Source organism: Altererythrobacter sp. B11, from assembly GCF_003569745.1.
In the GTDB taxonomy this organism is placed as follows: domain Bacteria; phylum Pseudomonadota; class Alphaproteobacteria; order Sphingomonadales; family Sphingomonadaceae; genus Croceibacterium_C.
The window spans coordinates 2,399,241-2,510,482 of sequence record NZ_AP018498.1; the positions used below are offsets into that span (position 1 = coordinate 2,399,241).

The window sequence follows — 111,242 nt, forward strand, 5'->3', positions numbered from 1 at the left end:
TCCTTCGTGCTCGGCCTGCTGGGCGTGGCATTCATCGCCACGGGCCTCTTCCAGGCAAAGAAGGCCTATTCGGGCGAGTTCATGCACCGGATCAGCGCCAGCGCGCCCGACGCGACCCGGTGGCTGGGCGGCGCCGGCTTTGCCGCGCGCGCCGTGGTGTTCGTGGTAATCGGCTGGTCGCTGATCCATTCCGCGTGGATCTCCAGCAGCGCGCAAGTGATGTCGCTGGGCAGCGCCATCTCCTCCCTCCATGACGAGGGCATTCTGTTCACGCTGGTGGCGGCGGGCCTGATCCTCTTCGGTCTCTTCAGTCTGGTGCTGGCCCGCTATCGTATCGTGCCGGATCTTGGCGCAGGCGGAACAGTCCCCACCTTTCGGCTATGACCGAGCAAGCGACTGATCGAGGCGCCGACGGAAAAGACCGCACGGCAGGGCTTTACCGGATGGTGATGGACAAGCACGTCTGCCCCTATGGCGTGAAGTCCAAATGGTTGCTGGAGCGCGCCGGCTACGTGGTGGACGATCACTGGCTGACCACGCGCGAGGAAACCGACGCGTTCAAGCGGCGGCATGACGTCAAGACGACGCCGCAGACCTTCATCGGCGGGAAGCGGATCGGCGGCTATGACGATCTCCGCGGCTTTCTGGGCAAGCCCCTGCCGGCTGACGGCAGCACGAGCTATCGGCCCGTGCTCGCGGTGTTCGGCGTGGCCCTTGCCCTCGCCCTGTCGCTGAGCATCGCGCTGTTTGGCAGCCCGTTGACGCTGCGCACGGCGGAATGGTTCGTCACCTTCTCCATGGCGATGCTGGCGATGCTCAAGCTGCAGGACGTGGAGACCTTCTCCTCCATGTTCGTCGGCTATGACCTGCTGGCGCGCCGGGCGGTGCCCTATGCCTACGCCTATCCCTATTTGGAGGCGCTGGCGGCGATCCTGATGGCCGGGCACCTGCTGCCGTGGATTTCGATCCCGGTGGCGCTGTTCATCGGCACCGTGGGCGCGGCCTCGGTGTTCTACGCCGTCTATGTGCAGAAGCGCGAAATCAAATGCGCCTGCGTGGGCGGCAGCGGCAATGTGCCGCTGGGCTTTGTTTCCCTGACGGAGAACCTCGCCATGATCGGCATGGCGCTGTGGATGCTGGGGCGGATGGCCCTTTAACTGCTCGACCTAGCTGGTGCCGCATTGCGCGGGGCCGACGCCTTCATAGACGATCCGGCCGTGCTCATCGCGCAGCGTCACGGTGCCTTCCAGCGCCATGCGCTCGTGCAGATCGAGATCCGGCGCCTGTGCTTCTGCCGCGCCCTCCCCTTCGAGCACCGCATCTTCGCCCTCGCTGCGCTGCCGCGCTTCGTCCGCCAGGGCCAGCTGCAGCACATAGGCGCGGCTGTTGTAGACGGTGTGGGTGCCCTGCTGCAGCTCGCGCGACCCGGGGTCGGCGGCGAAACGGATTACCTCCCCGTCGATCTTCATGAAGGCGTCGGCCGGGCGCGCCACCACGCGGGTGCCGAGATTGGTGCCGGGCGCATATCGGCAGCCAGCGCCCTGGAGATCATAGCGGGTGGCATCGTCCTCATTGATCGCTTCGGGCGCCAGCGGCTGCAGCGGAGCCATTGCGTCATTGGCCTGCTTCACCAACGCAATGTCCTGCTCGTCCTTTATTGCCTGTTCTTCCGGCGTGGGCCGGTCGGAACAGCCCGCAAGGAGAGCGACCCCGATCACCACTACCCCCCGCATCAATGCCTCCCGAAAAGTTTCTCTACATCGTCCATGGAGAGCTTCACCCATGTCGGCCGTCCGTGATTGCACTGCCCTGAACGCGGCGTCTGCTCCATTTCGCGCAGCAGTGCATTCATTTCCGTTACCGAAAGCGCCCTGCCTGCGCGCACGGAACCATGGCAAGCCATGGTGGCCAGCACATGTTCGATCCGTTCGCCCAGCAGCAGGCTTTCGCCGTGGCGGGCGAGATCGTCCGCGAGATCGGCCAGCAAGCTTTCGGGATCGGCACCTTTCAGCGCCGCCGGCATGGCGCGGACGAGCATGGCCCCGGGGCCAAACCGCTCGATAGCGAGGCCATATTCGGCGAAGCGGGCGCTGCTTTCCTCCAGCAGGTCACAGGCCGGCTCGTCCATCTCCACCACTTCGGGCATTAGCAGAGCCTGGCTGCCGGCGACCTTCTCGCCCGCCCCCGCAGCGCGCAGCCGTTCCAGCACCAGCCGCTCATGCGCGGCGTGCTGGTCCACGATCACCAGCCCGTCGGCGGCTTCGGCGACGATATAGGTCTTCGCCACCTGACCGCGCGCGATGCCGAGGGGGTATTCGGCCACCTCGGCGGGAAGATCGGCGGCCATCTCTGCCCGCCCCTGCGGCGCGGCCAGAGTTTGGTGGCTGTCCTGACCGGTCCAGCGCAGGCCGCCATCCCGCAGCGTGGGCGACGGCGCGGCCGTCCAGTCGCGGCCCTGGAAGATGGAGCGCAGCGCGGGGGCGGGTTCCGCCTGCACCGGCTCCGTCTGCCAGCGCGCCATCGCTCCGGCATCGGGCGCCTGCGCGCTGCGCCTGTCCCCGGTGGCCAGCGCCTGCCGCAGGCCGGAGACGATGAAGCCGCGGACGCTGGCGGCATCGCGGAAGCGCACCTCCGTCTTGGCGGGGTGGACGTTCACATCCACATCCTCCGCCGGCAGGGCGAGGAATAGCGCCAGCACCGCGTGACGATCGCGCGCCAGCATGTCGGCATAGGCACCGCGCACGGCGCCGGCCAGCAGCCGGTCCTTCACCGGGCGGCCGTTGACGAACAGATATTGGTGATCCGCCACGCCACGGTTGTAGGTCGGCAGGCCGGCAATACCCGTAAGGCGCATGGCGCCGCGCTCCAGTGCGATGGAGACACCGTTCTGCGCCAGATCGCGCGCAACGATCTGCGCCACGCGCGATTCCAGCGCGTCGCCCGGCTGCAGGCCCAAGATGCGCCGGTCCCCATGGTCGAGGGTGAAGCCGATGTCCGGCCGCGCCATGGCGAGGCGGCGGACCACATCGAGGCAGGCGGCATATTCGCTGCGCGCGGTGCGCAGGAACTTGCGCCGCGCGGGGATCTTGGCGAACAGCTGCTCCACCCGCACGCGGGTCCCGGGCGGCAGCGCGGCGGGGCCTTCCTCCGCCAGCGTGCCGTGATCCACCACGCGCTTCCACCCCTGCTCCGCCCCGCGCACGCGGCTTTCCAGCGTGAGCCGCGCCACGCTGGCGATGGAGGGCAGCGCCTCGCCCCGGAAGCCGAGCGTGGAGACCTGCTCGATCGCGTCGTCGGGCAGTTTGGAGGTGGCGTGGCGTTCCAGCGCCAGCGACATTTCGGCCGGGGTCATCCCGCAGCCGTCATCGGTCACCTCGATCCGGGCGAGGCCACCCTCCGCGATCGACACGGCGATTCTCCCCGCCCCGGAATCGATCGCATTCTCGACCAGTTCCTTGAGCGCGGACGCGGGCCGTTCGACCACCTCGCCTGCGGCGATGCGATTGACGAGCGTCTCCGGCAGGCGGCGAATTGCAGGCATTGCGCCATGTTAGCGCGCGCGCGGACGCATTTCGAGCCGGGCAGTGCAAAACTCCCGTTTCTATCGACGAAATTTTTGGCCTTTGGTAACGCTTCGGGCTAAGGAGCCGCCACCTTCCGGCATGTGTAAGCCGCCCGCTTGCCGGCCCATCCTACATCTCGCGGTAAGATACGGATTATTCGATGAGTTCCTTCTTCTCCCGCCTGTTCAAGTTCGGTTCTCAGAACATGGCCATCGATCTGGGGACGGCCAACACGCTCGTTTACGTCCAGGATCGCGGCATCGTGCTGAACGAACCTTCCGTGGTCGCCATCGAAACGATCAACGGGGTCAAGCGGGTGAAGGCCGTGGGCGACGATGCGAAGCTGATGATGGGCAAGACGCCCGACAGCATCGAGGCCATCCGCCCCCTGCGCGACGGCGTGATCGCGGACATCGAGATCGCCGAAGAGATGATCAAGCACTTCATCCGCAAGGTGCACGGGAAGAAGAGCCTGTTCCGCTACCCGGAAATCGTGATCTGCGTCCCCTCGGGCTCCACGTCGGTCGAAAAGCGCGCGATCCGCGATGCCGCCAGCAATGCCGGCGCGTCCGAAGTCTATCTGATCCTCGAGCCCATGGCGGCGGCAATCGGCGCGGACATGCCGGTGACGGAGCCGGTCGGCTCCATGGTCGTGGACATTGGGGGCGGCACCACGGAGGTCGCGGTGCTGTCGCTGCGCGGCCTCGCCTACACCACCAGCGTGCGCACGGGGGGCGACAAGATGGACGAGGCGATCGTCTCTTACGTCCGCCGCCACCACAATCTGCTGATCGGCGACGCCACGGCGGAACGGATCAAGCAGGATTACGGCTGCGCCACCGTTCCGGAAGACGGCACGGGCGAAATCATCACGATCAAGGGCCGCGACCTGGTGAACGGTGTGCCGAAGGAAATCACCATCAACCAGTCGCACATCGCCGAAGCGCTGTCCGAGCCGATCGGCGCCATCGTGGAAGGCGTACGTATCGCGCTGGAAAACACCGCACCGGAGCTGGCGGCCGACATCGTGGACCAGGGCATCGTGCTGACAGGCGGCGGCGCGCTGATCCGCGGGCTGGACGATCACCTGCGCGAGGAAACCGGCCTGCCGGTGAGCATTGCCGAAGATCCGCTGTCCTGCGTGGCGCTGGGCACCGGCCGGGCAATGGAAGATCCGATGTATCGCGGCGTGCTGATGAGCGCGTGAGGCCGCCGCAACCCCGTAGTTAAAGGAAAGGGCGGGCATGGCACCGCCGGCAAGCCGCCGCACCGGCATCAACAAGAAGGCGCAGATCGGCGTCTTCACCGGCTATCTGGTCGCTGGCTTGGGCGCGCTGATCGGCGCTGTCCTGCTGGTGGTCTCGCTGTGGCGTCCGGAAACCTTCTCCAGCCTGCGCGGCGGGGCGGCAGACGTCGCGGCCCCCGCCGGCGAAGCCGGGGCGGAGCTGCGCACCGGCGGGCATGACGTCTTCTCCGCCATTGCGGGCTATTATCGCGCAGGCAGCCGCAATGCCGCGCTGGAACGCGAAGTGAAGGTGGCCCGTGTCCGCCTGGCCGAAGCCGCCGCCGCGGCGCAGGAAAACAAGCGATTGAAGGCAGTGCTTGGCCTGTCGGAAGGCGAAACCAAGCCCATCGCCCATGCGCGACTGATCGGCTCCACTTCCTCCAGCGCGCGCAGGATCGCCTATCTCTCGGTCGGCCGCCGCGAGGGCGTGCTGCCGGGGATGCCGGTGAGTTCGCCCATGGGCCTGGTGGGCCGGGTGCTGGAAGCGGGCGAAACCAGTTCGCGCGTGCTGCTGCTGACCGATAGCGAAAGCATGGTGCCCGTCCGCCGGGCGACGGACGATGTGGTGGCCTTTGCCGAGGGCCGGTCCGACGGATCGCTGCGGCTGCGCCTGATCAACCTAGGCATCAATCCGATCAAGAAGGGCGATGTCTTCGTCACCTCCGGCGCGGGCGGCCTGTTTCACCCGGGCACCGCGGTGGCCATGGCGACCGAGATCACCAAGGACGGCGCGATCGCCCAGTTGCTGAGCAATCCCGCGGCGACCGATGTGGTGGTAGTCCAGCCGATCTGGCAGCCGGAGGCGGTGCAAGCCGTGAAGGAGCCGCTGCTGCCCGAAACCGCCCCCGCCGACTGATGGAGCGGCTCAATCCGAATGCCCGGCGGGATGCGTTCGGCAGCAAGATCAATCGCACGCATTCCACCCTGCTTGCCTATGGCCTGCCGTGGCTGACGATCCTTGCTGGATCGCTAACCCCCTTCCTGCCGGTTCTGTCCCCCGCGCCGATCATCCCGCCGTTGGGCTTCATCATCATGCTTGCCTGGCGCCTGCTGCGGCCCGGCCTGCTGCCGCTGTGGGCCGGGCTGCCGCTGGGCCTGTTCGACGATCTGTTCTCCGGGCAACCGCTGGGAAGCGGGATCCTGCTGTTCTCGCTGGCGCTGATCGCCATCGACCTGGTCGAGATCCGCTTCCCCTGGCGTAGCTTCTGGCTGGACTGGCTGACCGCCTCGGCCGCAATCGTAATCTATCTGGCGGTTTCGGCGCTGCTTTCCGGCGCTTCGCTCACCTTCGTGCAGCTTACGGTCATCCTGCCCCAGCTATTGCTTTCGGTCGTGCTGTTTCCCATCGTCGCCCGCATGGTTTCCCTCCTCGACCGTGTTCGCCTGATGCGCGTGCGACGCCTGGGCTGAGCGCGATGGCGGGATTCAAGTTCACCTCCAGCTCGCTCGCGCAGAGCTTCGACCGGCGCAGCTTCGTGGTCGGCGGCATACAGGGCGGCATCGGCCTGCTGCTGGCCGCACGCATGGGCTACATTGCCGTCGCGGAGAACGAGAAATATGAGATGGAGGCGGAGAGCAACCGGGTGAACCTGTCGCTCATCCCGCCCCGGCGTGGCTGGATTCTCGATCGTAACGGGGCGCCGCTGGCATCCAACCGCGCCGATTTCCGTATCGACATCATTCCCGATCGCCTGAGCGATCCCGACGCCACCGTGGCAGAGCTGACGCAACTCCTGCGCTTCAGCCCCGCCGAGCGGCAGGATCTGCACGATCGGCTGGAGAAATCCGCCGGGTTCCAACCTGTGCCCGTGGCCAGCGGCCTGGATTACGAAACCTTTGCCGCCGTCAGCGTGCGCCTGCCCGATCTCCACGGCGTGGTGCCCCAGCGCGGCTTCTCGCGCTATTATCCCACGGGCCCGGCGGTGGGCCATCTGATCGGGTTCGTCGGCCCGGCCTCGAAAGAGGAATATGAGGCCGACCCCAGTCCGCTGCTGGTGACGCCGGGCTTCAAAATCGGCAAGGACGGGCTGGAAAAGCAGTTCGAACAGACCCTTCGCGGCATCCCCGGTGCCAGGCGCGTGGAGGTGACGGCATCGGGCCGCATCGTGCGCGACCTGGAAACGCGCGAGGATGTGCAGGGCCAGGCGATCCGCCTGACCATCGACGGCCCGCTGCAGGATTACGCCGCGCGGCGCATCGGGCTGGAATCCGGCTCCGTGGTGGTGATCGATTGCCACACCGGCGATCTGCTGTGCATGTCTTCCATGCCCAGTTTCGATCCCAACAGCTTTTCCGACGGGATCGGCCGTGTGGAATATCGCATGCTGAGCGAGGACGAACGGGTTCCCCTGCGCAACAAGGTGCTGAAAGGCCTTTATCCCCCCGGCTCGACTGTGAAGCCCATGGTGGCGATGTCCTTCCTGGAAGGCGGGCTTGACCCGGAGGAGACGGTGAACTGCGCCGGCGGCCTGCGCGTGGGCAATCGCGTGTTCCACTGCTGGAACCGTCGTGGCCACGGCGCGGTGAACATGGCCAAGGGCATCTACCAGTCCTGCGACGTGTATTTCTATCACTTCGCGCAGCGGATGGGCATGAATGTAATCGCGCCGATGGCTCGGCGCTGCGGCATGCAGCAGCAGTTCCCCCTGCCGGTGACCAGCCAGTTTTACGGCACCGTGCCCGATCCTGCCTGGAAGCTGGAGAAATTCGGCCGCGAATGGCAGACCTTCGACACGGTGAATGCCACGATCGGCCAGGGCTACATGCTCGCCAATCCGCTGCAGCTGGCGGTGATGGCTTCGCGTCTCGCCACCGGCAACCAGATCATGCCGCGGCTGCTGATCGACGGCAAAAAGCCGCGTTTCCAGTCGATGAACTTCCATGGCGACCATGTGCATGTGATCCAGCAGGCGATGAGCGATGTGGTGAACGGCCCGGGCACGGCCGGCCGCGCGCGCCTGCCCATCCCCGACGTGCTGCTGGCGGGCAAGACGGGGACGGCGCAGGTCGTCGGCCTCAATATCGGCAGCGGCAAGGGCGGCATCTGGAAGCATCGCGACCACGGCCTGTTCATCTGCTTCGCCCCCTTCGACAATCCCCGCTATGCCTGCGCGGTGGTGATCGAACATGGCGGCGGCTCGGGCGCGGCCTATCCAATCGCGCGTGACGTGATGACGTTCCTGTTCGATCCGGCCAAGGGGCTGGAGGCGCTGCACGCGCTGGAGAAGCAGTGGGGGGGCACGGCGCAGGAGCGGCTGGCGGCGCAATATGCCAGCTATGCCGCTGCCGCCGGCGTCGACCTTCCCCCTGCCCCGCCCGATCCGGTGGCCGTGGCGCGCGAGGTGGATGCCGAGGCGCGAGCCGCCGTGCAGCCGACCGCAGTCGCCACCGAAGCCGTCGCACCCCCGCCCGAACCCGATGCTGCCGGAGGAACCCCGCGATGAGAGGCGTCGCCCTTCCCGCCCCGCTGGCCGATCTGCCCTGGCGCGTGCTGCTGCCGCTGACTCTGCTCGTGCTCTTCGGGGCGGCGGTGCTCTATTCGGCGGCGGGCGGTTCCTTCCAGCCCTTCGCCGCTTCGCACGTGCTGCGCTATGGCGTGTTTCTGGTGATGGCGCTGATCCTGTCGCGCTTTCCGCGCAATCTGGTCCAGCTGGTCGCCTATCCGGCTTACGCCGCGATCCTGCTGCTGCTCCTGCTGGTGGAGATCCTGGGTGCGGTGGGTGGCGGCAGCCAGCGGTGGCTGGATCTTGGCTTCATTCGCCTCCAGCCCTCCGAACTGATGAAGCCGGGGATCGTGCTGGCCCTGGCGAGCTTCTACCACTCTCTGCCCGCGGGCATGACGGGCAGCTGGCGCGCGCTGGTGCCGGCGGGCGTGCTGATCGCCCTGCCAATGGGCCTGGTGCTGATCCAGCCCGATCTGGGCACTGCGCTGGCCATCGCCTTTGGCGGCGCCGTGGTGATGTTCCTCGCCGGCTTGCCCGCCAAATGGTTCATAGGCGGGGGCGTGGCGGCAGTGGTGGCGGCGCCGATCGCCTATTTCTTCGGGCTGGAGGAATATCAGCAGAAGCGCGTGACCACATTCCTCGACCCCGAGAGCGATCCGCTGGGCGATGGCTATCACATCACCCAGTCAAAGATCGCCATCGGCTCCGGCGGCCTGTTCGGCAAGGGCTTCGGGGAAGGCTCGCAGAGCCACCTCAATTACCTGCCCGAGCCGCATACGGACTTCGTCTTCGCCACCATGGCGGAGGAATGGGGCCTGCTCGGCGGGCTGCTGGTGCTGCTGGTGTTCGGCATCGTATTGCGGTGGGGCCTCACGGTGGCGCGCGCCGCGCCCGACCGCTTCTCGCGCCTGCTGGCGGGGGGCATCACAGCCACGATCTTCTTTTACGTGGCGATCAATCTGATGATGGTGATGGGCCTCGCCCCTGTGGTGGGCATCCCCCTCCCTTTCATGAGCCACGGCGGCTCATCGATGATGACGAACATGATCTGCATCGGCACCTTGCTGATGGTGGAACGCTGGACGCGGGAGGCTTCGCCGGGTTCTTTGAAATAAGGCGAGATCAGGGGCTTCCCAGGCGCGAAACAACCGCTATATGAGCCCCTCCCGCGATTCGTGGGGTCCGCGGAAACGGCGGAGTGGACGCATAGCTCAGTTGGTAGAGCAGCTGACTCTTAATCAGCGGGTCCTAGGTTCGAGCCCTAGTGCGTCCACCAAATTTTCAAATAGAATCAGTATGATAACTGCCATTTTCTAGGGGGTGGTTTGCGCGCTGGCACCCGGGTGTCGCTATGGGTGCCATATGGGTGTCACGCGACTGCCGACCATCAGCGGATGCAGGCGGCCAGAGACGGACCCTAGATTCACGTCGCTCAGATCGAATTCCGTCGTCGCGCCAGAAACGCGCGGAGGCTATCGGTCGGGACAAGAGTCGATCTGCCGATTTTGACCGTTTCAATCTCGCCGGCGGCGATCATCTCATAAAGTGTTGATTTGCCGATCCCGAGCATCTGCGCAGCTAAGGGGATCCGGACCGCTAAGGGTTCCACAGCCTGGGTGATTCCGTCGGAATTCATCTTCCTCACTTCACCTATCCTTGGATGTCGCGTCGAACATCGGACCTGATCCGGTAACGCTTGCCTGCCTCAAAAATACGGTGGCGCCGAAGCGGCGGCGGAGATGCCCAGAGACAGCGTTTACATAGCGACGCTGTCGCCACTGGGTTGGGCTGTGGTAGACACCTATCGCGTGCCAATAGTCGCCAGTCGCCTTAAGTCCCGAGAGGAATATCCACCGGGCGGCTTGGACGTTGAAACAGGGATCCTCAATCAGCCACGACCGCACCTGAACCCGAGAGCGCCCCACCAAAGCGGCAAGCGTTGGCACCCAGAAGCTGTTCACCTGGAGCGGCCCGAGATCGTGCGTTCCGTTGGTGTTGGCGATTTCGGCTCCGATCCAGCCGGCTTCCTGATCCCGCAGCCCCCAAAGCGTCTTCTCGAGCCACATGCGGCCATCAGCCGCTTGACGAATGCATCGGCCGATCCGCACCTCATGATCGTTTGAAGGGGCGGCGCGGGCTTCGGTGAGGCCAGTTGCTGCGAGGAGGATCGCAAGAAGCAACATATGACGGAACCACTTCAGTTCAGCGATCATGGCCACCTCCATGATCTTGCGCAGCCGTATGCTGAAGTTCGGCGGTTGGTTGCGGAGCTGCTCCGCCCGGAGGCCCACCTACCTCATGTCCATTGTCGCGTTGCGCGTCGTGACTAAGGAGGGAGACGATCCATCGATCCAGAAAGCTCGCGGCCGATTGCGCGCGATGCACAATACGTCCGGCCAGTCCGTCCGGCTGGGACAGCCCCGCAGGCTCGCGCTGAGTTGCAAGCCGGTCCTTCCGTGCCTCTCGCTCCGTTCGCTGCTCCTGACGCAAGCGATCCCAGCGCTCGCTGTGACGATCCGCCCTTCCCTTGACGCTATCGCGCTCAATCCGTCCCAAGCCTTGCAACGAAGACGATTTCTCGCCGGAGCGCAGTTTCAGTTTCTCGGCCAACCGCTCCCGATCCTCGGTCCAGAGCTTCACGCCGAACCTCGCGCGGGTGATAGCGGTGTAATAGTTTTGACCGGTGACCAGCGGTGAATTCACCGGAGCAAGGACATAGACGCGGTCATAAGTCTTCGACTGAGCCGAGTAGACCGTCTCTCCGTAGCCATGGTCCCAGTTCTTGTGCCGGGACAGATCTACCTCCTGGGTCCTGCCGTCGCGATCCCACCGAATGGTCGCGAGTGGCCCCTCCAGGCGCTCGACCGTTCCGCGCTCTGCATTCTTGAGATCCAGCTCTCGATTGACCAAGCGCCACTGGATGCGGTCGCCTGCGGCAAGATCCCGGTTCTCCTCCCTGAACACATTGACCTGGGACGCACGTCCAAGCCGGGGATCCCATTCGATCGTGCGGCCATGCTCGTCCACCAGCTTGACGGTTTGGCGTCCGCCGGAGTCCCGCCCTACTCCGATCACCTTGTATTCTGCATCGCGAGCGATCCCGAGACCAACATTGTCGCGAGAGAACACGATGACCTGTCCCCGGGAATAGAAGCGCGCAAAATGCTTCTCCTGGTCGGTCATGCCGGATGGCGACAGAATCGAGAGCCGCGTCTCTTCAGCCGCAATCGCCCCTTCCGTCTTGAGCGCCTCGCGGACCTTGGTGTTGACGATCAGGCGGGTTGCGTTCTCGAGGACGAGAATGTTCGTCCTCTCGCGGTCCGCCGGACTCAGACGGGTCCAGTCGGCCACCAGAGAGATGGCGAGCTTCTCGCTGCTCTCTCCGCTCGTGACCTTGTCCAACGCGGCGAGCGAGCCGTCATAATTTTGTAGCCGGGCAAGCCTCACAGCCTGCGTCATCTTGTCCGTTTCTTGCCGGACGGGTTCCCTGAGTTCGGCCTTGGGAAGGCCGAGGCGCTGCATGAGCCAAAACGGCTTGCCTTGCTCGATCGCTCCAGTCTGGCGGGTATCGCCGACTAGAAGAAGACGTGCCCCAGTGGCCCTGCTGATTTCGAGCAAGCGCACGGCCTGGCGGTTGCCGAGCTGTCCGGCTTCATCGACGATCAGGACATGGCTGTCGTCAAGCCTTGCTCCGCCGCTGGCAACAAGGCTGGCCACGGTCCGGGCCTCGATGCCTGCCTTCTTGCCTAGTTCAGCCGCCGCCGACGAGGTCGGAGCCAGGGCGATGAGAGTCGCGCCGTCGCCAGCTGCTTCCCGGAGTGCACCGATAATGGTCGACTTGCCGGACCCGGCAACACCGTGAACGCCGACGATCCGGTCCTCGCTCCGGCCGAGATGGAGCAATGCCGTGCGCTGTTCCGGGGTCAGCTTGTGAGCGAGACCGCCATCCCGTAGGGCTTCGATCGAAGCGAGGGGACTGGCGTCCCCGAGAGCCAGGGCCAGATGGTCGGATAGCGCCAATTCCAGGCGAGCGGTCTTTCGCGACGTTCGCCCGCGGGTATGGATCTCGTCGCCGGTGCGATGGCGTGTCTCGAAAAGCTTCGCGCGAGCCTGATGCTCCTCGATCACGGGACGGATATCGACCAGCCGAACTTCACCAACGTGAGATGCTAGGGCCGTCTGCAACAAGCGGCCGAGGTTGTTGACCGCTTCCTTGCCTTCCGACTGACGAAGGCCGAACAGCATCGCGCGTGCCGCCGTCTGAGCTTCCACCTCGATTACGCGCTCGCCGATTTTCTCGGCGTCGGCGCGCGCCTCCATCACTGCCTCGGCATGTTTGCCAAGTCGTCCATCCCACCGCTGATGGAGCTCTTGGAGCGACACTTTCTGCTTTGGTCCCCGGGTGGCGTAGAAGGATTTCTGCCGGGCTGCCTGTCCGATCAGGCCATGCTCTTTTGCATGAGCCTCGATCTGTTCGGCGCGCTGGGACATGTCTGAGATCAGGTCCTTGGGAACACCCCTGATCTCGAATAGGCCGCGGCGGGGATCGAACTCGACGTCGTAGCCGCGTTCGCGCAGCAGGTGTGCCAATTCATTGCGGTACACCTGACCGGCCGCCATCTGCTCGGCGAACATGGCGCGCGTCTCGAGACTGACCCTGTTCGCCCCATCCCGCTCATCGGTGATGTTCATGACGACGACGTGCGTGTGAAGATGAGGATCAAGTTCGCGCGAGGCATGCTCGGTGAAGCGCGCCCAGATTAGCCGGCCGGTCGTCTTCTCGGTGACCTCACCATCGATGCGATGCCGCATCGTGGCGTGTTCCTCGAGATAATTGAGTGCGACACCAACCGCCTGCTCATGCGCCTCGATAATCCGCTCATCGCCGGCCACCAGCGCCATTATAGATACCGATTTGGGCGCGTTGACCGCGAAGTCCCACCCCGGATGATGCTGGATATTGCCGTCCTTCCGGCGGCGACCGAGTTGCTGGTCGCCGACTTTGCCGGCTAGTAATTCCTTGAATACGGCGGGGTCGACCTCACCTTCAAGTCCCAGTTCGGCAGCGATCTTGCCGCCCCATTCGGAATGCTCTTCGGAACCCTTGGTGTAGTAATCGCCGACCGTATAATAGCGGGCGATGTTGGCGGGTTTGCCCTTGAGGCGGATGGGATTGATCATGCCGGCCTCGCTGCGTTGCGAGCGCCGTCATGACGGCCGTGCTGGCTCAGGCGGAAGCCCGCCGGCTTTCCGAACAGCTCGAGCGGTGGCGGCGGGTTGCTCGCTTCCCCCTCCCGGCCATTGCCAGTGGGAGAAAATGCCGCCCCGTCATCGGTGGGCGTACCGGCCGATCCGGTGGCGTCGCTTGGCGGAGGCAGGGGCAATTCGTCTCCGGGGTCGCTGGGAGCAGCACGCCGCCGTTTCGCCGGTGCACCTTTCGGCTTGGCTGGCGATGTCGGCGACGCCGGCGTCGGGGGGACTGATGGCGTTGGAACCATCCGAATGGGCGCGGTACCCCGCTCTTGGAACGCCTCGCCGATGGAGGCGACTTTGTTGTAGCTGTCCTCGAACCGGACCACCGGAAGGCTGCGGCCGAACCGCAGATAGCCCATCAGGTTGGGCAGGTTGGTGACCTCGGTGTGCATGACGAGTGGCCGCGTCACCTGCATGCGCGAGAGGTTCACACCGTCCCGCATATCGTTCACGCCATAGGACATGCCCTCGTTGGCCTCGACCTGCTCGACCTGACCAAGATTCTCGCTGACATGCTTAGCGGTTGGGGTGTCGTTGGCCCGCAGCGCCACCCAAGTGGAGCAGTAACCAGTGATCGCCGCCGCATCCTGAATGCCGTAAGTCGCCTCGAGTTGGGGGTAGCTCTGAAACCCCAGGATACCGCAACCGCCATATTTGCGTGCGCGGGCGAGAAAATCGCCAAGCGAGGGCAGTCGCTGGAGCGTGGGCAGTTCGTCGATGACGCAATAAAGTCGGCGGTTGCGTTCGGGGGCCATGCTCATAATGGCGCTGATCGCTATATCGAGCCACACCGTGATCAGGGGGCGAAGTGACGGAAGCTGGTCCGCCTTCACGGTGACGAAGAGCCAGCTGTCGTCTTTCTCATTGGCGACCCAGTCGCGGATCGAGAACCCGTCGGCGGTATCGTCGAGATAGGAGAAGCTGCGCATAACGGAGGCAAGCTCGGCCTGGATGCCGGCACTGGTCCGCTCGCCCTCAGTCGAGATGAATGCCGCTGCATCCGTACCGGCCGCGAAGGCCGCAAGGTCTTTCAGCTTGGAGCGCAGCAGCGTGTCGAGCAGGATCGAAACGAGGGTGCGTTCCTGCCGGGCCAGTTTCCGCAGGACGGCAACCAGCGTGCCACGCGCGGCCTTCGCCCAGAAGGGATCGCCTGCTTTGTCAGGGATCGTGGACTCTGCGATCTGGTCGTAATGATAGTCCCGCGGGACGTCGACCCAGGGAGACCAGCAGTCCGCCCGTCCATCGAGCGGATTGAGCAGCACGTCGATCCCTGGTCGGTAGAATTTCTCTACGAAGGTGCCCGCCGTGTCATAGACGATGGCGCGGCGCTTCCGCTTCCGAATCCCGTCCAGCATCTTGACGATGATGTTGGTCTTGCCCGTCCCAGGGGCGCCGCAGATCAGGATGTGCTCCGGCTCGAAGGCATCGGGGACGTTGACGCCGCCGATTTCGAAGCTGCCCTTCGCGTGCCGCCACAAAGCTCGGCGAACCTGTCGAACCGTTCCGAAGCGCGCGCCGCGCAGGAATTGATTGGAGCCGAGGCCCCTCCCCGTCCGGGTGAAGTAGAACCATGCCCAGAAAAGCATGGCGAGTGCGAACAGGCCAGACAGAGCGGCCCCATGGAGGAGGTAGGTTTCGAACGCCGCCAGCGTCTTGTGCGCTACACCGGAATCTAGCAGCGCCTTGGGGTTGGTCCAATATTGTTTGCCTTCAGGCGTCTTGAACAGGATCGGGCTGACATTGCCGGGGACAGCATCCCCCATGAAAGTTGCCTGGCCGAGCTTCACGAGAACGAAGCGTTCATATTCCGAGGATTTTACGAAGGCATACCAGATGATGCCGCCGATCCAGATCACCAAACCCGCAAGGAAGGTCTGGTAGAAGACCTGCGTGGTCATGCGGACGTTGTGAACAATAGCCTGGCCGCCCCTCGTCCAGGAGCCCAGCGTGTCGTGACGAAAGATGCTCATGGCCGGTCCTGCTCGGGATCGAGCAGCCCCCTTTCGCGGAGGAGCCGGCGCGCTTCGCCCAATCCCTTCTGGAGAATGTCCGGGGATCGTTCGCCTACCGATGTGGCGAGGATGGCGAAGGCCTGAATGACCGTCGCATGAACCTCGTCGAAGCGGGCATGATAGCCCGATGGATCGGTGCCTTCGAAGCGTTCGAGAATGTCACGACAATGGGTCGCGGCGCCGAGACCGGCATTGCGCGCCTGTACGGAAAGGCGCGCATAGAGGTCATCGTCTATGCGGATAGTAATGCGTGCCAAGCGGCGGACTCCTTGTCCGGCACGCCAGCAACGTGGTGAAGCACAGCCATTATAGCCGAATAACGCTGCAATCTCAACAATTTATCGAAACTGCCGGTGGCAGCCGGAAAGTGCCAAGGCAGATCAACTGCTTAAGTCGGGATCACGCCTCGCCTGGCTGCCAGTGGCAGACGTCTAGTGCCAGATCGGCTGCCGCGCTGTGCCGCTGGAAAGTGGCCGAAAATCCGGGCGATTCGCGCCCGCAGCACCCGTGCGTGGGGTGCATTACATCCGCCTTTGGCGTGCGTGCCTCCTCCGCAGCGCGCTTGCCCGCTGCGCCCGTCGACTCGGGTCGGCCGGGGGCTTCTCTTCCGGGGGCCTGTTGTGGAGCGATCGTGCTCCCGGTGCGGGGAAGGCATTGCATGGCGATGGTCCTTGATAGATAGTCGAGGGCGGCGGGCAGACCTCCTTGAACAAGGAGTCTATGAATGCCCAAGATGACTGACCGCGAACGGCTCGCGAAGATCGAGGCCGATCAGCACAATCTCGCGCGTGAAGCCGAGACGGTGCGGCGTGAATTGCGCGCGCATTATGGAAAGCTGGCGACGGAACTGCCGGTCGAACGCTTAACCGAGCGCGAATTTCGCGACGTGCTGAGCCAAGCGATTCGGGTCGGCGGCGGCGTGGCGATTGCCGCGCTCAAGGGGCTGACGGCACAAGGCGTCCAGGCGGAACCGTCTGCGGGGTCGGCTCGCAAGCGCGCGGTTGTTCCCCCGGCTGGCGGTGATGACGCCTCAACGGCTGTGCATCCTTAGCGGAAAGGGGAGCGACGTTGGCGGGCGGCATGCCCGGCAAAAGGAGCGGCGCGGGGAAAACCGTTCGGGTTTCCCCCGCTCGTGCCAAAGGCACGACAAGGGGCCGGGAGCGGTTGCCCGCCCCGGCCCTTCTCTTGGTGGCTTCGCGATCAGGCCGCTATGACGCGGCGCTTCTTTTTGATCGGCACATCGGGTTCCTGATCGGTCCTCATGAAAACATGGGTCGGGACGCGGTGGCCCTTCTCCGGGTTGAACAGGTCATAGAGGCTGGACTGGATGCCCGACCCTTCGCATAGCAACGCCTCGACGGGCATAAGCTCGGCAATGTTGCGATTGCGCCGGAAGGCTTTGCCGTTGCCGCGCCCATAGAGGCCGAACGCGATGCAGACCACGCCCCGCTGTGCGGCCCATGCTGCGGCGGCTGCATCGACCCCAAGGCGCTGCCCGGTGGTGACAAGCACCATGTGAGGAATGCGCGTTCTGATCTGGTCGAGCCGTCCCCAGATAATCCGCCAATCGTGCCAGTCGGAAGGGCCGGAAACGACGACGACGGGGCCTTGCGGGTCGTATCGGTCGCGGCGACGCTCGGACCTTGCGCGCAGGAAGTCGAGCGCCGAAATCTGGCTGGCGGTGGTGACATGGGACGCGCGCGAACCCTTTGCGGGCGACCATGGGCGACCGGCATAGGCACGATACATTGCCGCCGCATAGTCGCGCATGGCTTCCATGGCGGCGCGCTGTTCCGCGACCGACTGGCATTCAAGCTGGGTGTCTTCCAGTTCCTTGTTGAACACCTCGCCCGGCTCCAGACGGCGGGCCATATCGCGAATGGTATCGGCCAGCCTGTCCTCGCGCCCTTCCAGCTTGTTTGCGACGAAATGGAAGCTGTTGACGAAGCCCCATGCGAGTTCCGGGGCAAGTGGGTCCAGTCGGGTATCGCCTAGCAGGTCGAAGATGGCGGCGATGATGCCGCCGCATTCCGCCTGTGCCGCGAGCGGATCGGGCATGAAATGTTCGGCCGGTTCCTCGTCCGGCTCGATGACGGTGAGGGGCAAGGGGTCGCCGAAGGATGCCACGAAATCGGGCGTGGCGATGGTTTCGGCATAGAGTTCCGGCAGGTCGGCAAAGCTGCTAACGCTGCGCAAGGCCGTTGGCTTGCTCATGGGATGGGTTCCTTTGGTCGGGTGACGGTTCAGGGTCCGGGGAAGCGTTCCAGCGCTCCCCCGGCCCGCCTTGAGTGCCGCTTAGAAGGGCACCTCATCGTCAAGGCTGCGTCCGCCGCCGGTATATCCGCCGTCCGGTCCTGCGGTGCTGCCGCCGGAGAAACCGCCGCCGGTCCGTCCGCCGAAGCCGCCCGACCGCTGACCGCCGCCATTGCGCCCGCCGAAACCGCCGCCTTGCGCCTCGCGCTCGCGTTCGCGCCGCCACTGGACATCGAAGCCGTTCGTCTCGTCCCCGAAAAGGGCGATGGGCAGCGGCTCGCGGAAGCTCGGATCGTCCACCATGCCGGACAGGAACACCTCGTCATTGGACTTCATGCGGCGTTCCCAGACCACGCCGATCTGGATTTCGTCGCCAGCGCGGTTCGTCTCGTAAATCTCATAGACGGGAGCGCTGTCGCTCTGTCGATCCTCGACGCGGCGCATGATAAGGTAGGGAAAGCGCATTTCGCGGGTGGCGATCTTGCCGATAATGTCGCTGGCGCGCTCGTCGAACTTGAAGCTACCGATCTTCATGACTTCATCCTTTCTCTGTGCTGTGGCTCGTTTCTCTTTCCCGGCCACATCTGAACCCTACTCCCTCCCCTCCATTACTTCCATGTCATTGATTTCTTGACAGAAATCCATCGTACCTGGTGAGCCTGAGCAAGAAACAGCCGCGCAGCGGCCAACAGACACAAAGACGCACCGGCCGCGTGAGCGGACGGTTCTGCTTGAATGGAAAGGGAGCGTGGACCGGCTGACAAGTCATCGCACCCGGAGCCGCCTTCGCAGGTCCGAAGGCGCAGGGCGGGGCTCTTGTCCGCAAGAAGCACGGGAGGGGCTCTAGCGAAGCTTGGCGAAAAGGGGCCGGCGCTTCTGTTGAAAACAGACAAACATCGCCGGCCCCTTTTCGCCTAGCGTAGCTTTGTCCCGACGCAATTCTTGCGGACGAAACCCGTCCTGCAACGCACGGATCCTGCGAGGGCGGCGAAGGGGGTGATGGCTTGTCTGCTGGCTCCACGATCCGCATCGCGCGACTAGCGCGATTCCTTAGGCGAAGCCTGCATTGCGATGGTCGTGCCGGGCATTCTGGCGTCTCGGGAAGAATGCCTCCCCTGCCCGGCGTCCCCGCGGAAGGGATCGTTACGGCGTCAGCCGCCAAGACCCCAAAGGGGGCTTGGTCGGAGCGGAGCGGAGATAGAGCCCGGTGCCCGCTTCAGCGGGCATCCGCCCGACCTCGGGACGCTTATCCTGTCGTCTATCGCTCGGAGTGCAATCCCGAGATGCCCCGCTTCCGCGACAAACCGGAGGCTTGCCCTAGTGCAATGCGCCGGATCGTGGTTGCCGGATCATCGCCCCGTGCCGAGCCTGCGCCATCGGGCACCATGGGTCGTGGACCGCTCGAAGCCATAGCCGGCCCACATAAGGTCATCATCAAGATAGGGGTCGTTGGCGAGGAGGTAGCGAACCGTCATGCTGTTGCCATGCTGGACCAGATATTGCTGGTTGATCATGCGGGCGGCGTCAGGCGGCAGGGTGGAATTGCTGAACCCCGGCGGGCCACCGGCGATGATGAAGGCGCCACAATATCGATCGAGCGTGAGCCACCAGGTTCGCAGGTCGTTGAAGAAGGCGCCGAAGATGGATTGATGGCCCGGCGCCGAGATCATCAGCGTGGGGTTCGTCGATGTCCGCAAAGGGATCGGCGAATGGCAGACCATCACGTTGATGGCGTCGGCGTCCTCGGGGATAGTCGCGTCCATCGCGCCCTCGCGAAACAGGGCATGCGCATTGTCGGCGGATGCAGCGATCCATGCGTGCATCTCCTGCTCGTCCTCGCTCAAGTCGCCGTCGAGCGCGCCATCCGCGAAGCGGGCGGACTCAGCCTCGATGAAGCGCAAGGTCTCAAGGTTGCGACGTTGGAGGTGACGGGCGAAACCATAGATCGGTATCTTGTCGGTCTCGGCGAGACTGGTGCCGGCACCCTCGACGATCTTCCTCCAGGTCGCACTGTTGGAGAAAGGCGTCTCGATCATATGGTTGATCGGACCTTCGATCGACCCTGCGACCCCGTCCGCGACATAGTCGTGGATGGCGTCCTCATAGCCGATGCGATCGATGGATTTGCGGTCGATGGCGAGGATATCGCCATGTCGTTCGACCACGCGAACCTTGTTCGCGTCGTCCGGGCAGGCAAAGCGACGGAGATAGAATTGCGGCACATAATGATGCCGCTTGGGCCTCTCGGCGGTCATTCTGGCGTTCCCTCGGCGGGGGTTCCAGCCCTGACCGATGCGGCCTGCGCGTCGATATCGAAGCCGTCGATCGAGAGGCCGACGATCATGTTGATGAAGGTCTTGGCCTCCGCGATTACCGCCTCGGCCTCATCCTTGTTGCTGAAGGAACCTTGGTGGACGACGGCGTTGCGGACGGTGTTGATCTTGCCCGCCGAGCTGATCAGGGCGCGTGCGGTTGGGCTTGTCCGGGGGGTCGCGAAGAAAACGGGTACGAACAGGCGCTCGACCTTCAGTGGGAGACCATTTGCCCAACGGAGGAACTGGTCGACGATGGCTGCATCGAATTGGGTCTTCTTGCCCCACTCGGTGCGTACCGCATAATTGGCGGCGATTTCCGCAGCCGTGGCGCAGCGCACGATCGCCGCGGATGGTTCATCGCGCCCATGGAGCCCCGACAATTTGGTCCATTGGGACTGGAGTTTCTCAAGGTCGGTGCGCTCATTATAGGGCTTCCGCGAAGATTTCCGGTGGGCATCGCCTTTGGCACTCTTCACGCATTCCCCCTGTGTCTGATTGCACGCACCTCTATCGCATCGTCGTCACCACGGCGAGGCTATGATGACTTGCAACTATGGGAGAAAGCTTCACCTTTTGGGGCGCGCGAGGAAGCGCGCAAGAGGGTTGTGATGATGTCGACGGCGGAGCAGTTACCCAGGATCTTTCAGGCCAATCTCGGGCGGTTCTTCGATCGCGTGATCTTGCCCGTCATGGACAAGCTGCCGTCCCATGCGGAGCTTGAGACCGGGGAGGCCGATAGCCTTGATCAGTTTCTCGATCGGGCGGCGGCGCAGGTCGACAATTATACTGCCAATGAGTCGGCGAAGGCGTTTGTCCTTACCCTCGCCGGTTTGTTCGAGCGACAAATGAGCCGCTGGGCGCGCGCGATACAGGATGCTGGGGGTTCCGATATGGGCAAGCTCAACGGCTTTGAAGCGCTGCTCGCCGGCTGTGCCGAGCGCGCCGGTATCGACCTTATGCTTGAGCCTCTTGGAGAGGCTCTGACGGAGATGTTCGTGGTTGCCAATGTCGTGCGTCATGGAGAGGGGCGATCCTGCGAAAGGCTGCGCGCGCTCGCCCCGCACCTCTGGGATGAGGAGGCTGTCGACTATCATGATCTCCTCCCCGGGACGCCAGTGGCAAGCGAACATGTGCGTATCCGGCAAGCGGACCTTGAGCGCTATATACGGGCGACCACGAGGTTCTGGGGCTTGGCCGATCCCCTTCCCCTGGCGGTGACGAACCCGCCTTATGGGCAGTGTCTCAGTTCGGATTTTGGCGATCGCGCGGCTCCAGCCTGACCGCGCTGGTGGCAGAGACGGAGATATTTCCGCTCAGCCGCCTAAGGTCAGCGTCTACAGCGAAGCGGACGTTCGATTACGCGGCCCGAGCGTTTCGATGATCCGACATTCGCCGATTGTCCCGCCTTCGCAGGAATCAAGCAGGGCCTTCAATTCGCGGCGGAGTGCGGAGAGGTCGGCCAGCTTGCGATCGACTTCGCCAAGGTGCTCGCCCGCGATTCGATCAACGCTGGCGCAATCCTGACTGCGATCGTCGGCGAGCTTCAGCAGCTCGCGGACCTGATCGAGTGAAAAGCCGAGATCACGCGAGCGGCGGATAAACGAGAGCCGGCCAAGCTCGGCTTCACCATAAGCACGATAGTTGCCGGCGGTCCGCGACGGCGGCGGCAGCAGGCCGATCCGCTCATAATAGCGTATGGTCTCCACCTTGGTGGCGGTCAGCCTGCCGAGTTCACCGATGCTATGCGCCATATCCATCCCTCAATCGTGCCCGCCAAAATGCACGCGGATCCCGCCGTTGACCACACGCCCTTCCAGCGGTGCCCAGGCATCGACGGTCCATGCTCCATCAGGGGCTCGCCCGGGAAGCAGCAGCGGATCATATTTTGTCTGGCGAATGTCGAGCAGATCCTCCGCATTGATGAACAGGCTGATCCTGCCGAGGATCAATTCGGCCATCGCGCCGATCTGGAAGTAGGGCTTGCCGTGAGACCGATAGGGATTGTTCTCAAGAGACTGGCGCCCGGTATAATAGGCCTCCAGCCCGATCTTGCCCTTGCCTTCTTTCTCCCAGGTACCAACGAGACCGCCAGAGTGGCGGGGCGTAAGTGGCACCAGCCTGCGGTTAGGACCATTGGGGTCCGGCTCGGTTGCATCCACATAGACGTAGCTGCCAGTGATGGAGAAGTCCTGCCAACGATAGCGGAGCAGCAGTTCGGCGCCGCGCGTGCGGGTTAGACCATTCGCATTGGCGAGTTTCACACGATCGACGCCATCGTCAACGAGCTGGACGGCATGACTGATGTTCGAACCGAATAGAGTGAAATTGGCTTGGATCGACCCCGCCTTGAAGCCGACATCCACCGACGCGGTGTTGGCGGTCTCGGCCTTGAGCCGGCCCAAGGGTTTGAGCCGGGACAGGCCTGCCTCCTCGATCTCCTCGACGAAGGGCGTGGGTGCATAGAAGCCCCGACCGAGCGAGGCTCGAATCGTCCAGCGTTCGGGATGATAGAGCAAGGAGAGGCGTGGGCTGATTCGAGACCCGTATTCGCTGTGCGCGTCCCATCGCAGGCTGCTCGCGAGCGTAAGACGGTCCATCAGAATCTGCTCGACTTGTCCGAACAGCGCTGGCGCGGTGTAGCTGTAGTTGAAGCTGGAAAACTGAGGCGATCGGAACAAGTCCGCCTGGAAAGCGGCACCGGCGAGCCACGAGGTCGGGCCAGATTTGGTCGTGTAGGATGTCTCGGCAAAGAAGCTCCGGCGGTGATCGTCCTCAATGGTCGTGCCGTAACGATGATCGTCATTCTGCGTCATGCCCGACGCACGGATGTGCAGGGTGCCGGGTGCAAGCGGAATGTCCGCCACTATGCCACCGTCCAGGCGCTTGCTGTCGAGCGTCTGCGGGAAAGGCTGCCCGCCGGGCGCGAAGTCTCCGGGTAAAGTCCCCCCCTCGCGTTGCTCGGTCATGCCGCCAACGGTCAGCATGATCTTCGCGCCGCTCGCGCCGGTCCAGAACAGGCGCGGGCGGATCGTCCATCGATCGTAGCCCGGAATATCCGCCCAACCGTCGTGGTTCAGATCCTGACGATCCTGTCGGCTATATCCTCCGGTCAGGGACACGTTCCAGCCGTCGCCGACCGGCGTCGTGGCGTAGATCGTCGCATCCTGTCCGCCGAGGCTTGTCGCGTTGAGCAAGATGTCGGCTTCGGGGACGGCGGACGACCGACGTGACACGAGGTTGATGACGCCGCCAAGCGCAGACGGGCCATAGAGCGCAGAGGCGGCACCCTTGATGATCTCGACCTGTCCCAGGTCGGTGGGCGGAATCTGGAGCAGGCCGACGGCTGGGAGCTGCCCACCATAGAGCGGCAGGCCGTCTGCGAGAAGCTGCGTATAGCGTCCCTTCAGGCCCTGCATGCGGATGTCAGCCGATCCGAGCGACGGTGAGGTGATCTGCGTCCTGATTCCTGGTGTCTCGCTGACGAGCATGGCGATATTGCCAGGCGTCATCATCAGCTTTTCCTCGATTTCCTCTCGGTCGAGCACTTCCACACGGATCGGCTCCTTGTCGGCGCTGCTTCCCGAGCGGGTGGCCTGCACGACGATCTCTTCGCCATTCGAGTTGTCGCCGATCTCGGTCCTCTCTTGCGCTACGGCAGGTCGAGCTACTGTGAAGGCCAACAAGGTCGCGATCGCGATCATCGATCCAGAATGTTTCGACCGTTCCACCTGAACCCCTTTGACCCGGCCACCATGAGAGTCCGGCGACGCGTTGTCGGTCGATACGGCCTGTAGTAGCTACAGGGTCAAGCATTCTGCGCGCCGTCGATCTTTTGCCCTCACGCCGTGAGCCTGATTGGTCTGGGTGGATCGCGAGCGGAAATTCAAACGGAGACATTATTGCCGGATGGGAGCGCGTGACGGCATGCATGATATGTTCGAACGAGATATCGCATTTGCTCCGGGGTTGGCCCTTTCCAATCGTCGCACCGGCGCGATAGGTTATGAGATGAGCAATGGCGGCTCGATCATCGGCTATGTCTCTCGTCGCGACATTGCCGAGACGATCCGGTTTTGCCCTGAGGCGGACAACCCAAGCGACGAGGACCGGGCTGGATTCCGGCACTATATGACCCCGCCCAATGTCAAGACACGAAGCTCGATCGGGAACATGCCATGAACAAGGCAAACCCCGAGCACCCCCAGCCAAAGGCGTTCGATCTGCTGGCGTCGCTGGCGGCCTTCGCGCAGCGTGAAGGAATCGCCCTCAACGATCCGACGCTGATCGACAGGTTCATGGCCGATGCCCGACCGAGGCTGGAAACGGCGCTGTCTGATGCAACCCTGATCCATGGCTCGCGGACCGAACGGCTGTTCGAAGCGACGGTTCTGACGCTTGGGCGCTATCGGATGCTGAAGACCGAGGACATCGGCCGTGTTCATGGCAGCGCGGTATCGCGTGCTCCGGATTTCCGGGTTGTTCTCGACGATGGCGAGCAATGGCTGGTCGAGGTCAAGAATGTCCGTAGCCAGAAGCCGTTCAGGCAGCGCACCACCATGTCGGCGGCTTACCTCGACTCGCTACAGTCCTATGCCGACATGGTCGGCACGCCGCTCAAGCTGGCGATCTTCTGGTCGCTCTGGAATATCTGGACGATCATTCCTCCGGAGCCTTTTCGCCGCCCTGATGGCGGCCTGCGCGTGACTATGCAGGAGGCGGTGATGGCGAATGAGTTCGGCAGGCTCGGCGAGGTGATCATCATGACGCGGCCACCGCTCCGTCTGGTGCTCGACGCCGACCGGAAAATGCCAAGAAAGTTGAGCCCGGAGGGGTTGGCGGAGTTCATGATCGGCGCGGCGCGCATGTACAGCGGGGACACAGAACTCAGCGATCCTCGTGATCGCAGGCTGGCGCAGATTCTCTTCCTGTTCGGGGATTGGACCGTGGGCGAGCCAATCGCACGGATGGATGGTGGCGAGATCGGAGGTGTCGAGTTCGTGGCGCAGCCTGAGGAGCCATCGGACCAGGGCTTTGACGGGATCGGCTGGGCCAGCCGGATTTTCAGCCGCTATTATGCCGCGCAGACGGTCGACGGCGATCAGGTGATCCAGCTCCATGGCGAGGCGGTGCCCGAATGGTTTGCGCCGCTTGGGGCTTGGGACTTCAAGAACAGCCGGCTCCCTTTATGGCTGGGGCACATCGAGCCGAACAGCGATCGGATCAAGGCCGAGTCTGATCCCGATTGACTGGTCGAGTCCTGCGCGAATGGCGGCGGCGATATCGCCATTCAGTTCGTCGGATCTCAGACCGAGAAGGGAAATCACGCGGCGGCGCAGCTCGGGAATATATTTCAGGAACTCGCGGTCCTTGCGCTGGTTCGCCAACAGCGTCTCGATCGCCTCCAGACTCCATAATATGGTGATCCAGCATTCCATGAAATCGACCGGCATGGCCTCGAAAGCGCGTGCGAGCATGACGCGCCGTATTGCGGGATTCGCGCCGCAGAAAAAGGCGACAAGGACGCGCACGACGAAGCGTGGCCAGCCAAGGAGGGCGCTGGATGTATTCAGGCCCTTCGGCAGATCAGGGCATCGGGCCTTGTAGAGGAGGAACAGGACCCAGTAGCGCAGCCGCAACACGTCGCTGGAACCGAGCGCCTCCTCGTCGGCCTCAAGTCCTTCGGTATAGCCAAGAATATGCCGCTCATAGAGCCGGGCGTCGACCGGGGTGGGCGCGAGCGATGGCTTGTCAGTTTCGCGATGTTCAACGGCTTCATCGGTGGGGTCATCCTCACGGTCGGTGTCGGCCTTTTCGTCCGAGAGGTCATCGAAAGCTGTGTCGTCTTCGGCGGATTGATCTGCTTGAGGGCCGCGGCCGGAGAGCAGATTGAGGAAGTCGCGAATCGTGTCGCTATATGTGCCGGCAAGACTGTTATCGCCCTCGCCGCCCGAACGGCCGGCGCCGGAGCGTGACTGGGTGAACTCCTCATAGCTTAATGGAACGGGCGCTGCCGGCTCGTCCACGCTTTTGCGTTCCTGCGTCCGGGCGGGCGACAGGGCGCGCGGCTGGGTCACGGCCTCGAAATCCGCGCGCACAAGGGTCTCAAATGCCTGATGCATCCAGAGATCGAAATCAGCGCCATCGGTGAAGGGCGCGAGCGCCCGGGCCACGCTGCCGGTCGCTACCTCCCGACGTCGGGCGCGCAATATCTCGCGATGCGTGATGTGCGCGAGGGTCGAGACGATATCGCCGGTGGCCAGGCGCGCGAAGCACAGGGACTTGTGCAATGCGGGCTCTACCGGTGCGCGCCGCCGGTTATCGATCTGGACGAAGGATCGCACCGGGATCGTCCCGATCAGGCGCGCAGACCGGTCGAGCAGTTGGATGTCTCCATCTGCCACATCCGCTTTCGCGGCTGTCCAGATGAGCTGGCCCTGGTCGAGTTCGAAGATGCCGGGCTGTCGGGCTTCGATGGTATCGAGCGGGATCGGGGATGTCACGATCGGTGGTGACAGGTCAGAGAGCTTGATTGGCGCGGCATCGGTCCAGCGTTCGAGGCCCAACGCTTGCCCCGCTGCACCGGCGGGAAGCCTGCGATAGATGCAGGCTTCGGCATTGGCGCCTGGCATCCCGGCTGATCCGAGGGCGGCACTGGTACAGTTGGCGCTGCCGAAGAGGATATGGTCGTGATCAGCGGTCGAGGCGATGATGATCTTGGCGTGCGTGAAGCGCCGGGATGACCACTGAAGATCGACGATCGTCGCCTTTCTGGCAAAGCGTGCATCGACCGGAAATTCATGATGGTTGCGGTCGATCGGCAGGATGATCCGGGTCGGGGAGAGGCGCTGCGAGAGATCGGCCAGCGCAGCGAGATCATGGTCCCAATAGGGACTGATTACCGTCAGACTCTGGACCTTCGCGCCCTGGATCAGTGACACGAACCGGTCTGCGATTCCCGTGTCGCCGGGCCCATGGAGGAAAGCGATGCCGGTCCCGTCCAGTTCGTGCACCGCATCTCCTGGTGCCCCGCCGAGCCAGGTCGCACGTTCTTGCGTCCATCGCAGCGCGTCGCGCGCTGGAGAACTGGCGGCGGGTACGAGTGCGTCGAGATAGCGCCAGATAGAGCGAATGATGTCCCGCTCGAGGCTGTCCATGTTCTTGCATTCGATCTCGATCGCGACCTCGGCGTTGCCGGCAAGGCCCGATGCGGTAAGGTTTGCGGAACTGACGATCGCCCGGGCGCTTTCGCGACCAATTTGCAGGATGATTTTCGGGTGGAAAATGCCGTTGGCGGCAGGCGGGCTGTAGAGCGCATAGTCGCGACCAAGGGCGGCAGGAAGGGCTGAGCCTTCCGAAAGCGCGAGCGCGGTCATGCGCGCGTCGGTCAGAAGGAGGAGGTTCGTGGCGCCACTGGCCATGAGCTGCGGCAGCATGATTTCCTCGACCGCAGTGAACTCCAGAGCAAAGCTGGTGGCGATTGCACTATGGAAAGGGCGGCCGCTGCGGCGACCCAGACGATCGGGGAGCTTCATCGGCCGGTATCCCGCGCTGCCAGACCGAGCGCCGTCAGGCCATTGTCGTCGAGAAGATGGATGTCGGCGAGAAACTGGATTGCGGATGCCAGCCGCGGTGTGGTGGCGACCGGCTGGTAGGCAGCAAGATAGACGAAACGCCCCTCTTGCTGCTCGAACAGGAAGGTATAATCGCCCTGTCGCCGCAGTTTCTGCATGGCGACATGGCTATGCCGCCTGATGATGCGCTCGATTATATAGTCTGCGATGAGCGTGGCGATGCTCTCCTCTTCCCTGCCTTCGAGCCATGATATTTCTGTCCGTAGCGAATGGGCCATCCCGCGATCGGGCAGACCTTGCGCGGCGGCGGCAGCCAGATCGGGACGGCCGAGGAGACGCTGATGAAGCGCAGCAATCAGCAGGCATGCGCTGACGGCCTTGTCGGCAGCGGCGCCGCGTGCGCCGGTGAGTTCGTCCCACATCTCGGCAAATTCGAAGGTACGTGGATCGAGGCCGAGTCGCAGCGCGCGCCAACTCAGGTCTGGATGGGGCTCATCCAGCGTTTCCAGATGGGTGAGGATATCAGCGCGGATCTCAGTAAGCGACTTGCCTTGAGCCTCGGCGTTGATGATCGCTATGCCCCACGCGAGCAGTGCGGCGCATGCTACCTGCATCATGTCCTGGCATTGATAGGCTTCCCAGGCGAGCCGCTGGGTTTCGAGGCTGGACGGAAGGGCCGGCTCGGGTGGATCGAAAAGATGCCAGCGGACCTGTTCGGGGCTTGGCCACTCCTCTTGCGTGAAGGCGGTTTCGAGGATGAGGTCGAGCGATGCCGCGCGGCTCGGCCCTGACTTGCTCGCGTCATCGGACCGGGCGAAGAGCAGTGTTTCGTAGAAAGTCCGCTCCTCGCTTTCTTCCGCGATCTGCGAAGGTGCGATGGGTTGAAGCCGGTCGAGTTCGCGAAGGCTTACCTTGGCGTCGACGATCTTCTGTCGCAGGAGTCTGGCGAGGTCCGGTCCGATGGCGTCGGCAAACAGGGAGGCCGCGCGACGGCCGAGATCCTTGGTGACGACCTGGATGCCGTGGCGGTTCTCGGTGAAGAGGTTCATTTCGGCCATCTGGCTGTAATAGGCGCCGCCGAAGACCCCGAGCGACTGGCGAAGATAGCGTTCCTGGGCGGGATCGGTCGAGGCGGCGGCTTCAAAGTCGATCACGCGTCCCGAGGTCGCGAGGCGGCGATTGGCCCATTCGATACCGCCGACGCCGGTTTCACCCGTCCGTGCTGACACGAGGGCGTAGAGTGCCTCGGCGCGGCGCACCCAGATGCGCCAGGCTTCGAAGTCGCTGGTCGCGCCCCGGCGGGCATAGGTTTCGCTCACCCAGCAATAATAGCCATAGTAGCGCATGCGCAGCGTGACGTTGCTGATGCCCGGGAGCAGTGACTGATAGAGCAGCACGCCGCTATTCTGCATGCCGAGCGGGTCGAGCCCGCGTTTTTCGGCTTTTTCGGTCCATTGTGGCAGCAGGTTCATCGGCCCTCGGTGACTGTTCGGGCCGGCGGCCTCATTTCGCCATAGTAATGAGGAATGAAGTAATGGTGATCAATCGAGCGGATCATTTTGCGGGACGGTCTGGCCGGCACGTCGTATCGAGGTTGCCGCGATGGCTGCGAGAACCAGGCCTGCGATCACGAAACAGAGGTCGCCGACGATGCGCCACGCCAGTACCCCCGCGACTCCGCCGAGCAGGAAGGACAGCACGGTACCCGTGTGAAGGCTCAATCGGGTTGTAATTTCCCCGCGATCCGCGGGGCCAGCCTTACCGCGAAGGATATCGAGCATCCTGGCGAGTCCGATGCCGATGTCAGTGGCCATGCCCGATACATGGGTGGTGCGCACCCGCGCGTTCGAAATATCGGTAACGATGGCGTTCTGCTGCCCCATGAGGAAAGCGAGGCCGATGATCAGCATCGGCACCCCTGCGGAGCGATCGAGGGCCATCCGCGTAAGGCCGAGCGCGGCAAGAAGAGCGGCTTCGGCCAGGATCACGCGGGCGTAGATGGTGCCGATCCCGCGCCGCAGGCCTGAGCCGATCGCGAGCGTCGAAACCATGGAGCCGATGATGAAGGACAGGACTATGGCGAGATAGCCAAGAGCATGCCCCCATTGTCCCATCGCGAGCAGGCTGGAGAGGGCGGACACATTTCCGGTCATGTTGGCGGAGAAAAAGCCGACCTCGTGAAACGCCGCCGCATTGAGTCCGCCCGCCACCCACGCCAGCGCGAAGGCAAGCTTGCGGTCCAGCCGACTGTCGCGTGCGTCGCCCTGGCGGATCAGCATTCCGCGATCATCCGCGCGGCTGCCCGATGCGCACGACTTTGGTGCGGCCTGTCTCGCCGCGAACGATCTGGATCGAAGAGACGGGCTGGCCCAGGGCGTGGGCGAGAAGGCGCAGGATCGCTTCATTGGCCTTGCCGCCCTCGGCTGTGGCCGTTGTGCGCACAAGAAGTTCCAGGCCCCCGGCTTGCGATGGCAGAAGGATTGCGTCGGCCGAAGCATTTGGCGTGGCGCGGAGCACGAGACGTCCTTCGCGATCCGCCAGCGCGCGGATTTCGATCGCAGAGGGCATCGGGATCCGGCGTCGCGCCATCAGCGCTTGCGAACGAACTCGGCGCGCAGCACGAGGCCTTTGATGCCGTCGAACTTGCAATCGATTTCCTGTGCGTCACCGGTCAGGCGGATCGCCTTGATGAGCGTTCCGCGCTTGAGCGTCTGACCAGCGCCTTTGACGTCCAGATCCTTGATGAGTGTCACCTGATCGCCGTCGGCGAGAAGGTTGCCGACAGCATCCCGGACTTCTGGCTGAACGGCGGCGTGCTGGCGCTGGGCAAGTTGGGAAGCTGGCAACCACTCGCCGCTTTCCTCATCATAGACATAATCTTCGTTGCTATCGGTCATCTGTCCTTGTCCCTTGGTCAGTCACTGTTGGCCGGCGACAGCCTGGCGCAAGCGCACACCGCGTCCGCCGGTCTGGCTGGTCGCATTCTCGCCGATCAGCTCGACACCTGCGCGTTCAAGCGCTGTGACGACCTTGACCAGCGTTTCCACGACGCCCCGCACCTGGCCGTCCGACGCTTCCATCCGCTGGATCGTGGGAAGCGATACGTTTGCCAGTTCCGCCAGTCGCTTCTGGTCGATGCCGAGCAAGGCTCGCGCCGCGCGCATCTGCTGTGAGGTGATCATGCTGCGCTTATGACGTATAAGACATCATATTTCAATCTTACACCATCACTGTCCATATGTTATACCCAAGCCAACCGGAAATTTGGAATATGGCAGACGTGATCTCGTGATGCACATCGCAATGAGGCGGATCGACCGATTCGGCGGCGCTCGGCGCATCATGGTGCGATGAAGACGGGCAAGCGGATCAGGGGCTTTTTCCTCCTCCAGAATATGATGCTGAAGGATTTCGTCCGGGAGGCAAGCGCGCGGCAGGCGCTTGCGCAGGAGGAGGTCGACCGACTTTGCCGGCTGGAGGCGCTCAATGCTGCCGAGCTTGAGAGATGGGAGCAGGATCTCTTCTTGGCCGGTGACCAGCCGACGTTTCGGCAGAGAGGCGGCGGGTAAGGAGGCCTGTTCATATCGCGCGAACGAACCCGGCGCTGCCCTGCTCGCTTACCGTCAGCGAGCGATTTCAGAGGCGGTTACAGGCTCGGGCTGATTTGAGGCATAGTTCCCCCCTTACCGGACCATCCGGCCATCAGGCCGGACCGATCCACAGCAATTCGAGGATGCTTGCTCCGCGCTGCCAGGCCTCGACCCGAACCCGTCGATCCTGATGCGTCCGAAGATCCGCGTCTGTCTGAAGGCGCCAGAGAGGCCCCTCCTCGACCTCCAGAAAAGGGCCACGCTCGTTGAGGCGCAGTATCCCGTGCAATCGCAGCGGCGCCTTGCTGTCAGTCATGGGCGATTGCCTCCGGGATGGAGACTGTCCGGGGCGAGCGGGATGAAAAAGACAGAACAGACATTGCCTCCGCATGGCATAAGCGTGTTCAGACTTGCAATCTTGTTCATTTTATGTTCTCAGGCACGCTGAGGAGCCACGCCATGATCCGCGATTATCTCGCCAGCTATGATTATAACTTGCCGCTGGACGATGCGGCGGTCGATCCTGATCTGCCACTGGTTCGCCGTCGGCTGGCGAGCCTCGCGGCGAGCGAGGGTCTGGATGGCGGCTATTACGAGGCCCAGGAGATGGCCGAGGCGTTTCTCGATGCTGCCCGAGAGGCGAATGCGGGCATCGAGGCGGAGGACAGCCCTGCCCGTGTTCGGCTGCGTGATATTCTGGATCGCGACCTTGCCTATCAGCATGAGCTGTTCGATGAAGTTTGCCAACTGCCGTTGGCGGACGCAGCCGCGCATCTGACCTGGCTTGCCGATTTGATGAAGCGGCGGGCAGATATGGCGCGGCCAATCGCGGCCGAGCTCGGTTATCGCCACTGACGCGGCCATCTTCGGTACAATCAAGCCTTTTGCCGCCCTTCATCTTCGACATGCGTGCGTGCATTGGCATGGCCTGATGCGTGACTTTCAGGCATTTCCCAGGCGGGTTGCCACCGAGCGAACGATGCGCGCTTGCTCGGGTCCGAGCGTAGCGAGAAGCTTAAGCTCAGCGTCTGTGAGTTCTTCCTCGGTGGAATAGGCATCGATGGTATAGCTGCCCCGCGCGAAGGTGTCGGCGGAAGGCAGCACCATGGCGGTGTAGGATTGTGGCCAGAAGCAGATGAGCAGCCAGGGCCAGTTCGGTATCTGAGGCTCATAGCGAGCGAAGATGATGTCACGGGTGCGCAAGGCAGACGGGCGCCGGTCGAGAAGAGCGGGCGCTACCGGGGTCATCCGCGGCTCGCACAGAAATGCCTCGAATTCGTGCATTTCTGCGAGGCTTTCGAGGATCACGGGGTAGTAGCGGCCGAGTGCCAGACCTCCGCCCGAAAAGCGAGGTGGGATGTCGATCAGCAGGATATCCGGCAATGTCGGAAGTGGCCGGTGATAATAGAGCCTCGTGGCGGCCAGGTCATCGATAAGTCGCATGAAGAGAGTTTTTCGGTGAAGCCGTTTGGCAGTCAACAACAGTCGCAGACAGATTGACGGTATCGTCATGCCGCGAGCCGTTCGACACCCGCATTGAACCGATCGATCCAGTCCCGCATCGTCGGTCGTTCGGCGAGTGGGATCTGGGCCGCGACCCGTTGGAAGTCGATCAGATCAACCGGTGCGCCGGCAATGATCGCGTCTATTTCGGAAGCAGGCAGCAGAGCGCGTTCACGGATGAAGTGGGTCATCGAGCCGGGGCGCTCACGCGTCGACTTGCGCCAGAGACCCTCGACCGTCACAAGACGCGAAGCGGCGCGAGCCTCCACCAATATGATCAGGCGGAGGCACCAGCCCGGAAGGGTGATCAACTCGCCCGTTTTCTGTGCGAGACAAAGCCAGCAAGCCGATTTGATCGGTACGGGCAGGCCTTCGGCACGGATCCGCGCGATGCAGGCGTCTCGATCCCAACCCCAGGCGCGCAGCGGATAATGATAGTCGTACAGGTCGCTGATATGGCCTTCGCGATGGGCATAGCGGCGGCTATCGGCGGGCGAGCTGTCATAGCCGATGAGCTTGACAACCTTGCCGCCTTCGGCCCATATTTTCCGCGCCGGCCCCCATGAATTAACCCATCGATCTTGCGGCTGTATTTTCCATTTCTGCGAGCATTAGGTCTGCATCGACCTGTCGTATTGGCTGCGCAAAGCCCGCATTTCCGACATCCCCAGTCCTCCTCCCCTTCCAAGACGCCCGATTAGGGCGTGACCGCCTTCAGGCAGTGGAGGGATCGGGCGCTTCGGCGTTGATGCGGATAGGGACGGGCAGGCGTATCCGATCGAGTTCCTGCACGAGTTGCGCGTTGCGGCGTTCAAGGCGCTCCGCGCGCTGTTCGGCCTCGAGGGCGCGCTTCAGCAGGCTGGCATTATGTGTTGCGAGGGCGATGTTCTTGGCTTCCACGTGCCGAAGAGCAGAGCGTGTGCGATCGGCATCGCCGGCGGCCATTTCAGTGGCGCCCTCACGTTGCGATTGAAGCTCGCGCAGGGCGTCAAGAACGTCGGCATGGTGCGTATAGATGATGTTGCGGCCGACCCCGGCTGCTCGTGCAAGAGCGGCGACCGTTGGCGCGGCGGACGGGTCTTTGGCAAGGACGCCAAGGGCTTCGCGCAGACGTGCATTGGTGTTCGCCCGGCGACGGGCCTGCGGGGTGGATAGGTCAGATTCAGACGTCACCGGCATTTCCTTCGTCGAGCTGGTCGAGGATACGGCGAGATTCCTGGATGCGGGCTTCGGCAAGTGCTCGGCTCTCGCGATCGAGGTCATCGCGCTGGATCAATGCGGTGTTTCGTTCAAGCCGCGCTTCCCAGACCGGCCTATGCCGGTCGGTCACGGCGAAGTTGGCGCAAGTCGAGCAGGTGCTTTGTGTGCGAAGCACCGGGTTCGGCTCGCGCTCGCCGCCGAGGCAAGCGGAGGTCTCCCGGCGGTAGAGGCAGTAGCCCCAGTCGCATACGCCGAGGCGCATATCCGTGCCGGCGAGGATCTCGGTGATATATCCATCGACGTCGCTCGATAGCGTGCGCCCGCGGAACGGCGATCGCTCGGAGAGCATGACGCCCGCCTTCCCGGCGACGTTCGGCGCCAGGAGCAGGTCTTCCAGCGCCTTGCGGGTTTCTTCGGCGGCTTGGTCGTCGATCAGCTGGGCAAGCTCGAAGTCGGTGCCCACATAGGCCCGGTCGGTCATCGCGCGGTGGACATGGCCGAGATGGCGTTGCAGCGCCGTCAGGCCGGTGCGGTCGCGCCGCCCGATGAACCGTGAGAACGTCTTGCGACCCTGATAGGTGGTCAGGTGCCAGGTTCCGCCTTGGTGTTCCGGCAAGGCAAGGAACGGCGCAAGTCGTTCGTTCAAGCGGATATTGACCATGGGTGATCGCAGTCGAGCGACGGGCATCATCGTCGGAAGCGGCGAGCGTCCCCGGCCGAGCTGGTGGAGCCAGAGGTTCCTCTTCCCGCTAAGTTCGCGAAGCGGAGCGGAGAGACGTTCGAGGATGTGGATCGCCCGCTGGACCGGCTCGGGCGCGAGCCAGCGATGGACGTCCCCATGTTCCGTCAGCGACGTCTTCGTGATCGTGCCGACCAGATAGACGTGTTCCTCGCCGTCTCCGTCGGCCGCGCGCCGTTCGAGGCAACCCTCCTCAAGCCTGAGTATTTCGGAGGCTCTCGCGCCAACGAGATAGGCGATGACGACGAAGCAGGCGTCGCCAAGGCGATCGAGCATGAACGTCAGGCGGCGCAGCGGCCATTCCGGATTCGGATACAGATCCGCGTGGGGGCATGGCTCAGCCAACATGGCGCGTCTGATATGCCAGTGGAGCCTTCGCCCCTGATGCTGTTGTCGAAACTTCTCATACAGATCTTCGAGGCGATCGCGCAGCGCGAGTATCTGGTCCGCTGGGTCACCGAGCAGTTCCATAGCGCCGCTGATGAGAGGCACGGCGATCTCGTCGGGCGTATAGGGATGGCCGCCATAAGGTTTCCAGTGCCGCTTCCCAACCGAACCGGCGCGAGGCGGCGCCATCAGCGGCGCGTCGTCCAGCTTGTCGCGCTGCATGTGGAACGTGCGGATCGTGCCGAGATAGCCTTCGGCGGTGCTGAGGGAGAGCCGTGAAGCGTTCCTGCCGGGACGGGCGCGCAACATGGCCACGAACCGGTCGACGGCGTCTTGATCGAGATCCTTGAAGCATCGGACGTTCTCGGCTGCCATCCATCGAACGAGGAAGCGGATGTGGCTGAAGTGACCATCGACCGTTTCCTTGCGAAGTGGCATCCGCCCTTCGGGCGGATCGGCCCGCAGCGAGAACAGGAACAGTTCGGCGGCGTGCCGGAGCGGCGTCCACTGATCGTCCGTGAACCGGCTCCCGTCCGGCATTTCGAAGCCCCAGTTGAACGTCGTGGCGGCGGGGACGCCTTCGTTTCCGAGCAATGGCGCCGGAAGTTGGGTAGGCGTGGATGTCGGGACGGAGGCCATGAGGCTATTCCAGGTCCGGCAGCGGCGGCAAGGCGGGTATGTGCCGTTCCGCGTCCGGCATCATTTCGGGCGGGAACGCCGGCAGCAGGTCTTGTGTCAGCGCCCGAAGGCTGGGGGCATAGAAGAGGCTGAACCGGATCGGGTCGATGCGTTCCCGCGCCGCTTCAAGATGCATGGTGGCCTGGACAATGCGCGCCAGATGACCCGGGTCGATCGGGACGATTAGGCCTGGACAGGCAAGGCAGCCTCCCAGTTTCGGGCACACGCGGCCAGGCTGTGCCTGCCCGCCGTCGACCGGTCGAAGGCAGTCGTGGCCGAACAGCGCCGTCACCCGCGCGCTGGTATCCGGCCCTTGATGTTGCGAGTCATGGGCGGGCGTCTCGCCGGTGACCCATGTGATCATCAGCGACTGGAGCCGAGCGATCGTATCGCGTTCGAGGCGGCGGACGGCCTCGCCATCGACATAGATGTCGGTGGTGGCGACATTCGCATGATTGAGGACCGCCTTGGCCGCCATGATATCGCCCTGCGACGCTGTGTAGTGGGCGCTTGCCATGCTGCTGCGGAACAGCTTGGGCGAGAAGTCGGGAAGCAAGGAACGGGACTTGCCCGGATGCGCATCGTTCCAGGAGGCGATCGCGCCATTATGCCGTTCGTAGAAGCGCAACATTGCCGATCGCAACGTGGCCTGCACGATATGACCGGCGTGATGCTCGCGCTCGAGGCGTCCTGTCGTCATGAGGAAGCGGTGGAGGAACAGCCGGTCGCGTTTGGACGGCTCCACATGCGGTAATAGGGGCGCCGTCATCGCAAGGAGCTTTTCGATCAGGCGCGGCGCCGCATAGGGTCGGCGATTGTCGAACGAGCGCCGTTGCATGCGCTTCACCTTGCCGCCGGCACGAGGTTTCACCCACTCGACCATGACGCGATGCCGCTCGAGCGGATGCGGCACGAGGCAGTCCCGCTTGATCTGGCGCAGCGGACCGGCGTTGGCCGCCGTCTGGATCAGCAGCACGATATAGAACGCAACCAGCGTGTCGGTCGTGAGGTGGAGATAACCCTCGAGCTCGCGGAACCCGCCTACCTCGGCGATCCTCTGCCGATCGGGCTTGTTAAGGTCCAAGCCTCGGTCGATCGGCATGATGCCGTGGCCGCGGCGATGGAGCTTCCAGATCCAGCGATCCCGTTCGGCGGTCCGCCCACTATGGAGCGGCACGTTCGGAAGATTGACGATGGTTTGCCCGTGCTGGAACTTGGCCCATGCCGTGTCGATCTCGGCATAGCAGACTGCCAGCAGGGCGCGCATTGCGGCTGGTGTCAGCCGGTCTTGCGGTAACCGCTGGACGCCGGCGAGCGGGATCGGATTGTTGGGAACGGCGAAGCCCGGTGCGAACAAGCCTGGATTGTCCGCGATCGCGCGCTTGAGGACGGGCCGGATCATACCGAACTGACCGGATTGTGAGCGGACGCCACGCCTGCGCCCGTCAGTGGGCATCGCCAGCCAGGTGATGAACCGGCGGATCGTTGCCGTGTCGAGGTCTGCCGCGCGCCTGACACGCGCGTCTTCGCGCAGGAACCTACCGAACACGCGCATCGCGAACCAGCGCGCGGTGCGGGTCGCGACGCTGGATGCCATATCATGATCGCGGAAAGCCCGGGCGATGGCGGCGCTGATATCGTCCGGCAACCCGAACAGCGCCGGGTCGAAGCGTTGGACGATCTTGCCCCATTCGTCGCGGAACTGGATCTCGACGACCTCCGCCGGATGGTTCGCCGGTGCCGGATCGAGTCTCAGCGTGCGATCGAGGCGGCCCCTAGCCATCGGCGGGGATCAGCTCGCCATAAAGATAGGCGAGGCTTTCGCTCAGGTCGCGCTCGTGCAGCTCGACGCAGCGCAGATAAATCGCGGTGGTTGTGATCGAAGCATGGCCGAGCAGCACCTGCACGACCTTGAGCGGGTTGAGATCGGGATTGGTGCGGGCCTGGATCTGAAGGCGGGCCAGCATCGCCATCGCGAAGGTGTGCCGCAGCCAGTGCAGCGTGCCCTGAAGTCCCGCGGCCGCGAACGCTTCCGCGAGCTGCGCCGTCAGGAGTTTTCGCGTCATGGCGCGGCCATGCTCGTTCAGCAGGAGATTAGGCGGCGCGCGATAGCCCCGGTCGGAACGGCGGATACCGCGGACGATCCGGGCGCGATCCTCGCCCGCATACCAGTGTGTATGATCAAGCAGCCGAAGCGGCGGATAGACCGTCCTTGGCCGGTCGCCCTTGGTGATATGGAGCGGCACGCCGACAAGTGGATCGCTGTCGAGGTAGAGTGGCCAGCTATCCGGGATCTGGTCGAGGGCGAGCGCGCAAAGCTCCTTGCGACGCAGACCCGCCCCAAGCGCCCATTGCGCGGCAAGTCGGGCGGTAGGCCTCAGATGCGCGAACAGCCGTGCCAGTTCGTCGGCACGCAGCGGTCGCGGCAGTTTTTCCGGGCGTGAGACGATCAGCTCATTGACCTGGCGCCGCTGCAAGCCTGGGCGATAGGCGCCGTCGAGCATCAGCGTCATCTTCTCGGTCAACCGGAACGGGCAGTGGTCGATCAGCCCCTTATCGAGCGCCCAGCCATAGAAGCGGCAGACGGTCGAGACACGCGCATTGATCGTGGTCCGGGCATAGGGCCGCCCGGTATGCGTGCTGGGATTCTCCAGCATCCGGTTGCGATAGGCGGCGATGACGCGTTCGTCGGCTTCGCGCCATTCGATCCCCGATTGTTCGAGCGAGTCGAACCAGTCGTGGAGATGCTCGCCGTAGGTCCGCACGGTTTCGGAGGCGTGGGCACGGCCGCTTAGCTCTGCATGCTCCATGAGCCAGACGAAGGCCGGCTCGATGATCGCCATGTCGGCGTCGAACAGAATCGGGAAGCCAGCGGGGACATTGGGCACGCCAGAGGCAGCCCGAATCACTGATACCACGGGCCATCTCCCTCGCCCGCACAGGTGCGATTTCGAAAGTAGCGCAACATGCTCGATTTGGCCGACGCATTTCGATGGAATGGGCGCTTTCCTCGCCATGCCGAAGGGTGTCGCTTCGACCAGCCTACCCCAAGCACTCACCGCGCCTGCTGACACCTGGCGTCCGCCTTGATATGAGTGGACGATGATCGAGGGGGGAAGCGGTGGCGCGTCGGGTATTCTTTAGCTTTCACTATGACCGTGACGTTCGACGGGTCGTGCAAGTCCGCAATTCCTGGGTGGTTCGTCCAGGTGGCGAAGCGCAGCCTTTCTATGACAAGGCAGAGTTCGAAGAGGCAAAAAGACGCGCGGGCGGCATAGAAAAATGGATCGAAGAGCAGCTCAAAGGCACGTCCGTGACTGTGGTGCTGTTCGGCGCAGAGACGTATGATCGCGAATGGGTCCGGCACGAGATCAAGAGAAGTTACGAGCTTGGGAAAGGCCTATTGGCCATCGACATCCATAGCGTAAAAGATCCGCAACTTGGAACTGATCGACAGGGGACCAACCCTCTCAGTTATTTTACAATAAAGCAGAATGGCCGAGATATTCCGCTGTCGAACCTATACGGGACATATGATTGGGTCCGGGATAACGGCTATGCCAACATGCCGGCTTGGATCGAAACTGCGGCAAAAGCGGCCGGTCGCTGACACCAATGAGTATCTATGAACTGGCCATACTTGGTGCGGCAACGCCAGAGGAGCGTGCAACACTGACAGCGACGCTCACGGATATCGTTTCCGACTTCGGATTGACGTTGGGGGACGATGTAGTTGTGCATAATGCGGCAACGCTGGGTGAGCGGCACAAGCCAGCAGCATTCGCGTGTGCGTATTTTGGAGGAAATGCCCAGCAAGATCTCGAAGCGGCCCAAGACCTGATCCGGGCCAGTGCGCCCATCATTCCAACGATTGCCGCTGGCGCAGACTTCAATGCTCACATCCCCCCGCTTCTCCAGCCCATCAATGGGCTAACGCGGCGCGCTGACGATCCAAATATGACTGAACTCGCGTCAGCAATGCTGGAATGCGTGGGCTTACTTCGTCGACAGCGACGGGTTTTTGTGAGCTATCGGCGCGTGGAATCCCGAGCAGCAGCGTTGCAACTTCACGATCTCCTTGCGTCCCGCGGATTCGACGTATTCTTGGACACGCACGACATTAGGCCCGGCGATCCGTTCCAAGATGTGCTTTGGCATAGGCTCGTCGATTCTGATGTTATGGTTATGCTCGACACGCCTACCTATTTCGATAGCCGCTGGACTCGACAGGAAATAGGAAGGGCGCGCGCGAAAGAGATCCAGGTCCTTCGTGTAATTTGGCCTGAGCATACGCCAAACAAGCTGACCGATCTTGCAGAGACTATATATCTTGATCCAGAGGAACTCGAGGGGCCAGATGGCCCAATAGTAGCCAAAACGGCGGATACAATCGTCCTGGAGGTCGAGCGGCTACGAAGCCGGAGCATCGCATCTCGATATATGTCGATTACCGGCAAACTCCGCGCTGACGTCGAGAAAATTGGTGCGTCAGTGGAAGGCGTCGGCGCACATCGGGCCGTCGCCGTGCGGTTGCTGGACGGCGAAAAGATCTGGGCATATCCGATCGTCGGAATCCCCACGGCTGAAATTTTGAACGATGTGGCCGATAAGGCGCGACGAGCGGAACAGCAGGAGATACCGGTACTGGTCTACGATCATATCGGCATCCGTGATGCATGGAATGCTCATCTCCGATGGCTTGGGGAGCATATTCGCGCGGTCCGCACGATTAAAGTTTCCGAAGCCGGATGGGCTCTTGCGGCATGGGAGAACTGACCATGACTGAGGCCATTTTTCTTTCGGCAGGCGTGCCGGATCCGAAGCGAGGCCCACAATATGCGGCGACCGCTGACAGTGTCGCGATTACAGCCGCAGTCTCCGCTTTGGTGCACGTCACGCTAGGACGCAGGCTGCTTGTTTGGGGTGGTCAACCCGCAATAACACCAATGATCTGGGTGGTCTCGCAAGACATAGGAATAAATTACGGACACTGGGTCCGGCTCTACCAGTCTCGCCATTTCAAGGACGAGTATCCCGAGGATAATGAGCGGTTCAACAACGTGGTTTATACGGACGAGATTGAGAAGGATCGGGAGAAGAGCTTGCTGGCCATGCGCGAGCGTATGTTTTCCGAACACAAGTTCAAAGCGGCAGTTTTCATTGGGGGTATGGGCGGGATTGTACAGGAATATGAAATGTTTCGACGCCTGCAACCGGACGCTGCAGTGATTCCAGTAGTCTCCACGGGCGGCGCGACGCTTGAAGTTGGGGCGCAGGTTGAATCTCTATCGCCCGACCTAGCGGAAGACCGGGACTATGTTGCGTTATTTCACCGCCACCTTGACGTTTCCGTCCGAGAGGAGCGCTTCGAAAGTCCAACTCTCCAACCGGATGTCGTTGAGAAGCGATTTTGGCAACCCCCTGCCACTGCTTAAACGGGACGGGAACTCGTTATTCACCAGCCAGCCACTCGCTAAGCTCGGTAGCTGTGTTCCTTTTCTCGTCGAGGACCATCCAGACGCGCTTTTGATGACCCTGTAGATCCCCCCAGACGATGCGGCGGTATAATCCCAGATACTCCCACGACGCCCATGCCTGCTCATGCGCGCTGTCGGATGCCGGGAACAGCGCGATCTTCGTCAACCCTTTATACCCATCCGCGACGCCCAACTCCCAGGGCACCCAACGACTGTCCTTGCTGTTCTTGCTTGCAAGAAGGACAAAGCGCTTGGTCTGACGAATACGGCTCTTTAACAGCCCTGCCGTTTCCTCCGTCGTGTATGGGGGCATTTCCGGGTCGATTTCATCGACATAAACCTTGGCGCCGTGCCCTTCTAATACACGAATGGCGCCAACGACGAGATCATCGTCCTTGCTTGAGTGCGAAAGAAATGTAGCACCCGACAGCGCCCGAGAAGAAGCAGATTTCCTGAGGTTTACCTGCTCGTTGATGTTCAATTTGCCAGCGAAATTACGAAGCTCGGATTTGGTAATATATTCTATCATTCTTGCCGCCCGCTCTTAATTCCGCGCAAAATCTCCGATTCTCTGCACTTCAGTTATTTGCTCGGATCGCAATGGCCTCTTCAATCCAAGTCTCGATCCCATTCTTAATCGAGTCATAGGCGGCTTTGCTATCTGCTCCGGAAGGAGAGACGAGCTTCACTATGGACGAAAGCTTCTTCCCTGTATTGGCGTAGCCTATTTCATCAAATGGATTGCTGCCTGCCACGCACGAGTTCCCATCGTGACCAAGAAGTTTGTTTATCCGGATACCCACCACGCCTTTGCCTGCGTCCCAACCTTTGACGATCTCGCGGATCACCCATGGCCGGTTCGCTGTTTCCGAACCGACGAGCACCACCACGCAACTCTTGCCGTACATGTTGTCATCGATCCATTTTTCGATGGAGGCTTTGCCCTTCCGCTTGACCTCCTCCCAAGCATTCGCAGTGCAAAGAGTCTGCCCTTCGAGGGCTCCGATGTTACGCACCTGCTGAGTACGCCAAAAATCGTTCGCGAAGTGAAAACTGAAGAAAACGCGCCGCGCCATAAGGCCCCCTTTTGTTCTCCGACCTTCTACAGAGGCGGCCATCGTTCCGCTAGAGAAATCGATTCGGAAACGAATGGCTTGAATAACAAGCGCGGCATTTTTGTGCGGCGCCTCATGCGACGCTTAAGCGTCGCTGCGCGACGCGAGGGACGGGCCGACCACCGCCAGCTCTTTGGGTTAGCGCGGCAGTCGGCCCGTCCCTCATCGCGCGCAAAGGAGACAGTTTCAATGGGTAGACCTAAACTGCAACTGTGGCGGCCGAAGCTGATCGATGGCAGTGTCGCGTTGGTGAGACAGTTCTCCAGAAGCGAGAAATAGGGCGGCCAGTGCTTGAAGCGCTTCGGCACATAGCGGACGACATGATGCTCGATATGATGCCGGTCCATCCAGCGCTGGAAGATCGGCAGAAAGACATAGGTTTCTTCGCGCTCGACGCCGGTGTCGGCTGTGAGGACGGCGGACAGGGGCCGCCCCCGCGCGACCCATTCGATGATCATCGCGGTGCTGTCGACGCCCATGCCCCAGGCGGCGATCACAGGGACGCCTGATAGGGCAGTAAGGCAAGCGTCGTCGTTCGCCGCCGCGATCGGCGGTCGCTTCGGATCGTACATGGCTGATCTCCAGGAAGGAGGTCGGGAGCCCATAAGCAACGTCGCCGTGACGGTTGGCGGCTGATCCCGGAGGCCGGGTGGCCGGAATGCGACGATCAATTGGCCCCCCGAGGCCCCGAGAGTCGGGAGGTGTGGCCGCTTAGAAGTCGAGTGGCACGCTCACCATCGTATCGGGGGGACATGGCTGCTCGGTCAGGAGATAGCCGAGGCGATTGACGACGTGCATGCCGTCGGTGATCTCGAGACCGTCGTCGCCCTCAATCACCGTCCAGACATTTGCCGCGGGTTGCGAGCGGATGAATTCGAGGTCCTGGCCGGAGGCTTCGAACAGGCATCCGCCCCGGCCGAAGTCGAACCCCGCCGTTGCGAGGAGATGATTGGGCACTGGCTGGAACCGGTCCACAAACTCATCTTCGGTGAGGTCCAGATATTGGATGGCAGGCGGTGGGGCGTCGCACGCCTCGTTTGCGGACTGACGCAATATTCCATCGTTCATGTGGTTGTTCCTCGTTAAAGAGAGCCGTTGCCGGCACGTGCGGGCGCCAGATCAGGCGACGAGCGTCATCAGCGCCTGACGGTGCTGTGGCCCCGTGCTGGAGACGCGAAACGGTTGGAGCGGATCACCGGTACGCAGCACGAATTGGGGGCGGCCCGTCTCGTGCCGCATCCGGAGCGCGACGGCATAGGCATGGTCGAAGGACGCAAGTGCTGCGCGCTTGGACGAACAGGGTTGCGTCGAGCAGAGGTTCGTCATGACTGGTGCTCCTCGGGCTGGTCGGGGTCGGCGAAGATGGGCAGTTCGGAGCAGGTGGGTTCGTCGCGGTCGAACAGGACCCAGGAGGCATCCCTGTCGAATGCCGCACTCAGGATCGCCCAGAACTCCTGGCTGATGTCCGGCGCCTCACCGCCGCACCCGACGACGCTGGTGTGGACGAAGAAGCCATAGGCATAGGGCTCGATCACCAGATCGAGATGGCCGACCTCGACACGTCCGTCCGGCCCGCGTGGCGCGACGGCGATGAGGTGATCGATGTGACGACGCTCGGCGACAGGCAGATGAGCGGTCGAGCAGACAAAGAGTGTGGCATGGCGCATGAGGGATCTCCTTCGCGATGGTTTGGTTACGGCTGGAGCGACGGGCTCAGGCCGCTTCATCGAGCGAAAGCGAGAGCGTCTTCCTGTCGCCGGAGATGGTCAGGCTGCGGTTGTCGGGAATGAGCCACTGGACGTGCTCGAAGACCGCATCGCGCAATTGGGCGAGAAGGGCCTCGTCCTCACCCAGCAGCAACAGGTTGGCGAGATTTCGGGCTTCATGCTCGAACGCGAGCGATTGCGTGTCCCAGCTGTCGTGCCCGCAATCGTCGGAATAACAGAACAAGCTGGCATGCATCAGGTCGGCAAGGGCATAGGGCTGCACATTGGCCTTGCCGTCAAAGAGGATCGTCGCCTCGTCGAGCGTCCAGCAGGCATTGCTGCAGACAAGCATGTCCGTGGACATGCAGTATGTGGTGGGTTCGGCCGGCGAAGGGCCGCCGGACCGCAGAAGGATTTCGGCGGAGATATTCTCGACCGGTCCGGACTCAAAATCGTCCGGCAGAGCGATATCGTCGGCATAGCGATGAAGGACGCCATCGCGCTGCACGGTGAAACTGCAGGACAGGAGACGCGGCAATTCGTCATACCAGCGATAGCCCTCGAAATCGCGGTTCTCGTGAACCAGGGGACCGCCGAGCGGTGTTTCCTTCGCAAGTGCGCGGGCAAGCGCTTGTTCGATATCGGGTTCGTGGTCGGACATGATGATCATCGGACCCGATCGAATGGCTGCGCCCTGGTATCGGTTGGACGTGTCGGCGATGTTCGGCGTCCAGGCATTGAGCCAGCGGTCGGCTTCGGGCAGAGCGATCCCAAGGTCGCGGGCACGCGCCCAGCCCTCGTAGGAGAGCCGATGAGATGTCTCGCGGCCGATGGCGCGGTAAAGCGCGATTTCGGCCGCTTCCCTGAGCCGGGAGAGTGCATCGTTTTCGACCATTTCCTTGCGCGCGGGGAGTACGAGCTGGAGCGCCGGCGCATCGACGATATCCACCCGCACCCGCCAGTTATGGGGCCTCTCGATTTCGCTCACGGTGGGAAGCCGGGAGGCGACCGTCACGCCATGGAAATTGATGCGGGGGGTGTGGATCGCCTCGGTGGTCCCGTCGTGGAAGATACCGATGCGACAGCCCTCCCATTCTTCGATGTGGCCGGCGCCGGCCAGAAAGTCCTCGCGCGGGAGCTGCGCGCCCTCGAAATGAACGGGGAGAGGGAAATATTGGGCCGCGAGGCGCAGCGCCGACCCAAGCTGCTCATCCCACGCGGGCGGCAGCATGATCTGGATCTCGGTGCCGCGCACGATCCCGCACGGCTTGATCGCGAGCGGCACTCCCCCTTCCCAGCCGTCAGCCGGGATGTGGACCGCCCACCCCCGTCCCGCCGCTTGCGACCATGAGCGGACAACCACATCCCGTCCGGCGAGGCTGAACACTCCCATGCCGGCGGGATCCTCGCGGGTGCGAATATCCTGCTGCCAGCCCGAATCGCCGAGCGTGAGGAGGTTGGCCGGATCGTCGATGCCGGAGCCGTCATCGTAGATGGACAGTGCGGTGCCGGCTGGGAGATTGTAAACCGCGACATGGATCGCGCGGGCACCGGCGCGGCGGCTATTCTGGAAAAGTTCCTGAAGCACGTCGCCGAGCGTGCCGTTGAACAGGCGCGAGACCTTGGTGATGAGCGACTGGCCGACCTCGGGCCGGATGGTGGCGGGAAAGGACATGGGATGCGACTCCTGTTTGGCGGAGACCAATTCCCCGCCACATGAGCCCTCATCCCCCTCCCCTTTGGATCACGGCGGGATGGAACGGATCGGTCCAGTCGATGTGGTCGATGATCCAGTCGGGAACGAAATCCCAGTCGAAGCAGAGTGGATAGTCGTTCTGGGCCTCGCGCCAGGCAGCTTCGACGGCATCGGTCCAGCCAACCACCGTCAACCGCAGCGCTGCGGTTCCAAGCGCATCGAACGTCTTGCCGATCGCGAGAGCCAGGCCGATTGCATCGGGATCGGTGATCGGCCTGGCGTGTAAGGTCAGAACGGCCTCCCAGAGGCAGGCGGCGGTCTCGAGACTGGCTTGGGAATATTGAGCCATGACGGGTCCTTTCAATGTCAGGCAGCGCGCAGGTCGCAGCCCTGGTAGAGACCGAGATCGGCTGCCATCAGCGTGTCGATGCCGGGCGCGAACCGGTCGAAGGCTGCGTTCAGATCGGCGACGGCGACGCGGTAGCTGGCCTCGCCGGGATCGAAGTCCAGGGCGAGCATCAGGGGGGGCAACCGAGCGGTCATCTCGGGAAAGACGGTGTGGATGATGAGCGCCTCGATCCGCCGCGCGACCAGGTTGAGCCGCGCGGCAAGGCCCAGGGGCGTGGCCAACTCACGTTCATACCAGGTGGCGGGCGCTACGACGTCGGCGATGCGGGTCGAGGGCACCCGGCCATTGCCGATCTGGGCCTGGATGACGACGCAGCGCGGGCGCCGCCGGGCCGCGACCTCGGCGAGCGGCACGAGGGCGCGATAGTGGTAGGTCGAGGCGGTGCCCGGGGTGCGGGACCGAGAGACGATGACGTCCATTGGTTGTTCCTTTGATGGTGGAGGCTTGGGGCTGCGCGTTCGGCAGCAGGGAGATCGCCGAGCGAAATTCGCCCGGCGCCCCTTCAAAAAAAGTCCTCCCCTCCGGCTCGTTAGCGGGACCGTTCGGCCTTCACGGCGAGGAGGTCTGCGAACCGAGCCTGGACCGCGGCAGCGTCAGGGAAATGGTCAGGAAGGCCGTGATGGGCCAGGATTGGCGCGCGGGCCTTCGCGATCAGCGAGGCCTCGGCCAGGCTCGGCATGCGTGGTGGCCAGCCCTTCACATACCGCAACTGCGGGGGCATGGCCGCTTCGAGCGCCCTGCGGTCCTGGGCTCGCAGCTTGGCACGCGTGACCTCGTGAAGAAGTCCGGCCGACAGCCATTGAGGCGAAACATCGGCGAGCCATCGTTGAGGCTGAAAGGAGAAGGTCGAGTCCGCCTCGATCGCCACCAGATGGCGGTAGAGATCGAAGTTGCCAGGGGCGGCAGCGGAGGCAGCCAGGTCGTGTGCCGATGCAAGCACGCAGAAAGCACAGGACAGGCGGGTTGTCCGGTATTGGACATAAGCTTCGTGCAGCGGCAGCCCGTGGCGCTCATGAATGCCGAACACATCGTCGGCACTCCAGTCGACGGCCGGATGCCAACTGAGCATGCGCGTGCCGGCGGCGTTGCCGAGCTTTGCGAAGCGTTCGTCAACACGGGAGACCGGGGTCGAGCGCCGGCTCGGGCTTTCGTCGCGGCGCAGGCCGATGACCGAAACGACAGTCTCGCCCCGGTAGCGGCGCGCCAGTTCGGGGCCGATCACCTGGACCTTCAGTTCGGACGTGCAGAAACGCAGCGATGCCGATGACCATGGGCCGATGAGATTATAGGTCTCAAGCGCCTCGTAGCGATGTTTGCCGGAGAGGAAGCGTTGCTCCCAGCGCGACACCATGTCGCCTGCCGATCGGCTGACAACCAGCATGGGAATCCCCAGCCTGTCAGCGATCGCTGCAACCATAGCCGGGGTCGAGCGCCATTCCGCCCGGCCGAGGTCCGCGTGGATCGCGATCCGGCGATCGCGGGGATGACCCAAGGCGTCGAGCAGCGCAATCGCGGCGTGGGCCGAAGCGGTGGAATCCTTGCCGCCCGAAAGATTGAAGGCGAACCAGGCACCGCGCCGCGCGGCGGCTATGACCCTATCGTCGATCGCAGGCAAAGGATCATCAGGCGCGGCAAGGAAGCCGCGCGCAAGAGCTGGACTCATGCGGTGTCTCCTCAGGTGCGGTGGATCGGCGCGACTGCGCGCCTGTCAGTGGCCGGCAGGCGACCTGTTGTCGTAGAGGGGCTCCGTGCCGGGCTCCCAGTCGCCGGGCAGCCAGATTCGGCCGTTATAGCTAATTCGCCCCACAGGCGTGTCGGCGACCAACAGCAGTGCCTCGGGGTACATGCTGGCGCCCAGACCCAATCGGTCGCGGCGCTCGCAATAGAGGTCGGAGGCTTCCTTCCAGCTGGCTGCGGCAAGCTCGGCATAGCCTTTTTGGGCGATGCGAAAGGGTTTGCGCGAAGCACCCCGTTGCCGGATCCCGCCGAGGACCCGGGCGACATGTCCGGCATAGACGGCAACGGTAGCCCAGTAGGCAGCGACAAACACCTTGCGGCTCTCCCAACTCGATCGCGAACGATGGCGAGCGTCGGCGGCAAGGTCGAGCAGCAGCACTGCGAGCAAGGTGCGGGTATCGGTTGGCATAGCCTGAAGGAGGCGCGCGGCGGGAAGACCGAGGACGGGATTGCGAACCTCGGCCCTGGCGGAGCGGCGGGTCATGGCAGGGCCCCTCACCACTCGAAGATCTCAAGACCGTCGATGCAATCCGCGTCGCGGTCGAGAAGAAGCCAACGGCAGCCCTGGGCCCGCGCGAATTCGATGGCGGCCCAAAGCTCGTTTGGGACCATCTCCCGTTCCAGGCCGTCGAGGGGATCGGTGAGGACGAACCAGCCATAGCCGGCCTCGGCGACACCAAGCGGGCGAGATTCCGGGATCATCGGCGCCCATTGGTCGAGAAGGTCGGCGGTGGCGGGACGGATATGGCTGGTGCTGATCACGAGATGGCGACCGACGCGTAATGCGTTCGGCGAGCCGATCGGCGGCGCGTCGACCGAGATGCGCTCGGTCCAGAGATATTCTTCTTCGTGCGCGTCGAAGTAGATCGACCCTGCGTCTTCATCAGGGAGCGTCGAGGGATCGCGCGTGTCGCGTATCTCCGACCACCATTCTCGGCAGAATGAGGCGACCTCTGCCATTTACGCCTCGCGGGTGAAGGCGGCATAGAGGTTGCCTCCATGACGATGGTCGATGAACGCGACGTGGATGTCGGCCGACCAGGGAACAACGTGGTTTTCCACGAGCCGTTCGGCCTGTGCCAATTCGTCGCACAGGATATGTCCTGTCGGGTTTGCGTCGGTGATGGCCGTGCGTGCCTGGGCCAGCAGGCGCGCGAAATCGTCCCTTGTCATATGGGTCATGGATTGTCTCCTTGGAGATGTGCCGGGCGCACGAACGGGCAGTCCGAGTGTCCGATCAGGCCCGGTCGAGCGCCTGGGCGATGGCGGCGAGTGCGTCGGCGATATGCTGCTCGACCTCGTGCGTGGTGATGCCGAGGCGGGCCGCGATCGCGGTGAAATCCTCGTCGCCCAGGAAATCGGCCAGGAGAACCTGGCGGGTGATTTCCGGCAGTGCGGCGACCGCGCGGGCGTATCGGTCGATCGGCGCAGCGCCGACATCGGCAAGACCGGCCGCATCCACGCGCACCCATGCCCGCACCCAATAGCCGTCGCCGTCGCGCTGGACGGTCTGCTCGTCAGGGTCGATCCGTAGGATATGAGTGTTGGGCCAGCGTTCGCGGGCGGCGGCCACGATAGATAGAACAGTCTTGTCCGGTGCGAGAAAGGCGTCGATCCGCGCAGCGAGCTGGTAGCTTGTGCGACGCCGGTCGCGTCGCAGGCCGAAGCACGGATGGTCGTTGAAGAAATCGAGCGCCTCGGCAAGGAGGGCGCGAGCGTCATGGTCGGGCATGGTGGGGTTCTCCGTTGCGCCGATCCCTGACCGGCCCCCCTCCCTGCCCCCTTCCCTCCGGCTGGATACGCTTGCGTCAGGCTGTGTGGGCAAGCAGCGGGAGCGCCGTCACGTCTCCGGCGGGCGTGGCGCGATCGAGAATGGAATAAGGCAGGCTAGGTACCGCCGGCGGCGCGATCCGCGCCGATTTGGTGAGCGGGAGCAGATAGAAATGGTTTGATCCGTTCCGGAAGCCGTCATGTTACGGCCGTTAACGGGCGACAGCATGTCGGAAGCGCAACCCGGCTGTTCCGACGATATTATCGTCATCAGCGTGCGGAAATCACGGATGAAGGGACGTTAGATCAGTCGCGGCGAAGGAGCCGGCCTTCTTCCAGTACGACATCATCGAGACGAATGGAAATCGGCTTATCCATATTCGGGTGCACATCGCCTTGGTCGGTCGTGATGAAGGCGTCGTGCGTGACTGCATCCGCCGGGATTGGTCCATAATATGCGAGAAGCGCGTGATTGAATGCGCTGGGCGGTAGCTCAAGGGCCATGCCGAGAAGGGGCGTCCGGCGATGGCAAGTGATCTCGCCCAATGCCGCAATGAACCGTTCTGGATTCCTGAGCGGATAGATATGACCTTCGCGGAACGGCATTTTGGTCCTCCTTCGTCGGCGCTTTATCATTTGAGCGGTCGGAAAATCATAATAGTTGCGCATTGCGCCACCAGACGGATCACGTCCTTTATATCATTACGCTCAAGCGGCATGAGCCAATAACGGTAGTACGGTGACGTCACCCCCGGTCGCCGCGCGATCGAGCACGGGGTAAGGCAGGCTTGGCACCTTGCGGGCGGCGATCCGGGCGGCGTTCGTCAAAGGAAATAAATAGGTGTGGTTGCCCGGGTGCTTCCGGCGGCGCAGAAAACCGACACGTTCGAGATCGGCGAGCCAGTGGGCGGCATCTTCGCCCGAACGACGCGCCCGAGCACCGGCGGCCACCAGCTGTTCGGCTGCATAGCGCTGACCGCATTCGTCGTTGCGGATCTTGGAGATCGCCCGGCTCGAAATCGGCTGGCCGTTGGGCAGTATGAGATCGATGCGCGCTGACGAGCGTCCGGTATAGCGGCTGCCCATCACGCAATAGAGCGTTCCGACATGGCCAGGCATGAACACCTGGCCTTGTTCGTCGGTGCGACGGATCGGATCGGCATAGGAGATGACCGAAACGATCTCCGGTTTTTCGCGACGCAGCAGTTTGAAGGCGCGTGAGAGCATCCAGGATTCAGCGTTACCGCCTGTGTCGTCGAGCAGCACGAGGCGCCCGAGGTCGCAGGCGCTCCGCGGATCGGAAAGGCCCGCGGATTTGGGGACGCTGGCATTATTGACCGGGTGGGCGAAGACGCAAACACCGACCAGGTCGGATCGCCCGCCGGCACCATTTCGGAAAAGACCGATCGACAGGCGTGTAACCGGCATCGAGGCGGCATAATGATGCTGCCTCACGAACGGGGCAGCCTGTTTGACGGTGTCAATCACATCGACGGCGAAGCGCCGGGGATCGATTTCGGTGGCGCCGGGCACCCAGCGGCAGCGCCGATCGCGCCAGCGCTGGCTTCTGGTGGTGATCATGAGCGGCAACTCCGGTTGCGGTCGCGACTCCTCCCGCTGCGCCGCGATCGGCGGTGGGAGTAAGCCGGGGCTGCCTATTGCGCGATCACGCGACGCGTGAGATCGGGTATGCGCGCATTGTCGTAGGGACTGGAGACCGACATCTCGATCGCGTCGCGTTGGGCGCGATACCAGTCGGTCGCTTCGACCGTATAAGTCTCGGTCGCGTAGGGCTCGCCGCCGCTGGAGAATTCAACGGTGACGGTGAAGGTCTGCATTTCGACCTGGGCGGATGCGTGCATGATCGGATCCCTTCGATATGAAAAGGGCGGCTCCGACCTGTGTCGAAGCCGCCTCGGGGTGGACGGGTGTTGAAAGTTGGCCCGTTGGGCCGGCCTGGATGGTCAGGTGCCCGCGGCGCTGCGCCAGCGGGTGGCGGCTTCATCAGCCGTCAGCTGGCCATGGCTCTCGGTGCAGAAACGCTGAAATTCGGCGTCCCAGGCAAGGGACGTGGTTTCCAGCACCTGGATCACTTCCCACAGGAAAGCCGTGGCCGAGCCCGCCTCGGCGACCGGGACCCAGAGGGCGAGATTGTTGCTGTCCGCGCCGCATCGCTCGCAGGTCTGGCTGTCATAGGTCGCGAGCAGCGACCATTGCTGGGTGACCTCGTCCCAGGCGGCGTTCGCATCCCGGCAGATGTCCGCGCTGCCGCAATGGCGACAGCGCGGCATCAGCGGAGCCGCTGTTGGCGTGACTGATTTCGTCCCGTTCGCGAGCGGCGGATTTTCACCCTCGGAGAAACCGGGAGGGAGCGTCAGCGAGGAGTCGGTATAGGCGCTATCCACACCGGGCCAGATACCGGTCAGGTAAGTGGCGCCGCTATTTTCATAGTCCTCCTTCTGGCCTTCCCAGTCGTTGTCCTGGACGGCGAGCCGGCAGGCATCTTCGGCGGTGGCCGCCTGATAGGTCCGGTGCCGGAAAATCGGCAGCCGGTAGGTGCTTTCGATCGTGAAGCTCGGCATGGCGTCCTCCTCAGTTCGCCTTGGCAAAGAGCTTGCGCGCCTTGCCCTCGATCTCGAGCCGGGTGTCCTGGTTGGACTTCGCGCGTGCATGTGCGGTGATGCCCTGGACAAAATCGAACAGGCTGGCGGGCGGATGACCTTCTTCGGCGATCACCGACTGGATGATCTTCGCGGTGTCCGCCTTGGAGAAGCCATTCTTGCGCAGGAAGGAGTCGCGATCCTCGTCGGACCGTGCGACGATGCGGCCGCGTGCCGTCTTGATGCCTTCGATGAAGCTCATGGCCGAGGAGTCGGCAAAGGTCTCGAGTGCAGGCGCTGCTTCATGGGCGAAGCGGTTGGCGGCGAATTTCGAGTGGCGGATGGAGATCTCCTCGAAATTTTCGACGCCCCAAAGATTACGATTCATGCAAACCGCGCGCAGATAAAAAGTCGCGATTCCCAATGTCTTGGAGCCGACTTCTGAGTTCCAGCAATAAAATCCGCGAAAGAAGAGATCGGGATCGCCATTCGGCAATTTCCCTGCTTCGATCGGATGCGTGTCGTCGACGAGGAACAGGAAAACGTCGCGATCCGACGCATAGAGGGTCGTCGTCTCGCGCGTGACGTCGACATAGGGGTTATAGCGCATCGATCGCCAGTCGAGCACACCGGGAACCTTCCAGCGCGTATCGGAAACGCCGTTGCCCGCGATCTTCATGACGGCCGCGACCAGTTCATGGTCCCAGATCCGGCCATAATCGGGTCCGGTGACGGCCCGCAATTCAGCGCGACCCTCATGGGTCTTGAGAAGCTTCACCTGCTCGCCACGATGGCTAAGGAGGCCATGCTGGAGATTGATGCCGGCGAGGGCTGCAGGAAGGTTGCGCAGATAGGAGGCGGGAGCGCCCACGAGGCTCGACAGTTGACCGAACGACCAGTTGGTGGGGGCGATCGGCTCGGCTTCGCCGGGAACGATGAGGCTGAGGCGCTCGGCATTGTCCATGGTCGCCTCGACGCGGACGTCGCGGCTTTCTACGATCCGCGTGCGAGCACGCTCAGCGCGGCGACGAACGCTCTCATAGAGGTCGTCGAGGGACAGGAACTTCTCGTCATCGGGACGCGAATACCATTCGGACGAGACCCGTCCGATGTCGCGACCGCGGGATATGTCGACCTTGTAGGCGCCCGAGACCTGGGGCGCGTCGATATGGTGGGCAAGCGTTGCCATGGGACATCTCCTGGTTGGAACGGCCCGATCCGTTTCGGACCGGCCAACCCTTCCCCACCCCCTTCCCTCCATCCTGGCGCGTGGTGCCCCGGATCCGGGCTTAGCGTGCGAGATGGTCCCGGTAGATGTCGGCTGCCCATTGCTCGATCCAGAGCGTCGTCACGTCCTCGTGGCCGATGTCGCCGTCCTCGACGAGAGAACGGATTTCAGCGCGCGCCTGAGCAATTGCCTGCTCCCAGGGGTTGGCCGGGGTTGCCCTTCTGGCTAGCTTTAATGAGTTTGGGACCGAAAAGGTTTGATCGGGAGAGAAATTTGCATCAGGTCTCTGACCGGGGCGGAGGGGAAATAGCGCACAATGGCATTCAACGAAGATCGCCAGATACTTAATCTAACGGATAGCGAGCTCGAAGACCTTATCAAGAAGTGGCTCGCGAAGGTTGCAGACGCCTATATCGGATTCGAGCGTCCAACCGCATCGGCGGACATGGGTCGCGACGCCGTTGGCTTTCTCTCGCCCCTTCGGTACGATGGTGACTGGCACAACTACCAGTGCAAGCATCTGAAGGCACCCTTGGGCAAAGCCGAGTTCGTCACCGAGATCGGCAAGATTTTCTATTACGCGAACCAAGGCGAATTCACGCTGCCCACCAATTACATATTCGTCTGTCCCAATTCGGCGGTTCGGGACGTCAAGAAGGTGATCGACCGCCCCTCGCTCATAGCAGACTTCGTGATAGGCAATTGGGATGCCTACTGCCTCAATGGCATCGCGACGACACCATGCCCGCTGACCGCTGCTCTCGAGACGGCGATCCGCGCTTATGCGTTCGAAAATGTTGAACTCTGGAAGGCCAGCGAACTGGTGGAGAAGCCTCAGATGCGCGCCGTCCTGCATGAGCATCTCGATATCGATCCTGGCGAGGCCCCGCGGGTGCAGGTCGTTGACGTGCCGGAGGATGTCGCTGACGAGGAGGCCGCCTATGTAACCCAGCTTGTGGCTGTGTTTGCCGCCGCGAGCGGGACGCCCTTCACGGGTTACGCAGAGGTCGTTGCCAACGCGACCTATGGTGCCCAGATCATCAATGCCCGTCGACGGTATCTCGAACGTCAGGCGTTTCGACGCCATTTTCGTGACAATCTGCCAGCCAGCCAGATCGACAATGTTGACGAGGACGTGCACGAGACCGTGATCGATCGGTACCACGCGCTGGGCACGGCGCCGCTTTATGAGAGGCTTACGCAGATCATGGGTGTTGCCTCCACCGCCCAGGTTACCGGCGCGCTCGGACGGCACAATCGCGTGACTCCCAGCGTCAAACAAGGCGCGTGCCACCACTTCGCGAATGTCGGACGCATGCCATGGGCCTGAGCCTGCCCATTGCCCAGCCGCAACTCTTCAACACACCACTCGAAGCGGGCGTGCGAGCGCTGCTCATTCTCGATGCCTTTGCGCCTCACGCCTTCGATCTCGCGATGATGTCGCTGCTGGACTACTACATCGTCCACACCGGCGACGCTGGTGGTCCGCCCAGCCTTCACCCCGAGATCCATGCCCGTGCCGGCGAGTATTTCGTGCGCCGTCACCTAGTCGAGGAGGGCCTGCTGCTGATGGCGCGCGCATCGCTCGTCGAACAGGTATTTACGGGCAGCGGCATCGCGTTTCGGGCGCACGAAACGGCGACCGCGATGATCGATCTGTTCGGAAGTGCGTATAATCGCCGCCTCGCCGAAGCGGCCCAGTGGCTGGCACAGGAAGCCGCCGCCCAAGGCGTCGACGCCTTCATCCAAGGTCTGAGAGACCGCCTCGAGCGCTGGTCTCACGAGATCGTCGGGAGGGCCGCAGACAATGTCTGATCGGCGAAGAATCATCATCGACCAGCTGATCTTCACCGGACCCGAGCGAACGCCGGTTTCGGTCCAATTCAAGTCGGGCGTCAACATCATCTGGGGCGCTTCGAATACCGGCAAATCGTTCGTGCGCAAATCGATCGACTATCTTCTTGGCGGAGAGCTCCCGACCCTGCCTCCCGAAGGCAAGGGTATGGACAACTATCTCCTGTGGCTCACCCTCCCCGGCGATCAGAAAGTCACTTTACGATCATCCGCTTTGGGTGGTGACATCTACAAGGCCGACGGTCATCTCCAGGCCGTTGGTGAAGGTTCGCGTGGGTACGAGGTGTTTTCGCGCAAGCACGTCAACTCACCCAACGTCTCGCGTTTTCTCCTCTCTAGCGTCGGCTATCGCGAAGCTCAGCTACTGAAGAACGAGCGTGCGGAAAAGGCGCCGTTCTCGCTCCGCGTCGTTATGCGCTATCTGCTCATCGACGAGACGAGAATGATCGATGAAAAGAGCCTGCTGCTCGCGCACAACACTACGGTCACATCGGAAGACAAGGGGCTGCTCAAATTCCTGCTGACCGGCGTAGATGGTTCCTCGATCGCGCAGGTGCGGTCCGGCGATCAGCTCAGGGCAGCGAAGGAGGGGCAGATCGAGCTTCTCTCCCAGATGGCCGAGCAGCTGCGAAAAGCGATCGACGATACGGTCGAAACCACTGCGGTTATTGCCGATCTGGCTGCTGCAGAGCGGGAAAAAGCGGAACTTCTCGACGTAGTGGAAGAGCGCCAGAACAGTCTGGATGACCTTGCGCTCAAGGAGCGCGGCCTTTCCGATGACATTCAAGGTTACCAAGCGCGGATCGCGGAATTGAATGCCTTGAAGGTGCGGTTCGATGAACTCGCACGGGTTTACGCGTCCGATATCGATCGTCTCGAAGGTCTGGAAGAAGGGGGCTTCCTGCTGCAGCGCTTCGCCACGATCAATTGCCCGTTGTGCGGGGCGTCCCCCGACCATCAAAAACACGACCATGGCCTTGGCAGCATTGAGGAGCAGCGACACGCCACCGAGCTGGAGATTGAGAAGATCCGGGCCGAGGCACGTGACCTTGCTGCGGCGCTTGCCGACGCTGACGCTGAAATCCTGGAGGTTGAGCGGCTCATCGCCGTCGCAGGTGAAAGCCTGAACGAAGCGCGCCTTGCCCGAGTCCGGGCAGCACAGAGCGAGGTATCGGCACGATCCATCTTCCTCCGCGCGAGCGCGCGGTGTGAAAAGCTCGAATCCGACTTGGATAACAGGCGCCGAGTTGCCGATCTCGAGATGCAGATCGCACGTATCAAGGCCACAAGCGTGCAATCGCGACAACGCGCCGAAGGAATCGACGTCAATCTCGACCTTTCGAACAGCGAAGCACACGAACTCTCCACCGTGGTCAAGCAGGTCCTGAAGGCATGGAACTATCCCGGCGCAGATGCGGTGCATTTCGAGAAGAGCGACCAGGACATCGTCGTTGATGGCAAGCGCCGCCGCGACAATGGCGCTGGCGTTCGGGCGCTCTTGCATGCTGCCTTCAAGATCGGCGTACTCGTCTACTGCATTGAAAAGGGGCGGCCGCATCCGGGTTTCGTTATCTTGGATTCGCCGCTCTTCGCTTATCGTCCGGCGGAAGAGGATCGCTTCGAAGATCTCACGAACGACGAGTTGGAATTGCGCAAAGCCGATGTGGCGACGCACTTTTATCGGTATCTGCAGGGCATGGCCGACCAGGCCCAGTTCATCGTGATCGAGAACCACAAGTCCGATCAGAATGTCGTCATGCCGTACGCGAATTTTCAGTTCACCAAGAACCCGAGCATCGGTCGGGCTGGCCTGTTTGTCTGACGAGAACTGGGCGGCTGCGGACGGAAGCGAAGCAGGTACTCAGCGTCAGCTTCTAACCATGAGCTGAAGGTGCTGCGCAGACTGCGGGTAGCCAGAGGGGGAACCGCCCCCGCAGCGCTACGCCGTTTGGGTTTGCTACGCGCTACGAGGGCGGTTCCCCCTCTGGCCACAGCTCAAAATATGAGACTTGATTGTCTACATTACGACGTCCCAGCATTTGCCGCAGCCTGGCTAGTTGCAGACCGCCGGTCCCTTGACGATGAAGGCCATGGCTCAGGCGGCGTCCCGGCGCAGCCACTCATAGAGCAGATGTGAATCGGGATCATATTCCGAGCCGTTCGAAATCCGCACGAGCTTCCCATCGCAGGCGAAGGCGGAGGCGCGCGGAAAGCTCAGATAGGAGCGGCCCTCGAGAATGAGATCTCCTGAGCGAACCTGAGTGATTGCCCTCGTCGTTCCGAGCGAACGGTGTCCGGCTGGCGCATCGACGAGCTTCAGGCTGTCACCGGCTCTGACCTGCTTCTTGAACGCGGCAAGGGAGACTTTGGCTTCGACGGGATTCTTTGCTCCGCGACGCGCGGCCAATGCTGCCCAATAGGCCTGCCCAAGCCGTGCCTCGCAGTAAAAAGAGCAGGTGTGGAAATCCTGGAGCAGGTTGGAGCGCGTATAGCCGAAGCGTTCCATCTGGTCGCGCACCGCAATGAAAAAGTCGTTCTGCGCGTCACGCGCGGTAAGGTCCGCTGGCGTGTGGAGTATCTCGGCAATGATCTTGCGGACGCGTGCGAATTTTTCGGTCTTGATCGCGAAGCGTGTGTCGGGAAATTTGGTCTTGAGATGACCTCCGATGCGCGCGGCGAGCGTCGAGAGATTGTCGCCGGTTCGATAGAGGTCGCCCTCATAATAGAAGTTGCCCCGCTCATCGAACGGGGTCTGGCTGTACAGGCGCGTGGACGCGCCCGGCGTCGAAACGTCGGTCATGGTCTTTCTCCGTGTTGAAGCTGTGGCGGCCGGTGCGGCGGCCGGCTGTTGTCTGGCCTCTGGGGCCCCTAGGGTAATTCCATCGCGATGAAGGCGCGGGCGCGCTTCACGGCGACCTCATCGATCTGGCCCGCGACCTCGGGCGTGGTGGCCGCCAGGCGATCGATCGCGCCAAGCAGGCTCGAGAGCAGATGAAGCGCCGTTGGAGATGCCGTTGAACTATCCCAGCCCGATGGCGGCCCTGCGTGGCAATAGCCATGATCGAGCGACCCGTAGCGCCTGACGATTGCGAGCGCCTGGTCGGCTGTTTCGCAATCGTCGAGCGCGAAGCGACACGTCATTTGATCGACCGTGATGCCGGCGTAGAAGAGCGCCGCGGACACGCCATTTGCGAGTGTGCACCGCATCGGGCGGTTCGCTTCACGATGGATATAGGCGATGTTGCCAAGTCGATCGGTTTCACGAATTCGAACGGCGTCACGACGCGGTGCGGCGTTGGTCGTTCGAGAATTGTCGTCAGAGGCGAGCATTTCCGACCGCGCGTCGATCCATGCGCAATAGCCAAGACGGGTATCGTCGTTAGCGACCTCGGTTTTCCAGTCGTCGATGGGATGGTCGGGATCGTCTTCCCAATGATCACGGCGGCTCATGAAATGCCTCCCTCAAGCGCCTTTGAAAGCGCTTCCCGCGTGAATTCTATTTCGATCCGGTCCGGGAAAACCGCGCACCAACCCCCGCCGAAACTGTCGAGATAGGGTTTGGTACAGGTGAAGCTCCAGTCGAACCCGACCGGGGCAATCGCCAGCGACGATTGGCAGCAACGCTGGATCAGCCCGGCGATCGGCCAGGGCTGGAAGTCGATCGTGCTGTAGATGGTGACTGAACTGGTCATCGGATCGTCGGTCGAACTCTCGACCCGAATGTCGGCGCCGAAGTCGGGAAAGTTCGTATCGTCAAAGATCGCGGTAAAACCACTTATGGGGTTATTCGCAATGGTCGGCGGAAAGACTGCCAGCAATTCGTCGCTGAGGGGGGCAGGTTTGAAATCGCCCATAAGATCGGCGGCAAGCTGCCATGCCTCTTCGATCAACGCCGCTTCGGCGATCGAGCAGGTGAAGGCGAATGAGCCCTGTATGAAGTGGTCGGCCATGGGGCCTCCATGAAGATAATGGGCAGCCCAATTGCCGCGCCACTCACAACCACCCTCCTCCCCTCCCTTTGACTTGAGCGCCGAATGAAGGCACGAGTTCGTTTACGCTTGCGCAAGAGCGTCTGGTTCAAGACCTGTGTTTCCAGCAAGAAGAAGGGTGTTACATGGCCGAAACCGAAGATTCGGGCGTCATGTCTTTGACCGTGACGTTGCTCAGCGCGTATTTCGCGAACAACACGGTGCCGAGTGGCGAATTGCCGGCGCTCGTGGAGGGGACACGGCGGGCTCTCCTGGGCGGCGCGCCTGTTGCGATACCAGCCGCCGCTCCTGCGGCCGAAGATGTTGCGCAGGAGACGCCCGTGGCCGCGCCTGAAACGTCAGCGGCTTCACCGACGACGCCGGTGGCCGTGCCGGAATATAAGCCGATGGTCTCCATTGAGGAAAGCCTGGCCTCGGCCGATCACATATTGAGCCTGATTGATGGCAAGCCCTACAAGGCCCTGAAACGACATCTGTCAGCGCACGGGCTGACCCCTGCGGAATATCGCGGCCGTTATGGCCTTCCGGCGGACTATCCGTTGGTTGCGCGCGGATATTCGGCGGCCCGGAGGGAAGTCGCATTGAAGCTTGGTTTGGGCGGAAAGCGCAGAGGCTCACCTGCGCCGGTCGTTGAAGAAGTACCTGCCCCTGCGGTCGCCGAGGGGCCGGAGCCGTCGGTCGCGGAGACACCCCCGGCAAAGCCTGCACCGGTGCGTCGCGCGCGCGCCAAGGCCGTCGAGGCCGGACCGAAGCCCGCGGTGAAGAAGCCCAAGCGTAAGAACGCTCCTGCGGCTGTCGCTGAAGCGGTATCCGCCCCACCGGTCGTCGAGGCGCCCGAGCCTGCCGTGGCGGACACGCCCCCGGCAAAGCCTGCATCCGTGCGTCGGTCGCCCGCGAAGACTGTCGAGGCCGGACCGAAGTCCGCGGCAGAAAAACCCAAGCGCAAGGTCTCGAAGGGCGCTCCGGCCAAGGCTCGGGTTGCGAGCTCGGAGGCTGCGGAGAAGCCCAAGCGCAGTCGAGGCACAAAGGCAGACGCCGAGGCGGTTCCTGCGGCGGAACCTGTGCCCGAGGCCACGATCGCGGAGGGCTGATCGGTGCGGTCGGGGTCCGTCGTGGGTCCTGGACGGCTGCTCATGATCGCGCGGACTGCAGAGGCAATCAGGTCCGCGTCATCGCCAGGATTGCCTCGATGACCTCATTCGACCGATCGAGCGGAATGAACAGTCGGGTCTTGTACTGAATGACCTCGCTGAACACGCCGTGTGCCTTCAACCGCTCGCGGTCCTCCGGCCGGTAGTTGCGGATTTCGAGGCGGCGTGACCCATTGACGAGCGCGGTCGTCATCGTCGCGCCACCCAGGCCTGGAATTGCGACACCAGTGCCTTTCTGGGCGGCGGCGCCAAGTTCGGCAGCGGTAAGCGCGACCGTGCCGTCGAGACCGAACGCTGATTGCAGATCCGCCATCGCCGCCGGAGGGATGAGCCGGCCGAGGATCGAAGTTCCCTGACCATCGTCGATCCGCCAGACACGGACATCATCTTGTGGAAGTCGGTGCCACACCGGCAGGAGAAGCCCGGTCGCGACGTTGACGGTTTCGATATCGACCTTGGCTTCCGCCTCGTTCGCTTCGGTTTCCCAGAGTTGCTGAAATTTGTCACGGTCGATCTCTTTCCAGAGGCTGGCCCACATCGCGATTTCCTGCATGCGGGTTCCACCGGTCGGACGAACAAGCTGGCACATGGACACGATGCGCCCTTCCTCGTCCGTGATCGACCAGGACGGCACTTTGAGAGCGACGCGCTTGGACCGGCTGTTCCGGAGATAAGAGATTTCGCTCGTGCCGTCCCAGATCTGCATCAGCCGCTTCCAATGCATGACGCGCGGGCGCAGATGAAGCTCGAGCCGCAGCAACCTGGTTTCGGCCCCGGTCACCGGATCGGTGCGCAGTGTCTGCTCGGATCGGGTGATGATCTGTTCGGCGCGGATGGTCTCGACCCCGACGTCAAATGTGCCGGCCTCGCGCGCCGCATCGATGCGCGCCTGGATCAGGCCCATATATTCATCGAAGATCGCGTTCTGGGTCGCGATCCTGAGCGCGAGGATGCGGTTGAGCCAGCGCTGGATCGGCGGCAGTTTCTCCAGAAGTGTGCCGTCCTCGTCGGTGAGCTTGAGGCCGGTCATGCCCTGGAAGCTCTCCATGTTCACGCTCGAAAGCTTGTTGCCATGGAGAAGATGATACCATTGAGTGAGGGCTTCTCGCGCGTAGTCGCTTTCCAGATTATCCGCAGGATCGAACAGGTTCTGGCCACCCGTCTGGCGCTGCCCGCGTGTCAGCGCGCCCAGACTGTCGAGACGGCGCGCGATGGTCGAGATGAAGCGTCGCTCGCCCTTGCAGTCGGTCGTCACCGGCCGGAACACAGGCGGCATGCTCTGATTGGTGCGATGGGTGCGCCCCAGACCCTGGATCGCGACATCCGCACGCCAGCCCGGCTCCAGCAGGAAATGGACGCGGCGCTTGTCGGCCGTTTTGCAGGTCAGGTCAGCATGATAGGAACGACCAGTTCCACCGGCGTCGGAGAAGACAAGGATGGGTTTCAGCCCGTCCATGAATGCCTGGGTCTCGGAGAGGTTGGCGCGTGCGCCGCGCCGTTCGAGTTTCTGGGAACCGTCGCTGCCGATTACGATGCGACGCGATCGGCCGGTCACCTCGGCGACCTGGCTCGTACCGAAATGCGCGAGCAGCGCGTCGAGAGCAGCCGGAACCGGCGGCATGGCGCAGAGTTCCTCGATCAGCGCATCGCGCGTGGCCAAGGCTTCGGCGCATTCGACCATATTGCCCGCTTCATCACGCATCGGCTCTGATCGGAGCGAACTGTCGCTGGTGGCGAAGACACGCATCTGCTGTGTCGGGAAGGCGTTCTTGAGGTAGTCGATCATGGTCGCTCGGGGCGAGAGCTCCAGATCGAGATGAGCGCGTTCTTGCGGAGAGAGTTCGGCCAGCCGCCTGTCGAGGATAGCCTCGGCGGTGCTGACAAGTTGAACAACCGCGACGTTGCCGGCCGCGAGTTCGGTTTCGATCGCCTCAAAGACCGTCGGCATCTTCATCGAGATCAGCAATGCCGACCAGAAGCGCTGCTTGGAGCTTTCGAACCGGCTCAGCGCAGATCCCTTGGCCATCGCGTTCAGGGTTCGGCCCGAGGCGCGATCAACGATATTGGCGGCTTTCAATGCGGCGTCGACATTGCGATGAATCACGGCCCACGCGTCGGCATAGGCGTCGTAAATCTCGATCTGGGGGGGTGTAAGCTTATGCTCAAGCGGGTCATATTCGACCCCGGCGAAGCTAAGTGCGCGGGCCGTGTAGAGGCCCATGGCCTTGGTGTCGCGCGCCACGATCTCCATCGCCGCGATACCGCCCTCCTCCATTGCCGCAAGGAAAGCGTCTCTGTCCCGGAAAGCGGTGCCTGGCCCCCACAGGCCGAGCCGCGCGGTGTAGCTCAGATTTTCCGGCTTGGTCGCTCCGGTCGCGGAGACATAGATAACCCGGGCGCGCGGCAACGCGATCTGCAGCCGGACGCCGGCAAGGCCCTGTTCGGACCCCTTGGCCGCGCCAAACTCGGTCTCGGTGCCGGCCGCGTTCCCGAGTGCATGCGATTCGTCGAGCAGGATGACGCCGTCGAAGTCTGGCCCCGCCCAATCGAGCAATTGTTGCAGACGCGATGCGCGGTCATGCCGCTGAGAGCGGAGCGTGGCATAAGTGAGGAAGACGATCCCGCTAGCCATGGCGACGGGTTCACCGAGGGGAAACGCATCGAGCGGCTGGATATCGATTGGGACGCCCCCGAGCGCGCTCCAGTCCCGCCTTGCGTCCTCGATCAAGGCCGAGCTGCGCGAAATCCAGATCGCCCGGCGGCGGCCACGGTTCCATTGGTCGAGGATGATGCCCGCGCCTTCACGGCCTTTGCCGACACCGGTGCCGTCAGCGATGAAGAAGCCCGTCCGGTAAACGGCGCCTTCCGCATCCTCGTGCAACTGGTCGCCCGCCTTGTTGGGCGAGAAGGTGCCTTTCAGATCGCGCTCACAGGCTTCACCGGCATGGATGATCGTTTCGAGCTGGGCGTCAGACAGGGCAGCGAAAGCCTGCGGCTGGAACATCGGACGATAGCTGGGCGCGGGCGGCAGCACGGATGCCATGGCAACCGACTCCACCAATTGCTCCGGGTGGGGTCTTGCGCCGTGAATTTCGATGCGTGCAGGCCGCCAGGGCGCGTAATGTCCGACCGGATCGTCCGCTGGCAGCGGGGTTGCGCGGATCGTATAGTTGACCGGACTGGCACTTCCATCGGCCGCTATGCGGTCGGGGACAACCAGCGCGCGCTTCTGGATGCCGCCGAAGATCGTCGACGGCGATGGTTTGGCGGAGGCGCGCGGTCGCAGGGGGATGACGGCCGGCGCTGGTGGCTCCGGCTCGGGCACGGAAAGGCGCGGCGGGACGCCTGGGACCAGCGCCGCGGCTTCCTCGATCGTTTGGGCGGTCAAGCGTTCCGTTGGCCCTGTCCAGCCTTTGTCGAATATGATCAGGCGGACCGCGATGCTGGTGCCATGCTTGGCATAGGGGTTGCCGAGGATCGTGATTTCGACACGCGGGTTCGCGGTCTCGCAGACCATCGTATAGCCGGTGGCGGCGGTGCCGTCCGCTGCGAAGCTGGGTGGCATGATCGCGACGCAGCGGCCGCCCGGTGCCAACCTGAGCAGCGCGGAACGCAAATGGCGGGCGCCGGCGAAGCGGTCCTTACCCCGACCGTCGCTCCGGCTGAAGGGCGGGTTCATCAGCACGAGGCTCGGGGAAACGCCGGGGGATAGCAGGTCGTTGATGAATTCGGCGTCGTGCGTTGTGACAGGGTCGCCGAGCAGCTTTCCAAGCAGCGCGGCGCGGCCGGGATCGCGTTCGTTCAGGGTCATCGCGGCACCGAGCCGAACCGCTTGAGCGGCCAGCATGCCGGTGCCGGCAGAGGGTTCGAGCACCTGGTCGTCCTTGCGGATACGCGCGGCCTGCGCGGCGAGCCAGGCAAGCGAGATCGGCGTACTGAACTGCTGCATCTCGACCTGATGCTCGCTGCGATAGGTCTGGGTGGGGAGCGCCCGTTCGAAGCGGCGAAGCGAGGCGAATGCATCAGCGCCGTCCGGAACGATGCCGGTCCAGCCTCCAGGTGATTTGAGGAGGATAACCTGTGCGGCCTCAAGCGCATCATAAGCGTCGCGCATCGACCAGTTGCCCGTCGCGTCGGAGGCCGCGAAGGCTTCCTCCATCAGACGCCTGAGGTCCTGGCGGCGAATGGGCTGGCCGCGTCGGAGCAGGTTAGCCAACCGGGTAGCGACGTCGAAAAGACGCGTGGTCTTGGAAGTTTCAGGCTCGTCGGGATGTGCGAGCGCGAGCAAAGGAACAGACATGGCGGAACTCCGGATTGGATCAGGACCATCGCGGCCCACCACTCCTCCTCCCCCTTCCCTCCCGGTGTGCGGCCAGCATGAAAACAGGGCCGTGGCGTGAGGCCAGGCCCTGAGTTGGAGACAGAAGGTGAGATGGAGAACTTAGTGGCGCTCTATGATGATCCGAGGAGGATCACGGCAATCGACGGCTTCTCCTCAGACGGATGGTGCCGGCTGTCATAAGCATTGCGGCCCCCGCGACCGATGGTGAACAGGTCGAAGCTGGGCGATGTCCCACCATTCGCATTGGGGATGGTGGTCCCATTGTCGTGATACTGGATGTCGATGAAGCTCGGCGCAGCGCCGAGCTTATATTCGCCGAAGAAGAAGGTGATGCGGCGCCCATCGCTGGTGCGTGCGCTGATCGTGAAGTTCCCGTCGGGGATATCGATCGGCAAGGTCGGCACATCGTTGAAACGGGCGAAACCGATCGATTCGGCGTCGCGCGCGGTCATGATGGGGAGCTGAGTGATATCGGCCATGGTCGGGTTCCTCGGACCTGGTTCGCCGCTTGAGGCGCAAGTGGACGAAAAAAGGGACCGCAACGCGAGGCTGCGGTCCCATGGGCGTTGGATCAGGCGGCCTGCTGGAGTTCGTCATCCGAACCGGTGACGCTCTCGTCATTTGCGGGCACCGGCTCAGGCGCGATGGCGGGCACGCTGAAACGCATGACGTCAGGCACCCAGGCGAGAGCCGCTTCGCGCAGTTCAGCCTCGATGGGGACGGACCCGCCGAAGATCTTCTCGGCCGAGGTCGCGAGATCATGCTTCTTCGACGCCCCGTAGCGGCTCGACAATTCCTTGCCCCCAATCTCTTCGAGATGGGTCAGGATCGCTGCCTTGCTGCTGAGGCGATCGAAATAGTTGTTCGCGGTCGGACGCCACCAGGCCGCTACATCGATTTCGAGCTTGGTGCCGAGATGGTCGATCATGGCCTCGCCAGTCTTGCCCGCGACGACTGCGTGGAGCGTCCGGGCGATTGCCCAGGCAAGCCAGGCCGCACGAGCCTCATCGGGAAGCGCGCAGAAGGCGTCGTAGCGCTGACAGGCATCGCCAGCCTCGGTCCAGCTGCGATCGAGCGCCTCGTCGATCTTGCCCCATTCCTCGGCGGCAAGCGTGCCGCTCTGGTAGCCGGTGAGCCCGGAGAAGGGCTTGTCGGCCTTGAGTTCGGTCGCAAGATCGAAACCGCTCGAATGGCGGGTCGCCTTGTCGACCATCCAGAACGTTCCGAGATCGAGGGCGAAGCGCGGATCGCTGGCGATATGAACGCGCAGCAATTCGCTCTTCATCTCGGCCAGTTCCAGGCTGAGCCGCTGGCTGTACGCGGACCTTCCCGTGGCGGCGACGACATCGTCGTTGTCGACCTCGCCTTCAGCCTGCTCGTCCTGCTCCTCATCGTCAGGCTCGTCCACCGGAGCGACATAGAGTTGCTCGTGAAGGCGCGGCTGGCCGTCATGACCGATGACGACATAGGCGAGCGCCCCCGCCTTCTGCTCCTCGGAGATGATCGGTACGGGCTTCTCGATCGCGCGATATTCCGCTTCGAGCATTTCGACGCGGTTGGCTTGTTCGACCTGGCCGTCTTCATCAGCATCTTCCCAGGCTTCGTTGGCGGCCTCGATTTCAGCCTCGATCTCCTCGAGACGCGCCTGCTGCTCCGCCGTGAGTTCGGGCGTGTCGCCCTTGAGCGGGCGCAGGTCCCAGGTGTCGTTGTAACTGACATGGGTCGAGGGAATGATGCGGACTTCTGCCAGCCCCTCACGGGTACGCAGGTCTTCCGCGGCGGCCGCGAGCTTGTCCACCACGAGACGGTTAAGGAGATCGCCGTCGATCCAGCGCTCGGTCGTCGAGTCGGTGAACAGGTCGAGATCGACCCGGCCGCCTGCCTCGATATAGGCATCGCGCCCGACCAAAAGCGCCTTGGGATCGCTGCCGACATAAGTGTCCTCAACGAGCTGACGTTTGATCTCGTTGACGTTGGCCCGGTAATAGCCGTCCTTGAGGAGTTCGAAAACCTCAGCCTGCTTGGTACGATCGCTGTTGCTGGCATAGGCAACGGCTACATTCAGCGTGATCTCGCCGTTGCGCAGAGCTTCGAAAATCGGATCGGCGAGATCGGCAAGGCGAAGCCGACTGCGCACGAACCGCTCGGTGAGGCCGAAGCGCTTGGCGACGTCTTCGGGGGTCTTCTTCTCGCTCTCGATGATGTCCTGGAAGGCCCGGCAGGTATCGGCCGGGTTCATCGTGAGGTTGAAGAAGTTCTCTTCGAGGCTGGTCTCGATCGCGTCCTTGGTATTGCCCAGAACGAGGACCGCCAGCTGATAGTCGGCAGCGAACACGCCCTTCTCGATCAGGCGATGGACCGCGTCGAGCCGTCGTCCGCCCGCGATGATGCGGTAATGTCCCTTCTTGCGCGACACAGGCACGCCGATCAGGTTCTGGCGGACGCCCTTGACGGCAATATTCGCCTCGAGCTGGGCATCGGCGACGGGATCGCCGACAGTTCGGACGTTGCTCGGCGACTTGGCAAGGTTCGCCGCGGCGACGAGGATGGGTAGTTGGGTCATGTGGATAGTCTCCTGGCGGGGACAGCCTGACCATCAGGCCACTTTCCGCCACCACTCCCCCACTCCCTCCCCTCCCACCCGGAGCACGTCGTTCCAGTCCTTGAAGCCGGGCGGCGGGAACTCGGTGTCGATATCGCGGCCCGGCATCGCGTAACTTTCGAACGCGTGGGCGACGCCGATTTCGCCGGCGATGTCATTGTCGGGGAAGAGAATCAGGCGCCTGACGCGGTCGGGGATCGCAATCTGATGGAGTCGTTCGCTGCCGAGCGTGGCCCAGACCGGAATCCCGAACAGGATCATTGCGGAGATTGCGGTTTCGACCCCTTCGGCGAGTCCAAGGATCGACGTCGCAGTGCTCAGCATGACTGCCGCGCGCTCGGGGCGGCCAAGCGTCATGCGTGGATCGGCAAGATCGCGGGCGCGCCGCGCATCGTCCCGATCGAAGAAGGTGCGCTGGATGGCGATGAAGCGCCCCTCATCATGAAGGCCGCCGTCGTGAAGAGCCGCGATCATAGCGGGCCGGAACTCGACGTCGTCCCCCTGTCCGAGAGGTGTCCGAGGATGGAAGCGCAAGGCACGGGGCAGCAGCGCTATTCGTCTGCGGCGGAGATAGATTTCGGCGGGTGTGCCGATCAATAGCCTGGCTTCATCCCATATCCGCAATGCCTGCTGACGCCGCCACAGGTCCGTTGGCATTCCCGCCGAGGCCTGAGAGGCCTTGTCCACATGGTGCAGCGCCTTTTCTTCGAGGCGCAGGATCTCATTGATGACGTCGCGTGAATCGCAGCCGGCGAAGCATTTGAAGAGCAGTGCATGGTCCCCCACGCGGACAGAGAGGCTGGGACTGCGGTCGGCATGGGCGGGACAACGGCACATCGCACCGCCCGGCTTCCAGACGCCTCCCAGACGCTTCACGATATCGGACCCGATAGCCTCGAGTTCCGGATTATATTTGCTTATGGTACGAGCCATGGGCGTGTCCCGAAAATGGGCTGCCCGCCGGTGGCCTCATCGGACGTGAAGAACGGCAGATGGGAAGAGACGGGCAAGCATTGGACGGGCGACCCGCAGATCGCCCAACCAATTTCCGCCCACTCCCCTCCATCGCCTTGGCCGGGATGGTGCGACTGGTCTAAGTTTATGGCGAGCGCCCATGCTCCCGGCCACCTACCCCAATGGGCCGAGATCTCCGGCAAACAACACAGGCTGGGATTCCAGTCTCTCGCCGGTTTCGGGATAGGTGATATCGAAACAGCGCAGCCGCTCGGTAAGATGTCTGGCGACGTTGCCAATAGCGACTATTCGACGGACGCGGTCCGTCCCCACCAGTTCGCCCAACAAGCCTGGAGAGGCGCTCGCCAGGGCAACTTCCAGATGGAGGGATAGTGTGGATTCGTCGAGTCGGCTCATCCTCTGAATGGAACAAATTAAGAACATTTTGTCAATGAGCGGCGGGCTACAGCCCTCCGATATCTTCGGCGAGCATGGTGGGCACGCATCGTTCCGGGTTGGTGAACACACGCCGCGTTCGCAGCATCACGTCGGCCGGTTCGGGAGACTTCCGCCTTGACCTGGGCGAGAACATCATCGTGCCGCTCTCGCGATGTTACCCGGCTGTTCTCGCAATCCTGAAAGGTGGACCTGACGTGAGCCCGTAGGAAACTCGGGAGGACAAGTCATCAGGCGTATGGCGATAGATCATTGTCGGCGGCGTTTGGGGAGTGAGCCCTTTCTTCAGTGCGTGCTGCTCAGTGATATCATCGAGGATACTCGAAATGATGCGATCGGCTTGGCGATGTGATTGCTCCCGTTCTCAGGTATTATTGATGACCATATTACCATCCAAAATGGAGCAAAGGTCATTGTGCAGCATTTACACGCAAAAATTTACAATATGAGCGGCGCGACATGAGTTTCCTTCTCGCATGAGAAAGGAGCTTCCCATGCCCACTCGCATCAGATTGAAGATCTATCGGCTGCGGTCCGCGTGGCTCTCGGGACTGGAGAGCGCACAATGATCGAGGGGCGACGGATAACGACGACGGTCAGCCGATGCAGCATGATTGGATTGGCCGAACAGGTACAACGACTGCGCGCCGACGAGTTCGGCAAGGAGCTTTTCACGATCCCTGCATTCGAGATGTTACTCGATCTCTACACCCGCAGGAGCGTCCAGCCGCGATCGCTGACATCGCTCACAGGCGCATCAAGCGCGTCGGAGCGAAACTCCCAACGGATCGTCCACCGCCTGGCAGAACGCGGTTTTGTGGACCTTCATCGCGATCCGTGCGACGGGCGCAGGATCATCGTCGAACTGAGAGAGGAAACGAGCGAGATGCTCGATCGCTTCTTCGATCGACTGGTCGAGATGGCCGCCGACATGCCCATGCATCGCGGCCATCAGAAATGAAGATTGGCCTGCTGCATTGCAGCATGGCGGCAACTGATTTTCGCGCCTTGCCAGATGTGAAAATCCAATGCACAGTTCTGGTGCGGTGCGGGAAATGGCTGGGACCCGGCTGCAGGATAATCCTTCCAGGCATGATGATGGGCTCATCCAAGGCGGTTGAGCGCAATTGTTGGACAATGTTGCCCGCCACCTTTGGGTGGTTTTGTCATGCTGTCTTCCGTTCAAAGAGGCGGCCGCACGTCGGTGCCCTTCGATCTCGTCCGGTGCGCCTGAGCTTATGTACGGCGTACAAGAAAGCGAAGGCGCGTGCGCGCCTGCGGCCGCCGTATACGAGGAACGCCAGTTCGTGGCCGTATATCGGGAGGAAGCACCGAAGCTGCGTTCCTTTCTTCGGCGACGGATATGGCTCGAGGACGACCGCGACGACATGGTGCAGGAGGCTTTCACCAGGCTGGCAGCATCACGATCGGCCAACGCCTGGAGCAATCCCGGTGCCTATCTGCACGGGATCGTGCGGCATCTCCTCGCTGATCGCGTGCGGGCCTGGGCCAGAAGCCGGTCCTTGGATCCCGTTGTCTGCGCAGCCGACCAGGAAGCGGCCGGGCCAGATGCAACGGCGGAGTTGAACCAAATGCGGGAGCGTTATCGTCTGGCTGTCGACGGCCTTCCGCCCAGGACGAAAGAGGTATATTTGTTACATCGTGTTGAAGAACTCGGATACAGGCAGATTGCGGAGCAGCTGAGCATCAGTATCCGAACTGTGGAGTGGCATGTGGCGGAGGCCATTGCGCGCATCGGCAAGAGCATTGGCAATTCCAATGGCTGAGAACGAACAGCCGGAGGGTCTGCCTCGTATGGATCAGTTGACGCGCGAAGGATCGCTATGGTTTGCGCGCATGCGTGGCCCCGATGCCCAGAGCTATCGCCCCCAGTTTGAACACTGGCTCTCATTGGGTGCATCGCACCGCGATGCCTATGACCGCGCGGGCGAAATCTTCGCATTGGGGCGGTTCCTCGCCAGCCAGAGGGAAGAAATCGAAGCCGAAGCCAACGACAATGGGCCGGTGGGCCATAATTGGAAATGGGCGGCCATCGCAGCCAGCCTTCTACTTGCGCTCGGCGCCGGCGGTTGGTTTGCGAACAGCGAGTTGCGCGGCTCGGCAGGTGGGACTCCCCAGCTGGCACAGTTGGATGCCCACACCGGAATCGAACGGGGTGTCTACGATACGGTGGTTGGTGGACGACGGAACATTCGCCTCGCTGATGGATCTCTCGTCGAGCTCGACGAGGGCAGCGAATTGTCGACGGAGTTCAGCGAGGTTAGGCGCGAGCTGAGGCTTAAGCGCGGCCGCGCGCGTTTCGAGGTTGCACATGAAGGCCGTCCATTCGTTGTATTGGTCGGCGGCGGCAGCGTGACGGCCCGTGGCACGGTGTTCGATGTCATTCTTGGCAGGGACAAGCGCGTCACGGTACGTTTGTTGCGAGGCGCGGTTGACGTCGAGCGCCCGCAGGGCGCGAAAGGCGGTCGGGGTGCCGCCCCCGCGGTGGCGAGACTGGAGGCCGGCGAGGTGTTGAGTTTCGCAGCGATAACACCGGTGGCGCTCGCGAGCGTCTCGGACAAGGCCGCGATCGAGCCCGTCATGCTTAAACCGGATGAGCCGCTGATCCGGGAATATGAGCGCACGCCGTTGTCCGCCGTCGTTGCCGAGGCGAACAGGGACTCGGCGACCTCGATCAGATTGGCAGACCCCGGCATCGGGGCTCTCAGGGTCAGCGGGCGCTTCCGCGTGGACAATGCCGATCAGGTTGCGGACCGCCTCGCGATATTGTTCGATCTCGACGTCGAACGAACCAAATCGGACGAAATCACGCTTCGCAAAAGATAGTCCGAGATTTTTAAACCCCCTACCCCGTAGATTGCAGTTTTGTTGCGATGCTCCCTGAAACTCCCGCCAGATTGTCGGGAATTTCATAGGGGGCAAGAATGGTTCAGATGCGGTCTCGGTCACGGTTTCGTTGTGCACTCCTTGCTGCGGTAGCGATTGGTACGCTTGCTCCGGGCGCCTCTGCGCTCGCCCAGGAGCAACGCCGCGTCGAGTACAAGATCGAGGCCGGTGACCTTGGGGAGGCCCTCAAGGCAGTCAGCCGCAGATCGGGCAAGGAGATCATCTTCACCTCCGAGGCGGTACTGGGACGGAGTGCCCCGGCGCTGCACGGGACCTACAGCGCGGACGAAGCCGTTCGCGCGCTGCTGGACGCTTCCGACCTCGTTGCGCAGTTCCGGAAGGATGTCATCATCATCCGGGGGCGATCGGAGCCGTCGGGCGGACTGACTGACCGCTCGGCGGATGCCAACGAAATTACAGTCACGGGCTCCAGAATCCGTGGAAGTGAGCCAGTGTCGCCTGTCATAGTTGCCACTCGAGATGATATTAGGCGCCAGGGCATCAGTGACCTCGGCACTTACGCCCGAAGCCTTGTCCAAAATTTTTCGGGCGGACAGAATCCAGGAATCGCTGCAGGTGGTCAGGGTGGCTCCGAAAACGTCACCTCCTCGTCTGCACTCAATCTTAGGGGGCTTGGACCCGATGCAACCCTGACCCTCTTCAACGGGCACCGAGTAGCCTATGACGCAATAGGCCAAGGTGTTGATATTTCAGCTGTACCGCTCGCGGCTGTTGATCGCGTCGAGGTTGTGGCTGACGGGTCGTCAGCGCTATACGGATCTGACGCGGTAGCGGGTGTCGCGAATGTGATCCTACGTCGGGATTATAGTGGCGCTGAAGCTTCCGCACGATTTGGTGCCGCCACAGACGGAGGCGATGTCGAGCAACAATATAATTTCGTGACAGGTTCGCGGTGGGCATCGGGCGGATTAATGACCGCATTCGATTTCCGACACTCAACACCCATCACCGCTCGCCAGCGAACCTACACGCAAACGAACGATCCGACGGAAACGCTGCTTAACGGCCAAACTCAATATAGCGTCGTTATGGCAGGCCATCAGAATCTTTCAGACAGCGCAAAATTCGATGTCGACGGTCAGTACACTCATCGCACAAACTCGATCTGTGTCAATTTCACGGCGACCGATGGCTGCCTTACTTCTGGCAGCAGCATAGATGTAAAAACCCAAAGCTGGACCCTTGCGCCTTCTTTGACATTCTCTGTCGAGAATTCCTGGGAGCTCCATCTCGGAACGGTTATCGGAGAGAGCAAAGTAGATCAGGGAGTCGATACGACATTTGGGAGCGTTCTAGTCGAGCATCAGAGCGGCCAATACACGAATCGCGTGCGGTCCGTTGAAGCCAGTGGAGAAGGCAAGCTTTTCTCCCTCCCCGGGGGAACGGCGCGTCTCGCGGTAGGGGCTGGACTGAGAAGCACTCGCTTCTTCATTGATGTAGCATCATTGGCTGGTGGGGTAACGACTCCTCGATCGGAATTTTCTGTTAAACGAGACACCTACTATGCGTATGGGGAGCTCTCGTTTCCTCTTGTTGGACCCGCGAACCAGGTTCCGCTAATAGAGCGCCTCACGCTGACAGGTGCGGTCCGCTACGAGGACGTAAGCCACGTCGGAGATGTAGCAACGCCCAAGCTTGGCCTCATCTATGCTCCATCACGGAGCATTGCGTTTAAGTTCAGCTGGGGCAAATCCTTCAAGGCACCGACCCTCTATCAGACCGGGCAACCGCGGACCGGATACTCCCAAGTTGGTGCCACGTTTTACACGCCCCCCAGCCCCAGACCAGGGACAGTTCTCTACCTTGTTGGTGGCAACCCTGATCTCAAGCCTGAACGAGCGACCAGTTGGACTGCCACTGCGACCATAACGCCCTCTTTAATCGAGGGACTCACAATCGAGGCAAGCTACTTTCGGATCAACTATCGCGATCGAGCCGTTGCTCCAATACCAAACAACTCTCTCGCCTTCGTCGACATTTACAAAAACTACGTAACGCTGGATCCGACGGCTCTGCAACTCCAGACTGCAATCGCCGGCGCTTCTCGTATTCTCGATCGGGGTGGCGGCAATCTTGCGACCACCAATGTAGTAGCCATTGTATCCAACTATCTACAGAATGCGGCAAAGCAGACTATAAGAGGCGTAGACATCGCGGCAGACTACCCCCTTGCCCAGACTTCAAGGGACAAGGTGACCGCGCATGCAGCGGCGAGCTACCTACAAAGCAACCAGCAGCTATCGGCCGGCCAACCAACAATCGACTTAGCAGGCACAATTTTTCAGCAACCCCATTGGCGAGCCTCAACGTCCTTAGACTGGCAGCGAGGCAGCTTAGCGGTCACAGGTGTTTATACCTATATTGGAGGTTCTCTGGACAATCGTTTGGCGCCAAGCGTCAAGGTGGGCTCCTATAATTCTTTTGACATCACCGCGCGACTTGACACAACCGATACGCGAGGCCCCTTCGCTGGCATCTCCTTCTCGCTATCCGCTCTGAATATCTTCAATGAAAAGCCGCCGTTTATCCGGTCAACCGGAGTGACGGGATACCACTACGATTCAAACAACTTCCCAAGTGTTGGTCGATTTTTAAGCCTTACTGTAACCAAGACTTTCTAGTCATGTCTATCATCTCGAAGCCTGCGATGGCGGTTTTGCTCGTGTTTTTCGCGCAGACCGCTACTGCCGAGAGTGCGGACTTGCTCCTCTCTCATTCGGGGATTGGACCGGCGGACGGTCGCGTAGCGTTAACCGCTGCCGCGCTCAGCCGCCTGATCGACATCGGCCCAATCAGCCCAACGGCTGGGGTTCCAATGTTTACTGCGTCCCCTGACGGTAAGAAAATTGCGTTCCAAATACGGCAAGGTGATCCGGAGTCGAATTCTTATAATTTGCAGATGGTTGTCGTCGACCTTACCTCAACCCAGAAGCCTCTCATTGTTGACGAGGGAGGAGAGATCATTCTTCTCAAGACCGGGGGCCTCAACGGCACTGCAAGCAACACTGGAGTTCCGGCCACGATCTCACCGCAGTGGGATTCGAGTGGCTCCAGCATATATTTCTTGAAACGATCGAACGGTCGGTCACAGATTTGGCGAGCGTCTTCAAACCGGAGGGAAAGCGAACAGATTACAAGTTTACCTGACGATGTCGATGACTTTCTGTTAACAGACGATCGGCAGACCCTTATTTATACGTCGGTCCATCAAGATCTGGCTCACACACAGCAGCTCGCTGGTGAGGCCAAGATTGGCTATCGTTACGATGCCCGATTTGTTCCGCTGTACAGCAACGTCCCTGAGTCGTTCGCTCCATCAAAAAGACGTTTCTATGCCCTGAGCTTAAAGTCCGGTAATTCTGTTCCGTTAGATAGTTCGACTAGTGAACTCTTTGAGGCTCGGACAAAAAGCGCGCTGTTGGCGACTACTCGGAGCGGTTGGAAGGCATGGGCGACCGCTTCCGACGGAAGGGTCGGCGGGAGCAACACGCTCTCCGCGGTCGACGAGCGCGGACAAATTCGTCGGTGCACTCATCCGACGTGTACCGGGATCGAGGCACTTTGGTGGACTGCCGACGGGAAGAGGGTCCGATATGTAACGCGTGAAGGCTGGGCCAATAGTGCAACCGCGATTTATGAATGGTCGCCTGGTAGGCAATCCCCGAATAGAATATATTCTACCAATGACTTGCTTCTTGATTGCCAGCCATCTGGCAGCGGCGTCCTCTGCGCGCGGGAGCAATCAATCCACCCTCGCCATATTGTCTACTTAGATCTCGAACATGATACCCCTTCTACAGTGTTCGACCCCAACCCGAGCTTCCAGCAATTCGCTCTAGGGCAGGTTGAACGCCTACGTTGGCGCAATAGCTTCGGCCTCGAAGTATTTGGCGATCTGGTCTACCCAGTTGGGTATCAGCGTGGAAGGCGCTACCCGCTTGTCGTGGTTCAGTATGTCTCGCGGGGCTTCCTGAGGGGCGGTGTCGGAGATGAGGTACCCATCCAAGTTTTCGCCAACCGGGGCTTTGCCGTATTGAGCATTCAGCGTCCAGATTTTCGTATTCCTGACGACGCCGCGAAGACCCGTATCACAAGAGAACGCTGGCGGCTGCGAGGCTTTAGGGATCGTCGGAGCGTGCTGTCGGCGATCGAGGTGGCAGTTCGCATGCTCGTAAACCGTGGAATAGTGTCACGTCAGCAGGTGGGAATAACCGGACTTAGCGACGGCTCCTCGACTGTGCAATTCGCAGCGCTTAACAGCAACTATTTCAAAGCTGGCTCTGTTAGTGGGTGCTGCTGGGATCCTTTTCAGGACGCCTTTTTTGGGCCTTCAATATCCGACACGTACCATCAGATCGGTTGGCCTGCTCTGGTAGATTATCGTTCGGCATTCTGGAGGCGAATCTCACTGATTGGCAATGCGCATCGCGTCAAATTTCCGATCCTGATGCAGCAAGCGGACGCCGAATTCCGCGGTGCGGTCGCGAGCTATACCGCGTTACGCCAAGCTGGCAAGTCTCCCGAACTATATGTCTATCCAGGCGAGTATCATATAAAATGGCAGCCCGCACATCGTCTGGCCGTCTATGTAAGAAATCTGACATGGTTTGATTACTGGCTACGCAATATAGGAAATCCGGTATCGGATTCTTCAGACAACTGATGGTATCGAGTATCTTCAGGCGCTTTCTGGTCTAGGCGGTCCATCAGTTTGTGAGACTGGCCCGCATTGTCCTCCAATGTGTGATCCAAGCCTCAGTGTCGACGAAGAGAAGTAAGCGGAGGATGTCGACTCCCCTCAGATTGGGGCCCATCGCCATCGCTTTTTCGAGACTCGAAGCATCAACGATGCCGGATGATACAAGATAGCCATCCAACAGTCGTTCTTTGATCTCGCCAGAGAGCTGCCGATAGATCGTATGTACGAAGCCTTGTGGGCTACCTTTAAGCCGACGATTTACGATTTCGGCAGGAAGGTGGCTTTGAAATGCTAGGCGCGCGATAGCTCGGTCCACTCCTCCACGGCATTGGTGCCAAGATGGAATTCGAAGACATGATTCGAGCACGGGCTGTGAGGCAAGAGGGTGTATGACAGGCACGCCTCCCCGTTCGCTGTATGCGTCGAGCGAGTGGTGAAGCCTCAGCAGCATTGCAATTTGAGCGGCCTTTCCAGGCGGCACGTGAGTGCCCTCTGCGGGTAACCAAGGGTGGTCGACGGGTCGCTCTAATTGGCTCTGAATTGCGTCAACTGACAGGTGGCTTGCGGTGAGCCGCCAGTTGTAGCCGCGTCTCCGGGCATTCCAATTCCTGACTGCCTCTCTGGTGACTTTGAAGATACTTTCGCCCGTTAGCCTACACAAATCCGTGGCGGTTTCCCAAAGTCCTAGGCTTATGCCTTGCGCCAAGTAGCGATCGACCAACGGTCGAGCGGAGTGGCTCATGAAGAATACGTTATCGCCACCCAACCCCGAGAACGCCGCTGTTGCGCCTACGCTTCGTGCTGCGCGGACTAGAGCCGCGTCGTAAGATAGGGAGTCCAGCCTCCCAAACGGTCTGGCCTGATTCTTGACCGACGATACATCCAAATTGACGTCTCTGAGATCATAGTGTGCCTCAACCAAATGCACGCCGAGGTGGCGGGCGAGGATGCGGCTATATTCCCGTTCGTCGCCGATTGGGTCGTCTGTAGCCAATGTGAGACACGACAATTCATTGCCTGCCCGTGCTAAACCCGAGGCTACAGCGGACGAATCCAAACCACCCGATACGCACGCCAAACCGCGCTTGTAGCGCCCACTCCAAGCACTGATGCTTTGCTGTGTGGCGCGCTGCAGCAATTCAGCTTCGCGATCCGGATCATCTGGAAACTGCGATACTATGTAGCTCGAAGGATTCCACTCGACCTGCGTGATCGTGTCATATTCGCTTTGGAGAATCGCTGTGCCCGGACGCAAGTATTTCAAGCCTTGCAGTGACGTTTGTTCATCAGGAAACCCGGCTAGCAGAAGCCCTCGGGCAAGACCGCAGTTATCGATGATGGGTTCTAACAATCCCGCATCGACGAGGAGGGAGGGTTCGGACGCAAGTGCAAGAAGGCCCTCGCGAATCACATATACACATGACAGCATGCCAGAGGGATCACGAAGGGCCATTTTCCCGTGATCAAGGCGCAAGATGGCGATGTATCGTCCCCAAAATCGCTCTATTAGGTGCTTCGCATTTGTAGTGGCGATCAGCGCGCTCTCGGACGCTTCTAGTCGTTCAACTCTGGTAGGCGCTCCGAAGCGATGGAATAGGGTTCCGATCACACACCCCGCTCCCTCGCCGAGCATGTGCAGATCGCAATCTTGGTCAGTGGCGACGAAAAAGCCGTCTTCGTTGTATTGTGAGTCCAATCCGGCCATCGTCAGCGAGGCAGTCTTTGCGGACGTTCTTGGGTCTTGGTGGCCGACTATGGCGACAAAGCGGGTCACCCTAGCACCATAATCGGTGTGAAGTTCCTAACGTGTTCAACGACATCGTTAAGGACCACGGAGCCTCGTTGTATCCAACAATGTGCGGCAAACGGATTCGTGCGCACCCCGATTACCAGCTTAGAATTTATGCCCCGACGATTTAGGGTCGCGAACATTGCGAGTGAGCGGACAAGACACCTATCGGTTCGTCCGATAAAGATCTCGCTGGCGTCGTAGCCAGCACGAATTCTCTGGATCTTCGTATCGGCAGTCCGCTCATCTAATTTGCGGTTGCTTTTGTGATTGCTGATTTGCCTCAGCACAATCTTTAACGTCCAGACCCTGAGTTTCGCGCTCATCAGAAATTGCCCAAAGAGGGCTTGAACGAGATCCGGCAGAACACCGACTGACCAGATCGTCCGCGAAATATCTGCTTCCGCTGATTCTATCTCGATATCGAAGTTATGACGGTCCGAGGAAACGACCGTCTCGAGAAACTCTAAACCGAGTAAGACGGGAAACTCCGGCGCCGCTTCATCGAGCCACCAGCCATTCTCTGCTAGCCGCAGAAATGCGTGCCGTTGATTCTTCGCAAGGGAGAAATAGCGGGCCCGGATAAGGTCGAGAAGTACGACATCGCCCGCTGCCGTGGTGCAATAGCCAAACTCGCTCTTGACGCGAAAATACATCCGTGTGCTCCCCGAGGGAAATGGCGCGCATTCAGGATGAATGCGCGCCACCGGCATCAATCGTCTTCCAGACCGAGGCCGCCCTGGCGAAGGGAATTGAAGGTGTCGCCATCACCCTGGGCCGCGCCCTTCGTTTCATCGACGACCGAACCGAGGTCGATCAGATGGTCCATGCCGTGATCGTTATTGCGTTCCATGACACACTCCTCATCGAGAGCCGCAAAAAAGCGGCCATCCAAAGGTAATGCAGTTGAAGATCGACTGGCTCAGATATATCGCGACACTTTGGCGCGATATCCTTCAAGCTCGCTTCCCCAGAAGCGAGTTTATAGTATAAGGTCTTATTGCCATTCATAAATGTCTGAAAATATAGGATATTTATATCACCGAATGTATTTCGATAATTTTCTGTTGGTGGGCAATTTTCCGCACGTGGTACGCTTCAATTCGTCGTCGGGTTGCCTTTGATAAGTTCGCGACGTTGATATCTATGATGGTAGCAAGTTCCTTCTCCGCGATCGTGGGATTTTCGGCCTCGGCGATTCTGGCGTAGTGAAGCCTCTCGTTGACGCATCGGATCAACAGCGAGGCTTGGTGATTTCCGGTAGCCTGCGCCAGTGAAGCGAATATTCCTGTGGCTAGGTTCGCGACATTGGCGGGCGAAGGCCGTTGTCCGAGAGTCCAAGGCTGCAGTAGCACACCACGAATTGCGCTTTCCCTTAGGTTCGATAGCGTTGCTGCCATCATCTGCATGTGGAAGGCGAGAAGTTCGATCAGTTCGGCCGGTTCCCTGACCGGCACCAGGAATCCGCCGTCCGCATGATGCGCGAGAAGCCCCTCCCCCACCAGTATGAACGCCGCTTCCCGGACCGGCGTCTTGCTCGATCTATGACGGGTGGCGAGATCCTGGATATCGATCTTCTTGCCCGGCACGAAATGACCCGCGAGGTAGTCCTCCTTCAGTCCTTCGTACACGCGCTCGTGGAGCGGAGGATCCATCGCCGACATCATAGGCCGGTAACCGCTGGGACAGCGACTGCTGACCAGGCTGGCGTCAAGGCCTGAGTCAGATGGTCGAGATTGCGCTGAGCGATCAGCTCGATGCACATCCGCTCAAGGTCGCTTAGGTCTCCTGTCGCCAACTGGCGCGGAAAGCACATCTTTTGGCCAGCGAACAGCAGTGGTATCAGGATATGCCCCGTCGACAAGCCGAGCCGATAGGCACAGACGAGATGATCGTCGAGCCGCGACCGGGGATTGCCGCCTTCGATCTCGCGAAGCCAGCGTACACCCATACCAAGCTCTCGCGCCAAATCGCGTTGCGTCAGGCGCCTCTTCTTCCGTGCCTCTTCAATTTGTCGCCCGGACTGCACTTTGACGTACAGGATTGGACTTTCAGCAACGGAAGTCGCTAAATAGTGCGACATGTCCGCGTCTCCTTACGGGAGATACCGCCCGCCAAGGCAATTCCGTAAGTCGAATCCTATGGTGTACTTACCACCAACGTCAATATACAACCTCGGCCAAACTGTCGGGATTTACTCAACAAGATCATTGGCATCGCGGGAAGCTGGCGTTCGTGCTCCTGACTGCAACGCGCGATCGAAGGCGCTCATGAGGTCCATTTGGTCCGCTTTGGGAATCTGCATAAGCGCCAAGATGTAAATGGTCCCAAGGTTGGGCTGCCGTCCCGCAGGCGAACTTTCCTGGACACGCGTAGTTATTCTCGTGGCGACGTCCCAGAGACGATGCGACGCCCCGACATGGTGCTCCTCCCCACCGCCGAGGCAGCCAAGCTCCAGAGCCTTCAACTCGTCGATGATTTCAGCGGTGGACAAGGTATCAAGATGTTCTACCGCGACATGCAGCGTCGTACCCCACGCTATCAGCGCGCGCGTAATGCGAATCAGATGGCAATGGGAATCAATCAGTACGTCGAGGCCGGCTGGTGAAAGCCGGAGCTTGAAGCTGCGTCTAGCTCTAGCCATCACTCCTTCTCCTGCCTGAACTACGTTTTGGCCACCCGCCGGTACGCCCGAGCGGGTACATTTTCACGACGAATGGAGGCAAAAGCGGCACTATAATGCCGCTTTTGCCTAAAACTGATCTTTCCAACGCTTTCCGAGATCATTTCGCTGCTTTCGTCTGAATAGTGCTTTGTTTCGCCGCTTCGGCACTTCAGTGCCCTCCCTATTGCGACGGCCGTTCATGATCGTCATGCCTTGGGACGCACCGGATCGGCGGCCCCAAGGACCCAAGTCCAGGCCATCCTGCCCGGTTTATCCAAACCCCAAACCCGAGCGCCTCGTGGCGCCACGAGGAGACGTGTGCCATGGACATCCCATGCTCATTCCCGATGCGTGCCGGAGCAATCTTGCTCGGCATCGCCGCGGGACCTGCCTGCGCCCAGACCTACCGGCCGGACGCTGAAGCCTATCCTTGCGCCCGCAGCGCCCAACTCGCCGTCGTCCAGACCGATTCCGGCTTCTCGATCCGCGAAAAGCCCGAACAGCCCGTTGTTCCCACCACATCGACGGCGATCAGGATCGGCAACTCGCTCACCCTCGACGGCCGACTTTTCGCGCGCACCTCCCTCGTTCGTCCGGAGTCCCATCATGTCCCGCAGCGCTAAGCTGATCGCGGCAGCGCTGATCTGCGCGACTGCGCCTGCGCACGCCCAGGATAGCGGCAGCGAGCCGCTCACGGCCGCAGCCGAGGAGGCTCAGCGTCAGTTGCGCCAGACCTTCACCAATCTGACGTTCGAGGACTTTGGTCCGGCGCCTGTCAGAGGGCCAATATATCAGGCCATTGCTGGCGGACGAGTCATCTATTTCGCGCCCGAGAGTCAGCATCTTCTGTTCGCCGCGATCTACGACAAGAATGGCGTCAATCTGACGGCGCTTGCCCAGGACGCGAGTGCGAGGAAGCGCATCGGCGCCATCAATCCGGCTGATGCATTGGTCATTGGTCCTGCGGGGGCGCCCAAGGTCATTGAGTTCACCGATCCCGATTGTCCCTATTGTCAGGCGCTCGAGCGCTTCTGGCTGGCAAAGGAGGCAGAAGGGAAGCCGGTCCAGAGGCTCGTCTATTTCGTGAGCGGCATTCATCCGCAGGCGGCAGCCAAGGCTGAGCACATTCTCTGTTCCCCCGACCGCGAGGCCACCTTCAAGTCGATCTATGCCGGCGAGCGACCGGCGACGCTGCACAAATGCCGGGCCGGCGCCGAGAAGGTCGCTCGCGATGCTGAGACGGTCCGTAAGATGGGCGTCTCGGGCACGCCGACGCTCTTCGTCGACGGCAAGCTCGTATCCGGCTTCCAGCAGGCGGAGCTTGAGGCTTTCATCGAGGCAAGCGGCAAGAAGGCCAAGGCCGGCCCCTGAGCAGCATTTCAGAGATTTGGCGGACCTCGCCTGCGTGCGCTCCAGAAGTGCCCGCGAGGACCGGAATGCCGGCGAGGACGTAGCTCCGGGAGCCGTCCAGCGCCCCGCCGGCCGGAAACGATCATTAGTCGGTGCCGGCAAGCATGATCGGGACGGCTCCTGACACGACAAGGAGACTGCATATGTTGACTTTGCTTCGGGGAAGGACGTTCCGCACGATCGACGCGGCGGTCCTTTTCCTCCTGGCCGCGATCGCCGGAACGAGCGTCGCCTACGCCTTCCAGGCGCCGGCTGCTGGCGACCTTGGTTACGACATCTACGACATCGTCGTGAACCAGGGCGTCAAGGGTCCGCTCGGCTTTGTGGGCGGCGTTGCCGCCTTCCTGTTCGGCGTCTCGCGGCTCTTCTCCAACATCATGATCGGCATCCCGACGATCGTGGCGGCGGTCTGCCTCATCAAGGCGGATTCGATCCTCCAGACCTTCGGCATGCTGATCTGAAAGTCTGGCCAGGCGCCGGATAGACCGGCGCCGGGCCATCGGAACGGGAGGCGGTGGTCGCCTTCCGCAACCCACGCCCAGCGGCGTGGTGAAGCAAGGGAGAAGAGCGTGGACGAACGTCTGCCGCAATTCTTGCATCGGCCGGTCCAGATCCTCTGGTTCGACAGTCAGGAATTCATAGTCGTGATGAGCGTGATCTTTGTCGCGGTCATCGTCGGCGGGATCATCGGCTGGCTGCTCATCTGCGCTCTTCTTCTTTTCATTCCCTGGAAGCGGACCAAGCCACGCGGATTCATCCCGCACCTGGCCTGGCGCTGGGGCCTCGCCCGCTTCCGCAACTATCCGGGTCCGACCCAGACCCGCTTCTTCGAGTAGGCGAGATGGCTCATCCCTTCAGGCGCAAGCGACAACCCGACATGATCGGCGACACGAGGCCGAGCTGGCACCTGCACCGCTATCTGCAGGGCTCGGCCAACCTTTTCGAGGAGAACCGGCTGCTGAAGGTCGCGATCGCGGGCCTGTTCGGGATCACCGCCGTGCTCGGTACCGTCATCTACACCTCGCACCAGAACACGCGCACCGTGATCGTGCCATTCGGCGCGGACGGCGACCTCTATGTGACAGGCAACAAGCCTTCCGAGGCCTATCTGCGCTCGATCACCTTCAACATCGTGGGTCTCGCCGGCACCTATTCCGCTTATTCGGCGGATCGTCAGTTTCAGGAGCTGCTGCGGATCGCGCATCCCAGCGCCTATAACGGTCTTCGCGACAGCCTGAACCGGCTGCTCGATGAGCTCGGCAACAATCCGACGCTGTCGATCGCGACCTATATCCGCGGCGACCAGCCCGTCACCTGGACGGGCAGCGAGATCCTTGTGCCTGTCGAGAAGGTCAGGGTGATTGGCGGCGTGATCCGCAAGTTCCGCGGCAATCTGCGCATCCGATACGCGCTCGAAAATGGCCGCTTCTGGCTGACTGCGCTCCAGGAGGAGAATTTCAGTGCCGATATCCGTTAAGCGCGCGAGGCTCGCCTGCCTCGCCGGGGCGCTCGTTGCGTCCCTGCCCGCAAGCGCACCCGCTTTCGCCCAGTCGATCGCGGCGCTGCCTGACCAGACCAGCCGAATCCGCCTTTCCAACCATGACGTCAATCATGTCGTGTGCGTGGGCGGCGACATCGAGGACGTCAAATTCTCAGCCGAGAAGGGCCTCGCCGTCGAACGCGGCGGTTCGGACGCCTGGATCAAGTTCCTTGTCCTCGAGACCGAGGACCCAAATATTCCGGGAAGTGGCGCCAAGACGCACAGCTATGTGACGACGCCATCGGAATTCTTCGTCTCGTGCAACGGCGCGATCTATCCGCTCTATGCCGAGCCCGCCGACATACCGGCCCAGACCGTCACGCTCGTCCCTGGCGGCGCCCAGCGCGCCCGGGCCAATGACGCGCTGCTTGGACCACTTGTCGAGGAAGAGCGTGCGGTCGGTATCGTGCTCGCGATCCTGCAAGACAGGGTGCCGGCATCCTTCTCCGAGATCGCACCCTCGCGCGACAGGCTGATGCTCGCGGACTTGCCCACCGCGACGATTACCGAACGGCGGCGGCTCGAAGTGGAGGGGGCTGGTCTGTCGGTCAGCGAATATCTGGTCCGTGCCAGCGCCGCCACCGCGCTCGATGAGCGCTATTTCCTCGATACCGCGCTTGGCGCCGACATCTTTGCCATCACGATCGACCGGCTGACCCTGGGTCCCAATGAGACCGCGCGGCTGATCATCGTCCGCCGGAGTGTCCAGCAATGACGACGCATGACGACGGCCGGCCGGCGACGCCGCCAACGGCCCCGAGCCACCACGTCGACGATAGCGACGAGAACGCTATCGCGCGACCGGCCCTGTTGGATCTACCCGCGCAATGGTCGAAGCTGACCTCCGACCAGAAGCTGCGCGCCAAGCAATTCGGCGTCGTCTCCACGATCGCACTGCTCGGACTAGGCCTCTACACCGCGAGTACCAGCGGCAACAAGGAAGCGCCCAAGGCGCCCCAGGCCTCGAACCTCGATATGGGCGCTGGCCTTCGCGGCGACAGTCTCGAAGTGAAGCTCCGCGGGGATCTCCAGAAGATTCTCGACGGACAGACCCTGCTCGGCGACCGGGTCACCGCGATCGAGGAAGGCAAAGTGGTTCCCGGCGCAGGTGGCGGCTCCCATATGGCCGCTGCCGGAGATGGTGGCGATCTGCCGCCGGCCATACCCGGCGAGGCTCCAGCCTATCCGCCAGCGCCGCCCGAGGCCAGCGGCGCGGCCGACGAAATCCCTGCTCCGCCTGCTGCTCCCGCTGCACCGCCGGCGCCTCCAGCTCCGCCTACGCAGCGGCAGGTCGGCGCGATCGGCGCGGCGACAGCCACGCAAGCGTCGGAAGGAGGTGCTGGCAGCGGCGCCGCCTCAAAAAAAGGGAAGCGGACGATCTATTTGCCACCTGGTTTCATGAAGGCGCGGCTGCTGACCGGCATCGACGCCCTGGCGAGCCGGGACGCGACCAGTAATCCCGAGCCGATTATCGCCAGGGTTCAGGCACCCGCCGTCCTCCCCAATGAGGTCAAGGCCAATCTCGCAGGCTGCTTTGTCATCGGCAACGCAACGGGCAGCCTCGCGAAGGAGCGGGTCGAGATCCAGCTTGTCTCAATCTCCTGTGTGGACTTCGACAGTCACGCGGTGGTCGACCAGGCGATCAAAGGGTTCTTCGTCGATTGGGACGGCAAGAAGGGCCTGTCCGGCAAGGTGGTGACCCGCGCCGGCGCCACGCTCGCCCGCTCCTTCATCGCGGGAACGATCGCCAGCATCTCGCAAAGTGTGGAAGGATCGTTCGGCAGCCTGTCGACATCGGCGCTAGGCAGTGTGCGGAGCCTGGATGCAGGCGATGCGGTCAAGTCCGGCGTCGCGGGCGGCCTCTCCAAGTCCTCCGACAAGCTTACGGACTTCTATCTCGATCTAGCTCGCCAGGCTGGCCCGGTGGTGGAGGTCGGCGCGGCCAAGGATGTCGTGGTCGTCATCCAGGAGGGGCTCGCCCTCGAGATCAAGCCGTCGGTCGGGAGCAAATTCTGATGTGCTTGTCTAATTCCTCAGGAGATCCCGCCATGTCCAAGCCGGCCTATCAGGCTCTTCATCGTTCGCTGCTTTCGCTCAGCCTGGTCGCAAGTCTCGGGGGCTGCGCGACCGTCGGATCGATAATGTCGCCTTATTCGGAGAAGTTCGACTGCAAGAACAGCGACCATGGGCAGTGCATCCATCCGGACCGCGCTTATGAGGATGCCGTCGCGGGCGTCGCATCGAAATCGGACCCCAAGGTCACCAACGACCGCGCCATGCTTCGTGGCCAGGACCTGGACAAAGCAAACGGCAGACCGGGCGGCAACGCCGCAGTCAGTGCCTATGGCAGCTACCGCGATAGCGTCTACCAGGAGCTCAAGGGTCTGATCGAGGCGCCGGTCACGCCGATGCTGAAGCCCGCGCGCACCGTTCGGACGCTCATCCTCCCCTATGCCGACCGCGAGCGCCCGGACCGGCTCTATATGCCGCGCTATGTCTATTCGGTGATCGACAAGCCGGTCTGGGTGGTCGGCGGCGCGCTCGTCGCCTCTCCCGATCGCGCGTCACAGGCACCAATCCTTGGTCAGGTGCGCGATGGTGCCGCGCCCGATGGTGAGACGGCGCAGGTGGCCACCGTTCCTGCCGCACCCGCGATCGTCGCGCCCGCTCCGAAGCCCCAGCCATGAGCGGCCTCTCTTATGCACGGCTGCGGAGCGCCGTCCGACGGGATAGTTTTTCTGACTATCTCCCTCTGGTCGCCTGGGACGAAGATAGCGAAGCGTTCCTGTGCATCGACGATACCTGGGGCCATGCCTGGGAACTGGTACCGACCGCCTATATGTTCGCGCATGTCCAGGGCGCGTTGCAGGGGCTGCTCAACATCCATTTCCCGGACGGGACGGTCCTGCAGATCCACACCTTCGCGGATCCGCTGATCGACGACGCGCTCGATGCCTTCCTCGATTTGAAGACCCGTGATGATCCGCTGATCCAGGCATCGGCGCGCTACACTCATGCGTATCTCAGCGAAGGGCGACATGGGCTCAAGGCGCTCCACGGAATCCCGGTGCGCAACTTCCGCACGCTTTTGTCGATCAAGACGCGCCGGCCGCTTGGTGAGGACCTTCGGCGGCAGGTCGAGGAGCAACTGGCAAAGCTCGGCATTCGTCGGCTTCCGCCAGAGGAGCTGGTCGCCTTCTACAGACGCATCTTCAACGGCGTCGCGGATACGGCGCCCGGCGTCTTCGCTGACGGTACTACGACGGGCGCGCCGCCGATCGGCAAGCAGATCATTAATGCGGGGCCGGATCTCGTGTTCGACGGTGCGGAGGTGTTCCTCGGCAACCAGGTCGCGCGGTGCCTGACGCCGAAAGCGCCGGCGCGGCGCATCACGGCTGAGCGGGCGAACCGCCTCATGGGCGGCATGCGCGGCGCGTCCGAGGACAGCGACCAGATCGGCGGGCCGTTTCTTTATACGCTCAACATCCTGTTCGATCATTCGCAGTTCGAAATCCACAAGCGCGCGCAGATCCTGTCCGCTCAGAAAGCGGCAGGCAGCTTTGCAGTGGAGGTCGGCAAGCAGATCGAGGAGATCGGCTGGATTCTCGATGAGGCCGGCAATAGCAAATTTGTCCGCGTCATCCCGACAATCTGGGTGTTCGGACGCGATCGCGCGCATGCCCGTGATCTCGCCGCGCGCGCCAAGCGCCTGTGGGAAGGCGAGCCCCTGCCCTTCTCGATGCAGGAAGAGAGCTATCTCAATCCGACGCTGTTGGTGATGAGCCTGCCCTTCGGGCTTTACCCCGACCGCACGACGCTGCGCCTACTCGAACGGGACTTCCGCATGCCGGTGAAGGCGGCCGTGCTGATGGCCCCGATCCAGACGGACTTTCGCGGCGGCGGCCGCCCCGCCCTGCTCTATACCGGACGCAAGGGCCAGCTCGTCACGCTCGATCTGTTCGATCCGCGCATCAACAATTACAATTTCATCGTCTCTGCCGAAAGCGGTGCCGGCAAGAGCTTCCTGCTCAACAATCTGTGCCAGCAATATTTCGCCTGCGGCGCGCTCATCCGCATCATCGATATCGGCGGCAGCTACCGCAAGCTCTGCACGCTTTGCTCGGGCCGCTATATCGATATCGGCGAGGAGCATCTTGTCCTCAATCCCTTTGACATGGGCCTCGCTCTCGACGGCGATGACAAGCAGTCGGCCATCACCATGGCGGTGGCGATCGTCGCCGAGATGGCCAATGCCTCCACCCGCAAGGGCGTTACCACCTCGGAGTGGAATCTCCTCAAGTCCGCTGTCCAGTGGACGATCGATACGGGCCGCGCCGATCATGGCATCGATGCTGTGCGCGAATGGCTCGGCACCTATCCCGAGCTCGTCGAGACCGCGCTCGATCATGTCGACCATCTCGTACCTGTTGCGCGCGAGCTAGCCTTCAACCTGCGCGATTTCGGGTCGGGCGGCGCCTATGGCCATTATTTCAACGGCCCCTCAACGCTGGACATCCGCCACGATGAATTTGTGGTGCTCGAACTCGAACGCCTCAAATCCATGCCCGATTTGTTCAACGTCATTGTCATGGTGGTGGTCAATGCCGTCACCCAGGAACTGTACCTCTCGGCGCGCGACAAGCCCCGTTTCGTGCTGTGCGACGAGGCCGCGCAGTTCATGACGCGCACGGACGGCCAGGATCTCTCGCGCCTCGCCGAGGCCTTCGGCCAGGGCTATCGCCGGGCCCGCAAATATCGCGGATCGTTCGGCATCGTATTGCAGTCGATGAACGACCTGACCCTTTTCGGTGGCACGGGCCAAGTGATCCTGGAGAATGCCGCGACCCGCTTCCTGCTCCAGGGATCCACCTATGACCGGGCGGTCGACAACAAGATCCTCGATTATTCGGGTTTCGTTCTCGACCTGCTGAAATCGGTCCGGAACTCAAAGCCGAATTACAGCGAGGTGTTCATCGACTCCCCGCTTGGGCTCGGTATCGCCCGGCTCGTGGTCGATCCATTCAGCTATTGGATCAATACCTCCGCACCCGACGAAGTTGCTGCCTTCGAGGCGCTGATGCGTCAGGGCCTTTCGCCGCTGGAAGCCATTTGCCGTCTCGCCGGCGTCGAGCCCTCGCAGATCCTGGGCACGCCTGCCGCGCCTCGCCTGGTGGGAGCGTGATCGCCATGGCACGCTTTACGCCGCATCCGGACCAATTACCGCTCAACTGGTCCGACAATGAAGCAATCGAATTAATCGTCGAGCGACGGCTCGCCGAGCGGTTCGAGGCGGAATCCTTCCAGTGGCGTTTCCGGCTCGTCATGATCGAGACCGTGATGATGGGCCTGCTGGTGCTCATCGCGGGGCTCCTGCTCAAGCAGCCGACCATGATGGTGCTGCGCGCCTCGCTACTCGTGGCGGCATCGTGCCTTGCGACTGGCCTGCTGCTGCTGAGCCTCTCGGCGGGCACCGCGAAACTGATGAGCCGCTTGCGCCGGTGGAGGGGCAAATGAACGGCCTCACCTCTTCCACACCCTCGCCGTCGGTGATCCGGCTCATGGTCAGCGGTTTTCTGCTCATGATGGTCCAAAGCGCACTCTTGTTGATGTCCCCGGCGCTCGACCGGAACTCCGGCATGCTGATCTGGGTCCTGACACCTCTGGCGTTCTCAGCCTTCGTCGCCGCGCTCATCGGTATTCCCGAGCCGCCCGAACAGCATTGGAGGCACCGTCATGGCAGATAGGCTGCTCGGTCGTGTTCGCCGCGGCCCGATACTGCTGGTGCTCGCCACGGGCAATCTGCTGGCTGTCGCAGTTGCATTCGCCGCAGCCGGACCGATCAACAGCGCCGCCCCGTCGCGTAGCACGATCGGGCGGACGTGGCCGATCGCAGAACCTGATGCGCTCGCCGAGATCGAAGCCAAGGTCGCGACGCTTCCGAGCGACATGAGCAAGGCCTTCGGCCCGCGCGACAGGTGGACGGCGCTCAAGGCCGCGCCACTCGGGATTGCCGGCGCCGACCGGGTCCGCAGTGTCGTACCCTTCTATACACTCGATTTCGACATCACCTTGCCCGATGGCAAGACGCTCTATCCCAAGGGCTTCACCTTCAACCCGCTGACCTATGTGAAGCTGCCCCAGCGCCTCGTCGTCGTGCATCCGCGCGAACTCGACTGGGCGCTCCGCAACGCCCGCGCCAGCGATTTCATTCTACTCTCGGCGCTGGGCACGCAAAATGGCGATGCGATCGATCTTAGCGAGAAGACTGGCCGGCCGATCTACATCCTGGAGGAAAGGGTCAAGCAGCGTCTCGGGCTGACGGTGGCGCCGGTCATCGTCGAGCAGTCCGGTACACGGCTCGTTCTCACCGAATATGGGCCCAGGAGCCGCGCCGCTGCCGTTCCGCCAAAAGGAGCGACGCGATGATCGGACGTCTGCCTGTCTTCGTCGCTGGCCTGATCATCGGGCTTGTCATGACGCTTGCCTGGCCAAGCCAGGCCCATGCCTCCAAATGCGAGGCTGGCACGGTCTTCAATCCGATCACCAAAGTGCGCTGGACCTGCATCTTTCCGATCACGGTCGGGGGCATTCGCGTCGGCAGCTTCGACAAGCTCGACAAGGCGCTCGACGCGCAATCGGCCTCCAAGCCCTTGTGCGCCTGTCGCAAGGGCATCCAGTTCTGGTTCGGGGTCAAGGTTTCCTACTGGTCGCCGAACCGAATGGTGGATGTCGTGACCGAACCCGGTTGCATGATGGCCCTGGGTGCCGATCTGCTGCCGACAGGCGGCAAGCTGCAAGGCAGCCAATCGTCGATCTCGGACGGCACCAACACGCGCAAGATGTTCGCACAGATGCACTATTACATCTCGCCGGTCTGGGCGATGCTCGACATGTTCACCGACCTGCCCTGCCTCGAGAATGACGGCTTCGATGTCGCCATGATCACCGAGGTATTGCCCACCTGGCAGTCGGGGACGTTAGGCGCGATCATCCAGCCCGAGGGCATATTGTTCGGCAACCCTGCCGCCGGCCTTGCCTGCATGGGCGACAGCGCCGCGGCGGCCGCAGGCAAGGTCATCGATCCACTCTTCTGGTGCATGGGGAGCTGGGGCGCCACCTATCCGATCGCCGGCGACATCCATTTCGACGACAGCGTCGAGGCCTGGGCGGGACTCGCAGCACGCGGGGTCTTCATGATGGGGCGCCTGGGCGCGCTCACCATCAGCTCGTCGGATGGTTGCTCCTTCATCCCCCAGCCCGTCTGGACCAAGAGCCGTTACAAGCTTCAGATCATGGAGCCTGTGAAGGGCGGCAAGTGCGTGAATATTGGTCGGCCGGGTTCACTCTGGTCCTCGGCCAAGCACGCGCCGGGCAAAGACAATGCCCAATTCATGCTCTTCGAAAAGGTGATCTGCTGCGCCGGGATACCGGTGCCATGACAGACACGATTTCCCCAATTCCCGCGCGCGACAGCCGTCCTTTCCGGAGGTCTGTTCGCCAAGGCCCCTACGGTCGAGGGCTGCCGTGCGGGATAGGAGCGGCGCCGCCAAGCCCCCCTGGCGGCGTCGCTCCACCCCCGGCCAGCGCGGCCGCAATGCTCCCCCGGTGGGACCGGCGTCTCCTCTCCGCCTGTTCCATCATCGCGAACGCGCTGGCCATCTCCTTTTCTTCGTGCGCGCCGGCACAAACAATGGAGCAAAGGGCGCATATCGCAGCCGATGCATCGCGTGCTAAGACCAGCGACAGCGACGCGCTTCAGCAGAACTATGTGACGCCTGGCCTTGCCGGACAGCAGATCTCGACCGTCGACAACAGCCGCACTTTCGCGCCGAACATCGCCTGCCAGAAGACCGCAACGATGCTCGAGGTGCTGGTCCAGCCTTCGGGCACGGGCGACCTCGGCACAGTCACCATCGCGCGTGACACCGATCTCGATGGGACGGTCGATGCGACCTCGAACCTCCCCGTGCCGGTCTCGGGCATTTGCGCGAACGGCGTTGTGTCATGCCAGCCTGGCAGCTGGAATGGGTGCAGCTTCTATCGCTGGGACGTCGATGCGGCGAAGGCGTTGAAGCTGACCTCTGTCGACATGCCGAAGCTCGCCGGCTGCTACTGCATCAACAATAGCTGCGGCACCAATCTTGCCTGGGGCAATATGGCGTCCGTGCTGCGCGATCTCGGCGGCGGGATGATTGGCGCGCTGACGACCGCCGATCCGCGCTATGGGGTCGCGGAAGCCGTTATCGATGGACCCGCCATTCGCTATGTCGGCGCGCAGTCGACCGCCTGCTCCTCCAATCCGAACCTGCCCCAGACCGCCTATCGATCCAATCCCGCGATCATCGCCTCGGACGCCTATGCCGCATCGAGTGGTAGTGCGGTGTTTCAGGCGCTCAAGGGCTCGGCGGTCGGAAGCGGCACGTCGCTTCAATATCGGCATTGCACCATCGAACGGCGGGTGACGGTGCTTAAGCCCGGCGCGGAGGATATCATCGGCCGGACCTCTGGCGGCTATTCGACAATTCAGAACGGCTCGTCCTTCGATTTCCTGATGGGTTCGCCAGCCGACAACAGCCTTGCGGGGGGCAGTTGTACGCTCATCGACTTCCGCATGACGCTGCATGTGAGCGATCCCGATCGCATTATCGACGCACGCCTCACCCAGTTCTTCGCCGACGATTGGGCGCAGGTACGGATCGATGGTCAACTGATCGGTTCGGGCCCTTCGCCCTGGACAACGCTTGGACTTCCACCGAGCAAATGCGAACTCAAGAAGACCTTTTATGCCTATCCCAATCTCGACCTGAAGCCCTGGCTCACGGCCGGCGATCACGAGATCTGGCTGCGCGTTGCGGTGGCATCGGGCGGCGAGGGTTTCGCGCAGGTGCATGTCGATGTCGACAATAGCTGCAAGACGCTGGAACAACTGGTCGACGGTTGCGGGGCGATCGCCGCCGATCCGCAATGCAAGCTCGACAGTGAGCTGGTCGATGGGGTCCAGACCTGGATCAACGGTGTGGCGACCGGTCTGAGACCCCTGCCCCAGACCCGTATCCTGGGCGGCCCCGCCTGCCCGACCGACCTCATGCGCGACTTCTTCCTGAAGGACCGCACCTATCGCTGTAACGTCGACGACATCGCGAAGCCTGATACGAGCCGCGGCGCTTATATCATCGACCATTCGACCGAGACGTTGCTGGCCGACCGGACGCGTCAGAGCGACGGCAGCTTCGCTACCTCGACACGCGCCTTCAGCCTACCCGATCGCGGCTCGGTGCCGGCGTGCGAACCCGTCTGCAAAACGCGCGCGCCCAAGACGAACAGCGAAGCGGCCATCGACGGCGTTGTCGGCAGCAAACAGAATGTGCCGACCGGTTACGACACCTTCTTCCACGCCTGCTCCGCCGACAATCGATGCCCGGCAGGGCCTGGCGAGGAAATCATATCGGCCTGCGGCTGCCTCGACGATTTCCCCGAAGCGGTCGTGATGATGCAAACCGTCCGCCTTGCCGGCGCGGATCTCGTCTGCACCGGGAGCGTGCAATGATCGGTTCTTCCCTCCACAGGCAATGGCGTTTCGATCCGCGCGGTGCCGCGCTGGCGCTGGTGCTCGGCCTGGGAGTTGCCCTCGCCTGCCCGAGTGCCGCCAATGCGCAGCAGATCTGCGCCGCCGATCTCAACAATAATGGTGATGCGGCCGACGAAGGGGAGCAGGCAAGCTGCCTCGCGACCAACAGCGGAGCATGGCTCTGTCCGATCCAGGAGGTCGATTGCGTCGCCGATGCCATGGGCCAGTATAGCTGCCCGGTGGGTCCGCAATATGCCTGCCTCGTCAAGAGCACCGGTGGGGCGCCATCCTGTTCGCCCAATCAGTGCGCCGATCTCGCGACCAATCCGGTCGTCGAGGAACCGCCGATGGACGATCCGGGCACCGAGCCCAACGGCGGCATCGATGCCGACGGCAATTGCATGGGGACCATCGAGATATTCTCGGGCCGCGGCGTGCGCTGCCGGCCTGCCGGGCTTTCGACCACCTTCGCCAATTGCTGCAAAGACAAGGGCAAGATCGTGAAAGATGGGATGGGATCGTCCATCTCGTCAATCGGCACCAAGATCGCGGTGGCCAAGGGCGTGTTCACCGGCATGAAGGCCGCCTACACAGCGTTCAAGGCCGGGGCGACAGCAAGTCAGGCGGCGAGTTCTGGCGCCAACGCTTTGATCGTGGGACTTGACCCGACTTCAATCGCGATCAGCCTCGCGATCAATTTCATGATCGATTTCCTGTTCTCCGGCTGCGACCAGCAGGACATGGAAACCGCGATGCTCCGGTCGTCGGGCATGTGCCACGAGATCGGCAGCTATTGCACGTCGAGCTTCCTCGGCATCTGCCTCCAGAAGGCGCGTGGGCATTGCTGCTTCAACACAAAGCTCGGGCGCATCATCCAGGAACAGGGCCGTCCCCAGCTCAAGGCGTTCAACGGCAACCTCTGGGGGACGGCAAAGAAGCCGATGTGCCGCGGCTTCACGCCGGAGGAGTTCCAGGCGCTCGACTTCAGCAAGATCGACCTCTCCGAATATTATGCGGACATCGAGGCCCGCGCCCAATCCGACATCCAGATAGACATGGGGGAGCGCGTCAATGCGTATCTCAAAGCGGTCAATCCATAAACTCGGCCTCCTTGCGCTGATAGGCGCTGCAACCGCCGCGCTCGGACAGGATGCCACGCATGGCGCCGATCAAGGCGATGCCAGGCAAGCCGCCGCCGATCAGGGCCAGGCCAGCATGGACCGGCTCGAAAGCGCCGTCGCCCGTGGGAAGCAAGCTGTGGGGCAACCGCCCGATCTGAGGCTTCCGCGTACCGATAACCCTGCCGACCGCAGGCGGGCCTTCGAAGGTCTTAGGGGCCGCGCGCCTATGCCAGAAATGGATGCGCGCGCCCGCGCTGCGCAGGCGCGCGGAGAAGTAAGCCTTGCAGCCGAGCGGGAACGACAAGCCAAGGCATTGCGCCAGGCGTTGGGGCTGGAACCTGCCGAAGAACAAGTGCTCGCCAAGGCCGCCCCTGCGGTGACCGCCAAGGGTTGGGTACCGGTCCTGTTCGTCTCCTCCTCGATGCCAATCTCGACGCTGCGCAACTATGCGGTCCAGCTCGAGCGGGTGCACGGGGTGATGGCGTTTCGCGGCGTGCCGGGAGGTCTTCGGAAGATGGGCCCGATGGCGAAGCTGACGGCCCAGATCCTGCGTCTCGATCCGGGCTGTGAGGGGCCGAACTGCGTCATGCGCAATGTCCAGCTCATCATCGACCCCATCGTGTTCCGGCAGCACGGGATCGTCCAGGTCCCCGCGCTCGCGATGGTGCCAGGCGATCCGACCCAGGCTTATTGCGAACGCGACGATGACAGCCCTCGTTCAGCCCATGTCGTGTTCGGCGACAGCGCGCTCTCCGGAATGCTCGACGAATATGCCCGCCTGGGCGGGAAAGAGGAGGTAAGCCATGCTCAGGCTCTTCTGGCTAATCGTTAGGTGGATCACCGGTCTGTGGCCACGCTTGCGCAGCCTGCCGCGCAAGGCGGCGGTGACGCTCGGCGCTCCCGGCCCCGATCAGCCCGCGCGGCCGGAACGACTCTGGCACGCCATGCTGGTAGTTCTGCCCCTTGCGCTGTTCGCCGCAGTCCTGATGCCGCAAGTCACCTTGGTCATGTCCCCGTCGATCGAGGCCTATGCCGTGCGCAAGAGCCCCGGGCCGATCATCCGTGGTGATTATGTGATGTTCACGCTGCATCACGCGATTGCGGGTCCAAAGCCGGTATCGGTCACCAAGCATGCGCTCTGCCTGCCCGGCGACCGGCTTACAATGTTCGAGACGCCCTCCCCACTCAAGCCGAGCAGCTGGGACGGTCACTATTACTGCAATGGCCAGCTTCTGGGTGTGAGCCTTCCACTGGCCCATAACGGGATGGAACTCAGCCATATGAAATGGAGCGGCATCATCCCCGCCGGGATGGCCTATGTCGGATCGACGCATCCCAGGGGGTTCGACAGTCGCTATTTCGGGCTGTTGCCGATCACGAGTCTCATTCGCATGGAGCGCATCCTGTGAGCGGTCGCGATCAGAATAGGCTCACCGAGCAGCGCCCGGAGTGCCAGACCACGCTACGCAGCACGCAGTGTCTTATGTGGTTAGCCTTGCACGGCCCGAACCGCTTCGATGGGCATGAGCAGAACGCGCTCTCCCAGCGGCGAGACGATGAAACCATGCCGCGCGTAGAAGCCGACGGCTTCGTCGTCGATCGCGTGCACGATGACCGCGCGAACCCCGGCGATCTCCGAGGCGGCAGCACAGCGGCGCAGGGCATCGGCAAGCAGATCGGCGCCAAGGCCAAGCCCCTGAAAGCTCGATGCAACGGCCAGCCTCGCGATCAAAAGCAGGGGCACCTTGTCGGGCATACCCTTGCGCAGTCTCGCAGTGGGCAAGGCCGCGCGCTCCTCCATCGCGGTGGTAATCGTATAATAGCCGACCACCTGACGGGGCCGCTCGGCATCGCAGACCACATAGGTGCGTGCCGAAGCGCCTTCGCTGGCAAGGGCGCGCTCGGCGAGCCAGCTGTTGAGCGAGGCATGGCGCCCATTATCGAACGCGGCGACCTCGTGATCGACGTTGAGGCGTTCGGGCGGCGTAACACGGCGCGTGGACATGGAATCGCGCGATGCGTCCGATCATCGATTCCAGAGTGGTTCGCGTTTCATCAGCTTTTCAAGGGCTGGCGACGGCGCGGGCGGCGCATCGAGAAGGCTCAGGAACTGCTCATGGCTTTCGGCATCCAGGAAAAAAGTGCGCTGATCGAGGATCGCGGCTTCGGCTTCCCGCCTCGCGCTCGCGAGCATGAACTCGGACAGCTTCTGACCACGCAACGAAGCGGCGCGGCTGAGCATCGCCTTGAGCTCGGCCGCAGCCCTGATCTGGATGACATCGTCCTTACGCGTCGAGGCGCTTCGATCGGTATGTGCGTGCTGTGCCATGTCGCTAAACTCCTTGGCCGTATCTGGCGTTTTGCCACGACAATGTCAATACAAAGTGACAGCCCGCATCGTCGACTTTCCATCATCGGCCTCACCCTCGCGGCGCTCTTTGCGCTTCCGCCATCGGTCAGTGCGCAAGGCGCTTCGGCTACCGTCCCATCCAGGCAAGGTTATTGGTGGTATGAGGCGCCCAAGCCAAAGCCTGAGGACAGCGCCGAGCCGGACGCATTGGTCAAGCCCGTCATACCACCGATGGCGGAACTGGCGACCTGGACTCCGCCGAAGATCCGCAAGCTCATCGAGGAGCAGCGCGACTATGCCGCGACGGTGCTGACGGTCGACGCGGTCGCCGATTTCTGGCGGCTTCAGGATTTCGCACGGCGCAAGGCACGCGCGTTCGCGGGTGTGACGCAGATCGCAATGCTGCAATATCCCGAACTCAACTCGAAGTCGGCCAACCCGATGGTCGGTGATGCCCGGTCAGAGATGTCGGCGGAGAAGGACGCCATTCGCCGATCCTATCTGCGCGCCCATGCGAGCGAGTTCGCTCTCGTCATGTTCTCGCGTTCAACCTGCGGATATTGTCGGGTCCAGTGGCCGATCATCCAGCGATTCCAGGAGGAAATGGGCTGGCAGGTCACGCTCATGGATATCGACAAGCGGCCTGATGTCAGCGCGCGGTTCGGAGTCGAGGTCACGCCGACGACCATGATCATCCGGCGCGGCAGCCAGCAACGCATGATCATAGCCTCTGGCGTCGAGGCATATCCCAACCTCGCACAGATGGCCTATCAGGCGGTGCGCTTGCTGCGCGGCGATATCCGGCCCGAGCAGTTCATGACAGGACCGGGCGAAGATGCCGGCTTCTTCGATGCACTCGGCAACGGCCCGGTGTCCGCAACCGATCCCCGTGCTCTCGACGGCGATCTGGTAGACGCTTCCATTGGACGGAAGCCGTGATGCGTGCGCTCATCCTCCTCGGCATCCCGGGCCTGGTCATCGGCATGGGTTCGGCATCCGCGCAGACCGTCAGCCAAGCGGAGGCGATGCGGGCCGCGATCCACCCGGTCGGCGACGCGAAGGCGATGCAGGCCTGGCTCTCGCGGGTTCCGGTCACACGGGAGTTCCCCGATGATTTCACGACCACGTTGAGAGGGCATGGCGCCGCGTTCGTCATCGAAATGACGACAACAGCCGGCTGCGTGCCCTGCGGCGATCTCTGGACCAAGCTGACGGCGCTCGGCGCGCGATATGGCTGGCACGTCCGCACGATCGGCGCCCAGGAGGCGATGATCCGGTCGGGACGTCTCGGCTTGCCCTGGGTCGGGCATCCCGTCGCCTGGGTTCGGCCGGTCTCGGACGATATTCGGGTCGTGCCGGTGGCGATCGGCACCGACCACGCGCCCAACCTGGCCCGCAATCTCTATCTGGCCGCGAAGATGCTGACGGGCGTGAGACCCGCGGTCGGCGTCCGCGCCATGTCCAAGTTCACCGGCATCGTGGGGCTGCCGGCGACCCGAACCGGAAGGCGCTGAGCGATGGCGGCCTCAGCCCTTCCTCCCTCACCTCAGATTGTCTGGAGTCCGCCATGTTTGCCAGGCCTCGTGCAGCCGTTCGCGCGCTGATCGCTCTCCTTGTCGCCACGGTTTTCTCCGCGGCGCCCGCCCATGCCCAGAGTTGGGCCGAGAGCTGGTTCGACAACGTCACCTATTCATCCCCCGGCAGCTTCGAGGATCAGACCCGCGGCTATGTGACCGCAGGCGGAATGTCGGGCCGGGTGGACGTCCATAATGACTATCTGATGTCGGTGAGCCTGCCCAAGGTCAGGGCGGGTTGCGGCGGCATCGACATGTTCCTCGGCGGCATGTCGTTCCTCGATCCCGATTATCTGGTCCAGAAGCTGGAGAGCATCCTTCAGGCGGCGCCGGCGGTCGCCTTCCAGTATCTGCTCGAGACGCTCGATGAGAAGATGGGGAACATCATCTCGAAAATGGAAGCGGCCACCAATTTCCTGAACTCGATTCAGGTCAATGACTGCCGTCTCGCCAATCGCATGGTGCAGATCGCGAAGGGCGACGACAATATGTCGGGGATCATCGAGGAGATGACCGGCTATCGCTCGGTCAAGCAAGGATTTGCGAAGAGCTACCAGCAAAGCCGCGAGAAGATCGAGGCGAACAACAACAACCCTACCGAAGACCTGAAGGACGCGCTCGCCAACTGCCCGGCAGAAGTGACCGACATCTTCCGCACCGGGTCGCTGCTTTCTCATGCCGCCTCGCGCGTCGGCGCAGCCGACTGGGCGAGCGTGATGCGCGCCCGGGTCGGCGACGTTTATATGCGCTGGGACGACGGTGACCGCGTGCCCTTGTTCACGGCCATTCCGCAATGCCCCGCACAGGACACGGAAAGCGCGCAGGATTTCCTGACAGGCCGCGTCCAGCGCCGTACGCTCAATTTCCCGCCGACCGGTGCCGACTGCGGGCAGGATGGATCGGGGCGCGGCGCGCTCGTTCTGGCCCGAGAGCGCATGCAGTCGATCGCGACCAAGATCCGCACCCGTGCGGCGCTCTCGGCCGAGGAGAAGCAGTTCGTCGCCAATGTCAGGACGCTTCCGGTCTATCGCATGCTGGAATGGGGCGTTCGTCAGGGCGTCGTCGACTCCGTCATTGCCGATACCGACGAACTGGTGGCCCTCACCCTCGCCTACCAGATGCTCAATGACCTGACCCGCACGATCGACTTCACCGTGATGAACGCCGAGCGCGGCGCGACCGTCGCGGGTTCGGCAGACGGGAACAACAAGAATGTCTGCCAGACGCGGATACTGTCCAAAGGCATCGAGCAGTTACGGGATCTCAGGGACGAGGTGCTGCGCCAGCGCGCGCAGATGCGCCAAAGTTACATGGCCGCTCTCAACCAGGCCAATCTTTCCGCGAACTACGCCGGGCTCCTGCGGACACGCGACCGTGATGCTCGCGACGCCGCCGGCGCCGCTGCCCGCAACCAATAGGAACAAATTGTCATGCGCAGGCTTGCGAGGCTGATTGCCACCTTCCCCGCCCTTTTCCTCGCTTCGCCCGCGCTCGCGGTCGATACGAGCTTCCACACCTATGACGGGTTTGCCGAGACGGTCGACGCCTTCCGTCTTGTCTCGATGATCTTCGGGGATCCACGCTACGAGACACTGGTGATGATCGTCGCGACGGTAGGCATCGGTCTCGGGGCAATAATCGCCAGCGTGCGAGGAACCGGCATGGGCCTCGTCGCCTTCGGTTTCCAGATCCTGGTCGGCGTCGGGCTCTTCGTCGGCCTGATCGCCACGACTGGCACGGTCCATGTCTATGATCGCGTCCGCAACGCCTATCAGCCGGTCGGCGGCGTTCCCAATCTGCTTGTCCTCGTCGCTGGAGCGACCAACATGATGGAGCGCGCGATGGTCGAGACGATCGACGACAATACGCTCGATCCCAACGCCAAGATCGAATTCGGCGCGGGCGGACACAGTTTCGACCTGTTCCTCAACGCGGTCAGCCCGCGCGGGCCGATGACCGATGTGTTCCTCGATGCGACCATCAAGGACTATGTCCGTCAATGCTATCCGGTCGCGCGCGTGTCGGCCGCCTATGGCGTCGACGACGATCAGTTGTTCCGGACCTCGGCCGACTTGCCTGCCTCGTTCGCGGCGATGGCGGGGCCAGCGACCTTCTCGACGGTCTATACCGAGGCCGACAAGGGCGGCACCACTGTGAGTTGCGCCGATGCCTGGACGCACATTTCGGATCGCCTGTCCGACCCCGTGCTGTTCGATAATTACACCAGTCAGATATGCGCACGCACGGGTTATGACACCGGCAATGCCCAGCAGATGACCCGCTGTCGGCAACAATTGGGCGAAATGGGCCAGATGATGCTCGGCCGGCCGCTGAGCGCACAAGCGTTCCTGACCGACATCCTTCTAGGCAACACGGTCGGCGACGTTCTCTTCGAGGATTCGCCGGCCAGTGCGGCCAGGGTCATGGCCAATCGCGCGGTCATCTCGAATGGCCTGGCGACTATGTCGGTCGCAAACGAATGGATGCCGACGATCCGGGCCACGGTGTTCGGTATCATGCTTTTCATGATCCCCATCGCTTTGCTGTTCATCCTGACGCCGATCAACCTGCGCGTGGCGAGCTTCGCGCTCGGTATGTTCGTCTTCGTGGCGCTCTGGGGTGTGATCGACGCGGGCATCTATCAGCTCACTCTCGGCCGTGCGACCGCGACGCTCGCCGAATTGCGATCCAATGCGCTCGCTGCCAATGCCTGGTTGCTGGCGCCGTCCGCCGCAATGAAGGCGCTTGCGATCTTCGGCAGTTTCCGCACGGCCGCCGCCGGGCTTGCCGGGGCTTTTGTGTTTACCGTTTTCCGTTTCAGCGGCAACGTGTTCACTTCCTTCACCTCGGGATCGCTTGGGATTGCGAGTCAGGGCACAGCCGCCGCCGCGCCGATGGGGACCAACGAGGGTCAGGCTTCGGCGCTGGAGGCTCAGGCTTCGGCGATGGGAACGCGGTCCCGCGCCGCGGCGGCTTCGAGCTTTGGGGATTTTGGGGAGCGCTCCACCTTCGGTGCGAACCGGACGTATGGCGAGGCTGGCCACATTCTGGGTGAGCGCCCAGGAACGCCGGGCGGTACGGCTTTCGCGCTCGGCGGCATCGAGGGTTCGCGCCAATTGGGGAGCCTCGCGCCCGCGCTGGGCGAGCGCGATCTTGCCGATCCGTCTGTCGCGCGCGCAGTCCAGGCCAATGCTGCCACCACGGCCATCCATCAGTTCGCCGAGAAGGATGCGTTGAGAAGTCTTGGGACAAGCTATTTCGGCCAGGGCGAAGCCGGCGAGAAGGCGTTCGCCGCCTTCAGCCAGAACCTTGTCCAGTGGCGCGCATTTGGCGACCAGCGCGCTTATGGGATGATGATGCAAGGCGCGACGCGTCACTTTGAACGCGCTGGTTATTCGCCAGCGGACGCGCAGCTCAAGGCGTCGGGTGTTATCGGCGAGGCGCAGGCCGACCCCACCTTCGCCAAGCTCACTGCCAATGCTTTCGACCAGGAGCAGATGTTCAGGAACGATCTCACCTCCGCGCAAATCCAGGTGGGTGCGATGGAGGGACGCCGGGATCATGCTGGCGACAATGTAGCCGGCATCGAACGCGCCAATGTCGCAACCGAACAGGGCTGGCGCACCGGCAGCAATCAGGGCCAGCGCGAAGCCGCGTCTATGTTGGGCCTGTCGGTGGACGAAACATCCCGCCGCATAGGGTTTATCAATGCGCTGTCGGGCGAAGCGCGCAGCACTGCGATCAGTCAACTCTCCCGCGCCACCGGCCGCAACGAGGCGCAGGTTGAGGCTGCGTTGGAGCGTTACAGTGCGGCCACCCACCTTGGCACCGCTGATGGCGCAACTGCAGAGGCAGGCCGCGAAGGCACAAGCGTCTATGGCCGGACCAGCGAGGCGGCCGGCTATGATTTCGCCGAGCGCTCGGGCAGGCTCGACGCTCAGCGCGAGGTCGGCACCTCCGGCACGCGCAACGCGGCGCGGATCGGCGAGCAACGCAGGCAGTCGGAGAATTTCGGGTTTGCAGAGGGAGCTGCGGCTGCTGGCACGTCGACGCGCGAGGCTGCGCGTCTCGACAGCTTCATCCAGGCACTGAGCCGGACGGCCGGCAACCAAGTCGATATGTCCGAAGGTGGTGCGCCCGGTATCGCCGATCGCGCGCGTAACGAGCGGCTGACCTCGATCGTCGATCGGGAGCGTCTTACCCGCATGCAGGGGCTGCTTGCCGAGCATGGTGTCAACCTGAGCAAGCGCCAGATCGCCATGGACCAGAATGGCGATCTTGGCCTCAATCTCACCCCCGAGACCGCTGCAGCCATGTGGAAGGCGGGTCTCATCAACGAGAGTCAACTCGGCGCGATTGCCAATGGAGGGCATGCACGCTTCAGTTTCGCCCACAATGACCTCCTTGTCTCAAGCGGGACGGATTTCAGCCGCTCGGCGCGCAGCGACACCAGCACACGTTTCGAGGCCGGCAAACAGGCTGGGCCGGACACGATCGAGCATTTCATGGGCGGCGGGGCCGAGGGGCAGGCCATGCTTTCAAATTGGCTGCGCGGTGGGTTCGAGATGGACCGCAAAGGCGAGTGGCGCCTCAAGCCTCAGGTCGCCGACACGCTCCAGCGCGATGTGCAGGCGGTCATGGCGCAGACGGGATGGCAGAGATCCCTGTCGCGTTCTGCTCAGGACCAAACCACGATGGGAACCAACGTCGGAATCGATGTAGGGCGTTCGGTCGGTGTCTCGGATACCGAGACAACGGGAGGGCGCGGTAGCGGTTCAAATCGGAGTCGCCAGGCGGCACCAGTCAACCGGACGGACCGTTCCACGATCGGCAATTTTGGCGCTAAGGTCGGATTTGAAAGTCATGATACCGGAAGCACGACCGAAGATGCCCATGCGACAATGGACATTGTGAACTACGACGTTCGCGAATCAATTGCCGCCGCGGAACGCGCTGCTGCCCGTTCAAGCAATCCTGAGGCGACATTCTCACGTGAGCTCTCGAACCGCATCCTCGGGACTGAAGGTATGCGCAATCGCTACCTGCAGGATGCAGACAACGGGCGCGCCACCTTTGATGTCACAGGTCCGCTCACCTCCCTGGAGCAGAATTCCGTTCTTTCGAAAGGAAGCTTCTCAACCGATATCCAAGGCAGCCCCGGTGACGGCGACAGTAACTACAAGAAACGCTAACGATGCTTCCCGGTATGGGGATCGACGTACCCCGTATTGAGTGGGTTCAAAGGGTTGCCGATCCAGAGTGGCCCTGACCGGGGGTTGAACATATCGGTGCCCTTCCCGATACCATCCAAAAAGCGATTATTCTCCTCCCGCCTCCGCCTTTCGAAAAAATCGTCCTCATCGGACAACGGCATACCATCGCCTGGTCGGACGAAACTATCGAGGCGCTCGCGAACGTAACCAACGCCGAGCACCATGAGCGCGGTCAGCGGGAAGAACAGGATATTCAGATAGCCTGCCAGTGCTCCGCGATAAAACACCGCCATCGCGTCAACGCGCGTCGACATGGCCATACCCACCCACCAGATGGGAATAGTCGTCCACCAGACCTTGGCATACCAAGGCGACCAGAGCCACGCCGACAGTTTCGGTACCTCCGGGATGCTCGCATTATTCTGATCGTCCATGCCGGTTTCCACCGTGAAATCCCTTCGAATTCCTCTTACCATCAAAGGCGTCTAACGTCACTCCCAATTGACAATCCGCCCTTGTCCTTTTTGTCGTAGTTTATATATTACAGACGGAAAGGACAATCATGGCCAGCACCGCCCACGTCGCGAAATCCAGCCGGCGCACCTCGCCGCCTGCAGCCTTTTCCGCAAACGACACTTTGCGGCACAAGGCGCTGGAAAGGCTGACGCTGGCAATTGCCAAAGCGGTAGAGTCTGCCAGCGACGACACGCTAGCTGATATCGTCGGTTCTGAGGATCTCCGGCACGCGCTGGTCATCGCGCCGCGCGACATCGCGCCCGAAGCGCCGGCCGACCTCGAAGCGATCAGGGCGGCACGCGAACGGACCGCGCAATTTCGTAAGGAGATGGCCGAGCGGGCCGGCGGTATGTTCGACCGCCCCCATGTCGCCGAGATGCTCGGCGTCTCTCAGGCCGCGATCGACAAGCAGCGCCAGCGTCGCCAGATTCTGGGCGTCCCCTACGGAACGGATATCCGCTATCCCGCCGCGCAGTTTGTCAAAGGCGAGGTATTGCATGGCCTGAAGGCCGTGCTGGAAGCCTTTGACGATATGAACCCTTGGGAGCAGTTGATGATGCTCACCACGCCGCGCGATGGGTTTGGATCGTCCCCCGAAACGATTTTCCAAACGCTCGCGAGACGGCCGGAGCAGAGAATTCTAAAGCAGCTTGCAGGTTTTGCCGCGAGCTGGACCGCCTGATCGTCAGTGGTGCCCATCCGATTGAGACGTATCGGCGCGGGCGTGCGCCTTCATCGCATACATCGCGCCGAACACAGTCCGATTTTTTTCGGACCTGTCGGCGATACCCCGCAGTCCCGTTTCGACTCGCCTGATGGCAGCTATAAGGTGCTGTATGCGGCAAGGATGCTCGAAACGGCGTTCGGCGAGACACTCGCCCGAACTCCCGAGACCCCATACATTCTCTCGTCAGGCATCGAAGCCCGAGTGCGCAGTGCATTCGAGACTACAAGAGCGCTGAGGCTCTATCCTCTGATCGCTGCCGGCGTCTCAGCACACGGCCTCTCCCTTACCGATCTCCATGGCATCGATTATCTGAGATGCTGGAGGGTCAGCGCCGAAATTCACGCAACGACCGTCGCCGACGGCATCCTTTATACCTCCCGGTTCGACAACCATCGGTGCGTAGCACTGTTCGATCGCGCCGCGGACGCGATTGCCGAAACGACGACCAAAGCGATTGCGATCGGAGCGGCTGAAGCTACCGTCCTCGCCCGTCACTACGGAAAGATATTTGCTGAGTCCTGAATGGCCGAACCGGGGCGGATCGGACCAATGGGAGATCATGCGCCGGGTTAGTAGATGGAGATGCTAGACGCACTATCGCCACGTGATCAGTGCACTGAACCACCTTCGTATGGGATTGCGGTTAGCGCTGTGACGCTTGAGAGCATGCATGCGATCAGGGGACAATTGGTTCAATGGCTCAAGCGTTGACCGGTCGGGAAGCGCCTGCGTTGTCCGCTTGATTGCGGGCAATTCGCCGGCGCCGAACAGTGAACCTTGGCTCGAATCGTTCTGCTTGGTCATAGCGTGATGATAAACGCGGAACCCGAAGTGCGGAACCAATTCCACAGGTCTTGTGGGCGACCGCAAAGCGGTCCGGCTCCGCAATCGTCGATCAAGACCAACAAATGGGGCATGATCCGCATGCACCGCGAGTTTCGGAAACTAGCAGAAGACTTTTCCGCAAAAGCTACCTGAGCCGCTTGCCGAACCGGGACACGGAGGCTATGTCTGACTAGCTAGTCAGGAGAAGGCAAGTGGGCACAGCCGTTCGCAAAGGAAACAGGGACAAATCCGGTCCGCCCGGAGCCTGGAAACTGGAGGATGCCAAGGCTCGTTTCAGTGAAGTGGTCAGGCGCGCGCAGAGCGAAGGGCCGCAGAGGGTCACGGTTCGAGGTCGGGAAGCTGTTGTCGTGATCAGCGTTGACGAACTCGACCGCCTGCTCCCCAAGGGTGCCGGCAAGCCTGATTTGGTGCCGTTCCTCGAGGGTCTTGGGCTGGATGGTCTCGATCTTGAGCGCGAGGTCGACCGTGGAAGGGATATCATCCTTTGAAGGGTTGGCTGCTCGACACACATGTCGTTTCGGCGCTCGCAAGTCCGAGTGGTGCGCCAAGCGTGAAGGCATGGGCGACGGGGCAGCCTGAGCATCGCATGTTCTTGAGCGTGCTGGCGCTCGCGGAATATGACAAAGGTATTCACAATCTGGAACCCGACCACCCTGATCGCTCGCGTTACACGGCAGCGCGCGATGCGCTCGCGCACCGCTTCAGCGATCGGCTCCTCTCTGTCGACGAGGCCATCGTCTACCGGTGGGGCGAGATTTCCGGCGACGTCAAGCGCAGGGTCCGGCAGGCCCCACCGGTCATTGACACATTGCTCGCTGCCACCGCCATCGAACATGATCTCTTCCTGGTGACGCGCAACGTTAAGGATACGCGCCACAGCGGAGCCGTGATCTTCAATCCCTGGGAAGACGATCCATCCCGCTTCCCTTTGACCTGAGCCGAGCGACATCGACACAATGAAAACCGAACTTGACCATCTGCCGGCGAACAAGCGACGCGAACTTGATCGCGTCATCCAGATCCTGTTCGAGGAATTCGACGACGCGCATGGCCAGCCGACCGGCCCGCGCAAGCTTGGCCGCATCCTGAAGATCATTCTCTACGGTTCATACGCAACCGGGCGTTGGGTCCATGAGCCGCACACCGAACGCGGCTATCGATCGGATTTCGACCTGCTCATCATCGTCAACCAGAAGGAGCTGACGGACCGGCTCGAATATTGGGAAAAGGCGGCGGAGCGCCTCGACCGCGAGACGATGATCCTCAACCGGCTGCGGACACCGGTCAACTTCATCGTTCACACCCTTCAGGAAGTGAATGACGGACTGGCGCATGGCCGCTATTTCTTCATGGACATCGCCCGCGAGGGCATTGCGCTTTATCAGGCCGACGACAGCGAGTTACACAAGCCCAAGCCGAAGACACCGCAGCAGGCCTATGACATGGCCAAAGGCTATTATGACCAGTGGTTCGGGCTGGCCGTATCCTCACGGATGGGCTTTCAATTTTTCTACCAAGCCAAGCAGTATCCGGATGCCGCCTATAATCTGCAACAGGCGTGCGAACGGCTCTATTATTGCATCCTGCTCGTGTTCACTTTCTACACGCCTTACAGCCATAACATCAAATTTCTGCGGCAGCTGGCGGAAAGGTTGTCGCCCAAGCTCGTAGATGTTTGGCCGCGCGACAAGCGGAAACTCGAGGCGCGCTTCCTAAAACTCAAGGACGCTTATGTGAAGGCCCGACACTCCGACTGGTTCCAGATGACCGACGAGGAGTTCTCCTATCTTTCCGAGCGGATTGAACTGCTCGGCAACGTCGTCAACGAACTATGCCAGGAAAAACTGGCTGATCTGCGGGCAAAGATATAGAGGCGTGACCCTCACCGAACCGCTGTAACACAATGGGAGTTTTTGCATGAATAACAGTGATCTCGCCGATAAGCTGGCTGCCGAATCCGGCCTGAGCAAGGTCGAGGCGCGCAAGACCGTCGATGCCGTGTTCGCTGCAATCGCCCAAGCCGCAGCGGGCGGCGAAGAAATTTCTCTCAATGGTTTCGGCAAGTTCAAGGTCAAGGAAGCCGCAGCTCGCGAAGGGCGTAATCCGGCGACTGGCAAAACGATTCAGATCGCGGCGTCAAAAAAGCTGACTTTCGCGCCCGCCAAGGCGGTAAAGGACAAGCTGAACGCATGAACAACTGAGCCGGCAGTCGCGGATGCCAGCTGCCGGTTCTGAGCGGATGGCTCCGCGCGGAGGGGGATACCGAAGGATAGTCATCGTTGCTCCGCCTCAGGCGGACCGTGGCAAGACCCGCTCGCAGAGTTTCGCGTGACAATTGGAGCATCGAACCAAAAGGTGACAATGGTCTATAATGACCCGACCGCAGAGCGAGAGACCAAGCAATCTTCCGGAATCGAGGATGATCACGTGGCTGAGGAGGCAATTCCCGACAGGGCGGCGCGCAGAATCGCACTTGCGCTTGTCGAGCAATGCGTTCGCAATAGTCGCCTTGAGGATTTGCACGCCGGAACGACACCGAACAGCATTTCTGGAGACTTCACTGACGTCAAGGTGTTGACACCGTTCGGCGAAATCCCTTGGACCCAAGTCTCAAAGATCTCGGATGCCGAGATGAAAGCTCTCATGATCGAGATCGTCAACCGGGTGTATACTTTCCCGACCCATATCGAAGATCTCACCGCCCTCAATGATTCTGCGCGCTGGAATCGCCCCGTGCACGATCCCAGGCTTTTGGGAACGGCGCTTCGTCGCCGCGCCGCCCGCAAGGGTTTGCCAACCGACGATAGCTGATCGCTTCCTCCTGGCTATCCCGACGAGGGTTGACGCCGCCACCGTGCGGGCGTTGTCCCATTCGCCTTGGCAAACGCTTTCGTGAAATGGGCTTGATCCGTAAAGCCGCATTCGAGTGCGATCTGGACGATCGGGAGGTGTGTTTCGGTTAGCAGAGCTTCAGCATGCTGCACGCGCTTCTGCACGAACCATGCATATGGTGCGGTGCCTACCGTGTTGGAGAACGCCCTGATGAAGTGACTGAGGGACAACCGACACTGGCACGCGATATCGAGAATCGAAATACCCCTGCTGAAATCGCGTTGCATGATCTCGGTTGCGCGCGTGACCTGCCAAGGCGCCAGCGTCGGTCGTGCGTCAGGTCTTGGATGTGCGGTTGTCCCACGCATTCGGCCCCTATTGGGTGGTGCGAGGGACGGCCGGGGCTCCGATTGTCGAGCGCATAGTGCGACATCTACGGTCATATGTTCAAAGCCGCCATGGCGACTCCTCGGGTGTATTGAAGCAGCCCTTTTTTGCGCTGGGAACCTCAACGCACCTGCTTCCTCGATCACCACCCCAAATCCGGCACGGTACAGCCGCGGTCGCCTGAGGAGGAAATCCGTTCATTCCCGCGCCTGGACACCTGGGGGATAAGAAAGGCGCCCTCTTTTTTTATCGCGGGCTATGCAGGTGCTTTCCGCCCCAAGGCGCGGACCACTGGCCATGTTCTACAGTTTTGGTCGGCGCAGAACCTTGCGAAGGAACGTTTCGGCGCGCGCGAGTTCTTTCTGCACCGATCGCTTGTGTAACCCGAATTCCAACGCGATTTCAGCCTGTGGCTTGCCGTCCCGCCATCTTGCGAGAAACAATTGCCGTCGCCGCTCGGGCATGGCGTGCAGTGCTTCAAGCGCTCGATCCATCTCAAGGCGAGCGAAAGCAACCTGCTCGGGATCCGGGGCAATGTCCGGAACCAGCGAGAGGATGAAGTCATCGACCATTGCGGTTCGGCTATGGGCGCGGATGTTGTTTTTCGCGAGGTTGAGCCCCATCCGATAAAGATAGGCCGTGTGGCTTCGGATTTCTCCGATGTCCGGATATGATCGGAGCTTTACATATACGTCGTGAAGAGCGTCTTGCGCCGCCTCCTGCGAGTGGAGGCGATGCGACAAACGATGCAGTAGGATTAGATAGTCTCTTTCCAGTGCGGCCAGAAGTCCATCTATTGCCGGAAAATCGGCTGCGGGCTCGGCAGACTTGTCCTTCCGCGCATCGAAACCCGGGCCGTATCGGGCAATATCATTCATCCGTTTTGACCGCCACTAGTATCGGCACCAGACATTACAGCAAACTTCGTACACTGATTCCTCACGGGCAATAGGAGCGAAACTTGATGACAGCCGAAGACGTAATCGGTGCGGCCGAAGCATTGGCGCTGACGACGAGCACCGCCCTGAAGAACTCGTCTTTCGGCGCGAGTTACGAGGCTCTTCAACTCGGATAACCACAATATTCGCCAGTATATTGATCTTCGGCTCGGCCATCAGGCAGCCGCGCATGCCTTGTTGCTGACCGTGGTCGCCGCAGGACGGCCATATCGCGCGATCCCCGGCCGACGATCTCTTCCGAACTGCCGCCGGAATACATTTTGGCCGTGTCGAAGAAATTGATCCCTGCCTCCAGCGCCTCCCGCGGCTGCCTTCCTCGCTTAACGACCATATCCACCCCCGTCCGGGCTCGCCATAGCTCACGCAGCCAAAACGCAGGCGAGAGACCTTGAGATCCTAATGGACGAGAGTGACGTAATCCACGCTGATATCCAATTTGCTGTTGAGAATAGTAGAAGCGTTTCAGACCAATGGCCGGCAGCTTGCGAGTGATCGGCCCCCACCGAGTGGTCCGGTTTGATTGTTAGTGCATTGGCGCCTCCGGCGCCATGGTCTGAGCTGCCCCCTTTCAGGTGGACCATCGAGTATGATGGAAATCACCAGGAAAGGGACGTCACATGCCTTCGAAGAAGCACAAGCCCGAGGAGATCATCGGGAAGCTGCGTGAGGTCGAGATCGTGTTGGGTCAGGGCGGGACGACCGCCGAGGGGTGCCGGCGGATCGGTGTCACGGAGCAGACCTATTACAGGTGGCGCAAGGAATATGGCGGTCTGAAGGTCGACCAGGCACGGCGGATGAAGGATCTGGAGAAGGAGAACCTTCGGCTCCGTCGGGCGGTTTCTGATCTGACGCTCGACAAGCTCATCCTTCAGGAGGCCGCCAAGGGAAACTTCTGAGCCCCGCGCGGCGACGGCGCTGCATCGACCAGGTTCGCAGCGTGATGCTGGTGTCCGAGCGGCGTATATGCCGGGTGCTCGGCCAGCATCGGTCGACGCAGCGCAAGGTGCCGCGCGGGGCGGATGACGAAGCGGCGCTGACCGAGGACATCATCGAGCTGGCCAAGCAATATGGCCGTTACGGCTATCGCCGGGTGACGGCGTTGCTGCATGCGGCCGGCTGGACGGTGAACCATAAGCGGGTCGAGCGGATCTGGCGGCGCGAGGGTCTCAAGGTGCCTCAGCGCCAGCCGAAACGTGGTCGGCTGTGGCTCAATGACGGATCCTGCATCCGGCTCCGACCC

At 62.1% G+C, this 111,242-nt stretch carries 119 protein-coding genes and 1 tRNA gene (2 of these 120 cut by a window edge); 57 read left to right on the plus strand and 63 right to left on the minus strand.

Translation table 11 applies throughout. From position 1 onward, the window contains the following. Positions 1-384: the end of a DUF1206 domain-containing protein gene (locus tag AEB_RS11445; RefSeq protein WP_119083317.1), read on the plus strand. Its footprint begins 411 nt before the window's first position; the window shows 384 of its 795 coding nt (coding positions 412-795); its start codon lies off the left edge, out of view; its stop codon occupies positions 382-384. Between the two features lie 59 nt (positions 385-443). After that, positions 444-1,157 (plus strand): MauE/DoxX family redox-associated membrane protein, encoded by a 714-nt coding sequence (locus AEB_RS11450; RefSeq protein WP_197714490.1) that lies wholly within the window; start codon positions 444-446, stop codon positions 1,155-1,157. Between the two features lie 9 nt (positions 1,158-1,166). Here AEB_RS11450 and AEB_RS11455 read toward each other — a convergent pair whose 3' ends face one another. Beyond that, positions 1,167-1,733, minus strand: a complete 567-nt coding sequence (locus tag AEB_RS11455) for a hypothetical protein (RefSeq protein WP_119083319.1) — start codon at positions 1,731-1,733, stop codon at positions 1,167-1,169. Next, positions 1,733-3,541, minus strand: a complete 1,809-nt coding sequence (gene mutL / locus AEB_RS11460) for a DNA mismatch repair endonuclease MutL (protein WP_119083320.1) — start codon at positions 3,539-3,541, stop codon at positions 1,733-1,735. Before mutL ends, AEB_RS11455 begins: the two co-directional genes overlap by 1 nt. Positions 3,542-3,723: 182 nt before the next feature. Here mutL and AEB_RS11465 point away from each other — a divergent pair, with 182 nt between their 5' ends. From AEB_RS11465 to AEB_RS11490, 6 genes are all read left to right on the plus strand, one after another. Next, the gene (locus AEB_RS11465) at positions 3,724-4,770 is read left to right on the plus strand and encodes a rod shape-determining protein (RefSeq protein WP_119083321.1); all 1,047 of its coding nucleotides are present in this window, start codon (positions 3,724-3,726) and stop codon (positions 4,768-4,770) included. Positions 4,771-4,807: 37 nt separating this feature from the next. After that, positions 4,808-5,704, plus strand: coding sequence for a rod shape-determining protein MreC (mreC, locus tag AEB_RS11470; protein ID WP_119083322.1), 897 nt, complete (start codon positions 4,808-4,810; stop codon positions 5,702-5,704). Continuing rightward, the gene (locus tag AEB_RS11475) at positions 5,704-6,258 is read left to right on the plus strand and encodes a rod shape-determining protein MreD (protein ID WP_119083323.1); all 555 of its coding nucleotides are present in this window, start codon (positions 5,704-5,706) and stop codon (positions 6,256-6,258) included. Before mreC ends, AEB_RS11475 begins: the two co-directional genes overlap by 1 nt. Positions 6,259-6,263: 5 nt before the next feature. After that, the gene (gene mrdA / locus AEB_RS11480) at positions 6,264-8,291 is read left to right on the plus strand and encodes a penicillin-binding protein 2 (protein WP_119083324.1); all 2,028 of its coding nucleotides are present in this window, start codon (positions 6,264-6,266) and stop codon (positions 8,289-8,291) included. Further along, complete coding sequence (gene rodA / locus AEB_RS11485) at positions 8,288-9,406, plus strand: rod shape-determining protein RodA (RefSeq protein WP_119083325.1); 1,119 nt, start codon at positions 8,288-8,290, stop codon at positions 9,404-9,406. Before mrdA ends, rodA begins: the two co-directional genes overlap by 4 nt. A gap of 85 nt (positions 9,407-9,491) precedes the next feature. Next, positions 9,492-9,567, plus strand: a tRNA-Lys gene (locus AEB_RS11490). Between the two features lie 156 nt (positions 9,568-9,723). On the opposite strand, the gene AEB_RS11495 is transcribed toward AEB_RS11490, so the two are convergent. Genes AEB_RS11495 through AEB_RS11515 form a run of 5 tightly spaced genes read right to left on the minus strand, consistent with a single transcriptional unit; the run spans position 9,724 to position 15,813 of the window. Further along, positions 9,724-9,927: a helix-turn-helix domain-containing protein gene (locus AEB_RS11495; protein ID WP_119084606.1), complete on the minus strand. Its 204-nt coding sequence runs from the start codon at positions 9,925-9,927 to the stop codon at positions 9,724-9,726. A 10-nt stretch (positions 9,928-9,937) separates the two neighbouring features. Next, the gene (locus AEB_RS11500; RefSeq protein ID WP_231958686.1) at positions 9,938-10,504 is read right to left on the minus strand and encodes a lytic transglycosylase domain-containing protein; all 567 of its coding nucleotides are present in this window, start codon (positions 10,502-10,504) and stop codon (positions 9,938-9,940) included. Then, a complete protein-coding gene (gene mobF, locus AEB_RS11505) occupies positions 10,494-13,472 on the minus strand; it encodes a MobF family relaxase (RefSeq protein WP_119083326.1) in 2,979 nt (992 codons plus the stop codon). Before mobF ends, AEB_RS11500 begins: the two co-directional genes overlap by 11 nt. Next, complete coding sequence (locus tag AEB_RS11510) at positions 13,469-15,514, minus strand: type IV secretion system DNA-binding domain-containing protein (RefSeq protein ID WP_119083327.1); 2,046 nt, start codon at positions 15,512-15,514, stop codon at positions 13,469-13,471. The genes mobF and AEB_RS11510 overlap by 4 nt, the downstream gene beginning before the upstream one ends. Further along, the gene (locus AEB_RS11515; protein ID WP_119083328.1) at positions 15,511-15,813 is read right to left on the minus strand and encodes a hypothetical protein; all 303 of its coding nucleotides are present in this window, start codon (positions 15,811-15,813) and stop codon (positions 15,511-15,513) included. Before AEB_RS11515 ends, AEB_RS11510 begins: the two co-directional genes overlap by 4 nt. 467 nt (positions 15,814-16,280) lie before the next feature. On the opposite strand from AEB_RS11515, the gene AEB_RS11520 reads away from it, so the two are divergent. Then, on the plus strand, positions 16,281-16,607 hold the full coding sequence (locus AEB_RS11520) for a hypothetical protein (protein ID WP_119083329.1): 327 nt from the start codon (positions 16,281-16,283) through the stop codon (positions 16,605-16,607). A gap of 149 nt (positions 16,608-16,756) precedes the next feature. Here the strand turns inward: AEB_RS11520 and AEB_RS11525 are convergent, their stop codons facing one another. The 4 genes from AEB_RS11525 to AEB_RS11540 all read right to left on the minus strand — a co-directional run bounded on the left by AEB_RS11525 (position 16,757) and on the right by AEB_RS11540 (position 20,600). Further along, positions 16,757-17,770 carry a DUF2493 domain-containing protein gene (locus AEB_RS11525; protein WP_119083330.1) on the minus strand — a complete coding sequence of 338 codons (1,014 nt, stop codon included), beginning with the start codon at positions 17,768-17,770 and terminating at the stop codon, positions 16,757-16,759. Positions 17,771-17,851: 81 nt separating this feature from the next. Continuing rightward, positions 17,852-18,343, minus strand: coding sequence for a DUF736 domain-containing protein (locus AEB_RS11530; RefSeq protein ID WP_030539255.1), 492 nt, complete (start codon positions 18,341-18,343; stop codon positions 17,852-17,854). A gap of 815 nt (positions 18,344-19,158) precedes the next feature. After that, positions 19,159-20,064: a DUF4238 domain-containing protein gene (locus AEB_RS11535; protein WP_066044467.1), complete on the minus strand. Its 906-nt coding sequence runs from the start codon at positions 20,062-20,064 to the stop codon at positions 19,159-19,161. Further along, positions 20,061-20,600: a hypothetical protein gene (locus tag AEB_RS11540; RefSeq protein ID WP_231726406.1), complete on the minus strand. Its 540-nt coding sequence runs from the start codon at positions 20,598-20,600 to the stop codon at positions 20,061-20,063. The genes AEB_RS11535 and AEB_RS11540 overlap by 4 nt, the downstream gene beginning before the upstream one ends. A gap of 132 nt (positions 20,601-20,732) precedes the next feature. Between AEB_RS11540 and AEB_RS11545 the strand changes: the two genes are divergently transcribed. Then, positions 20,733-21,404 carry a hypothetical protein gene (locus AEB_RS11545; RefSeq protein WP_119083331.1) on the plus strand — a complete coding sequence of 224 codons (672 nt, stop codon included), beginning with the start codon at positions 20,733-20,735 and terminating at the stop codon, positions 21,402-21,404. 54 nt (positions 21,405-21,458) lie between these two features. Here AEB_RS11545 and AEB_RS11550 read toward each other — a convergent pair whose 3' ends face one another. Together AEB_RS11550 and AEB_RS11555 are read right to left on the minus strand one after the other, a co-directional pair. After that, on the minus strand, positions 21,459-21,875 hold the full coding sequence (locus AEB_RS11550; protein ID WP_066044606.1) for a MerR family transcriptional regulator: 417 nt from the start codon (positions 21,873-21,875) through the stop codon (positions 21,459-21,461). 9 nt (positions 21,876-21,884) lie between these two features. Beyond that, positions 21,885-23,825 (minus strand): TonB-dependent receptor plug domain-containing protein, encoded by a 1,941-nt coding sequence (locus tag AEB_RS11555; RefSeq protein ID WP_119083332.1) that lies wholly within the window; start codon positions 23,823-23,825, stop codon positions 21,885-21,887. Between the two features lie 223 nt (positions 23,826-24,048). Here AEB_RS11555 and AEB_RS11560 point away from each other — a divergent pair, with 223 nt between their 5' ends. Beyond that, positions 24,049-24,303 carry a hypothetical protein gene (locus AEB_RS11560; RefSeq protein WP_066044476.1) on the plus strand — a complete coding sequence of 85 codons (255 nt, stop codon included), beginning with the start codon at positions 24,049-24,051 and terminating at the stop codon, positions 24,301-24,303. Next, positions 24,300-25,370 carry a hypothetical protein gene (locus tag AEB_RS11565; protein ID WP_066044479.1) on the plus strand — a complete coding sequence of 357 codons (1,071 nt, stop codon included), beginning with the start codon at positions 24,300-24,302 and terminating at the stop codon, positions 25,368-25,370. Before AEB_RS11560 ends, AEB_RS11565 begins: the two co-directional genes overlap by 4 nt. Here AEB_RS11565 and AEB_RS11570 read toward each other — a convergent pair. The 6 genes from AEB_RS11570 to AEB_RS11595 all read right to left on the minus strand — a co-directional run bounded on the left by AEB_RS11570 (position 25,308) and on the right by AEB_RS11595 (position 30,877). Next, complete coding sequence (locus AEB_RS11570) at positions 25,308-27,656, minus strand: hypothetical protein (RefSeq protein ID WP_066044481.1); 2,349 nt, start codon at positions 27,654-27,656, stop codon at positions 25,308-25,310. The genes AEB_RS11565 and AEB_RS11570 overlap by 63 nt on opposite strands. Next, positions 27,653-29,167, minus strand: a complete 1,515-nt coding sequence (locus AEB_RS11575) for a hypothetical protein (protein WP_119083333.1) — start codon at positions 29,165-29,167, stop codon at positions 27,653-27,655. The genes AEB_RS11570 and AEB_RS11575 overlap by 4 nt, the downstream gene beginning before the upstream one ends. A gap of 69 nt (positions 29,168-29,236) precedes the next feature. Then, a complete protein-coding gene (locus AEB_RS11580; protein WP_119083334.1) occupies positions 29,237-29,974 on the minus strand; it encodes a YoaK family protein in 738 nt (245 codons plus the stop codon). 7 nt (positions 29,975-29,981) lie between these two features. After that, on the minus strand, positions 29,982-30,284 hold the full coding sequence (locus AEB_RS11585) for a DUF167 domain-containing protein (protein WP_066044486.1): 303 nt from the start codon (positions 30,282-30,284) through the stop codon (positions 29,982-29,984). Continuing rightward, positions 30,284-30,592 carry an alkylphosphonate utilization protein gene (locus AEB_RS11590; protein WP_066044489.1) on the minus strand — a complete coding sequence of 103 codons (309 nt, stop codon included), beginning with the start codon at positions 30,590-30,592 and terminating at the stop codon, positions 30,284-30,286. The genes AEB_RS11585 and AEB_RS11590 overlap by 1 nt, the downstream gene beginning before the upstream one ends. A gap of 21 nt (positions 30,593-30,613) precedes the next feature. Further along, positions 30,614-30,877 (minus strand): helix-turn-helix domain-containing protein, encoded by a 264-nt coding sequence (locus tag AEB_RS11595; RefSeq protein ID WP_030539266.1) that lies wholly within the window; start codon positions 30,875-30,877, stop codon positions 30,614-30,616. A gap of 168 nt (positions 30,878-31,045) precedes the next feature. On the opposite strand from AEB_RS11595, the gene AEB_RS11600 reads away from it, so the two are divergent. Continuing rightward, positions 31,046-31,264, plus strand: a complete 219-nt coding sequence (locus AEB_RS11600) for a hypothetical protein (protein ID WP_066044494.1) — start codon at positions 31,046-31,048, stop codon at positions 31,262-31,264. A gap of 133 nt (positions 31,265-31,397) precedes the next feature. On the opposite strand, the gene AEB_RS11605 is transcribed toward AEB_RS11600, so the two are convergent. Beyond that, positions 31,398-31,601 (minus strand): DUF5818 domain-containing protein, encoded by a 204-nt coding sequence (locus tag AEB_RS11605; protein ID WP_030539268.1) that lies wholly within the window; start codon positions 31,599-31,601, stop codon positions 31,398-31,400. A gap of 143 nt (positions 31,602-31,744) precedes the next feature. Here AEB_RS11605 and AEB_RS11610 point away from each other — a divergent pair, with 143 nt between their 5' ends. After that, complete coding sequence (locus tag AEB_RS11610) at positions 31,745-32,140, plus strand: hypothetical protein (protein WP_066044496.1); 396 nt, start codon at positions 31,745-31,747, stop codon at positions 32,138-32,140. 87 nt (positions 32,141-32,227) lie between these two features. Here AEB_RS11610 and AEB_RS11615 read toward each other — a convergent pair whose 3' ends face one another. The 6 genes from AEB_RS11615 to AEB_RS11640 form a co-directional block, all read right to left on the minus strand. After that, complete coding sequence (locus tag AEB_RS11615) at positions 32,228-32,728, minus strand: hypothetical protein (protein WP_119083335.1); 501 nt, start codon at positions 32,726-32,728, stop codon at positions 32,228-32,230. Between the two features lie 65 nt (positions 32,729-32,793). Further along, positions 32,794-33,099, minus strand: a complete 306-nt coding sequence (locus AEB_RS18570; RefSeq protein ID WP_331851740.1) for a hypothetical protein — start codon at positions 33,097-33,099, stop codon at positions 32,794-32,796. A 403-nt stretch (positions 33,100-33,502) separates the two neighbouring features. Further along, the gene (locus AEB_RS11625; protein WP_048939391.1) at positions 33,503-33,967 is read right to left on the minus strand and encodes a hypothetical protein; all 465 of its coding nucleotides are present in this window, start codon (positions 33,965-33,967) and stop codon (positions 33,503-33,505) included. Next, the gene (locus AEB_RS11630; RefSeq protein WP_048939390.1) at positions 33,951-35,753 is read right to left on the minus strand and encodes an integrase; all 1,803 of its coding nucleotides are present in this window, start codon (positions 35,751-35,753) and stop codon (positions 33,951-33,953) included. The genes AEB_RS11625 and AEB_RS11630 overlap by 17 nt, the downstream gene beginning before the upstream one ends. Positions 35,754-35,757: 4 nt before the next feature. Next, a complete protein-coding gene (locus tag AEB_RS11635) occupies positions 35,758-37,575 on the minus strand; it encodes a site-specific integrase (RefSeq protein ID WP_048939389.1) in 1,818 nt (605 codons plus the stop codon). Next, positions 37,568-38,710 carry a tyrosine-type recombinase/integrase gene (locus AEB_RS11640; protein WP_048939388.1) on the minus strand — a complete coding sequence of 381 codons (1,143 nt, stop codon included), beginning with the start codon at positions 38,708-38,710 and terminating at the stop codon, positions 37,568-37,570. The genes AEB_RS11635 and AEB_RS11640 overlap by 8 nt, the downstream gene beginning before the upstream one ends. Before the next feature lie 203 nt (positions 38,711-38,913). On the opposite strand from AEB_RS11640, the gene AEB_RS11645 reads away from it, so the two are divergent. Genes AEB_RS11645 through AEB_RS11655 form a run of 3 tightly spaced genes read left to right on the plus strand, consistent with a single transcriptional unit; the run spans position 38,914 to position 41,227 of the window. Continuing rightward, a complete protein-coding gene (locus AEB_RS11645) occupies positions 38,914-39,402 on the plus strand; it encodes a TIR domain-containing protein (protein ID WP_020819452.1) in 489 nt (162 codons plus the stop codon). A gap of 5 nt (positions 39,403-39,407) precedes the next feature. Continuing rightward, a complete protein-coding gene (locus tag AEB_RS11650) occupies positions 39,408-40,568 on the plus strand; it encodes a toll/interleukin-1 receptor domain-containing protein (protein WP_048939387.1) in 1,161 nt (386 codons plus the stop codon). A 2-nt stretch (positions 40,569-40,570) separates the two neighbouring features. Beyond that, on the plus strand, positions 40,571-41,227 hold the full coding sequence (locus AEB_RS11655; protein ID WP_048939386.1) for an SLOG domain-containing protein: 657 nt from the start codon (positions 40,571-40,573) through the stop codon (positions 41,225-41,227). Positions 41,228-41,243: 16 nt separating this feature from the next. On the opposite strand, the gene AEB_RS11660 is transcribed toward AEB_RS11655, so the two are convergent. The 19 genes from AEB_RS11660 to AEB_RS11745 form a co-directional block, all read right to left on the minus strand. Next, the gene (locus tag AEB_RS11660; RefSeq protein WP_048939385.1) at positions 41,244-41,798 is read right to left on the minus strand and encodes a toll/interleukin-1 receptor domain-containing protein; all 555 of its coding nucleotides are present in this window, start codon (positions 41,796-41,798) and stop codon (positions 41,244-41,246) included. Between the two features lie 49 nt (positions 41,799-41,847). Beyond that, complete coding sequence (locus AEB_RS11665; protein ID WP_048939410.1) at positions 41,848-42,345, minus strand: TIR domain-containing protein; 498 nt, start codon at positions 42,343-42,345, stop codon at positions 41,848-41,850. Positions 42,346-42,371: 26 nt separating this feature from the next. Further along, a complete protein-coding gene (locus AEB_RS18420) occupies positions 42,372-42,956 on the minus strand; it encodes a hypothetical protein (protein WP_231958687.1) in 585 nt (194 codons plus the stop codon). A gap of 139 nt (positions 42,957-43,095) precedes the next feature. Continuing rightward, positions 43,096-43,452, minus strand: coding sequence for a hypothetical protein (locus AEB_RS11675; RefSeq protein WP_066044502.1), 357 nt, complete (start codon positions 43,450-43,452; stop codon positions 43,096-43,098). Positions 43,453-43,503: 51 nt separating this feature from the next. Continuing rightward, positions 43,504-43,710, minus strand: coding sequence for a hypothetical protein (locus AEB_RS11680; RefSeq protein ID WP_066044503.1), 207 nt, complete (start codon positions 43,708-43,710; stop codon positions 43,504-43,506). Next, positions 43,707-44,051 (minus strand): DUF5983 family protein, encoded by a 345-nt coding sequence (locus tag AEB_RS11685; protein ID WP_051768066.1) that lies wholly within the window; start codon positions 44,049-44,051, stop codon positions 43,707-43,709. Before AEB_RS11685 ends, AEB_RS11680 begins: the two co-directional genes overlap by 4 nt. Positions 44,052-44,097: 46 nt before the next feature. Beyond that, entirely contained in the window at positions 44,098-45,765 is a 1,668-nt protein-coding gene (locus AEB_RS11690) for an ATP-binding protein (RefSeq protein ID WP_119083336.1), read from the minus strand. A 49-nt stretch (positions 45,766-45,814) separates the two neighbouring features. Further along, a complete protein-coding gene (locus tag AEB_RS11695) occupies positions 45,815-46,135 on the minus strand; it encodes a hypothetical protein (RefSeq protein ID WP_066044508.1) in 321 nt (106 codons plus the stop codon). Positions 46,136-46,152: 17 nt separating this feature from the next. Then, positions 46,153-46,614 (minus strand): hypothetical protein, encoded by a 462-nt coding sequence (locus AEB_RS11700; protein ID WP_066044509.1) that lies wholly within the window; start codon positions 46,612-46,614, stop codon positions 46,153-46,155. 110 nt (positions 46,615-46,724) lie between these two features. Then, complete coding sequence (locus tag AEB_RS11705; RefSeq protein WP_231958688.1) at positions 46,725-47,810, minus strand: phosphoadenosine phosphosulfate reductase domain-containing protein; 1,086 nt, start codon at positions 47,808-47,810, stop codon at positions 46,725-46,727. A gap of 93 nt (positions 47,811-47,903) precedes the next feature. Then, positions 47,904-48,416: a hypothetical protein gene (locus AEB_RS11710; RefSeq protein ID WP_231726409.1), complete on the minus strand. Its 513-nt coding sequence runs from the start codon at positions 48,414-48,416 to the stop codon at positions 47,904-47,906. Between the two features lie 11 nt (positions 48,417-48,427). Next, positions 48,428-48,892 (minus strand): DUF5983 family protein, encoded by a 465-nt coding sequence (locus AEB_RS18285; RefSeq protein WP_231958689.1) that lies wholly within the window; start codon positions 48,890-48,892, stop codon positions 48,428-48,430. Then, positions 48,893-49,114, minus strand: coding sequence for a hypothetical protein (locus tag AEB_RS18290; RefSeq protein ID WP_197714418.1), 222 nt, complete (start codon positions 49,112-49,114; stop codon positions 48,893-48,895). A gap of 55 nt (positions 49,115-49,169) precedes the next feature. Continuing rightward, positions 49,170-49,664, minus strand: a complete 495-nt coding sequence (locus AEB_RS11720) for a sigma factor-like helix-turn-helix DNA-binding protein (RefSeq protein WP_119083337.1) — start codon at positions 49,662-49,664, stop codon at positions 49,170-49,172. A 344-nt stretch (positions 49,665-50,008) separates the two neighbouring features. Continuing rightward, on the minus strand, positions 50,009-50,308 hold the full coding sequence (locus AEB_RS11725) for a hypothetical protein (RefSeq protein ID WP_066044516.1): 300 nt from the start codon (positions 50,306-50,308) through the stop codon (positions 50,009-50,011). 102 nt (positions 50,309-50,410) lie between these two features. Next, complete coding sequence (locus AEB_RS11730) at positions 50,411-51,283, minus strand: Mom family adenine methylcarbamoylation protein (RefSeq protein ID WP_066044520.1); 873 nt, start codon at positions 51,281-51,283, stop codon at positions 50,411-50,413. Positions 51,284-51,357: 74 nt separating this feature from the next. Beyond that, the gene (locus AEB_RS11735; protein ID WP_066044522.1) at positions 51,358-51,564 is read right to left on the minus strand and encodes a hypothetical protein; all 207 of its coding nucleotides are present in this window, start codon (positions 51,562-51,564) and stop codon (positions 51,358-51,360) included. Between the two features lie 102 nt (positions 51,565-51,666). After that, on the minus strand, positions 51,667-52,284 hold the full coding sequence (locus AEB_RS11740) for a hypothetical protein (protein ID WP_066044524.1): 618 nt from the start codon (positions 52,282-52,284) through the stop codon (positions 51,667-51,669). A gap of 10 nt (positions 52,285-52,294) precedes the next feature. Further along, complete coding sequence (locus tag AEB_RS11745) at positions 52,295-53,491, minus strand: hypothetical protein (protein WP_066044527.1); 1,197 nt, start codon at positions 53,489-53,491, stop codon at positions 52,295-52,297. 355 nt (positions 53,492-53,846) lie between these two features. Between AEB_RS11745 and AEB_RS11750 the strand changes: the two genes are divergently transcribed. From AEB_RS11750 to AEB_RS11760, 3 genes are read left to right on the plus strand one after another with little or no spacing between them, the layout of a single operon-like run. After that, positions 53,847-54,860, plus strand: coding sequence for an ABC-three component system protein (locus tag AEB_RS11750; RefSeq protein ID WP_119083338.1), 1,014 nt, complete (start codon positions 53,847-53,849; stop codon positions 54,858-54,860). Further along, the gene (locus tag AEB_RS11755) at positions 54,851-55,345 is read left to right on the plus strand and encodes an ABC-three component system middle component 2 (protein ID WP_066044532.1); all 495 of its coding nucleotides are present in this window, start codon (positions 54,851-54,853) and stop codon (positions 55,343-55,345) included. The genes AEB_RS11750 and AEB_RS11755 overlap by 10 nt, the downstream gene beginning before the upstream one ends. Further along, on the plus strand, positions 55,338-57,206 hold the full coding sequence (locus AEB_RS11760; protein WP_066044534.1) for a hypothetical protein: 1,869 nt from the start codon (positions 55,338-55,340) through the stop codon (positions 57,204-57,206). The genes AEB_RS11755 and AEB_RS11760 overlap by 8 nt, the downstream gene beginning before the upstream one ends. Before the next feature lie 273 nt (positions 57,207-57,479). Here AEB_RS11760 and AEB_RS11765 read toward each other — a convergent pair whose 3' ends face one another. From AEB_RS11765 to AEB_RS11775, 3 genes are all read right to left on the minus strand, one after another. Beyond that, positions 57,480-58,184: a hypothetical protein gene (locus tag AEB_RS11765; RefSeq protein WP_119083339.1), complete on the minus strand. Its 705-nt coding sequence runs from the start codon at positions 58,182-58,184 to the stop codon at positions 57,480-57,482. Between the two features lie 68 nt (positions 58,185-58,252). Continuing rightward, positions 58,253-58,834, minus strand: coding sequence for a hypothetical protein (locus tag AEB_RS11770; RefSeq protein WP_066044538.1), 582 nt, complete (start codon positions 58,832-58,834; stop codon positions 58,253-58,255). Further along, complete coding sequence (locus tag AEB_RS11775) at positions 58,831-59,334, minus strand: hypothetical protein (RefSeq protein ID WP_066044539.1); 504 nt, start codon at positions 59,332-59,334, stop codon at positions 58,831-58,833. The genes AEB_RS11770 and AEB_RS11775 overlap by 4 nt, the downstream gene beginning before the upstream one ends. A 164-nt stretch (positions 59,335-59,498) precedes the next feature. On the opposite strand from AEB_RS11775, the gene AEB_RS11780 reads away from it, so the two are divergent. Further along, the gene (locus tag AEB_RS11780; protein WP_066044540.1) at positions 59,499-60,464 is read left to right on the plus strand and encodes a MucR family transcriptional regulator; all 966 of its coding nucleotides are present in this window, start codon (positions 59,499-59,501) and stop codon (positions 60,462-60,464) included. 67 nt (positions 60,465-60,531) lie between these two features. On the opposite strand, the gene AEB_RS11785 is transcribed toward AEB_RS11780, so the two are convergent. The 4 genes from AEB_RS11785 to AEB_RS11800 all read right to left on the minus strand — a co-directional run bounded on the left by AEB_RS11785 (position 60,532) and on the right by AEB_RS11800 (position 68,401). After that, complete coding sequence (locus AEB_RS11785) at positions 60,532-64,824, minus strand: strawberry notch-like NTP hydrolase domain-containing protein (protein ID WP_172593071.1); 4,293 nt, start codon at positions 64,822-64,824, stop codon at positions 60,532-60,534. A 152-nt stretch (positions 64,825-64,976) separates the two neighbouring features. Further along, positions 64,977-65,345 carry a hypothetical protein gene (locus tag AEB_RS11790; RefSeq protein WP_066044544.1) on the minus strand — a complete coding sequence of 123 codons (369 nt, stop codon included), beginning with the start codon at positions 65,343-65,345 and terminating at the stop codon, positions 64,977-64,979. A 92-nt stretch (positions 65,346-65,437) separates the two neighbouring features. Further along, a complete protein-coding gene (locus AEB_RS11795; RefSeq protein ID WP_119083341.1) occupies positions 65,438-67,429 on the minus strand; it encodes a ParB/RepB/Spo0J family partition protein in 1,992 nt (663 codons plus the stop codon). Between the two features lie 33 nt (positions 67,430-67,462). Continuing rightward, complete coding sequence (locus AEB_RS11800) at positions 67,463-68,401, minus strand: DUF7146 domain-containing protein (RefSeq protein ID WP_119083342.1); 939 nt, start codon at positions 68,399-68,401, stop codon at positions 67,463-67,465. 512 nt (positions 68,402-68,913) lie between these two features. Between AEB_RS11800 and AEB_RS18605 the strand changes: the two genes are divergently transcribed. From AEB_RS18605 to AEB_RS11835, 6 genes are all read left to right on the plus strand, one after another. Then, positions 68,914-69,087: a LytTR family transcriptional regulator DNA-binding domain-containing protein gene (locus tag AEB_RS18605; protein WP_082734426.1), complete on the plus strand. Its 174-nt coding sequence runs from the start codon at positions 68,914-68,916 to the stop codon at positions 69,085-69,087. A gap of 356 nt (positions 69,088-69,443) precedes the next feature. Then, positions 69,444-69,839 (plus strand): hypothetical protein, encoded by a 396-nt coding sequence (locus AEB_RS11815; RefSeq protein WP_082734439.1) that lies wholly within the window; start codon positions 69,444-69,446, stop codon positions 69,837-69,839. 169 nt (positions 69,840-70,008) lie between these two features. After that, positions 70,009-70,665 carry an RNA polymerase sigma factor gene (locus AEB_RS11820; protein ID WP_231958690.1) on the plus strand — a complete coding sequence of 219 codons (657 nt, stop codon included), beginning with the start codon at positions 70,009-70,011 and terminating at the stop codon, positions 70,663-70,665. Next, positions 70,658-71,725: a FecR family protein gene (locus tag AEB_RS11825; protein WP_119083344.1), complete on the plus strand. Its 1,068-nt coding sequence runs from the start codon at positions 70,658-70,660 to the stop codon at positions 71,723-71,725. Before AEB_RS11820 ends, AEB_RS11825 begins: the two co-directional genes overlap by 8 nt. Before the next feature lie 98 nt (positions 71,726-71,823). After that, complete coding sequence (locus tag AEB_RS11830) at positions 71,824-74,427, plus strand: TonB-dependent receptor (protein ID WP_119083345.1); 2,604 nt, start codon at positions 71,824-71,826, stop codon at positions 74,425-74,427. A gap of 26 nt (positions 74,428-74,453) precedes the next feature. Further along, positions 74,454-76,469, plus strand: a complete 2,016-nt coding sequence (locus AEB_RS11835; protein WP_231958691.1) for an Atxe2 family lasso peptide isopeptidase — start codon at positions 74,454-74,456, stop codon at positions 76,467-76,469. A gap of 43 nt (positions 76,470-76,512) precedes the next feature. On the opposite strand, the gene AEB_RS11840 is transcribed toward AEB_RS11835, so the two are convergent. From AEB_RS11840 to AEB_RS11860, 5 genes are all read right to left on the minus strand, one after another. After that, a complete protein-coding gene (locus AEB_RS11840; RefSeq protein ID WP_145985297.1) occupies positions 76,513-78,279 on the minus strand; it encodes an asparagine synthase-related protein in 1,767 nt (588 codons plus the stop codon). Then, positions 78,276-78,950 (minus strand): lasso peptide biosynthesis B2 protein, encoded by a 675-nt coding sequence (locus AEB_RS11845; RefSeq protein WP_172593073.1) that lies wholly within the window; start codon positions 78,948-78,950, stop codon positions 78,276-78,278. The genes AEB_RS11840 and AEB_RS11845 overlap by 4 nt, the downstream gene beginning before the upstream one ends. A gap of 56 nt (positions 78,951-79,006) precedes the next feature. Further along, the gene (locus tag AEB_RS11850) at positions 79,007-79,147 is read right to left on the minus strand and encodes a benenodin family lasso peptide (RefSeq protein ID WP_119083349.1); all 141 of its coding nucleotides are present in this window, start codon (positions 79,145-79,147) and stop codon (positions 79,007-79,009) included. Between the two features lie 181 nt (positions 79,148-79,328). Continuing rightward, on the minus strand, positions 79,329-79,949 hold the full coding sequence (locus AEB_RS11855) for a GntR family transcriptional regulator (protein WP_231958692.1): 621 nt from the start codon (positions 79,947-79,949) through the stop codon (positions 79,329-79,331). An 8-nt stretch (positions 79,950-79,957) separates the two neighbouring features. Further along, entirely contained in the window at positions 79,958-80,377 is a 420-nt protein-coding gene (locus AEB_RS11860) for a helix-turn-helix domain-containing protein (RefSeq protein WP_231958693.1), read from the minus strand. Positions 80,378-80,698: 321 nt separating this feature from the next. On the opposite strand from AEB_RS11860, the gene AEB_RS18075 reads away from it, so the two are divergent. From AEB_RS18075 to AEB_RS11950, 18 genes are all read left to right on the plus strand, one after another. Next, positions 80,699-80,902, plus strand: a complete 204-nt coding sequence (locus tag AEB_RS18075; protein WP_145985298.1) for a hypothetical protein — start codon at positions 80,699-80,701, stop codon at positions 80,900-80,902. Between the two features lie 422 nt (positions 80,903-81,324). Then, positions 81,325-81,582: a hypothetical protein gene (locus AEB_RS11870; RefSeq protein WP_145985299.1), complete on the plus strand. Its 258-nt coding sequence runs from the start codon at positions 81,325-81,327 to the stop codon at positions 81,580-81,582. Next, positions 81,566-82,330 (plus strand): DsbC family protein, encoded by a 765-nt coding sequence (locus AEB_RS11875; protein WP_119083353.1) that lies wholly within the window; start codon positions 81,566-81,568, stop codon positions 82,328-82,330. The genes AEB_RS11870 and AEB_RS11875 overlap by 17 nt, the downstream gene beginning before the upstream one ends. Before the next feature lie 182 nt (positions 82,331-82,512). Next, positions 82,513-82,830, plus strand: a complete 318-nt coding sequence (locus AEB_RS11880) for a hypothetical protein (RefSeq protein WP_018250898.1) — start codon at positions 82,513-82,515, stop codon at positions 82,828-82,830. A gap of 108 nt (positions 82,831-82,938) precedes the next feature. After that, a complete protein-coding gene (locus AEB_RS11885) occupies positions 82,939-83,205 on the plus strand; it encodes a type IV conjugative transfer system protein TraL (RefSeq protein ID WP_119083354.1) in 267 nt (88 codons plus the stop codon). Between the two features lie 41 nt (positions 83,206-83,246). Then, the gene (locus AEB_RS11890) at positions 83,247-83,846 is read left to right on the plus strand and encodes a TraE/TraK family type IV conjugative transfer system protein (RefSeq protein ID WP_197418032.1); all 600 of its coding nucleotides are present in this window, start codon (positions 83,247-83,249) and stop codon (positions 83,844-83,846) included. Then, positions 83,830-84,624: a type-F conjugative transfer system secretin TraK gene (locus tag AEB_RS11895; protein WP_119083355.1), complete on the plus strand. Its 795-nt coding sequence runs from the start codon at positions 83,830-83,832 to the stop codon at positions 84,622-84,624. Before AEB_RS11890 ends, AEB_RS11895 begins: the two co-directional genes overlap by 17 nt. Then, on the plus strand, positions 84,621-85,925 hold the full coding sequence (locus AEB_RS11900) for a TraB/VirB10 family protein (RefSeq protein ID WP_197714419.1): 1,305 nt from the start codon (positions 84,621-84,623) through the stop codon (positions 85,923-85,925). The genes AEB_RS11895 and AEB_RS11900 overlap by 4 nt, the downstream gene beginning before the upstream one ends. Before the next feature lie 32 nt (positions 85,926-85,957). Beyond that, a complete protein-coding gene (locus tag AEB_RS11905; protein WP_119083356.1) occupies positions 85,958-86,596 on the plus strand; it encodes a TraV family lipoprotein in 639 nt (212 codons plus the stop codon). Then, a complete protein-coding gene (locus AEB_RS11910) occupies positions 86,593-89,091 on the plus strand; it encodes a TraC family protein (protein WP_119083357.1) in 2,499 nt (832 codons plus the stop codon). The genes AEB_RS11905 and AEB_RS11910 overlap by 4 nt, the downstream gene beginning before the upstream one ends. A gap of 5 nt (positions 89,092-89,096) precedes the next feature. Continuing rightward, positions 89,097-89,423 (plus strand): hypothetical protein, encoded by a 327-nt coding sequence (locus tag AEB_RS11915; protein ID WP_119083358.1) that lies wholly within the window; start codon positions 89,097-89,099, stop codon positions 89,421-89,423. Continuing rightward, complete coding sequence (locus AEB_RS11920) at positions 89,420-89,653, plus strand: hypothetical protein (protein ID WP_039570811.1); 234 nt, start codon at positions 89,420-89,422, stop codon at positions 89,651-89,653. Before AEB_RS11915 ends, AEB_RS11920 begins: the two co-directional genes overlap by 4 nt. Next, positions 89,643-90,335 (plus strand): conjugal transfer protein TraW, encoded by a 693-nt coding sequence (locus AEB_RS11925; RefSeq protein WP_119083359.1) that lies wholly within the window; start codon positions 89,643-89,645, stop codon positions 90,333-90,335. Before AEB_RS11920 ends, AEB_RS11925 begins: the two co-directional genes overlap by 11 nt. Next, positions 90,332-91,348 carry a TraU family protein gene (locus AEB_RS11930; protein ID WP_119083360.1) on the plus strand — a complete coding sequence of 339 codons (1,017 nt, stop codon included), beginning with the start codon at positions 90,332-90,334 and terminating at the stop codon, positions 91,346-91,348. The genes AEB_RS11925 and AEB_RS11930 overlap by 4 nt, the downstream gene beginning before the upstream one ends. A 251-nt stretch (positions 91,349-91,599) precedes the next feature. Further along, the gene (locus AEB_RS11935) at positions 91,600-93,456 is read left to right on the plus strand and encodes a hypothetical protein (protein ID WP_119083361.1); all 1,857 of its coding nucleotides are present in this window, start codon (positions 91,600-91,602) and stop codon (positions 93,454-93,456) included. Next, positions 93,453-94,577, plus strand: a complete 1,125-nt coding sequence (traN, locus tag AEB_RS11940) for a conjugal transfer protein TraN (protein ID WP_119083362.1) — start codon at positions 93,453-93,455, stop codon at positions 94,575-94,577. Before AEB_RS11935 ends, traN begins: the two co-directional genes overlap by 4 nt. After that, positions 94,549-95,430, plus strand: a complete 882-nt coding sequence (locus AEB_RS11945) for a type-F conjugative transfer system pilin assembly protein TrbC (RefSeq protein WP_119083363.1) — start codon at positions 94,549-94,551, stop codon at positions 95,428-95,430. The genes traN and AEB_RS11945 overlap by 29 nt, the downstream gene beginning before the upstream one ends. Then, on the plus strand, positions 95,402-96,007 hold the full coding sequence (locus AEB_RS11950) for a S26 family signal peptidase (RefSeq protein WP_119083364.1): 606 nt from the start codon (positions 95,402-95,404) through the stop codon (positions 96,005-96,007). Before AEB_RS11945 ends, AEB_RS11950 begins: the two co-directional genes overlap by 29 nt. Before the next feature lie 80 nt (positions 96,008-96,087). Here AEB_RS11950 and AEB_RS11955 read toward each other — a convergent pair whose 3' ends face one another. Continuing rightward, positions 96,088-96,603 carry a GNAT family N-acetyltransferase gene (locus tag AEB_RS11955; protein WP_039570796.1) on the minus strand — a complete coding sequence of 172 codons (516 nt, stop codon included), beginning with the start codon at positions 96,601-96,603 and terminating at the stop codon, positions 96,088-96,090. 21 nt (positions 96,604-96,624) lie between these two features. After that, positions 96,625-96,927 carry a type II toxin-antitoxin system TacA family antitoxin gene (locus tag AEB_RS11960; RefSeq protein ID WP_018250916.1) on the minus strand — a complete coding sequence of 101 codons (303 nt, stop codon included), beginning with the start codon at positions 96,925-96,927 and terminating at the stop codon, positions 96,625-96,627. Positions 96,928-96,969: 42 nt separating this feature from the next. On the opposite strand from AEB_RS11960, the gene AEB_RS11965 reads away from it, so the two are divergent. The 4 genes from AEB_RS11965 to AEB_RS11980 are packed head-to-tail and all read left to right on the plus strand — an operon-like array spanning position 96,970 to position 103,714. Further along, on the plus strand, positions 96,970-97,887 hold the full coding sequence (locus AEB_RS11965; RefSeq protein WP_052207706.1) for a conjugal transfer protein TraF: 918 nt from the start codon (positions 96,970-96,972) through the stop codon (positions 97,885-97,887). Beyond that, positions 97,887-98,462 (plus strand): hypothetical protein, encoded by a 576-nt coding sequence (locus AEB_RS11970; protein ID WP_119083365.1) that lies wholly within the window; start codon positions 97,887-97,889, stop codon positions 98,460-98,462. The genes AEB_RS11965 and AEB_RS11970 overlap by 1 nt, the downstream gene beginning before the upstream one ends. Positions 98,463-98,515: 53 nt before the next feature. Further along, complete coding sequence (locus tag AEB_RS11975; RefSeq protein WP_119083366.1) at positions 98,516-99,940, plus strand: conjugal transfer protein TraH; 1,425 nt, start codon at positions 98,516-98,518, stop codon at positions 99,938-99,940. Positions 99,941-99,952: 12 nt separating this feature from the next. Beyond that, on the plus strand, positions 99,953-103,714 hold the full coding sequence (locus AEB_RS11980; protein ID WP_119083367.1) for a conjugal transfer protein TraG N-terminal domain-containing protein: 3,762 nt from the start codon (positions 99,953-99,955) through the stop codon (positions 103,712-103,714). On the opposite strand, the gene AEB_RS11985 is transcribed toward AEB_RS11980, so the two are convergent. Next, on the minus strand, positions 103,711-104,169 hold the full coding sequence (locus AEB_RS11985; RefSeq protein WP_172593075.1) for a hypothetical protein: 459 nt from the start codon (positions 104,167-104,169) through the stop codon (positions 103,711-103,713). The genes AEB_RS11980 and AEB_RS11985 overlap by 4 nt on opposite strands. Before the next feature lie 128 nt (positions 104,170-104,297). Between AEB_RS11985 and AEB_RS11990 the strand changes: the two genes are divergently transcribed. The 7 genes from AEB_RS11990 to AEB_RS12020 all read left to right on the plus strand — a co-directional run bounded on the left by AEB_RS11990 (position 104,298) and on the right by AEB_RS12020 (position 108,635). Beyond that, positions 104,298-104,933, plus strand: a complete 636-nt coding sequence (locus tag AEB_RS11990; protein ID WP_119083369.1) for a hypothetical protein — start codon at positions 104,298-104,300, stop codon at positions 104,931-104,933. 21 nt (positions 104,934-104,954) lie between these two features. Continuing rightward, positions 104,955-105,500 carry an RES family NAD+ phosphorylase gene (locus AEB_RS11995; RefSeq protein WP_231958695.1) on the plus strand — a complete coding sequence of 182 codons (546 nt, stop codon included), beginning with the start codon at positions 104,955-104,957 and terminating at the stop codon, positions 105,498-105,500. Positions 105,501-106,015: 515 nt separating this feature from the next. Beyond that, positions 106,016-106,312 carry a type II toxin-antitoxin system Phd/YefM family antitoxin gene (locus AEB_RS12000; protein WP_119083371.1) on the plus strand — a complete coding sequence of 99 codons (297 nt, stop codon included), beginning with the start codon at positions 106,016-106,018 and terminating at the stop codon, positions 106,310-106,312. Then, positions 106,309-106,761 (plus strand): type II toxin-antitoxin system VapC family toxin, encoded by a 453-nt coding sequence (locus AEB_RS12005; protein ID WP_119083372.1) that lies wholly within the window; start codon positions 106,309-106,311, stop codon positions 106,759-106,761. Before AEB_RS12000 ends, AEB_RS12005 begins: the two co-directional genes overlap by 4 nt. A gap of 19 nt (positions 106,762-106,780) precedes the next feature. After that, positions 106,781-107,695, plus strand: coding sequence for a HEPN domain-containing protein (locus AEB_RS12010; protein WP_119083373.1), 915 nt, complete (start codon positions 106,781-106,783; stop codon positions 107,693-107,695). 46 nt (positions 107,696-107,741) lie between these two features. Further along, positions 107,742-108,017 (plus strand): HU family DNA-binding protein, encoded by a 276-nt coding sequence (locus AEB_RS12015; protein ID WP_119083374.1) that lies wholly within the window; start codon positions 107,742-107,744, stop codon positions 108,015-108,017. Between the two features lie 168 nt (positions 108,018-108,185). After that, positions 108,186-108,635, plus strand: coding sequence for a hypothetical protein (locus AEB_RS12020; RefSeq protein WP_231958697.1), 450 nt, complete (start codon positions 108,186-108,188; stop codon positions 108,633-108,635). Positions 108,636-108,649: 14 nt separating this feature from the next. On the opposite strand, the gene AEB_RS12025 is transcribed toward AEB_RS12020, so the two are convergent. The 3 genes from AEB_RS12025 to AEB_RS18575 all read right to left on the minus strand — a co-directional run bounded on the left by AEB_RS12025 (position 108,650) and on the right by AEB_RS18575 (position 110,333). Then, positions 108,650-109,099, minus strand: coding sequence for an AraC family transcriptional regulator (locus tag AEB_RS12025; RefSeq protein ID WP_331851761.1), 450 nt, complete (start codon positions 109,097-109,099; stop codon positions 108,650-108,652). Between the two features lie 246 nt (positions 109,100-109,345). Beyond that, positions 109,346-109,921, minus strand: a complete 576-nt coding sequence (locus tag AEB_RS12030) for an RNA polymerase sigma factor (RefSeq protein WP_119083376.1) — start codon at positions 109,919-109,921, stop codon at positions 109,346-109,348. Between the two features lie 184 nt (positions 109,922-110,105). Further along, positions 110,106-110,333 carry an aldo/keto reductase gene (locus AEB_RS18575; protein WP_172593076.1) on the minus strand — a complete coding sequence of 76 codons (228 nt, stop codon included), beginning with the start codon at positions 110,331-110,333 and terminating at the stop codon, positions 110,106-110,108. A 286-nt stretch (positions 110,334-110,619) separates the two neighbouring features. On the opposite strand from AEB_RS18575, the gene AEB_RS12040 reads away from it, so the two are divergent. Beyond that, positions 110,620-111,242 (plus strand): IS3 family transposase gene (locus AEB_RS12040; protein ID WP_119083377.1). Its coding sequence is split into 2 segments (ribosomal slippage): positions 110,620-110,884 and positions 110,884-111,242, totalling 1,173 coding nucleotides (it continues 549 nt past the right edge of the window); the frame shifts between segments, so codons are not numbered across the junction.

Excerpts from the sequence above, each read along its gene's own strand:
- AEB_RS11450 (WP_197714490.1), top strand. The coding sequence starts at position 444 with ATGGTGATGGACAAGCACGTCTGCCCCTATGGCGTGAAGTCCAAATGG.
- AEB_RS11455 (WP_119083319.1), bottom strand. The coding sequence starts at position 1,733 with ATGCGGGGGGTAGTGGTGATCGGGGTCGCTCTCCTTGCGGGCTGTTCC.
- mutL (WP_119083320.1), bottom strand. The coding sequence starts at position 3,541 with ATGCCTGCAATTCGCCGCCTGCCGGAGACGCTCGTCAATCGCATCGCC.
- AEB_RS11465 (WP_119083321.1), top strand. The coding sequence starts at position 3,724 with ATGAGTTCCTTCTTCTCCCGCCTGTTCAAGTTCGGTTCTCAGAACATG.
- mreC (WP_119083322.1), top strand. The coding sequence starts at position 4,808 with ATGGCACCGCCGGCAAGCCGCCGCACCGGCATCAACAAGAAGGCGCAG.
- AEB_RS11475 (WP_119083323.1), top strand. The coding sequence starts at position 5,704 with ATGGAGCGGCTCAATCCGAATGCCCGGCGGGATGCGTTCGGCAGCAAG.
- mrdA (WP_119083324.1), top strand. The coding sequence starts at position 6,264 with ATGGCGGGATTCAAGTTCACCTCCAGCTCGCTCGCGCAGAGCTTCGAC.
- rodA (WP_119083325.1), top strand. The coding sequence starts at position 8,288 with ATGAGAGGCGTCGCCCTTCCCGCCCCGCTGGCCGATCTGCCCTGGCGC.
- AEB_RS11495 (WP_119084606.1), bottom strand. The coding sequence starts at position 9,927 with ATGAATTCCGACGGAATCACCCAGGCTGTGGAACCCTTAGCGGTCCGG.
- AEB_RS11500 (WP_231958686.1), bottom strand. The coding sequence starts at position 10,504 with ATGATCGCTGAACTGAAGTGGTTCCGTCATATGTTGCTTCTTGCGATC.
- mobF (WP_119083326.1), bottom strand. The coding sequence starts at position 13,472 with ATGATCAATCCCATCCGCCTCAAGGGCAAACCCGCCAACATCGCCCGC.
- AEB_RS11510 (WP_119083327.1), bottom strand. The coding sequence starts at position 15,514 with ATGAGCATCTTTCGTCACGACACGCTGGGCTCCTGGACGAGGGGCGGC.
- AEB_RS11520 (WP_119083329.1), top strand. The coding sequence starts at position 16,281 with ATGCCCAAGATGACTGACCGCGAACGGCTCGCGAAGATCGAGGCCGAT.
- AEB_RS11525 (WP_119083330.1), bottom strand. The coding sequence starts at position 17,770 with ATGAGCAAGCCAACGGCCTTGCGCAGCGTTAGCAGCTTTGCCGACCTG.
- AEB_RS11530 (WP_030539255.1), bottom strand. The coding sequence starts at position 18,343 with ATGAAGATCGGTAGCTTCAAGTTCGACGAGCGCGCCAGCGACATTATC.
- AEB_RS11535 (WP_066044467.1), bottom strand. The coding sequence starts at position 20,064 with ATGACCGCCGAGAGGCCCAAGCGGCATCATTATGTGCCGCAATTCTAT.
- AEB_RS11545 (WP_119083331.1), top strand. The coding sequence starts at position 20,733 with ATGATGTCGACGGCGGAGCAGTTACCCAGGATCTTTCAGGCCAATCTC.
- AEB_RS11550 (WP_066044606.1), bottom strand. The coding sequence starts at position 21,875 with ATGGCGCATAGCATCGGTGAACTCGGCAGGCTGACCGCCACCAAGGTG.
- AEB_RS11555 (WP_119083332.1), bottom strand. The coding sequence starts at position 23,825 with ATGATCGCGATCGCGACCTTGTTGGCCTTCACAGTAGCTCGACCTGCC.
- AEB_RS11560 (WP_066044476.1), top strand. The coding sequence starts at position 24,049 with ATGCATGATATGTTCGAACGAGATATCGCATTTGCTCCGGGGTTGGCC.
- AEB_RS11565 (WP_066044479.1), top strand. The coding sequence starts at position 24,300 with ATGAACAAGGCAAACCCCGAGCACCCCCAGCCAAAGGCGTTCGATCTG.
- AEB_RS11570 (WP_066044481.1), bottom strand. The coding sequence starts at position 27,656 with ATGAAGCTCCCCGATCGTCTGGGTCGCCGCAGCGGCCGCCCTTTCCAT.
- AEB_RS11575 (WP_119083333.1), bottom strand. The coding sequence starts at position 29,167 with ATGAACCTGCTGCCACAATGGACCGAAAAAGCCGAAAAACGCGGGCTC.
- AEB_RS11580 (WP_119083334.1), bottom strand. The coding sequence starts at position 29,974 with ATGCTGATCCGCCAGGGCGACGCACGCGACAGTCGGCTGGACCGCAAG.
- AEB_RS11585 (WP_066044486.1), bottom strand. The coding sequence starts at position 30,284 with ATGGCGCGACGCCGGATCCCGATGCCCTCTGCGATCGAAATCCGCGCG.
- AEB_RS11590 (WP_066044489.1), bottom strand. The coding sequence starts at position 30,592 with ATGACCGATAGCAACGAAGATTATGTCTATGATGAGGAAAGCGGCGAG.
- AEB_RS11595 (WP_030539266.1), bottom strand. The coding sequence starts at position 30,877 with ATGATCACCTCACAGCAGATGCGCGCGGCGCGAGCCTTGCTCGGCATC.
- AEB_RS11600 (WP_066044494.1), top strand. The coding sequence starts at position 31,046 with ATGAAGACGGGCAAGCGGATCAGGGGCTTTTTCCTCCTCCAGAATATG.
- AEB_RS11605 (WP_030539268.1), bottom strand. The coding sequence starts at position 31,601 with ATGACTGACAGCAAGGCGCCGCTGCGATTGCACGGGATACTGCGCCTC.
- AEB_RS11610 (WP_066044496.1), top strand. The coding sequence starts at position 31,745 with ATGATCCGCGATTATCTCGCCAGCTATGATTATAACTTGCCGCTGGAC.
- AEB_RS11615 (WP_119083335.1), bottom strand. The coding sequence starts at position 32,728 with ATGCGACTTATCGATGACCTGGCCGCCACGAGGCTCTATTATCACCGG.
- AEB_RS11625 (WP_048939391.1), bottom strand. The coding sequence starts at position 33,967 with ATGCCGGTGACGTCTGAATCTGACCTATCCACCCCGCAGGCCCGTCGC.
- AEB_RS11630 (WP_048939390.1), bottom strand. The coding sequence starts at position 35,753 with ATGGCCTCCGTCCCGACATCCACGCCTACCCAACTTCCGGCGCCATTG.
- AEB_RS11635 (WP_048939389.1), bottom strand. The coding sequence starts at position 37,575 with ATGGCTAGGGGCCGCCTCGATCGCACGCTGAGACTCGATCCGGCACCG.
- AEB_RS11650 (WP_048939387.1), top strand. The coding sequence starts at position 39,408 with ATGAGTATCTATGAACTGGCCATACTTGGTGCGGCAACGCCAGAGGAG.
- AEB_RS11655 (WP_048939386.1), top strand. The coding sequence starts at position 40,571 with ATGACTGAGGCCATTTTTCTTTCGGCAGGCGTGCCGGATCCGAAGCGA.
- AEB_RS11660 (WP_048939385.1), bottom strand. The coding sequence starts at position 41,798 with ATGATAGAATATATTACCAAATCCGAGCTTCGTAATTTCGCTGGCAAA.
- AEB_RS11665 (WP_048939410.1), bottom strand. The coding sequence starts at position 42,345 with ATGGCGCGGCGCGTTTTCTTCAGTTTTCACTTCGCGAACGATTTTTGG.
- AEB_RS18420 (WP_231958687.1), bottom strand. The coding sequence starts at position 42,956 with ATGTACGATCCGAAGCGACCGCCGATCGCGGCGGCGAACGACGACGCT.
- AEB_RS11675 (WP_066044502.1), bottom strand. The coding sequence starts at position 43,452 with ATGAACGATGGAATATTGCGTCAGTCCGCAAACGAGGCGTGCGACGCC.
- AEB_RS11680 (WP_066044503.1), bottom strand. The coding sequence starts at position 43,710 with ATGACGAACCTCTGCTCGACGCAACCCTGTTCGTCCAAGCGCGCAGCA.
- AEB_RS11685 (WP_051768066.1), bottom strand. The coding sequence starts at position 44,051 with ATGCGCCATGCCACACTCTTTGTCTGCTCGACCGCTCATCTGCCTGTC.
- AEB_RS11690 (WP_119083336.1), bottom strand. The coding sequence starts at position 45,765 with ATGTCCTTTCCCGCCACCATCCGGCCCGAGGTCGGCCAGTCGCTCATC.
- AEB_RS11695 (WP_066044508.1), bottom strand. The coding sequence starts at position 46,135 with ATGGCTCAATATTCCCAAGCCAGTCTCGAGACCGCCGCCTGCCTCTGG.
- AEB_RS11700 (WP_066044509.1), bottom strand. The coding sequence starts at position 46,614 with ATGGACGTCATCGTCTCTCGGTCCCGCACCCCGGGCACCGCCTCGACC.
- AEB_RS11710 (WP_231726409.1), bottom strand. The coding sequence starts at position 48,416 with ATGACCCGCCGCTCCGCCAGGGCCGAGGTTCGCAATCCCGTCCTCGGT.
- AEB_RS18285 (WP_231958689.1), bottom strand. The coding sequence starts at position 48,892 with ATGGCAGAGGTCGCCTCATTCTGCCGAGAATGGTGGTCGGAGATACGC.
- AEB_RS18290 (WP_197714418.1), bottom strand. The coding sequence starts at position 49,114 with ATGACCCATATGACAAGGGACGATTTCGCGCGCCTGCTGGCCCAGGCA.
- AEB_RS11720 (WP_119083337.1), bottom strand. The coding sequence starts at position 49,664 with ATGCCCGACCATGACGCTCGCGCCCTCCTTGCCGAGGCGCTCGATTTC.
- AEB_RS11725 (WP_066044516.1), bottom strand. The coding sequence starts at position 50,308 with ATGCCGTTCCGCGAAGGTCATATCTATCCGCTCAGGAATCCAGAACGG.
- AEB_RS11730 (WP_066044520.1), bottom strand. The coding sequence starts at position 51,283 with ATGATCACCACCAGAAGCCAGCGCTGGCGCGATCGGCGCTGCCGCTGG.
- AEB_RS11735 (WP_066044522.1), bottom strand. The coding sequence starts at position 51,564 with ATGCACGCATCCGCCCAGGTCGAAATGCAGACCTTCACCGTCACCGTT.
- AEB_RS11740 (WP_066044524.1), bottom strand. The coding sequence starts at position 52,284 with ATGCCGAGCTTCACGATCGAAAGCACCTACCGGCTGCCGATTTTCCGG.
- AEB_RS11745 (WP_066044527.1), bottom strand. The coding sequence starts at position 53,491 with ATGGCAACGCTTGCCCACCATATCGACGCGCCCCAGGTCTCGGGCGCC.
- AEB_RS11750 (WP_119083338.1), top strand. The coding sequence starts at position 53,847 with ATGGCATTCAACGAAGATCGCCAGATACTTAATCTAACGGATAGCGAG.
- AEB_RS11755 (WP_066044532.1), top strand. The coding sequence starts at position 54,851 with ATGGGCCTGAGCCTGCCCATTGCCCAGCCGCAACTCTTCAACACACCA.
- AEB_RS11760 (WP_066044534.1), top strand. The coding sequence starts at position 55,338 with ATGTCTGATCGGCGAAGAATCATCATCGACCAGCTGATCTTCACCGGA.
- AEB_RS11765 (WP_119083339.1), bottom strand. The coding sequence starts at position 58,184 with ATGACCGACGTTTCGACGCCGGGCGCGTCCACGCGCCTGTACAGCCAG.
- AEB_RS11770 (WP_066044538.1), bottom strand. The coding sequence starts at position 58,834 with ATGAGCCGCCGTGATCATTGGGAAGACGATCCCGACCATCCCATCGAC.
- AEB_RS11775 (WP_066044539.1), bottom strand. The coding sequence starts at position 59,334 with ATGGCCGACCACTTCATACAGGGCTCATTCGCCTTCACCTGCTCGATC.
- AEB_RS11780 (WP_066044540.1), top strand. The coding sequence starts at position 59,499 with ATGGCCGAAACCGAAGATTCGGGCGTCATGTCTTTGACCGTGACGTTG.
- AEB_RS11785 (WP_172593071.1), bottom strand. The coding sequence starts at position 64,824 with ATGTCTGTTCCTTTGCTCGCGCTCGCACATCCCGACGAGCCTGAAACT.
- AEB_RS11790 (WP_066044544.1), bottom strand. The coding sequence starts at position 65,345 with ATGGCCGATATCACTCAGCTCCCCATCATGACCGCGCGCGACGCCGAA.
- AEB_RS11795 (WP_119083341.1), bottom strand. The coding sequence starts at position 67,429 with ATGACCCAACTACCCATCCTCGTCGCCGCGGCGAACCTTGCCAAGTCG.
- AEB_RS11800 (WP_119083342.1), bottom strand. The coding sequence starts at position 68,401 with ATGGCTCGTACCATAAGCAAATATAATCCGGAACTCGAGGCTATCGGG.
- AEB_RS18605 (WP_082734426.1), top strand. The coding sequence starts at position 68,914 with ATGGTGGGCACGCATCGTTCCGGGTTGGTGAACACACGCCGCGTTCGC.
- AEB_RS11815 (WP_082734439.1), top strand. The coding sequence starts at position 69,444 with ATGATCGAGGGGCGACGGATAACGACGACGGTCAGCCGATGCAGCATG.
- AEB_RS11825 (WP_119083344.1), top strand. The coding sequence starts at position 70,658 with ATGGCTGAGAACGAACAGCCGGAGGGTCTGCCTCGTATGGATCAGTTG.
- AEB_RS11830 (WP_119083345.1), top strand. The coding sequence starts at position 71,824 with ATGGTTCAGATGCGGTCTCGGTCACGGTTTCGTTGTGCACTCCTTGCT.
- AEB_RS11835 (WP_231958691.1), top strand. The coding sequence starts at position 74,454 with ATGGCGGTTTTGCTCGTGTTTTTCGCGCAGACCGCTACTGCCGAGAGT.
- AEB_RS11845 (WP_172593073.1), bottom strand. The coding sequence starts at position 78,950 with ATGTATTTTCGCGTCAAGAGCGAGTTTGGCTATTGCACCACGGCAGCG.
- AEB_RS11850 (WP_119083349.1), bottom strand. The coding sequence starts at position 79,147 with ATGGAACGCAATAACGATCACGGCATGGACCATCTGATCGACCTCGGT.
- AEB_RS11855 (WP_231958692.1), bottom strand. The coding sequence starts at position 79,949 with ATGGATCCTCCGCTCCACGAGCGCGTGTACGAAGGACTGAAGGAGGAC.
- AEB_RS11860 (WP_231958693.1), bottom strand. The coding sequence starts at position 80,377 with ATGTCGCACTATTTAGCGACTTCCGTTGCTGAAAGTCCAATCCTGTAC.
- AEB_RS18075 (WP_145985298.1), top strand. The coding sequence starts at position 80,699 with ATGCGACGCCCCGACATGGTGCTCCTCCCCACCGCCGAGGCAGCCAAG.
- AEB_RS11875 (WP_119083353.1), top strand. The coding sequence starts at position 81,566 with ATGTCCCGCAGCGCTAAGCTGATCGCGGCAGCGCTGATCTGCGCGACT.
- AEB_RS11880 (WP_018250898.1), top strand. The coding sequence starts at position 82,513 with ATGTTGACTTTGCTTCGGGGAAGGACGTTCCGCACGATCGACGCGGCG.
- AEB_RS11890 (WP_197418032.1), top strand. The coding sequence starts at position 83,247 with ATGATCGGCGACACGAGGCCGAGCTGGCACCTGCACCGCTATCTGCAG.
- AEB_RS11900 (WP_197714419.1), top strand. The coding sequence starts at position 84,621 with ATGACGACGCATGACGACGGCCGGCCGGCGACGCCGCCAACGGCCCCG.
- AEB_RS11905 (WP_119083356.1), top strand. The coding sequence starts at position 85,958 with ATGTCCAAGCCGGCCTATCAGGCTCTTCATCGTTCGCTGCTTTCGCTC.
- AEB_RS11910 (WP_119083357.1), top strand. The coding sequence starts at position 86,593 with ATGAGCGGCCTCTCTTATGCACGGCTGCGGAGCGCCGTCCGACGGGAT.
- AEB_RS11915 (WP_119083358.1), top strand. The coding sequence starts at position 89,097 with ATGGCACGCTTTACGCCGCATCCGGACCAATTACCGCTCAACTGGTCC.
- AEB_RS11920 (WP_039570811.1), top strand. The coding sequence starts at position 89,420 with ATGAACGGCCTCACCTCTTCCACACCCTCGCCGTCGGTGATCCGGCTC.
- AEB_RS11925 (WP_119083359.1), top strand. The coding sequence starts at position 89,643 with ATGGCAGATAGGCTGCTCGGTCGTGTTCGCCGCGGCCCGATACTGCTG.
- AEB_RS11930 (WP_119083360.1), top strand. The coding sequence starts at position 90,332 with ATGATCGGACGTCTGCCTGTCTTCGTCGCTGGCCTGATCATCGGGCTT.
- AEB_RS11935 (WP_119083361.1), top strand. The coding sequence starts at position 91,600 with ATGGAGCAAAGGGCGCATATCGCAGCCGATGCATCGCGTGCTAAGACC.
- traN (WP_119083362.1), top strand. The coding sequence starts at position 93,453 with ATGATCGGTTCTTCCCTCCACAGGCAATGGCGTTTCGATCCGCGCGGT.
- AEB_RS11945 (WP_119083363.1), top strand. The coding sequence starts at position 94,549 with ATGCGTATCTCAAAGCGGTCAATCCATAAACTCGGCCTCCTTGCGCTG.
- AEB_RS11950 (WP_119083364.1), top strand. The coding sequence starts at position 95,402 with ATGCTCAGGCTCTTCTGGCTAATCGTTAGGTGGATCACCGGTCTGTGG.
- AEB_RS11955 (WP_039570796.1), bottom strand. The coding sequence starts at position 96,603 with ATGTCCACGCGCCGTGTTACGCCGCCCGAACGCCTCAACGTCGATCAC.
- AEB_RS11960 (WP_018250916.1), bottom strand. The coding sequence starts at position 96,927 with ATGGCACAGCACGCACATACCGATCGAAGCGCCTCGACGCGTAAGGAC.
- AEB_RS11965 (WP_052207706.1), top strand. The coding sequence starts at position 96,970 with ATGTCAATACAAAGTGACAGCCCGCATCGTCGACTTTCCATCATCGGC.
- AEB_RS11970 (WP_119083365.1), top strand. The coding sequence starts at position 97,887 with ATGCGTGCGCTCATCCTCCTCGGCATCCCGGGCCTGGTCATCGGCATG.
- AEB_RS11975 (WP_119083366.1), top strand. The coding sequence starts at position 98,516 with ATGTTTGCCAGGCCTCGTGCAGCCGTTCGCGCGCTGATCGCTCTCCTT.
- AEB_RS11980 (WP_119083367.1), top strand. The coding sequence starts at position 99,953 with ATGCGCAGGCTTGCGAGGCTGATTGCCACCTTCCCCGCCCTTTTCCTC.
- AEB_RS11985 (WP_172593075.1), bottom strand. The coding sequence starts at position 104,169 with ATGGACGATCAGAATAATGCGAGCATCCCGGAGGTACCGAAACTGTCG.
- AEB_RS11990 (WP_119083369.1), top strand. The coding sequence starts at position 104,298 with ATGGCCAGCACCGCCCACGTCGCGAAATCCAGCCGGCGCACCTCGCCG.
- AEB_RS12010 (WP_119083373.1), top strand. The coding sequence starts at position 106,781 with ATGAAAACCGAACTTGACCATCTGCCGGCGAACAAGCGACGCGAACTT.
- AEB_RS12015 (WP_119083374.1), top strand. The coding sequence starts at position 107,742 with ATGAATAACAGTGATCTCGCCGATAAGCTGGCTGCCGAATCCGGCCTG.
- AEB_RS12020 (WP_231958697.1), top strand. The coding sequence starts at position 108,186 with ATGGTCTATAATGACCCGACCGCAGAGCGAGAGACCAAGCAATCTTCC.
- AEB_RS12025 (WP_331851761.1), bottom strand. The coding sequence starts at position 109,099 with ATGACCGTAGATGTCGCACTATGCGCTCGACAATCGGAGCCCCGGCCG.
- AEB_RS12030 (WP_119083376.1), bottom strand. The coding sequence starts at position 109,921 with ATGAATGATATTGCCCGATACGGCCCGGGTTTCGATGCGCGGAAGGAC.
- AEB_RS18575 (WP_172593076.1), bottom strand. The coding sequence starts at position 110,333 with ATGGTCGTTAAGCGAGGAAGGCAGCCGCGGGAGGCGCTGGAGGCAGGG.